Source organism: Siminovitchia sp. FSL W7-1587 (assembly GCF_037963795.1).
Lineage (GTDB): Bacteria > Bacillota > Bacilli > Bacillales > Bacillaceae_C > Siminovitchia > Siminovitchia thermophila.
The window spans coordinates 2,991,561-3,106,903 of the sequence record NZ_CP150169.1; the positions used below are offsets into that span (position 1 = coordinate 2,991,561).

Sequence of the window (115,343 nt, forward strand, 5' to 3'; positions counted from 1 at the left end):
GCAAGGCCTTTTTAAAAATGTAACTGCCCGTCAGGCAGTGAATGCGGCATTGGATTTGGAAGAAGTGCTTAAAGCTTCATTTACAAATGAAAATTACTATGAATTAGAACATGGGTTAATGATCAAGGATCAAGAAAGTTGGTATAGCGAAGCAGGTAAAGATCAATATAACCAAAATGATAAAGAAAAGGCGAAAAAAATCCTTAAAGATGCCGGATACAACGGTGAAGAAATTGTGATGTTGACGAGCAGAGATTATGAAGATCACTATAATGCCGCGGTTGTCGTTCAACAAGAACTTGAGAAGATTGGCATGAAGGTTAAGCTGGATGTTTATGATTGGCCAACTCTATTGGAAAAGCGAGAGGATCCAAATGCCTTTGATATTTTTGTGACAGGGTTTCCAACCGAGCAAATCCCGGCTAAGTATTCATTTTTAGATTCCGCCAAGGAATGGCCGGGATGGAGTGACAGTCCCGAGATTGATGAATTGCTAGATCAAATTAATAGGAGTGCTTCTCAAGAGGAAGCCAAGAAATACTTTGCTCAGCTTCAAGAAGAATTCTATCAATATTTGCCCATCATTAAATTTGGCAATAAAACGACCATTACTGCTACTCGTTCAAATATTGAAGGCATGGGTTTTTTACAAGGAATCATCTTATGGAATGTTGAGAAAAAATAGCCAGTATTCAGAGAGTGGTGAGACATTTGAAGGGATATATACTAAAGCGGTTGCTTTCGTTGATTCCTGTATTAATGATTGTTTCCGTTGTTGTTTTTCTTCTTATCCACATAACGCCTGGTGACCCTGCTGCTGTCATATTGGGTCCGGATGCAAGTCCCGCCGAGGTTGCCGAGCTTCGAGAGCAGCTCGGCCTTAACCTCCCGCTTTACGAACAATTTGCGAAGTGGTTGCTTGGAATTATACAAGGAGATCTTGGATATTCTTACTTCATGGATGAATCTGTCTTGCAAGCGTTCATGTTACATCTGGGACCGACTTTTTCTTTAGCTGTAATGGCACAGCTTTTTGCGGTCATACTTGCTATTCCTCTAGGGGTAATAGCTGCCAGAAAGCGAGGCACAATCATAGATCAGACGTTTATGGGTTTCTCCTTGATGGGGATTTCCGTACCCAGCTTTTTATTAGGATTATTTCTCATATTGTTTTTTGCTGTAAAGCTAAAAATACTTCCGGTTGCAGGATATAAACCAGTAAGTGATGGACTGTTCCAGCATGTAAGATATTTACTATTGCCAACGATCGCTTTGGGCTCTATGCAGGCGGCACTGATTGCCAGAATGACACGATCCACCATGTTAGATATTTTAAATGCGAATTATATCAAAACAGCCCGCTCAAAAGGAGTCAAAGAAATCATTATCGTTTATAAGCATGCGCTTAAAAATGCTTTTATCCCTATCTTAACCGTCATTGGCCAAACATTTGGCACTCTCATAGCAGGGGCAGCTGTAGTGGAGACGGTATTTAATATTCCGGGAATAGGACAGTTAATTGTTAATTCTGTGGAACGGCGCGATTTTGCGGTGATTCAGGGGTCTGTTCTACTCATAGCGATTAGTTATGTCGCCATTAATCTGGTCATTGATTTGCTTTACAGTGTGATTGATCCGCGTGTGCGATTAGCAAAGAAGTAGAAAGGAGGGACATCTCATGCATACATCAACTTTTAAAGATGAATTGGGATTGTCAAATGTGGCGCAAAAAATGAAAAAAGAACGGCGTCATTTAATGGTTCGCCGTTTTTTATCAAATAAATTAGCCCTTACCGGAAGTATCATTATTATTCTTATACTCTTATTTACTATTATCGGTCCATTGATAACCCCTCATGATCCTTATGATCTGCATGCGAAAAATCGGTTGCTTGCCCCCAGTTCGGAATATTTTTGGGGGACTGATAACTATGGCAGAGATCTTCTCAGCAGAGTGGCACATGGAGCAAAAGTGTCTATAGGAGTGGGGCTTTCAGTCTCTTTGATTACATCTATCCTTGGAATGATTATCGGGCTCTATGCCGCTTATTTCCATGCGCTGGATAACATTTTGATGAGAGTTTGTGATGGACTGATGGCTTTTCCGGCTATTTTACTGGCAATTGCTATCATGGCAGCCATGGGACCGAGGATTGAAAATGTCATTATTGCGTTAAGTATTGTCTTTACCCCTTATGTAGCACGAACGGTACGTTCGGCGGCTTTAGTCGTCAAGGAGCAAACATACATTGAAGCGCTACGGTCTCAAGGCGCTAGCTCTACCAGAATTATATGGTCTAACATGGCTCCCAATGTGATATCACCCTTGGTTGTCCAGGCTACTTTTATATTTGCCGACTCGATCATAACAGAAGCCGCATTAAGCTTTCTTGGGGCGGGAACTCCGGCGCCGGCTCCTAGCTGGGGCAACCTGCTATATGACGGCAAAATGGTCATTTACAATGCTTGGTGGATGACTGTCTTCCCGGGAGTAGCCATTATGCTGACCGTTTTGGGCCTAAACTTGTTTGGGGATGGTCTGCGCGACCTTTTGGACCCTCATCACAATAAAGCTGGAAAATCATAGGCAACGGAGGTGGAAACATGAGTGAAAAGCTATTAGAGGTTAAAGAGCTAAAAACCCATTTTCAAACTGAGTGGGGTACTGTTACAGCAGTAGACGGAGTCTCTTTTACCGTTTATGCCGGAGAAACGGTTGGAGTAGTGGGCGAGTCAGGGTGTGGAAAGAGTGTAACGGCGGAATCCATATTAAGACTCCTTAATGAAGCATCCACTCGGTATGAAGGTGAAATTCTATATCTGGGAAAGAATTTACTAAATTTTTCTGTCAAAGAAATGCAAGATATTAGGGGTAACGATATTTCAATGGTTTTCCAAGATCCGATGAGTTCATTGAATCCCGTTTATACAGTGGGAAATCAGATTGTTGAAGCCATCCTTCTTCATCAAAACTGCGGTAAAAAAGAAGCATACGCAAAAGCAATTGAAATGTTGCGGATCACGGGAATTCCTTCACCTGAAAAGAGAATTCACGAATATCCTCATGAGCTTTCCGGAGGTACAAGACAACGGGTAATGATTGCTTTGGCGCTTTCTTGCAAACCCCGGCTTCTCATAGCGGATGAACCAACGACAGCCCTTGATGTAACAACGCAAGCTCAAATTCTCGATTTAATCGATCGTTTGAAAAAGGAATATAACATGGGGACTGTGATGATTACGCATGACTTGGGTGTCGTAGCGGAGGTATGTTCAAGGGTCGTCATTATGTATTTGGGACAGGTGATTGAGGAAGCTGATGTCAAATCCATCTTTCGGCAACCGTATCATCCATACACCCGAGGATTATTACAATCCATTCCGCACTTAAATGGAGAACGAAAAAAGGAACTCTATGTCATCAAAGGCAAAGTCCCAACACTATACCAAGTTCCCAAGGGGTGTCGGTTTGCCCCGCGTTGCCAATTTGCCAGTGAGAAATGTAAGGAGCTTATGCCCAGGCTAGTAGAGGAGAAAGATGGCCGCAAGGTTAGGTGCTGGCATTACAAAGAAATCACTGAAAAAAGGGAGGATGTCTATGCCAACACAGCCAACTAAAGGAGCCAGTCCCCTCTTGCGGGTGAAAAACGTAAAAAAACACTTTCTTGTGACAAATTCTCTCGGGCGAGTAACTGGAAAAGTCAAAGCGGTAGACAATATTTCTTTTGAAGTAAGATCTGGGGAAACTTATGGCTTGGTGGGTGAATCCGGATGCGGGAAAAGTACGACAGGACGAACAATTATGCGTTTGATTGAACCAACTGATGGAGAGGCGATCTATAGAGATAAAAATATTTATCAATTGAAGGAAAAGGAGCTCCTTGAAATAAGACGGGCTATACAAATGGTATTCCAAGATCCTTATTCATCCTTAAATCCGCGTAAAAGGGTTGGTCATATTTTGGAAGAGACTTTGAAGATTCATCATATCGGAAATAAAAAAGAACGAATGGACCGAGTGATGAGCATGTTGAACGTAGTAGGCTTTCAGCCGGAACAATATTTTCGATATCCGCATGAATTTTCGGGAGGACAAAGACAAAGAATTGGCTTGGCCAGAGCCTTAATGGTGAATCCCGAATTGATCATATGTGATGAGCCGGTTTCAGCTTTGGATGTATCCATTCAGTCTCAAGTACTAAACCTTTTGAACAAAATCCAAAGAGAATTCAATCTTTCATACTTATTTATTTCTCATGACTTAAGTGTTGTGCGTCATATATCTGATCGTATTGGGGTTATGTATTTAGGGAAAATAGTGGAAGAAGCGATAACGGATGAATTATATAAGAATCCACTTCATCCGTATACTCAGGCCCTCTTTTCAGCAGTACCGATAGCCAACCCGGAATTAAAAAGAGAGCGAATTACGTTAAAAGGAGAGGTTCCTTCACCCCTAAACCCTCCTGATGGATGCGTGTTTCATACTAGGTGTCCTTATGCCACCGAGTCATGTAAACAGGAAATACCGATGAAAAAAATGGTTGCGCCCAATCATGCGGTTGCATGTCATTTATATAATTGAGGAGGAAATTCAGATGAAAATCGAAAAAGTGGTATTAAGAAAACTGAAAATGGATTTAAAGTTCCCTTTTCAAACTAGTTTTGGAACATCAGAGGGTCGAGAGTTCCTCATTACGGAAGTATACGGCGAAAATCATATTGGATATGGAGAATGCGTGGTCGATACCAAACCTTTTTACAGTGAAGAAACGGTTCAAACTGCTTGGCATATGATGAGAGACTTTCTGATTCCGTTTCTATTTCAAAAAGAAGAAATTCTTCATCCAAATGAGGTGCGTGATATTTTTCGGAAAGTTCGTCGCCATAACATGGCTAAATCAGCACTGGAAGGTGCGATCTGGGATTTGTACGCCAAGGAACAGGGAAAGCCTCTTGCTGAAGTCATTGGTGGCGAGAAGAAACAAATATCCGTTGGAGTCAGTATCGGAATTCAGAAAACCAAGGAAGATTTGGTTGAAATTGTTGGAAAATATCTCGAGCAAGGTTTTCAAAAAATTAAAATAAAAATCAAGCCTGGAAAAGATATTGAAATGTTACAAGCTGTCCGAGACCAATTTGGAGACATTCCCTTGATGGCCGATGCCAACTCTGCCTATACACTTGACGACATTCATCTTTTTAAACAAATGGACCCTCTTCATTTGATGATGTTTGAGCAACCGCTAGCCCATGACGATATCATTGATCACGCAAAGCTGCAGGAGGCGATTAAAACCCCGATTTGTCTTGATGAAAGCATCCATTCTGTTGAGGATGCGAGAAAAGCGATTGAATTGGGAAGCTGTAAAATCATCAATATTAAAATCGGTAGAGTCGGCGGTATTGCCGAAGCGATCAAGATTCACGATTTATGTAAAGAAAACCAAATTCCTGTATGGTGCGGGGGCATGTTGGAGTCCGGTATTGGCCGTGCCCATAATCTGGCCATTACAAGCTTGGATAACTTTACAATTCCTGGCGATACCGCACCATCCGCCCGCTATTGGGAAGAGGATATCATACAACCTGAAATTGAAATGAATGAGAAAGGAGAAATTGAACTGTCAGCAAAGCCGGGTTTGGGATATGAAATTAATCAGGGCGCATTGGAACGATATACAGTTTCTACAGAAACGTTTCTTAAAAGCAAACTTCAAACGGAAAAATAACATGAATGAGTAGAGAAAATATTGCGTCATAAACTGGGGGATTTAAGATGGTTGAAACAATTAGTGTCGATGGGCTTGAGGCTGATTTATATAAAATCTTCGACTATTTACATGAAAATCCTGAAGTAAGTTGGAAGGAATTCAATACGACAAATTATGTTGCCAAAATATTTCAACAGGAGGGAGCAGATGTTATTACTACGTTTGAAGATAGTCCTGGTTTAGTTGCTGAGATAGGGGATGGTCCCATTACTGTTGGAATCCGTGCCGATATGGATGCTTTGTGGCAAGAAGTAGATGGAGTGTGGCGGGCAAACCATTCTTGTGGTCATGATGCTCATATGACTTTAGCTTTGGGTGTATTTTTAACTTTAAAAAAATTAAGGACTAGTCTTCCGGGAAAGGTTAAGTTTATATTTCAGCCAGGTGAAGAAAAGGGAGATGGCGCCTTAGCAATGATAGAAAAAGGTGTTGTCGATGATGTTGATTATTTATACGGGGTTCATTTACGCCCTGAAACGGAAGTAGGAAACGGGAAAGCTACTCCCGCAATCATTCACGGGGCGGGGAGTTCTATTGCAGGTAAGATATTGGGAGAGGATGGCCATGGCGGTAGGCCACATCTACAACCAAACGCCATTGAGGTTGGCGCGGATTTGGTTAATCATTTAAGGGGAATACGTCTTGACCCAATGGTACCTTATTCTGTAAAGATGACAAAGTTTCGTGCTGGAGGGAATAACAGTAACATTATACCAGGTTCCGCAGAGTTTAGCTTAGACCTTCGTGCACAGACTAATCAAGTGATGACTCTGTTAAAAGACAAAGTGGAAAAGGTTTTAAGCGCCATTTCGAATTTGTATGGAGTAGAAATACATTATAAGTATACATCCAGTGGAGTAGCTGCTAAAGTGGATGAAGAAGCAAAAGATATTATGACGGAAGCCATTCAGCAATCCATTGGCGTGGAAAATGTATTGCCGCCGAGCTTAACGCCCGGCGGAGAGGACTTTCATTTTTATAGTGTTAAGCGCCCAAAAGTAAAAGCGACCATGCTTGGATTAGGGTGTGGATTAACCCCTGGGTTGCATCATCCCAAAATGACATTTGATCGTAAGGCTTTAATAACTGGTACAGAAATGTTAACGAGAGCCATTATGCTGACTTTCAAAAAGAACGGGTTCGATGTGATGGACAAGCGCAAAGGACAAACCTTATATCAAAGGTAAAGTTGTCCACTTGGTGAAAAATGTGAAGTTAAGTTCCGGGCAGATAAAGCTGATTTTCCATTCGGTTGTTCCGTTCGGTCATGGGAAGCTCATAGGTATTATGATGAAATGGTGTCGTTGTAATCATTTTGTTGGGGCACAGACAAAAGAAAAGTAGCGCTTTACGCAAAAAGGACTGTAATTGGATGCCATCATCTCTTGTCTGTTGTTCAACATCAATTAAGTATGAATGAAACGGGAAGAAGGCGGGATTATGCAAGGAAGGCCTCTATTCATGGTGTTGTATGTACCTTGGTAAGCATATAACCATGATAGAGCGCCTTTTCTTTTTTCCAAAATGTTGCCGTACGCATGCAACCAAAGAATGCTATTTCTCAATTTCAAACACTCAAGTAGCTTTTTTAAAAAGGAATTTCGTCATTTATTTCGAAGAACCTTTCTGGTTCCTCCAAAAAACTCCCCCTTTCTGCTTATGTGACTCCACCAATGAATATTAGCCTATTTAACTTGGCTTGCCGTATTTTCTTCGGACTGCGCTTCAGTGCCTCCTACAGTGGAAAAATATGTTAATTTATTGAAAAAAATACAATTTTTTTACTCGAAATTCATCGTTTGTGTGCTAAAATAGGTTCACAATGTTCGTTGTAGTAACAAATGATGATGTAGCGAAGAACCTGAAATAAAATAGCTGTTTATCAAAATGAAGAGGTGATCATGATGGGAGCACTCAAACTAAACAATATTTTTGTAAACTTGCCAGTGAAAGATTTGAATCGGTCGGTTACTTTTTTTACTCACGTCGGCTTTGAATTCAATCCCCAGTTTACTGATGAAACGGCAACATGCATGATGATTGGCGACCATATATTTGCAATGCTGTTGGTGGAAGATAAATTTAAAACGTTTACCGATAAAGAAATTGTAGACGCGACGAAAAGTACGGAAGTGCTCCTAGCGTTAACTGCGGAGAGCAGGGACCATGTAGATGAGATTGTCAATAAAGCTTTGGCTGCCGGTGGCAAGCCCTCTAAAAAGCCTATGGACCATGGCTTTATGTACGAATGGGGATTCCAAGATTTGGACGGGCATACTTGGGAAATTTTCTATATGGATCCAAGTGCAATCAATCAGCAATCATGACATGTTGTTAAAAGGGACCTCAAATATAGGTGTCTCAAAAGAGAATATGGGGAGCGAAAATGATTAATTTTGATCCATCCTCTGCAATAGATAAAGAGCTTGGCTCGCGGGGGTGTTACTAGCCTTTTTCCAGACCACTTCCTATGACGTGGCGGAAGAGCTATTCAGGATTTTCTTAGCTTACACCGGGGCGAAGCAGAGTACCCCTGACCAGCGAGAAACTAGGTAAAAACCTGCACCTCCAATGATTTTGAAATAACGGCAGATCCGAAAGCGCTATTTTCGGGTTTGTCGTTATTACGTCTTATGGGCCCTCATCTTTTGGCTTACCTAGTGATTTGTATCATGTTATCATCGAGCATAAGAATAGGTAAACGGATTGATGAAGATGCAACGGGAGGTGCTCTTATGATCATTTGGATTAACGGAGCTTTCGGAGCTGGTAAAACACAGACAGCTTATGAGCTGCATAGAAGAATCCCAGGCTCGTATGTATTCGATCCGGAGAACGCAGGATTTTACATAAGAAAAAATATTCCGCCAGAAACCTTGGAAGCAGATTTTCAAAACTACCCGATGTGGCGTGAATGTAACTACTCGATGTTGTCTTACATTGATCTTAAATATAATGGGGTCATCCTTGTGCCGATGACGGTCGTCCATCCTCATTATTTTGATGACATCATTGGCAAATTAAGAAGGGATGGCGTACAGGTCAATCACTTTACGCTGTGTGTTTCCAAAGAGACATTGATGCAAAGATTGCGCAGCAGGGGAGAGGGCAGACAATCTTGGGCGGCACGGCAAGTCGAGCGCTGTATCGATGGACTGTCCAATGAAAAGTTTCAGCATCATCTGCAAACCGATCATCTGTCTATTGAGCAAGTGGCAGAGCAGATCGCTTCAATGTCGAGCATTTCACTTCTTCCCGACAACAGGGGAAAACTGAGCAAAGTATGGGCTAGAATGATAACGAAAATCAAGCATTTCCGGTTTTTCTAACCCGTGGGAATGATCCAGCATGCATGTCATACAACTCTTCGATTGGTCAAAATGGATATTCGCCATCGGTTTTGTATCGGCCTATATCTTCAACAAATAGCCAAAAGAGCAGAATGGAACACCTACGTGGAAATTGGAATGAGTGTGTAGTCCGGTGCTAAGGTCGTGACAAGAGAAGTAAGCCAATTTCCTGTCAAACTTTTACGATTCTCTTTCTGCAAGAGAAGTGGCCGCGTAAAAAAGCTTGTAGAGAAAAAATGTCCACTTTCTTTACAAGTGAAAGATTGGCAAAACCCGCTCTCGTTTTAAGATCACTGATATTGTTTGGCAACGAGAAATTCAACAACAGGGAGTATGATCATCGCGAAACCTAGCACAGCCAGCAAGAATATGTTATTCGTTCCGTTTACTAAATGATCAGCGGTGACAGCTGCCAGTATGATGAATAATAAAATAAAATAGCTTATTTTGGAGCTTTTCTCAGTAATTTTTTGGCCAAGTTCTTCTTCTTGTAATATACCGTCCTTTTCTTCTTTATTTCCCCAAGTGATCGCGGAAAAAAACATCATTGACAATATCGAAATCGTTATAATTTCATTGAATCCAATCGCTTTTCCAGTACTTATTTTATAGATTGTGAAAGCAATGACAATGAGTGTGGCAGTCCCGATGATGAGTGCGCCGATTTTTTTCGTGCTCATTTTTCGATCTCTCCCTCATGTAAGAATAAATCATCCACTTTGATGCCTAACGTTTTCGCAATGTTAAAGGCTAGTTGCAAACTAGGATCATATTTGTTATTCTCAATCGCATTGATCGTTTGCCTGCTGACGTGGCACAAATCCGCTAATTTTCCTTGGGAAAAACCTTTCTTTTCCCGGTATTCTTTTATTCTATTTTGCATCGGACAGCACCTTTACATTTGAAATAGTGTAAAACTTATTTTACACCCATCATTGTAAAATAAGATGAACTACCTGTCAAACATTTTTTACAGCTGATAGTGGAATATTTTCTCGTTTTCCATTTTTCGATCGTATTAGGGAACGGTTATGGCACATTGAAAGAAAGTTGCCGGGTCATTTATGTGTAATGTAATGCGTGATGAATCGTCTAATATGTAAAGGAAGGAGGATTTTGATGACGAAAAAAAGGTTTTATATATGGCTTCTTTGTGTAATCACGGTGTTTGTCTTGGCGGCTTGCAAGTCTGATGATTCCGCGGACAGCAGTGGAGAAATGGCCAAAACGAACGAGTTATCCGATTCCAAAGAATTTGCGGTGCGAGATGATGCGGAGAAATCTACGGAGGATGAACCAGCAGGAGAAGAGAACATAGATGTTACAGGCGACCGAATGATCGTACACCGGGGCAATCTGGAAGTAAAAGTAAAAAATTTGGAGACGGCCCGGAAAGACATTGAGAAAAAGGTGAAGGAATACGGGGGATATATCGTAGAATCTAATATTTACAGAGAAGAAAATGAACTGATGAGCGGGTATTTAACCATTCGCATCCCTGAAAAACACTTTCAACAGTTCCTAAATGATACAGAGAAAGCGGCTGTCGAAGTGATGGAAAGAAGTGTCACGGGACAGGATGTAACGGAGGAATATGTGGATTTGGAATCCCGCTTAAAATCAAAGCGGGCGGTAGAACAACGGTTGCTTGATTTTATGAAAACTGCTCAAAAGACTGAGGATTTATTGAAAATCTCAAGTGATTTGGCGAAGGTCCAGGAGGAGATTGAGGTCATTGTTGGCAAAATGAAATACTTGGAAAACCAAACCGCCTATTCTACAGTTGACATTTTTATGAAGGAAAACAAAGTGGTTGTTCCAGGAGTGGACGGAAACAAGTTGAATACGTGGGAAAAAACAAAACAGCAGCTTGCTGTCAGCTTGAACTTTTTACTTGCGGCCGCTTCGGGGATTGTCGTATTTTTTGTCGGAAACCTGCCGATTTTGATTTTAGTCACATTGATTGGTGTGGGAGTTTATTATTTTGTAAAAAGACGGAAGAGAAAAAAACCCCATATAAAGGACACGAAACAGGACTGATTTTAGCAGTAATTTTGAAAGAGTCTCTTGTCAGAGCCTTTGCCATAGATTTAGTTGTTCGCAGAGCACTCTTTTTTGACACACTTCCAATTCAATAGGGGCTGGGACATAAGTAAATACGAAATAGCAAAGGGGCCGGGACAGAACCCTGTAAAAAAGAATAAACCGCGTGAAATCTAGTTTAAAACCTTGATTTCACGTGGTTTTATTCTCACGATTTTTACGAATATCAATCAGCTTTTAACTTATGATCCAGATCCCGGTCATCGCTCGTCAAATATTTCGCATTCCGCAGGTCTCTTCAGCTTCCTCGTTAAGCAAAGGCTGCTTTCCTGCGGGATCTTCAGCTCGAGCTATTCCCGCAGGAATCTACATATGTTGACTACGCTAAAAGCTTGCGTATGATACACTGGGACAATTTATTGTTCAGCTGATTTAGTTGTGTCCAGACTCTTCAAGCCTATCATTCTTAACTTTTACTAAATAACCTGTAAACACAAGGAATCAATAACAAAGTTATGAACGTTGAAAATAACATACCTGAAATGATGACGATTGAAAGCGGGGCTTGGTAATCGGCAGACATTCCAGTTGCCAATGCTAAAGGAAGCATCCCGCCTACTGTCGTTAACGTTGTCATAAAAATGGGGCGTATACGATTTTCGCCGGCTTGTAACAAGGACTCGATCACTGGCAGTCCTTTTTTGCGCAGTTGGTTCGTGCGATCAATGATTAAAATCGCATTGTTTAAGACAATTCCAATCAGTATGATGAAACCCATGCCTGACATAAAGTGTAATTCCGCTTGGGTGATGAATAATCCAAGGATAGCCCCAACAATCGTAATCGGTATGATGCTCATGACAATGAGTGGTTGCCCGAGATGATTAAATTGCACGGCCATCACCACATACACTAAAAACAGAGCAATACCAAAGGCGAATAGGAACTCATTCATTAGTTGGTTTTGTTCTTCCAAGTCGCCGGCTAATGTAACGGTAAAGTCTTGTGAACTGTCAAAGCCTTTCAAAACTTTTTGAATGTCATTGTTGATTGTGCCGAGATCTTCCTTGTCTGCGTCAGCCATGATCGAAATATATCTTTCTCCGTTTTTATGAAAGATTTGATCGGGCCTATATTCTTTTTCAAAGGCTACAAAAGATGAAAGCTTTTTTTCACCATTGGCCGTTGGAACGGACAATTCCAGCAACGCCTCTTTTGTCAACTTCTCATTACCTTGATGAGCATATACTTGTAATTCGTCGCCACCCCATTCAACTGTACCGATAGGTTCTTGCAACAAAAACGCTTCAATCGTTTGTTTGATATGTAACGTTGATAGGCCTGCCGCTTTTATATTTTCTTCTTTTAATTGAATGGTTGGTGTCTCGGAAAAGTTGTCTAGTGAGCTTGTGACATCTGTAATCCCCTTAATAGACTTTAATTCTTTTTGTAAAGCGTTTGCGCCTTTTCGTAATTCAGCATACTCATCACCACTTATATGGATTTGCACCGGGTATCCGCTGATGCCATCCAAGGCTCTTTCAACGCCCCGAATGGGTTGCGTTTCTTCCAAGACCCGCAACTTTTTTAAAATATTTTCTGTAACCTTCTCTTGTTCTGTTGTTATTTTACTGCCCGTTGTCATCACAATATTCACTATTAGTCTATCGTCAAGGTCAAGTACATAATTGGCCTTTACATCTTCTGTAGAACTTACGGTTTCATGTACTTTTTCTGCGATCATCTCTTTCTCTTGTTGAGAAACCCCATTTTCTAAATCAATCACCATTTCAGTATATCGATTAAACATATCCGGCATGATTTTCATTGGTATTTTGGGAATGAGGAAAAGTGATAAAGAAAATACGATAAAAAACGCGATGATGACGATGAAACTGCGACTTTTTTTCTGAATACACCATGCTACCGTATTTTTATATATGGACATAAAAAACGTTTTTTGATGATTGCTTTTTTGTTTCTTTAATCTTATGAATTCATTGGCAAGTGTTGGGATTAATGTAAAAGCAATGATTACAGAGCTTATTAATGTGATGGCGGTCACAACTGACAAAATCATCATAAATTTTCCGGAATCTCCCCCAATCAGGCCAATTGGAAGAAAGACTACGATTGTTGTAAGGACAGATGCGATAATGGCTGAAGCCACTTCCTTTGTTCCTTCAAGCACTGCCTGTAAATTGTTTAACCCTTGTTCTTTTTTCTTATAAATAGCTTCCAGAATCACAATCGAGGAATCTACCATCATCCCAATACCGAGCCCTAATCCAATGAGTGTCAGCATGTTCATACTATAATCGAGTAAGCCTATGGCTATGAAAGTGAGCAATATGGACGTGGGAATCGATAAGCCAATAATAAAGGCAGCTCTGATATTGCGCAAAAAAAGATACAATACAACGATCGCAATCATTCCGCCAATCCACATATTGGTCGTCACATCATTCATCGAGTCATTGACAAAGTCCGCATGGGCGATTACTTCATTGACGGTAAAGCCTTTCACCAAACCTTCTTCTTCAATCTTTCGTAATTCATTCCTGACAGCTTCCGCCATATCTGCTTGACTCGCGCCTGCTTTACGGGCAATTTGAACCATTATCATATCTTTTGAGCCATTTTTCCATGTGTTGGAGGAATTTGTGACTGGATTGATTGAAATAGCAGAAATATCCTTTAACTCAACCAATCCATTTTCCGTCGGGATTTGCAGTGTTTTCAAGTCTTCCATATTTTTCAAAGCAGTGTCCCAACGCAAAGAAAGGCTTTCATGTCCATCTGTTAGTTCTCCTACAATTGCTTCGTTGTTCAATTGTTGAATCACTTCGACTGCTTGCTGTATCGTTATATGGTTCTCGTTCATTTTGTCTTGATCAAAATGAATATCTACTTGCTGTTCGGTGAAACCATCCAACTTTACTTCGCGTACTTCAGAAAGTTTTTCCAAACGAGGTTTCAACATATCCTTGGCAAAAGCAGACATCTGATCGGGATTTCCGCCTGAAACATCTACAATAAATTCAAAGGATGGATTTTTCCCGTCCTGCAACACTTGATAGTAATCGAGGTTCGGAATATCACTTAAGACGACATTCGCTTTAGATTCGACATCCTTAAATATTTCATCCCCTTTTCCACTTTCAAATAATATCTTGATAGAACTGCGTCCAATTGAAGTAGTAGATGAAATTTCTTTTATTCCTTCCATTTCTTGAAGTGTTTGTTCAAGAGGATTGGTAATCTTTCTTTCTACATCATCTATATGTAAGTTACTGGCCTCGACATGAATCGTGGCGCTATCAAGTCCAACTGTTGGAGTCAATTCTTTGTCTAAGTTAAAAAATGTAAAAATACCTAGCACGATGGTAAAAAAGGTTGCTAATATGATGAGTATTTTTCTTTGAACGAGCATTTGAAGTAAACGCAAAAAATATCCCTCCTAAAAATGTAAGAATAAATCGTAGGGGCTGATAATTGGGCAGTACGATTTCCTGAGACACAATTTAGTAAAATGAGCTCCCGCTTCTACTCCTTTCATGGCAACTTTCAACCACTTGGCCGTTGGAAAACATATCTTCCTTTTGGGGATTACATCCTGAAGTTTATATTAATTGTTCCCGGTACCGCAGGAGGCAACATGGATGTTCATCTCCAGCCATTTCGTTTTTTGATGGCCCCTTTTACCAAGTTAAAATGAACATGTCAGGCAAATTATAAGAGATGACGCAAGGTCGCTTTCAACCACTTCTTGTAAATTTTTATGGGGGTGGGATGGTTTTTTCCAGCAAAATAGTTCTGGCTTACAGGATTGCGGCATTGCAAGTGGTCAGACAAGATAGGTACAATAGTCTTATACATCATGTAAAGTGGTGAAGAGGATGAAGAAAATTTTTGAAGAGAGGTTAAAAAAGCACAAGTTGATTGCCGCGGTCAAGCAGCCCAAGTCAATTGAACAAGCCATCAAGTACAAGGAGCATATATCAGCGGTTATTCTGATGACAGGGAATATATTGACGGTCAAACAATATGTGGATGTGCTCCAAAAAGCGGGGTTGCCGGTGATTTTACATGTGGAGAAAATTGGCGGTTTGCAGGTAGACCATTATGGTATTGATTTTATTCAAGAGTATGTGAAGCCATTTGCCATTGTAACGACGAAATCCGGTATTATCAAAAAAGCAAAATCGAAAGGAATGTATGTCATTCAAAGGGTTTTTCTCATTGATACGGAGGTATATGATCAATTGCTTGCCGGCTTGGATCATCTTCAGGCCGACATGATTGAAGTGATGCCGAGTCGGATCATCGATTTTTTGGCGGATTTATCAAAAGCATCACATGTTCCGGTGATCACCGGTGGATTGTTGACAACTCCTTATCATGCGAAGGAGGCTTTGGAACATGGAGCTGCCGCCGTATCAACATCCAATACTGAATTGTGGAAAATGGATTTGAATGATCTTTATTAAATGTTTACATTTTATTTATATGTCATTAACAAAGATTGGCTATCATCAGTATTGAAAAGTACATAGAAGAAAAGGCGCGATAAGAGAGGCCGCAAATAACTGTTGATGAAAAACAGTCTATTTGCGGTTCTTTTATGCTTTGAAAGGGGGCAAGCATAAAACGGCTTACGGGAATGGAATTGAAGATAATGCGGTTTGGTATCATAACAAATTTAATAGAAAAGAGAGGTTTCATACAGTGAAGATACGTCTTTTCATGTTGGCATTATTGTTCTTTGTTTTTAGTATATTGAGTGCATGTAACAGCAATTCTTCCAAAAAGGATTCGGGAGATCAAGAATCAGCCGCTTCCAAAGAATCTTCCGGAGATACGATTGATTTAACCTGGTATTATCCCGTCAATGTCGGTGGTGAAATTACAAAGGTAATCGATGGTTATGCAGAGGAATTCAATAAAGAGGGAATTGAAGTAAATGGAAAAAAGGTAACCGTGAAGCCTGTTTATAGCGGCAACTATGATGAATCCATGACCAAAGTGCAAACGGCCGTTAAAAATGGCAAATCCCCAGACATGGCTGTTCTATTATCGGTGGATCTTTTTCAAATTAAGGATTCCATCATGCCGTTGGATGATTTGATCGCTGAAGATCCGGAAGCAAAAAAAATGATGGATGATTTCTTCCCGGGTTTTATGCTCAATTCACAAGCGGAAGGAAAAACGTGGTCTGTCCCATTTCAACGGAGTACAGTTTTGCTCTACTATAACAAAGATATGTTTAAAAAAGCCGGATTGGATCCGGAAGCTCCTCCAACTACATGGGATGAGGTCGTTGACTATGGGAAAAAGCTGACAAAAGATGGAAAGTGGGGTATTGAGCTGCCTGCGACAATAAGCGGATATTGGATTTATCAGGCGCTTGCTCTCCAAAACGGAGAAGAAAACTTGATGAGCGATGATGGAAAAGAAGTCTATTTCAATTCTGATGAAGCCAAAGAGGCGCTTCAATATTGGATTGACCTTTCCAAGAAGCATAAAGTGATGCCGAAAGGTGTTCTCGATTGGAATACGGTTCCGACTGATTTTATTGAAGGCAAGACAGCAATGATGCTTTCGACAACCGGTAATTTAACCAATGTTAAGAACAATGCTGATTTTGAGTTTGGTGTTGCCTTTTTGCCGGCAAAAGAGCGAATGGCTACCCCAACAGGAGGCGGAAACTTCTACATTTTTAAAGATATTTCAGAGGACAGACAAAAAGCATCCATGGAGTTTATTAAATGGATTGCCGATCCTAAACGCGCGGCTCAATGGAGCATCGATACGGGATATATTGCAACGCGTCAATCAAGCTACGAAACTCCTGAATTAAAAGCTTATACGGATTCTTTCCCGCAAGCTTTGACGGCGATGAAACAGTTGGAAAATGCGCATAAAGAAATATCAGTGTATGAGCAAGGAAAAATTATTAAAATCCTGTCGGATGCCATCCAAGCGGCGATTAATGGTGAAGATGTGGACAAAACATTGGATCAAGCCCAGGAACAGGCCGATGCTTTATTAAAACAATATAAGTAATTCATTTTTTGTTTGAGGTGAAGGAATTGGGGAGAAGCAAACTGGTCAAAGAAAATACTGCAGCTTGGATTTTTCTCCTTCCGTCCTTCATCTTTCTCATCATATTTACGTTATATCCAATCATAAAAACGGTATATTTGAGCTTTTTTCAATCAGATTTATCAACAAATGAGCCAGTTTATATCGGTTTGGATAACTTTAAGGTGATGCTGGAAGATGAGGTTTTCCGGAAGGCGTTTATCAATAATGTTTGGTTTGCGATTGGAACCGTACCAACAAGTGTTTTATTGGGACTGCTGCTTGCCATTTTAGTCAACAGGTCGATGAAGGGGAGTGGATTGGCAAGAACCTTTTTCTTTTACCCCGTTGTCATCCCAATGGTAACCGCGGCGTTTATATGGCTGTTCTTTTATACACCGGAATATGGGATGATCAACAGTTTGTTAAAAGTATTTGGTGCGGGGGAATTGAATTTGCTGGGAAATACAGAAACCGCGCTAATGGCCATTATGGTGATGGTCATCTGGAAGGAAGCCGGATTTTTTATGGTTTTTTATTTGGCCGCCTTGCAAAACATTCCCAAGGAATTAATGGAAGCATCTTATATTGACGGCGCATCGAAGTGGACTCAATTTCGAAGGATTGTCTTTCCCCTTCTTATGCCGACAACCTTATTTTCTTCTGTGATTGCAACGACTAATGCCTTTAAAACCGTGGATCAACTTGTTGTCATGACTCAAGGTGGACCAAATAATGCCAGTAATCTATTGCTTTACTATATTTATGAAAGCACATTTCGGTTTATGGATTACGGAAAGGCATCGACTGTCACAGTTGTTGTTTTAATATTGATGTTGATCATTGCGGCCGTTCAGTTCTTTGGAACAGATCGGAAAATTCATTACAGTTAAGGTGGTATTCCATTGAATCGGCTTATTAGTATTTCAACGCATGTTTTAGCTTTTCTTTGGGCGCTTCCACTTTTTGGAATCATTTATATGGCTTTTAAAGACACGAAGGCAGAAGGATATTCCTTTACCCTTCAGCACTTTGTCGAAGCTTGGCATTCAGCTCCTTTTGCCCAATATTATATCAATACGCTGATCATTGTTACCGTCATTTTAGCGGTGCAACTTATTACGATCACGCTCGCAGCCTATGCTTTTGCACGGATGAACTTTATCGGTAAAAGTGTTATTTTTCTTCTTTATCTCGTCCAAATTATGATTCCGGTAGAATTATTGATTTTCCCCAATTCGGGGACAATCGCCCAGTTGGGAATCTATGATACGAAATGGGCGATTATGTTGCCATATTTTACTTCCGCTTTCGGTGTGTTTTTACTAAGGCAAACGTTTAAAGGCATACCATATGAACTGGAAGAAGCGGCTAAAATGGAAGGGTGCAATCGGCTGCAAACGATTTGGCATGTGTATGTTCCGCTGGCGAAGCCAACTTATGTTGCCTTTGGTTTAATTTCTATTTGTTCACAATGGAGCAATTTTTTGTGGCCTTTGATCATTACTGATTCAGATTCCAATCGACCATTGACCGTGGGGCTTTCCATGTTTGCCAAAGCCTCCGATTCCGGAGCTCAATGGGGGGTTGTTGGAGCGGCAACGTTATTTGTTGCATTTCCTCTATTGCTGGCATTCTTTATTTTTCAAAAGCAATTTATTTCCAGCTTTATGCATTCGGGAATTAAATAGCGGGGTAACGGGAATGGGAATGGTTGTTCAATTTCAACCTATGCAATATTTTCATATCCAATGATGTTGATGAAGCGAGGGCTATTCTGATCGGCAAGGGTTGGAAGTCGATTGAAATCATGTAGAAGGCAGTCGGTACGGACGAAGTTTATTTATTGGAAGTGAGCCGAGCGCAATGGGGAAAATGCGGATAGCTTGGCAATGGCGGTGAAGTTTCGTTTATACTCCGTTTGCCGATCGGCCGCTTTAATCCTGCTTTACCCGATCATTTGGAAAAAATGTTTGCCTATTATGGACATATGGAATGTTGATGATGTTGTTCTGCATCCGGGTAGCAATTTTGGCACAAGAAGGTGGGATAGAATCAGCGGCTCGTTTTCCCCTGAACATGTTGGGTGATTTACCCGATGAAACCAAACTTGCCATTGAAAATGCTCCAATCGGAAAATGTCATCGGAGCAACTATGGAGGAAGTGTTTTTCACCGTTTGAAAAATAGCAACCGCCGTGCCGGGATCATGTGGGCAACAAGTCATTGTTATGTATTGGAAAGTGGCTTATTCGGCTTGCATATCAATGACTACCATGGCCATAGTATGAACATTTGCAAATTGGTAGGGAATCGCTCTTTTCTCATTTCAGGGAAGCACCTTCTGAATTGATCCTGAAAACAAATACGATGAAAAGGGCAGAATGTTCAAAGAAACAAATTATGACATTACTTCAACGTTAATGGCTGGAGGATGAGAAGATGCCAAACATTCAACTAGATCATATATACAAAAAATATCCCAAAAGCGGGGAATATTCCGTCAAGGATTTTCATTTGGAAATTGAAGATAAAGAATTTATTGTGCTTGTCGGACCTTCCGGGTGCGGGAAATCAACTACATTAAGAATGATTGCCGGATTGGAAGATATTTCCGAAGGGGATTTATTCATTTCCGGGAAAAGGGTAAACGATTTGCCGCCCAAAGACCGAGACATTGCCATGGTGTTTCAAAACTACGCGTTGTATCCTCATATGACAGTGTTTGAGAATATGGCGTTTGGCTTGAAGATTCAAAAGGAGCCCAAGGATCAAATTGCAAAAAAGGTCCATGAGGCAGCTGAGATTCTCGGCTTAACCCATTTGTTAAAAAGAAAACCAAAAGAGCTTTCCGGCGGCCAAAGGCAAAGGGTAGCATTGGGACGGGCCATTGTACGGAATGCCGGAATTTTTCTTATGGATGAACCACTGTCGAACCTGGATGCGAAATTACGGGTGCAAATGAGGGCGGAAATTAGTAAATTACACCGTCAACTTGGGACTACAACGATTTATGTCACTCATGACCAGACAGAAGCCATGACGATGGCAACGAGAATTGTCATTATGAAAGATGGATTGATTCAGCAAATCGGCTCCCCGGCAGAAGTATATAAACGGCCGGCAAATATATTTGTCGCTAGTTTTATTGGCTCGCCTGGTATGAATTTCTTGAAAGGCGACATTCGGGAAGATGGCTTCTTTATAGGTTCTGGCGATATCCGTTATCCTTTTTCGGCCAGCCAAAAGGCTCTTATTGAAAAAAATGGGCGCAAGCCGGTCATGATGGGAGTCAGGCCGGAAAATATTATCATACATGATGAAAAAACCCCTTTTAAAGCAATCGTGGATTTAGTAGAGGTAAATGGGGCTGAAATGCTTGTTCACACTCGGTTTGCCGATCATTCCATTATCATTAAGTCCCAAACAAATGAAGCTATAAAGACTGGGGATACGATTTTTCTTGCAATTGAGGAGGATTCGATTCACTTATTTGATCAAGAGTCGGAGGAACGGCTTACAGATTGATGTTGCTTGAACTTCTACTGAAAAAGGCGGAGAGTCCAATGGTAAATATAGATCATTATGATGCATTTTGTTTTGATTTAGATGGTACGATTTTTTTGGGCGATGAAATTTTACCAGGAGCAAAAGACAGTGTTGACTTTATTAGGGCACAAGGTAAGAAGGTGCTGTTTATTACAAACTCCCCCACTTTAACACGCAAAGGATGTCAGGAAAAGTTGGAACGGCTAGGGGTGGCTTCGTCTATTGAAGAAGTGTTTACAGCATCTTATATTGCGGCATTGTATTTTACCAAATATTTCCCGGAATCCTCGGTTTATGTCGTTGGTGAGAAAGCAATCAAGGAAGAGTTCAAGCAATTTTCATTACAATTGACTGAAGCTCCTTTAGAAGCAACACATGTAATTGTCGGTCTCGACCGCTCCTTTAATTATGAAAAGCTGAACGCGGCCATGACGGCGGTACGCAACGGGGCGAAGTTAATTGTAACGAATCCCGATCCATTTTGTCCGGTTCCAGGAGGATTTATTTCAGATACATTGGCCATTGCCCGGGCAATTGAAACGGCGTCTGGGCATGATATTTTTAAAGTAATCGGAAAGCCCTCCACTTTTTATGGCGATATGATCCTTACGCAACTGAATGTTTCAAGGGAACGCTGTTTAATTATAGGAGATCGCCTTGAAACAGATATCATGCTGGGAAAATTAAATGCTTTTCGCACTTGTCTCGTATTGACAGGAGTAGCCAGCCATGAAGATATTGAAAAATTGAACATATTTCCCGACTATATCATTCAGGGTTTACAATCAATGTTTGCACACCTTTTAAAGTCATAGATATAGTCGACGACTGTCTCGCTCCCAAAGCTTTGCTTTTTGAAAGACAGAACTTGGTATTTATCATTAAGAAAGATGAAGTTTCAATCAGGCCCACAAAAAAATATCAGTCATGCAGATGGTGTCACAAGATGCGGTGTTTTCCCTACTGAAAAGAAGCGGAAAAAGGTAAAGGTCGAAAGTGTCCTACTGGCCACCTTAAACAACATCGCCCTCAAAGCTCGCGCATTTTTAGGGACGATGACAAAGCCGGCAAAGCTTTTCTTGTCCTGTCGCTGCGCTTTCACGAGACATTGCGAAAAACCATAAAAGATGGCGATGTGTCACTGCCGTATTTTTTGTCCTATGATCTAAGTCAATCAAGTTTTTACTGGCGGTTGTTTTGGGGATTCTTACTGCCCATGAAGTGCTTTGCGAAAGAGGAAAGTGAAAAGAGTGGGCCTGCCACTCTTTTATTTACATATCAATATGAACATGCCAATTTTGAGGATCCGAATGGGATTGACATACCAATTCCGGTGAAAAAACAAACGACCACGGATATACAGATGCACTGTTTATACGAAGATTGGGTGAAAAGATTCCTTTTGCAATGACTGTATGCTTTTCCAAGATTTCAACTTTGATTTTTTGAATATCCAAGCTTTGAGACATTTCGTTCCGTAAAAAAACAGTGGCGACAAGTCCCCCGTTTTTTTTATACTTTCCCCTAAATAAAACAGCGCTATATTGGGAAGATGAGGGTGGAAGCTGTTCCGCTGCCTGAAGGAGCTCATTTTTTTGTTTTGGAGTTAATTTGCTTGCCCAAACAGGATGAAATTGTATCATCTGTATCCTCCTTCCTTTCGTTAGAATCCCTCCTCTTCTTATGTTAAATGAATGGACGAGACATGTCACCCTCCCTGTCATATTTCCCGAGAAATAACCAGCATTTTTGTTTTTGCGACAGACTGATTTCCCAATTTGTCAAATGAGTTGGATCTTACAAACAGAGTCTGTGACACAACTAAAGCAGCTGATAAAAAAAACGAACAATACAGTGAAACTTCATTCAATAGGGCACCTACTGAATGTTAGTTGAACGAATCGGGCATTTAGGTGCCGTTTACTCCCACTTAGCCTTTTTGTATTCACTCAAGATTTTGAAGTGGGAGTCTTACAGACCTTACATACGGGATAAATTATCCCAGTGTATAACATGCAAACTTTTAGCGTAGTCAAAATATGTAGACTCCTGCGGGAATAGCTCGAGCTGAAGATCCCGCAGGAAAGCGATCTTTGCTTTCCGAGGAAGCTGAAGAGACCTGCGGAAAGCGAAATATTTTGACATAGCGATGATAGGGATCTTTTTAACACAAATAGCGGCCGGGACAAAACCTTGTAAAATTGAATAAACCGCTAGAAATCAAGTTTGAAAACCTTGATTTCACGCGATTATATTCTCGCGATTTTTACGAATATCAATGCTTTTAACTTATGGCACGGCTTCTTTGCTATTTTGTATTTGCTTATGTCCCAGCCTCAGCCTCTGGAAAGAAATGGCTTTCCCAGCTAGATAACCCCATTTGGAAAAGATGGGGTCTTCGAAAATGATAGAGAGGCCCTGTTTTTTTGTTATACTGAGGGAAGAAGGAAACAATTTCCTTGGAAGGCAGCATCATGTGGATTGGCCATGAAAAGCGATCAGAGGAGAGAAACATGGATGAATGAAAAAACGTCAGCAACAGAATGCCCAAAATGCGGTGGGAAGGATTTGGGAAAAGGCAAGCACAGTGGATACGGCAGGATGAATGCGGTCAATAAAATGAACCTAGGATCCAATGTTATCTATATTCTGTGTACAGACTGTGGATATATTATAGAAAGCTATGTAGAAAAGCCAAAAAAGTTTAAAGGAACATATAATGATTGAAACATGTCATCCATGCAAGACAGGTATGTATGGCAGTATGAAGATGTTTTAAGAAAACAACATGAGGGCTTCCGATTTACCCACTCCGGGATTCGGAAACCCTCTTTATTTTCGGACATATTTCTTTTGCGACAGTTTGAAATATGAAATGTAAAACTAAGTTTATATATTTGGTTATCATGTTATACACTCCACTTTGTTCCCCAAAAGCGCCGGAAGGGGATAGAGATGATCTTCCGAAAGCCGTGCTATGAATTCATCATTACGCTCCTTGTTGCTTGTTGTTTTGATTCATTTTCTTATAGACGGTTTCTATTTTTTTATCAAGTTGTCAGGCAATTTGCGCCGCTTTGGTTCATTCATCTTTTAACTCTTTTTGGATTGATAGTAAATCATATGTTCAAGACTTGTCCAATAATCCATGGTGTTCGTTTGAATCTTGATTTCAATAAACACAAGATCTTCTCTGTCTAACATTGAATGATGAAATGAAGACTGCGATAGTGTTTGACTTGATCTGGAATATAGTCCTTACATTTTACAACCGTGTTGTCTTATTGTTTCCGCAACTTTCGCTGATTGATAACCTGATATAAAGGAACATGTCACACGGATGTCGGCAATATCTAACATTCAACATGATGTCATGAGCAACAATACCAACTTGTATAGTGATTATTGCCGGAACTTCCGCAGATGAATTTAGGTTACATTTAGCAAGCAAATTGGGTGGAATCCAATGACAATATGCAAAAATTAAATAAAGTTGCTTGGTTTTGGTCAGGTTGTTCCGAGACGGACCGATTTTGGCACAGCGCTTATAAAAAGATATGGAATCATCTGAATTCGACTTCCGAGTAGAATTCCCGCAGTTTATATGTGCCTGCCGATTGTCTAAACCATTTTTCAAACTTTTGAATATGTTTGGTATGACATGCTTTTCCTTCTAGGGGTGTAATCGTGATATAACCTTCTTTAAGTGAGGAAAAGTCGCTTTCCTTTGTGAAATCAGTCAGTTGTAAAAGATTATCTTTTAACCAGTAATATACATAGCCGTCCGCATCATTCAGGCCTACATAGCTGTAGCGTTTGACAGATAGATCAAGCGGAACGACACGGACTCCTCTGCACGCTTCCTTTCCAATATAGGGCAAGTTGATATTGACAAATACCCCTTTGGGGATTTGGTTCGCCAATAATGTTTCTAACACTTCATATAAGAACCTTTTCGGATACTGAAAGTTTGTGTTATGGCTGCTTAACCGATCCAAAGATACGGAAATGGATGGGATACCGTACAACGCGGCTTCTGATGCGGCCGCCATTGTTCCTGAATAATGCACATCCCGCCCCAGATTTGGTCCCAGGTTGATTCCGGAAATCACAAAATCGGGCGGTTCCTCGATTAAAATGTCTAATCCAAGCTTGACACAATCAGCGGGCGTTCCATTGATGGCCCATGTGGGAACATTGGGTCCAAACAGCGACATTTTGGCTGCTTTTACCGGCTCGTTTAAAGTGATGGAATGGCTTACAGCACTGTTTTCTTGATCCGGACAGACAACATGAACTTCCCCAAAATGCAGAAGAACTTCTACGAGAGCTTCCAGACCCGGCGCAAAACTGCCGTCATCGTTTGTTACTAAAAACTTCAAACTTGATCTCCTCCATTGCTTGGCGGCATGTCTCCAAATAAGATAAGTGTTTCTGGAGCATCCAAGCATTTTCACTCGTGTCAAATCCATCCAAAACCGTTATATAGTCTTTGTTCATGATTCGTTCCAGGAATTGTTTTTGTTTTATTTTACCGTCTCCAAGAGGAGCATGAGGTTGTTCCAAGGTTGAGTCACGCAAATACATTTTATTCACACGTTGCAAATCATTCAATACGTTATCGAGCGAGATATGCGTTATATGGAATGTCGTCTGAATCGCTTCGGATCGATGAGTGATAAATCTGTTTAAGGCAGCGGCCGTCGTGATCAATTCTTTATCGACTTCTTCCATTAATTCAACTGATAAAGTAATCCCATAATGATTTGCTATTTCTTCTAATTGATCGAGGCTCTGGTTTAATATTTTTTCATGCCACAAAGTCCATTCGGCGGATAACGTCCTTTTTCCGGGATGGACGGTTACATTCTTTGCTTGAATGGCATCCGCAAAAATAATGGAGCGAAAAATTTCCTCCAACGATTTTCTTCGTATCCTTTCATTTAATGAACAAATATTTGTATCCCAACTAGCCGCATGGACCGTTACACCCAATCCATATTGTTTAAGCACCTGGACAATCTCCCGTGTATTCATATGGCAAAACCAAGCCTGCTCTGCCCATAATTCGATTCCATCCAGATGATACTCATGTGCCAGTTGCGCCATTTCGCGGATTCCTTTTCCCCACATTAATGTCGATGAGGCGTATAACTTCAATATACTCCCTCCTCAATAGAAAGCTCTTTCAACCAGGCCAACACCTCATTTTCGTTAAAATGAACCGATCCAATAGGGTAAGGGCTTCTTGATGTGGGTCCGTGAAAGTCGCTTCCGACACTTTTTAACAGGTTAAATGTATCAGCCATATGATTCCAATATAATGTGGTCATTTGTTTATGTCTGGAATAGTAAACTTCAATTCCGTCCAGTCCCCGGTCTACCAATTTTTTTAAGGACCATTCCCAACTATATTCTCCCGGATGGGCCACAAATGCCTTTCCGCCGGCGTGGTGAATGAGCTCGATAGCTTCTGTCGCCGACAGTCCTTCGCGATCAACAAAGGCTGGCGCTCCTTTCATGAGCAACGCTTGAAAAGCGTGCTCTCGATCAGAAAAGTAGCCTTGATCAACAAGTTCATCTGCAATATGTGTTCTGACAATGACTTTTTCATTTGCGCGTTTCCAACAAGCGTCCCAGTCGATCAAATAACCGAGCTGCTGCAACTTTGCGACAATCTTTTTGCTCCAAAAAACCCGCTCTTGTTGCCGCCAATGAATATATTCGCATAATCTTTTATTCTCAACATCAAACCCATAGCCTAAAATATGAAGTTCTCCTTCTTCGCCGTCGGTGTTTAATTCGATTCCTGAAATGATAGTTATTCCTTTGTCGGCAGCGCTTTCACGGATTTCTTTTGAACCTGCAATTTCATCATGATCTGTAATCGCCATGATGGAGACGCCGCGGAAACTGGCTTCTTCTACTAGTTTGAAAGGCGTCCATTGACCATCTGAATACGTACTATGGATATGTAAATCGACCTTCATGATCACCCTCCATTTCCACAAAAATCCTCATCTATAACAATAGCGGAGGAATATCAATCACTTATTAGGTTTCGTTAAGTTAGTCGTAAAGTTATTGTAAAGTAGATCGCCTGTGTCGTATTCGGCTGTTTTTTTGAAAAAAGTGGATCCATACAAGCATATAGAGACATGAAGTCGGGGGAATTTTCAACTGGTATTTACCCAATGTAAAAATTTTAACACCCAGTTTACATTTGGCGGGCAACGGCGGTTGTAAAACCAAGTTTTCAACTCGGAAAGGACCGGCCAGGCATTTTTTAAACGTAAGTAAAAGAAATATCAAGCGATTCTTGGTACAATGATATCGGACAATTTTCTTATATTATTCTAGGTTATGGCAAAAGCTGGCTGCAAAGTGTTGCCAGTGTAGTTAAACGCCATACAGGTTTTTTATTCGGGAAGCTGAAAAAAGCAAATGAAAGGAATTGGTAATATGAGTATACATAGAGCATTATCCATTGCGGGTTCTGCCGCGAGAGGAGGAGCGGGGATCCAAGCGGATTTGAAAACATTTCAGGAACTGGATGTATTTGGAATGAGCGCCATTACGGCCATTGTGGCCAATCATCCAAGGACAGATCAGGGGATTTTTCCTCTGCCGGTGGATGCGATAGAAGCACAAGTTTACACTGCCCTTCGGGACATTGGAGCGGATGCCATTAAAGTGGGAATGCTGTTTACGGAAGAAAATATTGGCAGCGTGGCAAGCTGGATTGAAGAGTCCGGTGTGTCTAGTGTTGTGGTAGATCCCGTCATGATTGGGAAGATGGGTTCGCCTTTATTGAAAGACGAAGCGATCATTGCGCTGAAAGAGAAACTACTGCCGCTCGCTACGGTTATCACACCCAATATGCCGGAAGCTGCGCGGTTGCTTGAGACAGACGAGCTGAAAACGGTCGAAGATTTGAAAGAATCCGCGAAAGCCTTGGCCGACCTGGGTCCGAAATATGTTCTTGTCAAGGGAGGGCGCTTAGAAGGACCTGCCACCGATGTGTTATATGATGGGAAAAAGTTTTATGTACTGGATGCTCCGCGAATTGACACGATTCATACGAATGGGGCGGGTTGCAGTTATTCTGCGGCCATTGCGGCAGAATTGGCAAAAGGCAAAGCAGTTCCCGAAGCGGTGGAGGAAGCAAAGAAATTTATCACTGCGGCCATCCGCCATTCGATTCAATTCAAGCGGGGCGTTGGCCCGACTTATCATGCCGCTTATCATAAATACGGAGAAGAAGGCGTAAAAGTAACAGTCGAATAAACATTTACTCAAAGTACAAATAAGCTAACAGTACAAGCATAACGATATCTAATCTTGCATTAAAAGCAAACTGCATAAAACTATCATTCAACACGGGAAATTTTGTTAAAATAATCGCGCCGATCATAATGCCAATTAATGGGAACGTGGCCTGTTGCACCCATTTTTTTAAGATGATGAGTAAGCCGCAAATGATTTCAATAACGGCTATAGCAGTCATGAATTGCAGCGGAAAAGGCAAATTCAAGCTAATAAATGTTTCACCCAATTCAGGATTGACAAATTTCATGATTCCGGAAGTCATAAACACATAGCCGACGAGATATCGGACGATTGTCAAAGTACATCCCCCCAAATAAGAGCTTGTCTTTGTATATAGATATGAACATAATGAACGTAAATGCGTTATTTTTTAAAAATAAATGCCCGCAAACCGTGTACTGTTCCAATGTCTCCCTTGTCAGCCATATTGCATAGACTAATATATGGGGCCGCAAGGGGGTGGAAAGATGGCAATATACTTCAATGATGAGGAACATCCTTATATTTTTAAAACGGAAGAGGAAATCGACGGGCAGAACCAATCGATTGCCAAATATGATTATTGGTCCGATCTCATTGAAGAGCAAAAGCGAGTACAGTCCAAGATTGATCAGTCCTTAAAGGGCTTAAATCATAAAATAGAACAGCAAGAACATGCCCAGCAACAGCGTTGGCGAAAGATATACTATAAATTTAATGAACAGCGTAAAATCAACGGAAAACGCAAGGAATTCGAGGATTATGTAAAGAACTGGCTGGAGAATATTGAGAGTCAGAACGAGCATCTTCAGATATTGCTGAATGAGGACAGCCAATTAAAACAGGACATCCTGGAAAAATTGCACAATCTTAAGCAAACGCAACAAGATATTGAAAACCGTCTGGAAAAGCAGGAAGCGACAATCGAAGATTTTCTGGCCGATTTGCGCGAGCACCATGAGTTCCAAAAGGACATGGGGATTCAGATATCCAAGCAAGAAGAAAGGCACCAAGAACTCCTTGACAGGCTCGATAATCAGGAGGCGTTAACGGAAAAAGTGTTACGGCAAGTGACAAATCTTCGCTCCATTATATTTGAAAGGGCGGGCCACTTGGCAGAAAAAATCGAAAATGGTTACCAGCTCACCTCTTCATATATTTATAAATTATTGACCGGCCAGGTTTTCCTGTTAGAGCAGAAGGAGAAGCAGAAAAAAGGTACGGATTAGACCAGTCCCGAATGCGAGCCATATGGCTTGCGTTCGGGAATTTTTTGTCCGAAAGAAACTTGAAATATAGTCCAAGTACTTGGAACACGAAGCAATACTTCCCAAATGATCAAACGAAACTCCGGTTATTGGCAAATACTTCAAGGATTGAAGGCCATTCCGTTTGTTGGAAAATACTCGCCAAAAGGTTGAAGGCCACTTGGTTTATCGGCTAATACACTTCGGATGATCGAAGGCCACTCCGGTAGGTACATACTCTCAAGGATTGAATTCCACTCGGTTTGTTGGAAAATACTCTCCAAAAGATTGAAGGCCACTCCAGTTATCGGTACAATACGATCTAAAAGATTGAACTCCACTGCAGTTATCGATACATACTCTCCAAAAGATTGACTAACCAACGGTTATTGGTAAATGCTCCTTCTCCGATTTTCCGTGAGAACTACCAATATGCACATGATCTGTGAACGACAGGGAATGCTATGTATGAGTATTTTTTGTCAAGGAGGAATGTTTCATGAAAAAGATGTGTGCCGGAATGCTGTTGCTGTTAACTTTGGTAGTTGGTTTCGCCGGAACAGCGATGGCGGGCGATGTTGAATTAGGCAAGGAATTGGGGAAGCGCAATTTTACAGCGGAGCAAGTAAATAAAAGTGATCCGGAGTTAACGAAAAAATACGCCGAGATGTTGGGCATCGACACGGAAGGGAAAGATACGGAAACCTTACATAAGGAAATAAAAGAAAAGTATTTGCAAAAGCAAGCAGAGGAATTTGGTATCAGCACTGAAGGGAAAACAACGGAACAATTAGAAAAGGAAATCCAGATGGTTTGGATGAAAAATATCGCGAAGCAATATGGTATTCAAACAGAAGGCAAGGATTTGAACACATTAAAGAAAGAGGTCAAAAAGGCGAGGCTCAGTGAACAAGCGCATGAACTCGGGATTTCAACAGAAGGAAAGTCGTTAAAGGAGTTAAGGAAAGAAGTTTGGGAAGCACAAGTTCTGAAGCATGCAGAAGAGTTGGGAATCTCCACGGAAGGCAAGGATCTTCGCGAACTGGCCAAAGAAGTGAGACATACGATGATTCACCGGGCCGCTGAAAAGCTGGGAGTGAATACAGACGGAAAGTCTGACGAAGAAATTTTCCATGAGATTATGATTAACCACGGTGAAAAAGCAAGGGAAATGAAATTGTTTCCTTTTAAGGAAGAGAAAATTATTTTCATGGAGGGACATCCGGGAATGTAAAGGAAAACGCGCCCACCTAAATGGAAAGTGAGACGATCCCAACACGTTAAAGTTTTATATGAAGCAGTCTGTTGGCTGGAATGAAGACGGTACAGAGCCGGACTCATGCCAGCCAATTTCTGTTCGATGGGTTAGTATTGTAGTACTGGATGTATGTCTCAATTTTTTTAAACTCTTCGTATGTAGCAGGTTGCTTCCCCGTCATACATCATATATGCGCTTCTTTTATGCCATTAAAGCGCCCGTTTATTGAACCTTTATGACATATCATATAGTGAGTAAGGAAGATTTCTTTTCAATGACAGCTTTTATCGTTGAAACACTTTGTTCGATTGATCATAAATATCTCTTCTTCCATCCGGGACGTTATCCCAAGGTTTTTTAGTTGTCTCAAAAAAACATTAGAAGAGTGATCGAACGAATTTTCTTAAGTGATACCGGCTTACTGATAAAGCCCTCCAGTGTACAGTTTCACAAGGTTTACCGCCACTTTTTCAAAGTCCCCGTCTACTTCTTCCAACACGAGATCCCACATGAGCTGTTCGTTCATGTAAAACCAACCTTTGGCGATAAGGGATGCATCCAAGTCCGGACGCGCAAGACCTGTTTTTTGAACGAAGTCGATATCGGTGGTAATGCCGTTAATAAAGCGGGTGCGAATGTTATTCCATTTTTCACTGACAATTTCTGAAGCGCCGATGGCTTCCTTGACAATTTGCATGATCGCTTTTTCTTCCAATGCGGCTTTTAAAAATAGCTGTGTTTGTTTTTGTATCTGGGAAAAGGCTTCTTCTTTTGTTTTAGGTCGGAACGGAAGATCCGCCACCTCATACATCTTTTGCATGATCGTTTCCATTAACTCCACAAACAATTCATCTTTGTTCCGGAAATACACATACGCGGTGCCGTATCCTGTATGGGCCATTTTATTAATTTGGGTCATTGTTGCTTTTTGAAATCCATTTTCGAGAAAAACGGCGCGGCCGGCCTTCAGCAGATTTTCTCTCGTTTGAAGGGCTTTCATTTGCCGTTTCGTTAATTGTTCTGTTCCTTCCATTTTGTTCGTCCTCTCAGAATGAAAGATGTCTATGTATATATTAGCTTGTATGTATGTAACAGGCAAATATTTCATTGACATTATGTCATTGACTTGATGTCATCGTCTGGGTTATATTATGATTATAGTCAACTATCGGTTATGAAGGAGAATTTTATATGAATGAAAACGCTTATTTAACACAAGAATATGCACGTCAGCTGGATGAAGAGGACGAACTGAAGCAGTATCGGGAAGAATTTTATATTCAACCCGGAATCATTTATATGGATGGAAATTCGCTCGGTCTGCTGTCGAAGCGGGCAGAAGACTCTCTTTGGCGGATGCTAGATTCCTGGAAGACATATGGTATAGATGGCTGGACGAAGGGAGAACATCCGTGGTTTTATTTTTCCGAGAAACTGGGCGAGATGACTGCTCCTCTTATTGGCGCCAAGCCCGAAGAAGTCATTGTCACCGGATCGACGACCGTGAACTTGCACCAAATCGTCTCAACTTTTTTCAAACCTAAAGGAAATAGAACAAAAATTCTTGCCGATGAGTTGAATTTTCCGACAGACATTTACGCATTGAAAAGCCAACTGGGTATACATGGTCTTGATCCGGAAGAGCATTTGATTCAAGTAAAAAGCGCTGACGGCCAGACGCTTTGCGAAGAGGATATTATCAATGCAATGACGGACGACGTGGCATTGATTGTCCTTGCCGGAGTACTCTATCGCAGCGGGCAAATCTTGGATATGGAACGCTTGACGAAAGAAGCGCATAAACGGGGGATTTTGATTGCCTTTGACTTGTGCCATTCAATCGGCGCTATTCCCCATCAATTAAGTGAGTGGGGTGTCGATTTTGCCTTTTGGTGTTCATACAAACATTTAAATGGCGGTCCCGGCGCGGTGGCTGGCCTGTATGTCAATGAAGCGCATTTTGGAGCGAACCCCGGACTTGCGGGCTGGTTTGGATCGCATAAAGAAAAGCAATTTGATATGGAACATACACTGACACCAGCGCCTGATGCGGGAGCATTTCAAATGGGAACGCCGCACCTTCTGAGCGCGGCGCCATTATACGGTTCTTTAACGATGTTCAACGAAGTGGGCATCGAAAAAATTCGCAAAAAATCGCTGGACATGACAAAATATATGATGAAGTTAATTGACGCAGAATTAAAGGATTTCGAGTTTGTCATAGCCAATCCGCGTGACGAGGATAAAAGAGGCGGACATATTTATCTTGAACATGATGAAGCGGCGAGAATTTGCAAGGCGTTAAAAGAAAATGGCATTATTCCGGATTTCCGGACGCCGAAAGGAATTCGCTTGGCTCCGGTTGCCCTCTACAACACGTATGAAGAAGTATGGAGAACGGTTCAAGCATTGAAGAAGATTATGGCCGAAGAACAATACAAGCAGTTTGAAAATAAAAGAGACGTAGTCGCATAGTGTATGTTGGAACGGGACGCAGTCGGCACTGCCCGTTCCATTTCATCTAAAGTGGAGGCGATTTCACTAACTTTGTGAATGTTAAAAGGGGGAGACAACATGGCAAAATCCATTTCGGAACTTCATCAAAAACTTGAAAGTGAAAAGGGTATTTATACGGATTTTAAAAAAGACATGACATATGGGGAGTATTTGGGGCTAGAGAAAATTTTATCAAGTCAGAAAAGGCTGTCCGATCACCATGATGAAATGTTGTTTATCATTATTCACCAAGTGAGTGAGCTGTGGATGAAGCTCATATTACATGAAATGACAGCAGCCATCCAGGCAATTGAAAAAGGGGAATTGCATGCCGCTTTCAAAATGCTGTCACGAGTATCAAAAACACAAACACAAATTATTCAAGCTTGGGATGTTTTATCGACACTTACACCCGCGGAATACTTGGAGTTTCGCGATTCCCTTGGTCGGGCCTCGGGTTTTCAATCGTACCAATACAGATTGATCGAGTTTGCCCTCGGCTACAAATCAACCCATATTTTAACAATATACGAGAAAGATCCAAAAGTGCATGAAATGCTTCAGCAGGCCCATCAAGCTCCAAGCATTTACGATGTGTCCATTCAAGCATTGGCTCGCGCAGGATTTCCGATCAATCCGGAATTGTTGAATCGCGACTTTTCCAAAACGTACGGAGGAGATCCGACGGTTGCGGCTGCCTGGAAGGAAGTGTACCGTAATGTGGATCAATATTGGGATTTGTACGAGCTGGCAGAAAAGCTTGTCGATATTGAGGATTGGCTCCAGCAATGGCGCTTCCGCCATATGAAAACTGTCGAGCGTATTATCGGCTTTAAAACAGGGACAGGTGGTTCTTCCGGAGTTAATTATTTGAAACAAGTATTAGATCATCGTTTCTTCCCTGAATTGTGGGATTTGAGAACAGAGCTGTAAAATAGAAAGATGACGCACCCGGGAACTTTTAAAATTTCGCGGAAGGGAAGGTGGGGAGCGCACCTTCAGCATACGTCAACGCCGGTAAGCAGCCGGCGGTGTTTTATATAAATTGAAAGACTATTTGGACAAACAGGGGGAAATGGTATGGAAGAAAGAAAGGAACAATGGTCATCCAAGCTGGGCTTTATTTTGGCTTCCGCCGGGGCGGCGATCGGCTTGGGGGCCATTTGGAAGTTCCCATATGTAACTGGAATGAGCGGCGGCGGAGCTTTTTTTCTCATTTTTGTCGTATTCACTTTGTTAATCGGACTGCCAATGCTCATTTCGGAGTTTATTATCGGGAGAGGGAGTGGCAGGGAGGCGCTTAGCGCATACAAAAAGTTGGCTCCCGATAGTTTCTGGGTGTGGGTCGGCAGGCTCGGCTTACTTGGTTGTTTTTTGCTTCTTTCCTTTTATAGTGTTGTCGGGGGCTGGGTGCTTATTTATAGCGGTTTGTCGCTCCCCGGGAAAATTATTGCCGACGGCGCCAATTATCCGGACTTGTTTGGAGCAGTGACCGGTTCTCCGTGGATCACGCTACTGGGACTGCTTTTGTTTACGCTCGCCAACGTGCTTGTCATTGCCTCGGGAGTTCAAAATGGTATCGAAAAAGCGAATAAATATATGATGCCGCTTTTGTTTCTCTTTTTTATCATTCTTGTCATTCGCTCCTTGACGCTTGATGGCGCGATAGAGGGTGTCAAATTTTTCTTGGCTCCCGACTTCTCTAATATAACGGGCAAATCATTGTTGTATGCGTTAGGACAGTCGTTTTTTTCGCTTGCTGTCGGCTTTTCGTGCATGGTCACGTACAGTTCATATTTGAAAAAAGATGTCAGTCTGACTTCCTCTGCCGGATCGGTTGTGGGAATGAATATATTTGTTTCATTATTGGCGGGATTAGCGATTTTTCCGGTTGTATTCGCTTTCGGATATGAGCCGGCGGAAGGTCCGGGACTACTATTTATTGTGTTGCCGTCTGTTTTTTCGCAGTTGCCTTTCGGTGAAGTGTTCTTAAGCATGTTTTTGCTCTTGTTTTTATTTGCCACATTGACGTCATCATTCAGTTTATACGAAATCATAGTTGCAGCTTTTACGGCAAATGGAAAGCGGTCAAGGAAACAAGTCACCTGGCTTGCGGGAGTTGTGATTTTTATTGCGGCGATCCCGGCTGCATTGTCTTCAAGCAGTCTTGCCGACTTTACAATTTTTGGCAAAAGTGTTTTTGATGCGACCGATTATTTGGTGAGTAATCTCATGCTTCCATTTGGCAGTTTGTTGATTGCGCTGTTCATTATCCATCGCATGGATAAGGTCCTCGTTAAGGAAGAATTTTTGTTGAATGGCACCATCGCTCCAGGTTTCTATTCCGGATGGCGCCTGCTGATGACTTGGGTTGTCCCCGCTACGATTGTGGTGGTATTCTTAAATACGTTGGGACTCATTTAAATGGAGTGATATAGATGGAGAAAAAGAAATGGATTGATATTTCACAGCCGCTGACAAATGAAATGGCTGTTTGGCCGGGGGATACGCCGTTTTCTTTTCAACTCAGCTTTACGAAAGAGCAAACGGGCTCGGTCAATATCGGCCAAATCACGACAAGTGTTCATTCCGGAACGCATATTGATGCGCCATTTCATTTTGATCATGAGGGGAAAAGGGTACATGAACTGGATCTTGACCTCTATATTGGGCCGGCCCGGGTCATTGATGTCACGGGATATGAGAGCGTGGGTCGCGCTGAGCTTGAGTCGTTAGGGATTGAAGGAGTACAGCGGCTTCTTTTACGGACCATGACGGACAGGGATCTGACGGTTTTTCCGGAAAAATATACCGTTTTGCGTGAAGATGTTGGGCCTTTTTTAAAGGAAAAAGGGGTGCGTTTGCTTGGAATCGATTCGCCATCTGTTGACCCCGTTGACAGCAAAAAAATGCTGGCGCATCACTCTCTCCATGAAAACGGCGTGTTTATTTTAGAAAACATTGTATTGGAAAGAGTAGAACCGGGTAACTATGAATTAATTGCCCTTCCCCTTGCGATTGAAGGGGCGGACGGAAGCCCGGTTCGGGCAGTAATAAGGCCAATTTAGCGACAATAATGGACTCCGCGGGGAGTCCTTTTTCTTTGGGTGCGAATGGCTACGAGCCAACAGATAGCGATTCTGTTCACTCTCCTAAATAGGGCGGATGCCTGTTACTGGAGAGTATCTATTTTCAGGAAAAAACATGTAGTTCCACCTTTTCATGAGGCCGCCGATAAAAGGCTGCTTCTGATTCAGAGTTCATGTTATTGAATAAAGTTTGAATTCCCGACCTGCTATTATTCCTTTCGGTTTTGTCGCAAACTTATGATAAAATAACTTCAATTATAATGAAGAAAAACGAGTGATGGATCATGAACGAAGAAGATATTCTTGAAATGGAGTTAAAAGCCATATTGGACGCTTCGTATGACAATATCGTCATTACGGATGGTCAAGGAAAAGTGTTGAGGGCAAGTCCGAACTGCTTATCCATTTATGGAAAAGTAGCGGAAGAACTGATTGGAAAAAACGTTGATGAGTTGGAACGGAAAGGAATTTTTTCTCCCTCCGTTACGAGAAGAGTACTCGCCGAGAAAAAAGAAGTTCAGGTGATGCAGCATACACTGACGGGCCGCTCGGTCATGGCAACGGCTCTTCCGGTGTTTGATCATGAAGGCAACATGATCCGGGTCATCAGTTTTTCACATGATTTAACGGAATTACGGCAGCTCAAGGAAGATTATGAAGAACTGCGCGCCAAAATGGAATATTATGAGAGCGAAATTCAGGAATTACGGGATAAAGAACAAATTCTTGAGGGCATTACATTTAAGAGTAAAGAAATGCACAACATTTGGCAGCTTGTGCAGCGGGTCGCCATATCAGATGCGACCGTCGTGTTTCTGGGAGAGTCGGGTGTCGGTAAAAACGTATTCGCAAAAGCGATCCATGAAAAAAGTGAGCGAAGAAAAGAAGCATTTATTGAGGTAAACTGCGGAGCCATTCCGGAAACATTGTTTGAATCGGAAATGTTTGGGTATGAGCGGGGAGCCTTTACCGGGGCGAATAAAGAAGGGAAGCCCGGATTAATGGAGCTGTCCAATCATGGCACACTTTTTTTGGATGAGGTTGGGGAGCTGCCGCTCGGACTTCAGGCAAAACTGCTGAAGGTGATTCAGGAAAAGAAAATCACCCGAATTGGCGGGACACAGCCGAAAAATATTGATTTTAGAATTATTGTTTCGACAAACAGGGATTTATGGGAAATGGTCCAAAAAGGACAGTTTCGCGAAGATCTTTACTATCGCCTGAATGTAGTGCCGATTACAATTCCGCCCCTTAGGGAGCGCAAGGATGATTTATGGCAGTTGTGCCACTTTTACTTGGAGAAATTTAATGAAAAATATAAAACCGATAAAGTTTTTCATCAGGCGACAGTCAACGTAATGCTCGATTATCAATGGCCGGGAAATGTCAGGGAGCTGGAGAATTTGGTTGAGCGGCTCGTCATTACGACAGAAGGCCGGGTAATTTATCCCAATGCCTTGCCGTTCCATGCGCAAACAAACGCATCTTCACCTGAGATGGAATCAGAAGTATGGGAAGAGGGCGGCAGCTTGCAGCAGGCGTTGGAGCAGGTCGAGATTCGCTGGCTGAAACGGGCTGCCAGACAATACAAAACGACCTACGAAATGGCCGAATACTTGGGCATCAGCCAATCAAGTGTTGTTCGGAAGCTGAAAAAATACGGCATTAATTCATAAATGAATTATAATCCATTAATGAATCAAAAGAAGTCTTTTTGATGCATTAATGGATTTTTTTATGGGCCAGATTCAACACCTGCGCTTTTCGAAAGTTGGCACGGATTTTGCAATGTATATTTTGAGACTATAAAAACTGACAGGAGGTTATTTTATGTATAAACCAAAAGATTCTTCACAGTCCCCGCGATTTGTCGGAACGAGGACTTTTATGAGATTAGAACAAATACGAACAACGGAAGGAATTGACTTTGCCGTTCTGGGTTGCCCGTTTGATACGGCGGCTTCCAATCGGACCGGCCAGCGTTTCGGACCGCAGCATATCCGCAACTTTTCAGTGCTCCTTCGTCCCTACAATCCGGATATGGAAATTGATATTTTTGAATATTGTTCCGGGGTGGATTATGGGGATATTAATGTCATTCCGGGAAATGCTCTTCGGACTTATGACAATATGGTGGAAGAGCTGACACCGCTTTTAGAAAAAAATGTCATACCGATTATCATGGGTGGCGACCATTCCATCTCATTGGGAAATTTGAGAGCTTTTCATAAGAAATTCGGTAAAATCGCTTTGGTTCATTTTGATTCCCATGGTGATACGTGGGAGCATTATTACGGGGAAAAATATATGCATGGAACACCTTTCCGCCGTGCCGTGGAAGAAGGGCTTCTTGATGTCGAGCACTCGATCCAAGTTGGAATGAGAGGGCCGCTGTATAGCCCGGATGATATTGAGGATGCACGAAAGCTCGGTTTTGAAGTCATTCCGATGAAGGAAGTGCGGAAGATTGGCTTTGAACAGGTAATGAAAAGAATCCATGACCGGGTCAAAGACCGTCCGGTATTTGTCACATATGATATCGATTTCGTAGATCCCGCATACGCTCCGGGTACAGGAACACCGGAAGTTGGGGGACCAACTAGCTATGAAGCGCTTGAATATGTACGGGGTCTTGATGGGTTGGATGTGGTCGGTTTTGACTTGGTGGAAGTGCTGCCGAGCTATGATGCCAACGAAATTACGGCTGTACTCGCTTCTTCAGTGATTTATGAAATGATTACGCTGACGGCTTTAAAGAAAAGACGCCAGTTGAAAAAGGAATCTAAAGATTAAAAAGTTCAGAGAAGTAAAGGGGGAAGCAGCATGAACTTTAACACATTAGACGTTGCTATCATGATTGCATATTTGCTGCTGTTGGTTATTGTTGGGATTATTGGTTCCCGACGGGCCAAAACATCTGAGGATTATGTATTAGCCGGAAGAAATCTTGGTTTCTTTATGTATTTCGGCTGTCTCGGAGCTGTTATTTTAGGTGGGGCATCAACGATTGGCTCCACCAAACTTGGTTATGAATTTGGGATATCCGGCATGTGGCTTGTCGTTATGCTCGGTTTGGGGATTATGTTGCTCGGAATTTTTCTCGCCAAAAAAATCTCCAATCTTTCTGTCATGACTATTAGTGAATATTTGAGTAAGCGCTTTGGGGTGGAAGCAGGCCTTGTCAGTGCTGTGATTGCCGCGACATATGCGATGATGGTTTCCGTTACGCAAGTAATTGGAATGGGTACGATTTTAAACGTTTTACTTGGCTGGAATTTAACCGTTTCCATGCTGGTGGGAGGAGGAGTTGTTTTATTCTATACAATCCTTGGCGGCATGTGGTCGGTTACGATGACGGATATTGTACAATTTATCATTATGACGATCGGGGTTTTCTTCATCATGCTTCCGCTCGGTCTTTCCAAAGCCGGAGGCTGGTCCAATCTGCAAAGTCAATTGCCGGACACATACTTTACTTTTACCGGAATCGGCGGCCAAGAAATTTTTCAGTATTTCTTGCTTTTTGCCCTTGGAATGGTTGTGGCCCAGGATATTTGGCAGCGAATATTGACAGCGAAAACAATTAAAATTGCACGGGCCGGTACTGTTGCAGCCGGTGTTTACAGCTTGCTTTACGGCATTGCCGTTGCGATTATCGGCATGTGCGCTTTCGTCATCTTGCCTAATTTGGAAGATACACAAAATACATTTGCCAGCATGGCGGTTGCCATTTTGCCTTCCGGGGTGTTAGGCTTGGTGATCGCGGCAGTTGTCTCAGCGCTCATGTCTACGGCTTCCGGCACATTGCTCGCCTCTTCGACATTGATTTCAAACGATATTATCAAACGGTTTTTCTTGAAAAATATAACAGATGATCAATACTTGGCATTATCGAGAGTCGTTACAACAGTCATTGGCATATTGACGATTGTCTGTGCATTATGGATTCAGGATGTGCTTGTGGCGCTTGATGTGGCATATGCCGTATTATCGGGAGGCATTTTTGCGCCGGTTATTCTAGGATTGTTCTGGAAAAAAGCAACGGCCAAGGCCGCATTTTATGCCATTATCGCGAGTACCGCCGTTATTTTAGCCGGATTGGCCATTGAAGGCATTACATCTACGGCACCCATCATCTACGGTATTGCCGTCAGCTTTGTTGTCATGATTACAGTTTCAATATGGTCGCCCAACAAAGGCAAAGAAGTTGACCTGAACGTAAAGGAAATGTAAGCGGTAAACGAAAGGTTTTATAAAGAAGCAATTTACTTGCTGAAAAAGGATTACCATGCAGGTTTCAGCGTAGCATGGTAATCCTTTTTAAAATTCTCTCCTAACTGGTAAATGCTGCTTTGCATAAATGTTTGATCCCCGTTTAAAAATGGACCCACCCCAAAACGGCCGTCACGTTACTCCATGAATTCCGGACGTTGGAAACCAAAATAATGGTGCATTTCACCATACATTTTACATCATTCAGCGTATCTTTCCTTATGTAAATAAAAGGTTGTTTCATCCGCTGAGATGCTTCTTATATTCTCCTGCCGTAACTGCTCCTAAAACGGCTGCTCCAACTGCTGATGCGTTGACTGTTGAAGAAACATGTAATCCTTTTTTTCAAATACGTCCACATAAACTTGCATGAGAAGCCGGTTTTTTTGAATGTAGCGGCGGCAAATTTTGTGAGACTGTCATTCATCGAGCCATTGATTTAATTTCTCGTAATGGTAAATTACTATTATTGGGAGTATCAGAAGATCACGTTCCAATCAATACGAGAGATGTATTGGAGAAAGGAATTCCCATTTTCGCCGCTCAAGAAGTTCCTTTTCAGAATCTGGGGGCCTTACACATTGCAAAAAACCTTTCTGAAACTAGTTCCGGAAACTCCTTTTCACATCAAAACAATTGAAGATTTGGTGATCGCCATGGATCAAATTGTGCAGGAGAAAAAATGGGAAAAATCATATTTATACTTTGATTGGGGTGACTACATTGCTCATACTCGACAGGCAAAATAAAGTATTGGAGTTTGTCAGGAAAAACAGGGTGGCAACAGTGGCGGAATTGGCACAGCACTTTAGTGTTCATGAAGCGACGATTCGAAGAGACTTATCTCTCCTTGAAAAAGAAGGAAAGTTGAAGCGGACTCATGGTGGAGTCATGATTGAGGATGAAGTGCATTCTGAACCGCCATTTCAAGAACGGGAATCAGTGTGGTACGAAGAGAAAAAAAGAATGGGCAAACTGGCGGGAGAGTTTATCAATGATGGAGATAACATCATTTTAGACTCAGGGACGACTACTGTGCATGTCATTGATGCCATTTTACATAAAAAGGACATTACTGTCATAACGAACGATATTAATATTGCCGCCAAGCTGCGCTTTTCGAAGTCAACGAAGGTGATTGTCACCGGGGGAACGCTTTTTCCGGAAAGTTATATGCTAAATAGCATGTTGACAGATCAGGCATTAAAAGAGCTGCATGTACACACGGCATTTATTGGGACGCCCGCCTTCCACCACACACACGGCCTCACTCATTTTGATGATTATTTAGTGTCAGCAAAAAGGGCGATGATTCGTTCCGCCAAAAAAGTGATTGTTATGGCTGACCATACTAAAATCGGCAAAATATCTTTATACAAAGTAGCGGATATGAAAGAAATTGACACCCTCATTACTACTAAGGAATTAGACGCAGAGCAAAAATACATTTTGTCAAATGCCAACATTGATTTTCATTTAGCCTAAGTATAAAAGGGTTTCATTTGAGCTTCTCTAGTGTATCATTTATACAAGACTCATTGGATGTGGCGTACAGCGCATTTTGTAGAATGCTATTGACACCTGTATTGTATAAAAATACATCAATGCAGGGTAAAAGTATTCAGTCAAACGATTTCCATCCATTTTCTCAGTGAAAATTAGGCATGACAAGAAACTTGATGATTCAAAAATGTAAATTTGGATCATCGAGCTTCACTATAATACTCATCAGTTTTCATTGTAATTAAGGAACCCAACTAAATCAGTTGATGAAAAAATGAACAATAAAGTGAAACTTCATTCAGTAGGAGGTTTCTTCCATCTCCTACTGAATGTTAGTTGAACCAATCGGGCATTTAGGTACCGTTTACTCCCACTTAGTCCTTTGTTATTCACTCAAGATTTTGAAGTGGGAGTCTTACGGCACCTTACATGCGGGATAAAGTGAAACTTCATTCAGTAGGAGGTTTCTTCCATCTCCTACTGAATGTTAGTTGAACCAATCGGGCATTTAGGTGCCGTTTACTCCCACTTAGTCCTTTGTTATTCACTCAAGATTTTGATGTCGGAGTCTTACGGCACCTTACATGCGGGATAAAGTGAAATTTCATTCAGTAGGCGTTTTCTTCCATATCCTACTGAATGTTAGTTGAACCAATCGGGCATTTAGGTGCCGTTTACCCACTTAGCCCTTTGTTATTCACTCAAGATTTTGAAGTGGGAGTCTTACGGCACCTTACATGCGGGATAAAGTGAAACTTCATTCAGTCCTAGTGTATAATACGTAAGCTTTTAGCGTAATCAACATATGTAGACTCCTGCGGGAATAGCTCGAGCTGAAGATCCCGCAGGAAAGCGAGCTTTTGCTTTCCGGGGAAGCTGAAGCCGTGCCTGCGGAAAGCGAAATACACGGGTGTGATGGAGTTCGCCTTCAAATTCACATTGACAATAGTCATCATAAATGACCATCGAACTTTTCCCTTTAATTACATCTAGTGCAATGACATGTTTCATATCGTTTCTCCTCGTATATTAGTAGTAAGAGCTTTTTCGCCAAATATAGAAGTCTTCACAGTGCCTTATCGATTCCAATTTCCTATACACGAGCTCTATGGCCCCAACATACTTAAACCTGATTCAAAAATGAAAGTGAAGAAGCCCAGTTTATCATTCGGATTCGCAATCCCCGAGCCTTCGGTCGGACTTTCTTTCACTTCTATTATAAAAATAGTAGCACAAACCATGGCCTTGGTTTGTGCTACTAATCTTAGTATGTTTTAATTGGAAATTACTTTAATACCTCTTTTTCTTCGTAATATTTTTTTGCGCCGTCATGCAACGGAATGTCGGCAAGCTCTGTAGTTGCGTCCTCCAACTTCATTTGCTTGACGATGGCATGTGTTGATTCCAATTCGTTCAGATTTTCCCAGAAGGATTTGGTCAATTCATATATCACTTCATCGTCTACTGAAGCGTCAGCCAAAAGCAGCATTTTAATGGCGAGGGTATCTACGTCTTCTTTTTGGTTGTCATAAGTTCCTGCCGGGATGGTCATTTCTGCGTACCATGGATATTTTTCCATTAATTCTTTGCGAACTTCCGGATCAATGCCAATTAATGTTCCATCCGCCGTTGAAATCATTTCTGTTACCGCAGCAGTTGGGAGACCCGCCTGAATCAATGCGCCGTCTATTTGTTTATTTCTCATTAAATCAATGGCTTCTGTAAATCCGACGAAGTTTTCTTTGATGTCTTCAGGGTATTTAATCCCGTATGCAGGGAGAATAATACTTGATTCAACTTCAGGTGTACTTCCTACAGATCCTGGAGCAAAACGTTTCCCTTTTAAGTCTTTTAGCGATTCAATTCCGGAATCTTTTCGAACAACGACTTGGTTTGGGTTGTAATAGAGGCCGGCGATGACACGGAGATCCTCATATTTGCGGTCTTTGAATCCTCTTTCTCCATTATAGGCTTCCCAAGCGATACCCGCGGTGGCAAATGCAATTTGTGCTTCGCCTTCTTTCATCATATTCAAATTGTCAACACCGCCGTTGGAGGCTTGCGCATTGACACGTACGCCTTCGACCTTTTTACCCCACATGTTGGCCATTGCCGAGCCCAATGGGTAGATTGTTCCGGTAGTAGAAGCGGTCGGGAAGTTAAGATTTGTATTTTTAGAACCTCCGCTTTTTCCGCCATCCTTACTTCCACATGCTCCAAGAGTTAAAATGAATAACATTAGACATAAGAAAATAAGCTTATTTTTCATTTTCATAATCCTTTCTCTAAGTTGATTACGTGCCAGATGGTTTGACATCCTGGGCTTTCTTCTTTGTTGCAGCTTGCCATGCCAATACGATAACGAGCAGGGCGATTCCGATTAAATCTGTTATATAATCGGGTGAAATCATGAATAAGCCAGTGGCTGTGAGCAGGACGCGTTGTATATTTGACGCCCATGATAAAAGCCAGCCCTGCAACCCAGCAGACAGGGAAATGACCCCGATCGCTGCGGTAATCGAAGGCAAGATACTTTTTGAATAGGCAGCTTCTCCCAACAGCAGGGCCGGTTCAAAGATAAAGAAGAACGGTAGAATAAATCCGGTGATTCCGAGCTTCACCGCAGTCATGGAGACCTGGTGCTGACTCGTATTCGCGATCCCGGCCGCCACATAGGAGGCTAGGGCAACAGGCGGCGTAATATTGGATAAACAGGCGTAAATTAAAACAAACATATGCGCGGCAAGCGGTGTGACACCGAGGTTGACCAAAACTGGTGCGCCTACCGTCGCCACGATGACGTAAGCCGCTACGCCGGGTACACCCATCCCTAACACGATGCTCATCAGCATGACAAGAAATGCGGCAAATAAAACACTGTCATTTGTATAATTCATGACACTGTATCCGAAATTCAGGCCAAGGCCTGTTAATGACACCGTTCCTATAATGACTCCGATGACAGCACAAGCTACGGCTACGCCAATTGCCCCTTTCGCTCCTTCTTCGAGCGCCAACAAAATATCTTTTAAGCCCATCCGCGTTTCTTTCCTGAGCCAGCTTGCGACAATACAGGCCGCGATGGAAAAGACCGCCGCATAAAGCGGAGTGTAACCAAGAAACAACATGCCAAGCAAGACGATTAATGGAAGAGATAAGTGGCCTTGCTTTTTTATGACTTCCATGGCCTTGGGGATATTTTCCTTGGACAGTCCTTTTAAACCGAGACGTTTTGCCTCAAAGTGGACAACCATAATCAAGGCCAAATAATAAAGAGCAGCCGGAATAATGGCAGCGATCATTACCGTCGTATACGGAACGCCTAAATATTCGGCCATGACAAATCCGGCGGCGCCCATAATTGGTGGAGCAAATTGTCCTCCAGTGGAGGCAACTGCTTCGACAGCCGCAGCAAATCGGGCTTTATAGCCATTTTTTTTCATCAAAGGTATCGTTAATGTTCCGGTGGTTGCCACGTTCGCAATCGCGCTTCCATTAATCATTCCCATCAAGCTGCTGGCAATAACAGCCACCTTTGCAGGTCCCCCCGGTGAACGTCCGGCTATCGTCAATGCAAAATCATTAATAAATTGACTGAAGCCGCTTCGGCTTAAAAATGCGCCAAACAAGATAAAAAGAAAGACGAAAGTGGCAGATACGCCGATCGCTATTCCAAAAATCCCTTCACTGCCCCAGAAAAGATAGTCAATAATGCGATTTACTGAAAATCCGCTGTGGCCAAATGTCCCGGGTATGAACGGTCCCAAAAAGTTATATAACAGAAAAATCAGTGCTAATATGGCGAGATTTCCAACTACCCGGCGGGCGGCTTCGAATACCATGAGAATGCCTATGGCTCCGAAAATGTAATCCGCTGTTATTAAAAATCCCCCTCTAAGGACAATCGCCTTATAGTTGAGCAAAACGTAACTAATAGACAGAATACTTAGAATAATAAGGATCGAGTCAATAACAGATGGAAACACAATATGTCTTTTGCTTTTTTTCGTTGCGGGATATAACAAGAACGTCATGACCAGTAAAAATAATAAATGCCATCCCCTAAGAGTCATGGCATCGAAAACCCCCGAACTGGAGGTGAAAATTTGGAATATGGACCAAATGACTGCTATCCCTGTGACCACCTTTGCGGCTTTTCCTGCGTAATGCTTAACTCGAAATTCACTGTCTGCTTTTTCAATCAATTCATTTGTTGCATTCCCTTGATTTTCCAACTAAAAACTCCCCTGGTTCTTAATAGATTTATATATAATGGTAATGAATTATTATCATTATAGCAAACTGATTTAACAAAATGTGACTACTTTCCAGATTTATTTAAGCCATTTTTATGAAAGAAATCAGGTGGATTATCGGTAACAAAATGGTTTTGACGTTGACAAAGTAGAGAAACGATTAATTTCTTACTTTTTGACCGTTTGGCGAATGCATATTCCCCAAAAGTTTATATGATAGTATAATAGTCCTTGACGCGACTTGAATTTAAAGGAGTGCAGGTTTATTTGAATAATAATTTCAGACTGCATCTTACCTTCATTATGATTATATTTTCGATTTTTATATCTTTTGTCGTTGCGTTGCTCAATCAAAATAACCTTAAAAATACGCTGTTTGAAGCTCATAAGTTGAAGCTGGAAATGGTCGAGGACAATATTTTAAGTTCTCTGAATACGATTGACAAAGCGTATATGCTATTTGACAAAAATATTGCCAAGGATATGGAAGATAAGTCTAAAGTCCTGCTGGGATTGTATCAACAAAATCCTGATTTCAGGACTTGGGATTTTACATCTTTAAAAAAACAAATCGGCATGGACATTTACATCATAAATAATGAGAATGTCATTATTCACAGTAGTTATGAGCCGGATATTGGCCTTGATTTTCGTAAATGCTGCGCAGAGTTCGCCAATTTGCTGAATATCAGGAGAAATGAAGGGACATTTGTGGATGACGGGTTGGACATCCAACAAACCAGTGGAGAAGTCAAAAAATTCAGCTATATCCCTACTCCTGACCGTAAATACATATTGCAACTCGGTGTTTCTCTGGAAAACGGCGAGATTTTTAAGCAATTCAATTATTTTGATGCAGAAGTAGAGATTGAGAATAAGTTCTCCATTATTGACTCGATTCGAATTTTTAATAATGACGGATATGTGGTCGGAAGAAACGATCAGACAAAAGAAGATATCACATTTTCATCCGACAATTGGGAAGCATTTAAATCGGCGACCAAAACGCGAAAGTCGCAAGAGGTAAAAGGCCGGTATAACGGAAGAGACGTCACGTACCGTTATGTTCCTTATGCGGCTGAATCAGCACGAGGGTATTCCACCAGCAGAGTTGTAGAAATCATTTATAACGAAGATGATTTGCATGAAGCGTTGAGTAAGAGCCGGAACAAGTTTTTTTCTCAGATGCTTATTATTTTTACCGGGGCCATCATCATCTCCATGATTATTGCGCGCTGGATGGCGCGGCCGATGTATTTGGCATTTCATGACAGTTTAACCGGACTGAAAAATCGGGCGGCCTTTGAGGAAATTGTAAAACAAAAATTAAGCAGCAAGAAACAAAATTTGGCTTTAATGATGATTGATCTTGATAACTTTAAGCTCGTCAATGACCGCTTAGGTCATTTGGAGGGGGACCAAATCTTAAAAATGGCTGCTTATCGCATTCAAAGATGTGTAGGAAAAAGCCATGAGTCCACAAGGCTTGGCGGCGATGAGTTTGCCGTTATCATTTCCGGCTTGGACGAAAACGAGATCATATTCGTTGCTTCCTCTCTTATTAAAGATATTGATGAGCAATTTGGTGAAATACGCTTCAGGAATCAAATCGATATTTCCGTCAGTATCGGCATTGCTTTTGCCGATTCGGAAGATGATTTGGCGAGTTTATATGAAAAAGCTGACCGTGCTTTATATGAATCAAAGGAAAACGGAAAAAATCAGTTTCAAATTTTCCAAAAAACGAACGAAGCAGGATTTTAAGTTGATGTTTCGGAATTTAGGCATGCGGGTTCCTTTTTTTGGAAAATGGCTGCTTGCTGGAATGACGGAACGAACAACCAGAGTCCAGTAACAAAAGTGAATTGTCGACAAGAAAAGCTGGGGTGGATGATTTTTCCGATGTCACCTTCTGAATTCATTTCAACCAAAACTGAAAGCTTGCTAACTTTTTTTTCCAGCTTGTAAAATGAAGATGAATAAGTAGAATGTTAGTATGCTTTTCATGAGGAGGAAAGAGGATGTGGAAAGAGTTCAAGAAGTTTGCCATTCAAGGAAATGTTCTTGATTTGGCTGTGGCGGTCGTGATCGGGGCAGCTTTCGGAAAAATCGTTTCATCGCTAGTGGAGCATATTATTATGCCTCTTGCCGGCATTTTGTTGGGGGGCTACAGTTTTGAAAAGCTGGAACTCCAAATGGGCGATGCTGTGATTAAATATGGCATATTTATCCAAAGCATTGTGGATTTCTTTATTATATCGGCAGCGATATTTGTCTTTATAAAATTAATTAATAAGGTGAAATTTGAAAAGAAAGAAGATGAGGCCGATGCTCCTAAAAAGCCGTCAGAAGTGGAATTGCTGTCTGAAATTCGCGATTTGTTAAAAGCGGAAAAAAGCAATGTGCAAGAATGAGTCGTAAAGCAGTCAGGACTGTTCGAAGAGGAAGTAGCTTGTAAAGAATGTAGCAGAAGGATGAGACATCCAAATGACGAAAAAATAGCTTTATTGATACGATGGATTTTTTATGTAATAAGGAATTTTGGCGTCCCGTTCATCCTATCCTCAAAAAAATAAGCTGAAGCAGCCGTCCGTCTGCTTTAGGTTGAAGAGAAAGCGGATCGTAAATCCCCAAAGTTGCGAGTAAGTCGAAAAAGTGGATCGTAAATCCCAAAGTTGCGAGTAAGTCGAAAAAGCAGATCGTAAATCCCAAAGGTTGAGAGTAAATCGAAAAAGTGGATCGTAAATCTCAAAAGTTGCGAGTAAGAGAAAAAGTCGATCGTCATTTCCAAAAGTCGTTAGCAAACCTCAAAAAAGACGAGTAAATCCCAAAGGTTATATGGATTTGTCATGATTAAGGGCTATCTAAAATGTCCAATTTAGAGTATATGCACTAAAATGTAAAACCCCAGAATGTCGATGTTATGGCATTCTGGGGTTTGTTTTTTATTTTCAAGCTGAAATAATACTTTTCGGACAGCCTCCTAAGCAGTCGTCCGGCTGCTTTTTTGAATATGACCAACACACATGATTATTCATTTTTACTTGCTTGGATTTCCAAGGCAATTTTTACTTCATCACTGACTACGACACCACCCGTTTCAAGTGGGGCGTTCCAAGTCAAACCATAATCGCTCCGATTGATCTTTCCTTCGACACTGAAGCCTGCTTTTTCGGCTCCACTCATTGGGTCTTTCACCACACCGCCTGTTATAACAGTAAATGTTTCCGTTTTGGTCACGTCATGCAAGGTGACTTCACCCGTCACGGCATATTGTTTTCCTTGTTTTTCGAAATTTGTTGATTTGAATGTCAAAGTCGGGTATTTTTCAACATCAAAAAAGTCGGCAGACCGAAGATGGTTATCGCGGTCTTCGTTGCCAGTGTCAATACTTGCCACGTCGATTGAAAAAGAAACCTCGGCTGTTGTCAAATCTTCAGGGTCCGCTTTTATATCAGCAGAAAATTCATTGAAAGTTCCTTTTACTCTTGAAATCATCATATGCCGAATAGAAAATTCAACCGTGCTATGCGCTTTATCAAGTGTCCATGTAGAAATTGCCACTAAAATTCCTCCTCATTAGTTACAAAAAGTAAGTTTGTATTTTAATTATAGTTAATAGTTATTTATTTGTAAAGGGAATATGTTTGCTTTTTTTTGACAAGCGTGATGGAACGATGAATAATCAAATTAGAGAAATAGACAGGGAAAGGAATGGTTGGTCGTGCGTATGGTTGATATGATTGCCAAAAAGCGTGATGGGAAAGAATTGACGCCCGAAGAAATTCAATTCGTCGTAAATGGCTATGTTAGTAACGAAATTCCCGATTATCAAATGTCCGCATTCCTCATGGCCGTTTATTTTCAAGGGATGTCCCATGCGGAAACGGCGCAACTTACACTGGCAATGGCTTCGTCAGGGGACAGGATTGATTTATCAACCATTGATGGAATCAAAGTTGACAAACATTCTACGGGTGGAGTTGGAGATACGACTAGTATCATTTTGGCGCCTCTTGTCGCAGCACTCGGCATTCCGGTGGCCAAAATGTCTGGCAGAGGGCTGGGACATACGGGAGGAACGATCGATAAGTTGGAAGCTATTCCGGGATATCGGGCAGAGGTATCGGAAGAAGAATTTATTCGGCTTGTCAATCAAAACAAACTCGCGATCGTCGGGCAATCGGGGAATCTCGCACCGGCCGACAAGAAGATATATGGTCTTAGGGATGTAACTGCAACTGTAAATTCAATTCCGCTTATTGCAAGCTCCATCATGAGCAAAAAGATCGCTGCAGGCGCCGATGCGATTGTGTTGGATGTTAAGACTGGTTCCGGCGCTTTTATGAAAAAGTTTGAAGACGCCAGGTTGCTTGCGAATACGATGGTTGAAATTGGCAACCAGGTGGGCAGAAAAACGATGGCAGTCATCTCAGATATGAGCCAGCCGCTTGGCAATGCGATTGGCAATGCATTGGAAGTAAAGGAAGGCATTGAAACGCTACAAGGAAGAGGCCCCGCTGATTTAACCGAATTATGTCTCGTTTTGGGCAGTAAAATGATCGTGCTTGCAGAAAAAGCGGAATCTGAAAAAGAAGCACGCGAATTACTGGAGAAAGTCATGAAAAGCGGTGAAGCACTTCAAGTGTTCAAACAATTTTTAGCCGCACAGGGAGGAGATGTTTCTGTCGTTGATAATCCGGAAAAGCTTCCGAAGGCTGTTTATCAAATTCCAGTCGCATCCCCTGAAAATGGATATGTTTCGGCAATCAAAGCCGACGAAATTGGAACAGCTGCCATGCTGCTTGGAGCGGGCCGCGTAACAAAGGAATCCGATATTGACTTAAGTGTTGGAGTCATGTTGCATAAAAAAATTGGAGACAGGGTACATTCAGGAGAATCGATCGCGACAATTCACAGCAATGTCCAAAATGTTTCGACTGTAATGGAAAAAATCGTAAAAGCGTACCGTTTTTCCAAAGAAAAGATTGACCAAATACCATTAATCAGAGGATGACTTTCAACATTTGCCGCTTCGTGATATGATCAATGAAAGTGATTCTCATTTATAAGATGATGGGGGTAAAGATATGTTGGCTGTTAACTCAATTGCGGAAGTCATCCGTGAAAGAACATCTATTAAAAAAGGTTTTATTGATAAAGAAATTAGCCGCGAACAAATTCTATCATTGTTGGAGGATGCTGTTTGGGCTCCAACACATGGCGTGCGTGAACCGTGGCGTTTTATCTTTATATCGGGAGAACGGAGAGAAGCGTTTATCGAAAAAGTGCTTACATGTGTTGAACCTGCAAAGCATGAAAGCACCCGCGCCAAGTTTGGGGAAGTGCCGGTTTTTTTGATTGCAGTGGTGGACGACGATCCGCGGCAAAAAATACGGGAGGAAGATTTTGCGGCAATAAGCTGCCTCTTGCAAAACTTCCAGCTTCTTGCCTGGGAACAGGAAATCGGCGTATGTTGGAAAACACCAGCTTATATACATGACCCGCGCTTCCGCTCGGCGCTCGGTGTCGAGCCTGGAGAAAAAATCGCCGGAATCATGCAAGTGGGATATTTTGATAAAGAAATAGTGGCAAAAAGAAGCCGGAATCGGACGAATCCTGCTGAAAAGTTAACAGATTTTTAAAGCGGACCCGTTTGGGTCCCCAGCTTGTAGAGAAAGTGGATGGTAAGTCCCAAAAGCCGCCAGTAAATCTAAAGAATGGCAAGTAATTACCTGGAATCGGCTAGTAAACCAAAACAGTGGATAGTAATCTCGAAGAGTCGCGAGTAAATCAAAAAGTGGATAGTAATCTCGAAGAGTCGCGAGTAAATCAAAAAAGTGGATAGTAATCTCGAAGAGTCGCGAGTAAATCAAAAAAGTGGATAGTAATCTCGAAGAGTCGCGAGTAAATCAAAAAAGTGGATAGAGTAATCTCGAAGAGTCGCGAGTAAACCAAAACAGTGGATAGTAATCCCTAAAAGTCGCGAGTAAACCCCAAAAAAGACGAGCAAATCCAAAAGTATGAATGGATTTGCCGTGTTTAATTTTCGGGGGGTTTGTCGACAGTCTGAGGACCCGTTTGGGTCCTTTTTTCATTTAAATGGTCGGCTTAAATCGGATGGGATTACGAAAAAGCTTTACCTTAGTGAAGAGTTGCTGATTGAGTCCATCGTCGTCCAGGGAATTCCGGTGCCAGCGGCCAGATCACAAAAGGGAAGCGAAAGCTTTTTCCGAGGATATGGAATCGAAGACGGCCATGGAAGGCTGACTTTTATGCTGGAGGTGATTTTTATTTCTTCGGCGCTCTTTGAAAAAATGTCGTACGATTCATCAACTTCAGTAGTTTTCCCCATCTGGCCAGCCTTCCCGCTCTTTATTTTTATCACGACACCCCCCGTAGTGATTTTGGAGCATTGACGCACATATTGTTTTTTATTATAGTTTATGGGGTCAACTATTTAGGGGGGATGTCCTAACCATGGAAATCAATCAACGAATTTTTGAGCGATTTATGAATATTATGCTTTCTGGAAGAAAAGGGATGTCTACGCTTGTTTCAGAACAGCTTTTAAAAGACTATTCTATTGAACAATTTACACTTATCCAACAGGTTTACAAGCTTGGCACCATTCGGGTTTCAGAACTTGCCGAGTTGCTGTACGTACATAAAAGTGCCGTGACGGTTCGTGCGGATAAACTTGTAAAAAAAGGATTGCTTATCCGGGAACGGGACATCGAAGACCGTAGAAGTGTCTATTTGCGACTTTCTGAGGCGGGCGTTGAATACTACGAAACGATGGAAAATAAAATCAACGAGTTTGTTGAAACGATTGTAAAAGATATTCCAAAAGATGAAATGGAGCGTTTTCTGCAAGTTTTTGAAAAAATTGCCTATCACATCGAGAATTACAGGGGGGAAAAAACATGAGAACGGTCTTGCGTCTGAGATGGCTCGTCTTGGCTGCTTGGATAGTTTGCGCGATAGCATTAGTCGTATTTGCGCCGAATATGAATCAACTTGTCCGGGAAAAAGGCCAGTTGACAATTGCGGACGGATATCCGTCAACGGTGGCGGCAGATATATTGGCCAAACACTCACCTAAAGAAAAAGGGGGCGAGTCATTTATCGCCGTTTTTCATAGCAATGACACATTTTCCGAGGGGCAGCTTTCAAATATTGCGTCCACTATCGATTCACTCGACCAGAAAAAAAGTGAATTAGGGATCAGTGAAATCACGACCCACTTTCAAGACAAGGACTTATCGGACCAGCTTGTCTCCAAAGAAAAGAATACAGTCATTGCATTGCTCGATGTGAAGATTGGGGACGAGGAAATAAAGGATGTGCGCAAGCGTCTTGATCAGGAGATCAGTACAGCCGATGTGGAAACGTACATGACTGGAAATGCGCTCATCAACGAAGATGTCATTATCAGTTCAGAAAAAGGGCTGAAAAAAACAGAAATCATTACCGTTATTTTCATTATGGCCGTTCTTCTGTTAGTATTTCGCTCCGCTGTGGCTCCGTTTATTCCGCTTTTAACAGTTGGGATGACGTATTTGGCTAGTTCGTCGATCGTTGCCTTTTTAGTAGATCGGCTCGACTTTCCGGTTTCCAATTTTACACAGACATTCATGGTGGCGGTGCTTTTCGGAATTGGAACTGATTATTGTATTTTGTTGCTAAGCCGTTATAAGGAGGAGCTTTCGAACGGGCAGGATATTTATTCCGCCATTGTCGCAACTTACAAAACGGCTGGAAAAACGGTTGTATACAGCGCCATTGCCGTCATGATCGGTTTTGCGTCAATCGGGTTTGCTTCATTTAAACTTTATCAATCGGCAGCAGGGGTAGCGGTCGGCGTTTTTGTGCTTTTGATTGCCCTATTTACGATCGTTCCTTTTTTCATGGCGACCTTGAAAAAAGCTCTTTTCTGGCCGGTGAAAAAAAATATTTCTCATAAAGAAAGTAGATTATGGGGCTGGATGGGAAACCTCGCGATTACAAGACCGCTTGTTGCCCTTGGTATCGTTGCCTTTTTCACCGTTCCGCTTCTTGTAAGCTATGACGGCGAACTTTCATTTAATTCATTGGATGAAATCGGCGATGAGTATGACTCCGTCAAAGGATTCAACATTGTTGAGGATAATTTTGGTCCTGGCGAAATGATGCCGGTTCAACTCGTCATTGAAAATGACGATCCGATGAAACCAAAAGAGTATTTAACCTTGATTGAGTCGCTCGGAAATGATTTGGAAAAGCTTGAACACGTGGAAAAAGTCCGCAGTGTCACAAGGCCGACAGGTGATAAACTGGAAGAGTTGTATGTGAAAAAGCAAGCCGATCAACTCGGCGAAGGGATCGGTGAAGGAACAGAAGGCATCTCGAAAATCAAAGATGGCTTAAATGAGGCCGCTACTTCGATTAAGGATTCCAAACCAGAGTTGGATAAGGCAACCGGCGGGATTGGCGAGTTGCAAGAAGGCACGAAAGAATTGCAGTCCGGTGTCGGTCAACTGCAAACGGCGCTGGGTGCCATCGAAAATGGAATTCGCCAGGGAACAGATGGCGCTGGTGAGTTGAAAAAAGGGGCGGCTGAAGCAAGTCAAAAGGCCGCGGAACTTCAGGCGGGAACGAAAGAACTGCTGGGGGGATATGAGCAGGCTCAAACGGGTTTGGCGCAATTAAGCTCTGAATATGGGAAAATACCGTCGACTTTGGAAGGGGCACAAAATCAGCTCATGTCGTTGGAAGAGCCGCTCGGAAAACTAGCGCAAAATCACCCGGAAATCATTAACGATCCAAATTTCGCCGAGATTCAGTCCATTGTGGAGAATGCGACAAAGCAGGTTGCGATTGCCGGAGGAACGGTTTCTGCTCTCAATGGCGAGTTGGAAAAAGTGAGAACGGGTCTTGCAACGGCAAACAGCCAACTAACAAGGATAGTAGAAGGCTTGGGCCAATTTTCTTCGGGTTTAAAAGAAATAGAGAACGGTTTGAAGGAACTGGAGTCAGGTTTGGGAGCCGCTGCTTCTGGCCAAAAGCAAGTTGTCGATGAAATCCCGGCCATTGCATCGGGAATGGGGGAAATTGCTAGTGGTCAGGAACAACTTCGTTCTGGCTTTGGTCAAATGGGAAACCAATTGGATGAATTAAGCGACGGGTTATCCGCCAGCAGTGAAGGTCTTGAAGAAATAGAAGGTGGATTAGGCGAAGCGAAACAGCACTTGTCCAATTTGGCAAAAGACACCGACATACAGCAGTCGGGAATTTATATTCCGGACCAATTGTTGACAGACAAGGAATTCCAGCGCGTGTTTGATATATACATGTCCGGGGATGGTAAAATGACAACAATTGACGTGGTCCTTGATTCCAACCCATATGCGAAGCAATCGATGACGATGCTTTCTGATATTGAAGATACGATTCAAAATGCCGTTAAAGACACGAAACTGGAACAGGCCAACATCGGTATCGGCGGCGTAACGAGCATGAACAGGGATCTCGAGTCCATGTCTGATGCGGACTATTCAAAAACCGTCATGTTTATGATGGCCGGAATCGTCGTCATTTTAATCATTTTACTGCGGTCGCTCGTTATGCCGATTTATATCATTGCTTCGCTGCTATTAACCTATTATTCATCAATCGCGATGACGGAAGTGATTTTTGTCAACATTCTTGGATATCCGGGAATCAACTGGGTTACACCATTTTTCGGGTTCGTCATTTTGATTGCCCTTGGCGTAGACTATTCTATCTTTTTGATGGACCGCTTTTCCGAATACAAAGAGCTGGACGTGAAAACAGGCATTATGCTCGCTATGAAAAATATGGGTACGGTCATCATCAGTGCTGCCATTATTTTAGCGGGCACCTTTGCGGCAATGCTGCCATCAGGCGTCTTGTCCATGCTGCAAATAGCCACATTAGTACTGACAGGACTACTGTTTTACGCTTTAATCGTCCTGCCGCTATTTGTACCAGTACTCATCAACCTGTTGGGAAAAGCAAACTGGTGGCCTTTTATACCGCGTAAAAGCGATCAGTAACATACTGAACCGGGAGGCAGTGGCCTCCCGGTTTTTTTTGAGGGCGTTTAACCCGCTTGCGAAAAACTAACGGCAAACGGAACCCTCGCGCAAGGGAGGGGGAGCTACCCGTTGATTCGTGAAGGGAGGAAGCTACCCGCGTATAGGGGAATTTACCCGCGTATAGAAGGAGCTTACCCGCGCATAGGCGGAATTTACCCGCGTATAGAAGGAAATACCCGCGTATAGGAGAAACTTACCCGCGTATAGGAGGAACTTACCCGCGTATAGGGGAGCTTACCCGCGTATAGGGGAATTTACCCGCGTATAGGGGAGCTTACCCGCGTATAGAAGGAAATACCCGCGTATAGGAGAAACTTACCCGCATATAGAAGGAAATACCCGCATATAGGCGGAACTTACCCGCGTATAGGAGTAAAATTCCCCGTGGATTAACAGAAATCCTCGCATTTGATCGATGGGACACGCTCAGAGTGTCATCCGGTCTTTTGTTCTTACAGGCTCTCTATAAAGCTTAAAATTTTTTGGTGAAAGTATTGGTGTCCTTTGCTGTTAGGGTGCAGTCCGTCTGGCATAAAATTTGAAAGAAAGTCGGGGTTTTTTACATAGATTCCGCCTTCCCGGTACATATCTTTGACGGGGATGCCGCAGAGTGCGGCGGTTTCCTTGATCGCTTCGACATATTGGTCCAGCGTTTCGCCACGGCTGTTAAACTCCCCTTCGTTTTCCCGCCAGCGCGGCAACGGGGTGATCACGCTTAATTGTTTGGTCGGGTATTTCTGGATCAGTGCTTGCAAGAATATGTCCAAGGCGCCGTAAAAAGTATCATTCGTGGCATCCCCAAATTCTCCAAGCGGCTTCTTTCCCAGTCTGAAGTCATTTGTTCCGCCAAAAACTGTCACATAGTCGACATCCAAAGGAGTTCGCATAAGCCGTTCTAAAAATGTTTCTTCCGTTGTGTAGCCCGTTCCTGATAGGCCGTAGTTGATGACCGTACAGCCTGTCCGTTCCTTGATGTAATCATGGTATTTCTTTGTCTGTGGTGAATGCTTTTGATCCGTTATACTGTCGCCAATTATGAGCCATTTCTTTCCGGTCAGGTTGTATCTATGCTTTCTAAACAAGATATAATGCTCCTCCAGTTTCTTGTATTTATTGAGAAAAAATCAGCCCAGAATGTTTTCGTCTTTCTGAATAGGGCTGGGACATAGGTTGAAAGCTGATTGATATTCGTAAAAACCGTGAGAATAAAACCGTTGTGACAAACTTGATTCCATGCGGTTTATTCATTTTTACAGGGTATGTCCCGGCCCATTCTTTTATACTTTTCCTGCCCCTTTGCCATTGCTTTTTTATATTTTCATTGTATTTTGGTAAAAAATCAATTAATGAGCTCTGTGTGTATATCAATTTCAAAGCTGACACTCTTTATGACTGACGTTCTAAGTTTTCCGCGCTGATAAAACGAAAGCTTTTCAAATAATATCCGCCAGGAAGACATTGACTAGGATCTTGCGATATTGCGGGCAAATTCTAGATGCAGTGGGCGTATGCACCATTACATGGAGTGGCGGATGATTGGCTCTTGCAATGCCCTGCGGCGAAGAAAATGATGGGGCTGGGACATAAGTTGAAAGCTAATTGATATTCGTAAAAACCGTGAGAATAAAACCGTTGTGAAATCAAGGTTTTTCAAACGGTGGTTACCCCTAAAAGTTATATTTTCTACTCTAACTTTCGGGGGTAAGTACCAACTTGATTCCATGCGGTTTATTCATTTTTACGGGGTTTCTGTCCCCGCTCTTATAGAATAGAATAAACTCTTTCTAATAGTCTGTTCCATCACAAAAGCAGAACTGCTTTGAGAGGCTGTAGACTATAGAGTTTGGAGGCATGGTCGTTCTTTTCGCATTTTCTCAGTTGGAAGCTTAACCTCCGAAAGAATGAGGTGATTCAAAATGGGAGAGTTGAAAAAGAGCAGTTGCCTTAATGGCTTCTGCTCCTTGATTTGGCTTTCTTTTGAAACGGTGCCCACCAATTCAGGTCTCCAAGCAATTTCATCAGAGAGGGCACTAAGACCATCCGGACGATGGTTGCATCAATAAATATCGCGATGGCAACCGTCACTCCCATCTGTTGGACGGGTACGACTCCGGTAAAAGCGAAGGCCCCAGTAATGACAATCATAATGGCTGCCGCGGATGTGATGATTTTACTCGTCGATATCAGGCCTTCAAGCGTAGCCCGATCGTTGTCGTGTGTCTTCATATATATTTCGTGAATCCGTGAAATGAGAAAGACTTCATAGTCCATGCTTAGTCCGAATACGATGCTGAAGGCGAATACTGGAATCATGAGCGCGATGTCTACCGGATGAAAGCCCAAGTGCCCGCCCTGGAATAACCAAACGACGAGGCCGAATGTACAGCTCAGACTGATGATATTCATGATGATCGCCTTTAATGGAATAAGGACGGACCTGAAGGCGATAAATAAAATCACATAAGTTGAAATTAAGATAAAAGCAAGGCTGTAAAAAATTTTATCGTAAATTTCATCAAAAATTTCCTGCTGGAATTTCGGATGTCCTCCGACAAGAAGCGGGATTTCACCTTGGTCATCACTCCAAGACCTTACCCAGTCTTTTGCTTCTTTGGATGACGTGTCGGTATCCAGTGTCACTTGAAACAAAGCATCCCCGTCATTTGTTAATTGATCGATGGCAGGGTTTACTTGTTGAGCCATTTCAGGAACGGCGAGTGCGTTGATGATTTCATCTGCGCTTAAGTCGGTCGCGGAAAAAAACGAGTCTACTTTATTTACGAGCGGATCTTCTTTTAGCTGGTCAACCACTTTTTCCAAGTCTTCCAGCGTTTTCCTGTCAGTGATTTTTCCCTCAGTTTCTGCTATGACGGGAACCGTCACCTCGTTTTTCGTTTTGAAATGATCCTCAAATGTTTCAAATGCTGTTCTTGCTTCAAAAGTCTTCGGCAAGGCATCCGCTTCGGGAATGACCAAATTCATTTTTCCAACGGGAAGGGCCCCGGTAATGAGCAGAAGCGAAGCCAGCACAGCCATGATGACAGGCCGTTTCATAACAAATGTTGCAAAAGCATGCCAAGCGCTCGATTCCTTTTTCTTTTCCCGAAAAATCATCAGTTTATTGATGCGCGGCCCAAGAATGGAAAGCAAAGCAGGCAAAAAGGTATTCGCGGCCAATACGGATGTGAAGACAACCGCCACTCCTGCCAATGCAACAGCCTGAAAAACACCTACTTCGATGAATAACATGCCGATCATGCCCAGAAGCACGCACAGGCCGGAGAAGATAATCGTTCTTCCGGAAGTCGCCACTGTTTTGATAATGGCTTCTTCAACAGGCTGTGTCGTCAGTTCCTCCCTAAAACGGTTTACAAACAATAGGGCGAAGTCGATTCCAAGGGCAAGCCCGATCATCGGAGCGACGTTTAGCACAAAAATCGATAAATCCATTGTGTTCCCGGTAAAATAAAGCAATCCCATAGAGAAAATGACGCTTACAAATCCGGTCAGAAGCGGGATGATAGCTGCGACGAGCCCTCTAAAAGCCAAAAGCAACACAATCAGGGCAATTGGAATGCCAATTAATTCAGCCCGGACGAGGTCGTCCTGCGCGGCTTTGCTCATGTCTTCCTCAATGACATGCCCGCCTGTCAAGCTGGCCTTAAACTGTTTATCGTCTTTTAGTTTATCGCGAACATCCGATATTTGTCCGCTCATTTCATTTTTTTCTTCATCCAGGGAAAGAAGCGCGTATGCCACATTGTCTTTCATCATTTCCGGATGTTCCAGCGGCGAGCGGTTTAAGTCAACATCTTCTACTTTTTTGACTTCTTTTAGTGTATTTTCAATATAGGCGGCGAAATTTTCGGATTTCCCTGTATCTTTTTTTTCAAATAATAAGATAGTGGATGATTGGGGAATGTCAAATTCTTTTTCAAGCTTATTTTCTACTTCATTATACATGCCGTTATATTCAAATCCGCTTCCCTCCAAAACAGATGGGAGCTTTAATGCAAAAAATCCGAAAACAGCTGTGATAACGATCCAAGCAAACAATACTAGTTTTCTTTGTTTATAAATAAAGGAACCGAATTTTTCCATCAATGATCCTCGCTCTTCTCTTTTTTACTCATTTGGAAGAATGAATCCGTCCATCGGATGCTCTATGTATAGAATACCATTACTTACATCTTTCCTGTTTCGGTTTTCATAAAACTTCTATGTCAAATGTTTGATAAAAAGCTTCCTTTGCCGCAAACCGGATGAAGAAAAGAAGACAGCAAATAAAAAAAGAATCAGTCTGCCGTTTCTTGACGGCGAAAGGCTGATTCTCTTGCGCTGGATTCATCCGGGAAAAAGCATGAGGCGCCAATTTTTTCATACAATCCGCTCTTTTTAAACAGTTCAATACCCCAATCAGGCAGCCCGGAAACTAGAACCGTGCTTCCCGCTTTTTTTATATTTTCGATAATGGAAGCGAGTTTATCCTCTCCGGTCGCATCTATCATGGTTACATGCTGCATATCGAGCAAAATGACCGAAGGCATTCTTCCAATTGAGGCCATTAAGGAATGTTCAAAGCTTTGGGCGGTACCGAAAAATAATGGACCTTTTATCGTAAAAGTTTTTATTTGGAAGTGAGCAGTCAAATCAAGTGTTTCCTGTTTCCGCTTTTGCGGATCAGGCGGATTGTCGATTTGCAGTTGTTCGCTTTTCTTTTTGACGAAAGAAAGAACAGCGAGCAGCAAGCCCACTTGGACGGCGACGGTCAAATTGACAAATACCGTTAAAAGAAATGTAACGACGAGAACGAGCGAGTCGCTTGTCTTTAACTGTAGAATATGTTGAAAAGCTTTGTATCCGCTCATATTCCAAGCCACTAGCATCAGAATCGGAGCCATTGCGGCAAGCGGAATATACGAAGCATACGGCGCAAAAAGAAGCAACGTCAGCAAGACGAAAACACTGTGAATGACTCCGGACAATGGGCTGACAGCGCCTGATTTAATATTTGTTGCTGTTCGCGCGATCGCACCTGTCGCCGGAATTCCGCCAAACAAAGGAGAAACGATATTGGCAATGCCCTGTCCAAACAACTCACGGTTTGATTTATGTCTGTCTCCCGTCATACTGTCGGCAACTACTGCTGACAGCAAGGATTCTATTGCTCCAAGAGCGGCTATCACAAGAGCGGGTGTTATGAGCATCGTTATTTTTTCCAATGTTATCTCCGGAAACTGAAACTTTGGCAGTGACTGCGGTATTCCGCCAAAGGCCGTGCCAATTGTCTCAACTTGTCCAGGGTAAAAGATGACGGCACATAAAGTCGGAATCAACAATCCGACCAATAAAACCGGAATCCGCGGGAAAAGCCTTGGGATAATCATAATGACGAGAAGGCCAATGAAAGCTGTTAATATACTGTACCCGTTTATTTGGTCTAGATGACGAAAAAGTTCCGCCATATTTTGATGGAAGTATTCCTTTTTTTCCAGATGATCCAAGCCCAAAAAATTTCCAAGCTGTCCGGTGAAAATAATGACAGCAATCCCCGTGGTAAATCCGATTGTGACGGACCTTGGTATAAAGTGGACTAGGTTCCCCAGTTTTAAAAAGCTCATGATGACCAAAAGAATTCCCGACATGAGACCGGCTATTAATAAATTTTCATAACCATATTGAAGTACGACGGCGAGCAAAATCGGAATAAATGCTCCTGTAGGACCCGCAATTTGAAAGCGGGAGCCTCCCAACAAAGATACAATCAATCCGGCAATGATCGTCGTATAAATGCCATATTCGGGTTTTACACCTGAAGCCATGGCAAAAGCCATTCCAAGTGGAATGGCTACGATACCGACAGTGATCCCAGAAACGAAATCTTTGCGGAGGCTTGCGGGTTGGTAATCGCGAAATCGATCATCACCAAACAATCAGCAACACCTCTAAATATATGTTCATACGAAAATGAATGGAATTTGTATATCTATCTTTATTATAGACGATAAACACGGGAAAAGCAAAAAAAGTTTTTTATAAACATGCAAAAATGTGAATAAATCCTTTGAGAATTGTATGAAAAAAAGCATCTCATTCGTGACATATAAATAAAAAACAAGATCAACTTCATCATTTTTGTACATGTTGACCATAGAGTTATAAGTAGGATAAAGTTACAGTATATGTACGAAAGCGTTTCAATTATTTTTGCTGGTCACGGTGGGGAATTACATAATATAGAAAGCGAGGAGGAATATGGGATGAAACGTTATGTCAACTACATTAATGGGGAATGGGTTGCTTCAGAATCTGGTGAATGGGTTCAAAATACGAATCCGGCAAACGGCGAAGTACTTGGAGAAGTAACGTCATCGACCGAAAAAGATGTGGACCGTGCGGTGCAGGCTGCTAAAATGGCGCAGAAAAAATGGGCATTAGTTCCCGCTCCGGAACGGGCAGATATTTTATATACAGTCGCTAACCTGTTAAAGGAAAGAAAAGAAGAATTAGCCCAAGTGTTGACGACGGAAATGGGGAAAGTGATTGCCGAAGCCCGTGGAGAAGTGCAGGAAGCAATTGATATGGCATTTTATATGGCAGGAGAAGGGCGCCGGTTGTTTGGTGAGACTGTTCCATCCGAATTAAGAGACAAATTTGCGATGAGCGTACGGGTACCGGTTGGTGTTGCGGGATTGATTACACCTTGGAATTTCCCCATTGCCATTGCCTCTTGGAAATCGCTTCCGGCCCTTGTTGCCGGGAATGCCGTTGTTTGGAAACCGGCGACAGAAACCCCGTTCTTGGCAGCCGAATTTGTAAAAATATATGAAGAAGCCGGCCTTCCAAAAGGATTGCTGAACCTTGTATATGGCTCGGGAAGCGTTGTGGGCAACGCGATCGTTGAACATCCAGGGATTGATCTCGTTTCATTTACAGGCTCCAATGAAGTTGGCGCTAAAATCAATGGCCGTGCGGGTGAACTATTGAAACGTACGTCACTGGAGATGGGCGGAAAAAATGCCGTAACGGTATTGGAAGATGCTGATCTGGATTTGGCCGCGGACGGCATTGTTTGGAGTGCGTTTGGTACAACAGGCCAAAGGTGTACCGCTTGCAGCCGTGTGATTGTGCAAGAGACGGTCAAGGAAGCCCTTGAGCAAAAAGTATTAGAGAAAATGAACAATTTGAAGCTTGGAGATGGGCTCGATGAATCCGTTGATGTCGGACCTGTCATTAACCGCTCTGCTTTGGAAAAAATTCATGAGTACGTGAAGATCGGGCAAGAAGAAGGAGCCAAAATGTTGGCCGGCGGTGAGATTGCAACCGGTAACGGTCTCGATAAAGGGAACTATTATCAACCGACGCTCTTTACAGACGTCAGAGCCGACATGAGAATCGCCCAGGAAGAAATTTTTGGGCCTGTCGTTTCTTTTATACCGGTAAAAGACTTAGATGAAGCCATTGAAGTGAACAATAGTGTGAAATTCGGATTATCCAGCTCGATTTTTACAGCCGATGTCAACAAAGTATTCCGCGCCATGCGCGATTTCGATACGGGTATCGTGTACGTCAATGCGGGTACGACGGGAGCGGAAATCCACTTGCCGTTTGGGGGAACAAAAGGAACAGGAAATGGCCACAGGGATTCCGGAGTCGCTTCCCTTGATGTCTTTACGGAGTGGAGATCGCTATACGTAGACTACAGCGGAAAAATTCAGCGGGCGCAAATTGATAATTACTAATCTATTATCTATATAATAGGGAAACAGGGCTGTCTAAAAAGTTCAATTTAGAGGAAATACACTAAAATGTAAAACCCAAGAATGTTGATTTTACGGCATTCTTGGGTTTTCTTTTTTAAATTTTCGAGCTGAAATATTACTTTTCGGACAGTCACCTCAGCTTGTAGAGAAAGCAGGTGCTTTTTCTCTATAAGCTTTTTTATTGATATGTTCATCTGATTTTACCCTTTTCTCAAAGAAAAAAAGCCTCCCTTACACCTAGCCCTGTCTGTCCAGGTGTAAGGCAATCTTCTTCATGTTCTGACAGGCTCCAGTGAGAAGCACCTGCTCGGATGCCTTTTGTAACCCCCTCAACCGACAATAACGAAGCCCATGCGTTCTTTTGAATCTGCGAAGCTTCGTTTGAATTTCCCTTTCCAGTTGGCGCTCCGTTCTTTTTGAATACTCCATCTTGTATGAAGCAATTTTATCACCGTTGCGTGTTACTAGGTGCTTTTGTTGCAAGAAATGCTTAAACTCTTTGGCTTCTTTTGTTCCCACTTCTTGTGGTGGAACATCAGTTACTACCGTTACATCGTTTCATTCATGATCTTCATAGTCACTTGCTAGTTCGGCAAGAATAAAAACAAAAAGTGCTAAGTTATACTACAGTATGACTTAATTACTTACTCAAATTCTATTTCGTCCATCCAACTTTCTCCACCTTCATTCCAAATTCTTTTTATCCGTTCAAACTACTTCGAACGTTCGATAAGCTATTTAGCATAATTGCTTTACATTACCTTTTTGACATTCGTCCATCTTTCTTAAATACTTTTGATAAATTACATATATAAAAATGATCATACATGTTTTGGTATCGATGGATTAGATGAATACAAACCGTCCTGTTGAGTTCGAGGTATCACTGAAAGTGTGAGTGATTAAATTCACTTGGCATATGAACATATTATGGGATTTCATAATTCTATAGATATAATGATAATATTTTAAATATTAATATTTTACAAAAATATCACTTTATGATATTGTCTTGTTAATCAACTCACCAATCATCTAAGGAACGAAGTTCTTTGGAAGTTGAAATTAATAAAAGGGGTGTTGTTTATGAGAAAACAATTAGGTGTTATTTTACTAGTTACTTTATTTTTGTTGTCTGTTCCTACGTTTGTAAGTGCAAGTCCATTAACCATACATGAAGAACCTATTTATTCACAATCGGTTAAAGAAGGCGATGAATCATTAAGTCGGATCATAAAAGGGAAAGATATTGATTTGTCCTTTTTAGCTGAAAATAACACGGTATTAAATGAGGTGCAATATCTAGAAAAATGGAATAAACATAATCCGGATTATGAAGTTTCAAACGTAAAAATAGTAGGAGATAATGAAGGAAGTGAATCCAATAGCGTTTCGCCTTCGGTCGTTATCGGTCCTGATGGACGAACCAAAGTTTCTAATATTAATGTTACCCCGTATAAACAAACGGTCTACTTGGAATCTATATATTTAAATACTTTTAATGAATTAGTGATTTATAGATGTTCAGGATCGTTTTTTAAAGATAATTTGGCTCAAGGAAAAGTGCTAACTTCTGCTCATTGTATTTATACACGTGAAATGGACGAGAACTTTGTTCAAGGTTATGTATTAGGAATGGCTATATATAGAGGAATGAAAGATGGAGTGTATGATGATGTTTCTTACGCAAGTTCTGTTAAAATTCCATCTGAATATATTAATACTGGGCAAATAGCTACTGACATTGGCGCTGTTACAATGCAGGATGATTTGTCTATTGGGTTAGGAACTTTAGATTTAGAAAATGCTTCCTCAAGAACTGTAAAAATTGGAGGTTATCCTGCTGATAAACCAAATTATAATCAGTATATAATGAGTGGGAGTGCTAACTTGAGCAATGGAGTTTTAAGCTATACAATTGACACTTATGGTGGACAAAGTGGTGCTCCTGTGTTGGATAATAATACAAACAAGGTTATCGGAGTCCATTCTGCAGGTAGCACAATTAATCAAAAAAATTATGGAACTGCTTTAGACCCACTTAAAATTCTTTTTTTAAAACAATAAAACAGGTGTTTCACTGAAATGAAGAGGATCATTTTCTTTTTGTTATTAGGTATAATAATAGCCATGATATTTTTTTTCTATAAACAAATAGTTTTTGAGAATAAGGAAGTAAAAAATGAAGTAGTGAAAGAAGAAGAGATTGAGTTTAAAATGTCTGGCTATTATTACTTCGGCTATCTTGATCAAAGAGAAAAACAAGATAGTGAGTTTGAAAAAGATTATTTTCATAATATGGATAACCACTTTCAAGATTATTATCATAACATGTTCATAATGTCTAAAAATGATAAAAAATTAGAAGAAGAATATATGAAATATTTTGAATCGATAGGCGGGTTGAGACTTTATTCAATACCGAGTACAGGTTTAAATTTAAAAAATGGTGACTATATAACTTTTATTGTGAAATCTCCTATTAAAGAATCATATCCTGCGATGATTGGGAAAATCGAAAGTGTTGAAGTGTTACATCCTAGAGTTGGTCATTAATCATTAAAGTTAAATTCATTTTAATGATACGAGGTAGATAAACGAATGATGTTTCTTCCAAAACCTTATAAAAAAAGAGTGGGATTTACCACTCTCAGCTTGTAGAGAAAGCAGGTATTTTTTCTCTATAAGCTTTTTTATTGATATGTTCATCTGGTTTTACCCTTTTCTGCCTGTCGTCTCTGTGGAAAGAACGTGAATGCAGGCGCTGTTTTCCATAAAAACCGGGTAGGTTTTTATCTATATGTACGGCTTAATGTATAATAGAGAAAAAACATGATTGAAACGGTTATCCGTTATGGAAAGTGGATCAGGATGATAAAACTCTAAGGTAAAGGAGAGTCTTTCCTTGATTAAAATGAAACTCGTCGTTCCCCGAAAAAATTACATAACAAATGCGCTGGACAGGTTTCATGAGTTTCTTTTGAGCGAAGAGAGTGAAGATCGTGAGGGGCCTGATTTCACATTGGAAGAAGTGGTTGTTCCTACGGATCAAGTAAGGGGAAAAACGTTTGATGCCGACGTGATCATTTCAAGGGGGCTCGTGACAAAACTATTAAAAGAAAGTCACGATTCCACTCCAATCGTTGATATTCCTGTTCAAGGAATTGATTTGATCCGCAGCCTGGATGAATGCAGGAAACGTTTCGGACAAAAAAAGGTTGCGGTGATTGGTGCGGCGAACATGATTTTTGGTGTGGAGAATTTGGAGGATATTATTGAATTGCCGATTCACAAATATATTCTGGATGATATTCGTTCATCGGATCATCTCGTAGACTTGGCGGCAAGTGAAGGTTGCGAAGTTATCTTATCAGGTTATAATACGTGCAAATATGCCGACCAAATCGGGTTGAGAACGATGTTGATTGAAACTGGAAAAGAATCGTTTCGGCAAGCCTTGACTGAAGCAAAGCGCCTCGCCATCGTAAGCAGGAAAGAGCAGGAGAAGGCCCAGCAATACAAAACCATTTTGGACAATGCCTATGAGGGGGTTATAGCTGTTGACCTAAATAGAAAAGTGTCCATTTTTAATATATCCGCTCAAAAAATATTGGGTATTTCCGGTTCTCATTTGCTTGGAGCTCCGATTACAGATGTTTTGTCTAAGGGTGAACTTCTTGACCGCCTGCTTGATGAAAAAGATTTTCACGAAGATATCATTTCCTATGAATCGATTCAGTTATCCGTGAAAAAAGCCGGGATCTTTCTCAAGGGCAAGCGTGTGGGAGATATGGTCGCTTTCCAGGATGTGACCGGAATTCAAGAAATGGAAGGAAAGATCCGGAAAAAAATGCATATGAGGGGCCATGTCGCGAAATATTCGTTTGGAGACATTTTTCACAAAAGTAAGGCCATCCAAGAAGTCATTGATACGGCAAAATCCTACAGCGAGGCGGATTCAAATATATTAATTATTGGGGAAACAGGAACGGGGAAGGAAATGTTTGCCCAAAGCGTTCATAACCATAGCCAGCGAAGCAATAACCCGTTTGTGGCGATTAATTGTGCCGCGCTTCCGGAGAGCTTGCTCGAAAGTGAACTTTTCGGTTATGTGGAAGGGGCCTTTACCGGAGCGATGAAAGGCGGCAAACAGGGTTTTTTCGAACTTGCGCATCGAGGGACGCTGTTTCTCGATGAAATTGGAGAAATCTCTCCCAAGTTGCAAAGCCGCTTGCTTCGCGTTCTCCAGGAAAGGGAAATTATGAGGATCGGAGACGATAAAGTTATTCCGGTTGATGTAAGAATTATTGCGGCAACGAATCAAGACTTACTGAAAATGGTGCAAAATAACGAATTCCGGGCGGACTTATTTTATAGATTGAGTGTGCTGGATCTCAAACTGCCGCCATTGAGGGAGCGGCCCGAGGACATCGCGGTTTTGGCGGAGGCCTTTTTACAAAAAGTGACATTCACCAAATCGGCACTGCAATTGCTTTCAGAGCAAAGATGGGAAGGCAATATTCGTCAGCTGCAAAACTTTTGTGAAAGGTTGACAGTGCTTTGCAAGGGACAAGTCATTGATGAACTGGAGCTGGCCAAGCATTTGCCGGATCAGGGGGAGCGAGAGTCCACTGAAAGCAACCCATCCTTTTTATCCGAAAAAGAAAGAATCATCCGTGCTCTTGAAAAGCATCATTTTCATAAAGGGAAAGCGGCGGCTGAATTGGGAATGAGCCGGACAACGTTTTGGAGAAAACTGAAAACCTGGAGAATTGAAACGAAATGAAACAAAATGAGGAAAAGTGTTTCGTTTTGTTTCATTTTTATTTTCACGCAGTTGTGATTCCATTGAGATGATGGATGGCATCATATTTGCATAATATTATCTTAGAACGATGTATGAAGTAGGAGTGAACCACAATGAAGACGGAAGAAATATGCGAACTTGTCCGCCCGCTCATCCCTGAAGGCCGAATTTTAACCCAAATGGCAGACAGATATTCATATAGTTTTGATGCTTCTTTCGGGGAATATTTGCCCGATCTCGTTATCCAACCGGAAAATAAAGAGCAGATTGCGGCTATTATGAAGCTTGCCAATGAACATATGATCCCTATATATCCAAGAGGGGCGGCCACATCGTTAAGCGGCGGCTCGCTGCCTGTAAAAGGCGGTATTGTCCTTGACATGTCCCAGTTTCATAAGAAGCTGGTTATTGACAGGGAAAATTTACTGGCCATCGTTTCTCCCAGCGTTATTACCGGAGACATTCATCAACAGGCAGAAGAAGCAGGATTGTTTTATCCGCCCGACCCAAGCAGTTCCCATGTTTCTACGATAGGCGGAAATTTGCTTGAAAATTCGAGCGGGCCCAAAGGGTTAAAATATGGAACGACGAAGGAATATGCCATAGGTCTCGAAGTCGTTACACCAACAGGGGAGATCATCCGTACCGGCGGGAAGACAGTGAAAAATGTAACCGGGTATGATTTAACGCGACTGATTGTCGGTTCGGAAGGAACGCTTGGAATTGTGACTGAGGCTATATTAAGGTTGATACCGAAACCGCAGGCTCGGAAAACATTGCTTGCATCGTTTGAAAGATTAATAGATTCGGGTCATGCCATAACGAATATTTTATCTGCCGGAATTTTGCCAAGCGCAATGGAATTAATGGATAACGCTTGCATCCGTGCGGTAGAAAGCTACACGCCAAGCGGGCTGCCGGTCGAAGCGGAAGCGATCATAATTGTTGAAATTGATGGGCATGAGGCAGCCATCGCCGAGGAAATCCAACGATGTGAAGCGATTTGTTTTGCACAAAAAGCAACAGAAGTGAGGGTGGCCCAAACCGAGGAAGAACGGGCTAACATTTGGAGGGCGAGAAAGATGGTTTCGCCTGCGATCACAAAAATGGGCCCAACGAAAATTTCTGAAGATGCAACGGTCCCCCGGAGCGAAATTCCGAAAATGATGGAGCGGCTACATGCCATACGTGACAAATATCAACTAAACCTCGTGGTGTTTGGCCATGCCGGAGACGGAAACCTTCATCCAAATATTATTACGGATAAGCGGAATGTGGAAGAAATGAAGCGGGTGGAGTCCGCGGTGAGTGAGATTTTTGAAGCAGCGGTTGAATTGGGCGGCACACTGTCGGGAGAGCACGGCATTGGTACGTTGAAGTCGCCGTATATGGAAATGGAACTCGGAAAAGAAGGCGTTCAGATGATGAAAAAAATTAAAGATGCCTGGGACCCGAACGGAATTTTGAATCCCGGCAAAATTTTTCCGCAGCCCGGTCAAACAAAGGTGGTTTTAACGTGAAAAACAATGCTGTCTGTCATCCAGAACATCAATACGTTTCTCTGCTCCATGAACTGACTTATGAGGCGGCTAATATGTGTGTTCAGTGTGGTTATTGCCTTCCAGCCTGCCCTACGTATGAATCGATGGGGAAGGAATCCCAATCACCGAGAGGGAGAATCAATCTAGTGAAAATGGCGGCAGAAGGCAAAATTGATTTGCAAAAAGACCTTGCCGAACCGATTGATCTTTGTCTTGGCTGTCGCGCCTGTGAAGTTGCCTGCCCGGTAAGCGTCCCTTACGGTGAAATCTATGAAGCGGCCAGGAGCGTCATTGCCCAGCAGCAAAAAGAGGAGGAGAACAAGTCTTCTGTTGGCGTAAAGATGCGCGACAAAGTGCTGAACAATGTTTTTCCTCACCGCAAACGGCTTCGTCTGATCGGAAACGCCACATGGCTTTATCAAAAAACAGGCGCCAACAAGTTGGCCCGTAAGCTGAAGCTCGTGCATAAAGTATCCGAGTCGATGGGGCAGTTTGAAAAAATCCTGCCGAATGTGGAATCTCCATTGAAGCGGTATAAATATGGTGAAATCTATCCGGCCGGCGGCGAGAAAAAAGCGACTGTCGCTTTTTTTACAGGATGTGTCATGGATGCCATGATGTCAAACATAAACCGGATGACCATTGAATTGCTCCAGAAAGTGGGGTGTGAGGTGTTTATCCCCAAAGCACAAAGCTGTTGCGGTGCATTGCATGCCCACCAGGGAATGATACAGGAAGCGAAAGAATTGGCCAAAGCCAATATCGAGGCTTTCGAATCGTCCGGAGCGGCCTATTTTATCAACAATGCCGGGGGGTGCGGCGCGATGCTTTGTGAATATGATAAGCATTTGAAAGGAGAGCCGGAATGGGAAGAGCGTGCCCGGCGGTTTACTGAAAAGTCTCGCGATATAACAGAAATGCTCGTGGAGTATGGCCCGCTTCCTTATAAAAAAGAGGAATGGGACGGGATCATTACGTATCAGGATTCCTGCCATTTGCGAAACGTCCAGGGTGTATCCATCCAACCGAGGGAGCTGTTACGCTCGGTTCCGGGGGCCGAGTTTGTAGAAATGAAAGGGAGCAACCGTTGCTGTGCTTCCGGCGGAATCTATAATTTGATCCACTTTGATGAATCGATGAAAATCCTTGATGATAAAATGGAAAGCGTTAAAGCAACCAAAGCCAAAACGATCGTGACGACCAACCCGGGCTGCCTGTTGCAAATGAAGCTGGGGGTGGAAAGAAGCGGACTTGAGAATGCCCGGGCTTTGCATATTGTGGAGGTGCTCGCGGAAGCTTGCGGGATTGAATCATAAAAGAGCGCATGGCGGCTCAGGCGCTCTTTTATCCGGCATGTAAGGTGCCGTAAGCCTCCCACATCGAAATCTTGAGTGAATATAAAAGGTCTAAGTGTGAGAAACGGCACCTAAATGCCCTATTAGTTCAACTAACATTCAGCAGGAGATGGAAAGAAAACGCCTACTGAATGAAGTTTCACTTTATCCCGCATGTAAGGTGCCATAAGACTCCCCCTTTAAGACCTGAGTTGATACAAAAGGTCTAAGTGTGAGAAAACGGGACCTAAATGCCCGATCGGTTCAACTAACATTCAGTAGGAGCCCTACTGAATGAAGTTTCACTTTATCCCGCATGTAAGGTGCCGTAATACTCCCCCTTCAAATCTTGAGTGAATACAAAAGGTCTAAGTGTGAGAAAACGGCACCTAAATGCCCGATTGGTTCAACTAACATTCAGTAGGAGCCCTACTGAATGAAGTTTCACTTTATGCCGTAAATATACTTCAATAGTCATCTTGCCGTCTTCCTGCTATCCATTCAGTGCGCTGCCAACAGCAATTTCGTCTTTCGCTTGTTTATCCGCTTGTTGTTTTTCAGGGAAGAGAAGGCTGAAAATGACACCGAAGGCCAAAGCGATAAAAAATGTGGTAAAGCGGGAAGAGATGATTTCCTCAAGAGGCGTGGAGATCCAGACGACCGTTCCCACAAATCCGGAAATAATCGTGGCGATCACGCCGGTTCCAGAGTATTTTCTCCAAAAGAAGGTGAGAATGATGGCCGGTGAGAGTGTGCAACCGACTCCTGCCCATGCCCAACTGACAATCAAATAAACGAGCGATTTGGAAAAAAGGGCGATCATGAGTCCAAGGAAGCCGGCTCCAAGTATCGTTAGCCTGGATACCAAAACGAGCTTTTTTTCTGACAAGTTGATACCAAGCGCATTTCGGACAATATCTTCGCTGACGGAACTCGTTACCACAAGTAATTGCGAATCTGCTGTTGAAATGATCGCTGCCAAAATACCGGCAAGAAGGATGCCCGCAATCCACTCAGGGAACAAATCAAGAACCATTAAGGGCAAGATCGTTTCCACATCCGCAAAAGCTTGGCCTCTATATAATGTCAAAGCGGTAATCCCAATCAAGAAAGCTCCGGTATAGGCAAACACGGTCCATAAAATCGCCACTGCTGTTCCCGTGTTGGCTTCTGATCTGTTTTTTAATGCCATAAAACGCGCGCTTAATTGTGGTTGGCCTCCAAGAAATCCGAAGAACCAGGCAAAGTTGTTAAATAGTAAAAGACCCAGTGCGAATCCTGTTAATCCGCCAGTCCACGAATCCATCGTCGGACCCGCACTTACTAAGGCATCAAGGATGGAGAGATTCTCCGCTTTGATTTTAAATAATGCGATAATGGGCAAGCCGACAAGGGTAAGCAGCATCATCAAGCTTTGAATCATATCGGTCCAGACGACGGCGATGAATCCGCCGAGATAAGAGAGCAGAATGACAATGCTGATACTGATCAAAACGCCTGTCACCGGCTTGATGCCAAAGACGGTAAACAATGTTTTCCCCGCGCCGGCGATTTGGGCGCCAAAATAAAACATCATAAAGCTGATAATCAGTATGGTACATATCCACAGAATGATTTTGGCTTTCGATTCAAACCTTTTGGTCAAGTATCCGGGAAGTGTCATAATTTGATATTTTTCGGCTTCTCGCATAAACTTTTTCGCCAAAAACAACCAAGAAAAGATGATGCCTGATGCAATGCCTACAGCTACCCAAATGGCAGAAAAACCGGTCATAAACACAAAACCCGTATAGCCAAGTAGAAGCCAGGCGGATTCGCCTGTCGCCCTTTCTGAAAAGGCAAGCGTCCAGCCGGGCAGCTTTTTACCGCCAAGAAGAAACTCCGAATGTCCCATGTCTTTCCTGCTGAAATAGTAGCCCACCGCGACCAATATCAGACAATACAAGGCGAATTCAACAAGTATGACAGTATGCATTGTCATCTACTCCTTATTTTTAGTCGATCACAAATATACTTTCTGGCCGATGTTTCGTTGTACCGCGCTTTCGTATATTTTCAGTGCTGCGACAAGATCAAAAAGAGCCATGCCAGTCGACTTAAATAAAACGGGCCTTTCATCAGTTCTGTTTATGGCACCCACCTTGTTGACAATAACATTTGAAAAAGGGATGATTTGCCGGGGAGCCATCCAAGCGTTTTTAAGAGGATCGATCACGTCTCCTGTTTCGTTTTTTGCATCAAGCGTGTCAATATACATACGGGAAGCGCCCTTGAATAGAGCTTCGGGAAATTCCCTCATGTCCACCCGAAAGGAGCCGATTCCAATGATGAGCTTTCCCGAATATATGTGCTGGTTATTTGGTAAAACCGGCTGTTTTGAAGTTGTTGCGGTAATCACGATGTCGGATTGTTTCACGAGTTTTTCTAGAGAGTCTTCCGCTGTGATGTCGATATCGGGAGCGATTTTCAGTTTCAGCTTTTCAATAAAAGCTTCTGTTTTTGGGCGTGAACGGTTCCATAAAACGATCTTATTAAAATCCCGTTCTTTACATGCCGCAGTTAACTGATGTAACCCTTGAGCGCCTAATCCAACGAGACCGATGATTTTCGCATCCCGTTTGGCCAAGTGTCTTACAGCCAAGCCGCCGAGTGACCCGGTTCGCATATTTGTCAACGTTGTGCCATTTAAAATAGCTTTCACTTGACCACTCTTGCCACAAAGCAGGATCATCAGTCCCTGAGTGACAGGAGTTTCTATATTATCAGGGAAAACGCTTACAATTTTGGTGCCGATTGACTCAGCCGCTATACACGGCATGAGCAGAAAGGTATTTTCTCCTGTCGATAATTGCATTCTTTGTCCCATGACGAATTGTTTTTGATGGTAAAGTTTGTAGGCATGTTCCAAAGAATCCGTTATTTGAGTGAGATGAATCGCCTTTTGGATGTCTTTTTCACCCAATAACAACAAGGTTTGTCGCCTCCTTTTATATCGCGTTATACAATGGCATGTTCCAGCACTAGATCATTTTCTGCAAACCGTTCAAATCGTAAAGGCGTCAAGTCAATCGTTTCATATGCTCCTTTGCATATGAGTTCTGCCAAGCCTAGTCCAACCCCCGGAGCCTGCTGCATCCCGTGTCCGCTAAAGCCGAGTGCCATGTAATAGCCGCGCATTTCCGGATGGGAGCCGATAATGGCATTTTGGTCTTTCAGATTATAATCGTACAGTCCCGCCCAGCCTGATTCGAGTTTCAGGCTTTCAAAGTTGGTGATTCGGTGGGCAAGAATTGGCCATAGCTCCTCGAAATGGGAGCGCTTCCAATCGAAATCATATCCAGGCTTTACATGATCGGAAAATCCGGTAATGATCCGGTCGCCTTCGTGGCGAAAATATACTCCCGTTGGATCGACTGTAAGTGGAAGCGGGTTTTTCAACGGTACGGCAGGATCGAACAAAAAGATCTGTCTCTTTAAAGCTACTATTGGGAGAGGAAGACCCATTTTTTCACTAAGCTCGGCACCCCAGGCACCCGCACAGTTCATCACGACTTTCGCTTCCTCTACCCTGCCGCTTTTTGTTTTGACCCCTGTCACCTGGCCGCGGTCATGGAGGATCATGTCGACTTCTTCGGAAACATATTCAACATCCTTTTTCCGGGCCTCATATTTATATGCTTGCATCACGGAATAGGGATCCAGATACCCGTCCTCCGGACAAAACAATCCGCCGGCCAAATCAGTTGGATTCAACTCCGGAATAATAGCGAGCAGCTCTGCCGGCTCTAAAAATCTGGATGGCACGCCGAGCTCGTTTTGCAGCTTTTGTTGTTTCTCCATCGCCGACAGCATATCATCTGTGGCGAGGAATAAATATCCACGCTGTTTGAAATCGATCTCTGCGGGATCGCCGTTTATTTTCATTGTTTGAGAGAACTGTTTATACTGCTGAAGGCTGTAGCGGCTGAGCGTTATGTTGATGGCTGTTGTGAAAAGCTGCCTGATGCCTCCGGCACTTCGGGGAGTCGAAGCGTATTCATAGGCGGGGTCTTTTTCAAAAACGATTATTTGTCCTTCATAGCCGCATTTCCGCAAATGGTATGCGGTACTCGATCCCATAACCCCTCCGCCGACAATAATGATGCGATGTTTCAATGACTTGCCTCCTCTCTGCTGATTACATGTCATTATAAAGTAGATACTCATTCAATCAATATAAAATATGCACAACATTTAGAATATAAAAATAGTAGAATTTTGCTATAATTTTTGTACATGGAGAGAAACTTTATCTCGTTCGGGGGTTGAAACATGAAAATTCTTGAGCAAATTGCACAATCAATCGTGGAACAAACTTCCTCTTTATTAGGGGTATCCATGAGCATTACAGATGCAGAAGGGGTGATTGTCGCCTGTGATCGGAAAGAGAGAATTGGGTCGTTGCACCGTGCATCCGCCCAGGTAATCAGAGAAGGGAGAGAAGTTGTTTTTACGAAAAACAAAGCAAAGATTCTTGAAAATGTACTGCCCGGTATTGCTACGCCTATCCGTTTGCACAATCAAATCATTGGCGTACTCGGAATTATCGGAGAACCATCAGAAGTGGAAAAGTATGTCAACATCGTTCGCAACCATGTAGAAATGATACTTCATGAGAACTTTCGAACCGAGTCACTGCTCCTTCAAATGAAAACAACTGAACTGTTCGTACAGCACTTGATTCATTTTAATGAATGGGAGAATAATGGCGAGCTGGAAAACTATTGCGAAATGCTCGGTTATCGGTTTCATCTACCCAGAGTTTGTCTGATCCTCCACCTGCCTTCGCTGGCACAAATAAAGGCAGAAGCAAAACCTGTTGCTTTTTCCCAAATAGAACTTAAAAACGTTATTTGTCATCAATTCCAAGCCACCATGAGTGATATTGTGTGTCCGATTGGCCAAGACAAGTGGATTGTTCTCAAACAAATCGAAGAGCAAAAAATGGGAACGTTAGCGGAGTTATGCGAACGTTCTGCTAGAAAGTTGACTTTGTTTCTGGAGCGGCATCATCTTCATTGCAAGGTTTCCATTTCATACGGCAAATGCTACAAGGGGCTTGAAGGAGCCTCCAAATCGTATCGACAGGCGCACAAAGCGCTCATCATTGGTTTGGAGAAAAACAAGAACAATGCAGTCTATTCGTTTGACAGTTGGGCAATTCTTCCCGACATCTTCTTGGAGGAAATGGATTTTTCCTTTTTAGACCTTTTCGCTGATGACATACAAAAAATATGGGCGCATCCCGAAGCGGAAATGCTGGTCAAGACGTTTCTTTCTTACTGTGAAAATAATATGAATGTTAGCCGGACTGCGAGGTTTCTATATGTGCACCGCAATACGCTCATTTATAGACTCAATAAAATCAACCAATTATTCAAAATTGACGCCCAGTCCTTTGAACAATGCCAAGTCTTGTACATCGTATTAAAAAAAAGTATAAAAATCAGAGCTTTGCAAAGGCAGGGGTGAAATTTTTACGAAAACAATATACCTAATGGCAATAAAGGTACCATTCCCACGCTCGGCGAGAATGACAGTGAAAGATGGATGATTGAGCAAAACAACGATGATCATTCTTTCTTTCCCAAACCGCTACAGGGAGATGACTGGATTTACAAGAACGCTTTAACGAGTGGTCATACGCAAACGGATGAAGTGAAAATTCCCGTCATGTTTGTTTTTTCTAAAAAAGGGTATTGGTTAAACATTACACTGGAGAAAAAGATGAACAGGGGGAGTAAGAAACGTGAGTATGACATCTTCCATACCCGATAATACACCTGATTTGAAGGCTGGTTCAAACTTACAAATAAAGTCTTTTGTGAAAGGAGACCCGTCACCATTTCATAACATCGATTATAATAAGACAGGTGTTTACGAATTGACTGATTACACTTTTAGAACACCTTTGGAAAAAATGGATGTTTTCAATGAACTGCTTACGATTCCGTATCCGTGTGAGATCTGGATATTGCCTGTTACAGAGCCAACTACCGCTTTGTTAAAAGAATTACCCAAAAACAAAACCTACGAAAAAACTGCTTCGTTATTCACACTGTTATCGTCCGTTAAACAAACGATGGAAAGGGACCGGACCTTTTTGGTGGCACAACATCAGACAGCTGGCGAAATCATAAAAATTCTTGAAAAGCTGGGCTTTACCGTTACAGAAAAAAGCCCTGAACAATTAACATCCATACAGTTGGCATAAAAGGCAGGGCCACAAGTGGAAAGCGGATGGATATTCGCGCAAATCGTGACAATAAAATCGCGTGAAATCAAGGTTTGTACATTTGATTTCAGGCGGTTTGTTTTTTGTTATAAAAGACGGACAGTGATCAGTGGATGGCGTTTCTGCTTGCAATTATTCATTTTTAAGAATAATCTGATACAAAAGACAAACTGGAAAATGATCTAGTTTTTTGAATACATACATGATCTTCGGCAATTTATAATAACGAAAATGTAAAATAGGGAAATAGTACGATAGGTATTGTTGGGAGACCTTTTTTGGAGGGGGATGGGATAGATGCGGTGCGGCCCCAATTTGTTTGTATCATATTTAAATATACATTGAATTTGAGCGGGGGGAATGGATATGCATGTTGCGATTGCGGGCGGAAGTGGTTTTCTTGGTAAAGTGTTGCAAAAGCAGCTTTTGAACAATGGCTTTCGCGTGACTATTTTATCAAGAGATCCTGACAAGGTCGAAAAATCAGAAGGTCTTGCGGCTGTCAAATGGCTAGTTGATGGAGCACGGCCTGAAGAAGAACTGATAAATGTGGATGCTTTCGTCAATCTGGCAGGAGAAACGATTAATGGAATCAGATGGACAAGCAAAAAGAAGGATAGAATTGTAAGAAGCAGGCGGGCTGCAACGAAAGAACTGATACGCTTGGCGGAAAAAATGGCCCACAAACCGAAAGTGTTGGTCAATGCTTCGGCTATTGGGTATTATGGCATGTCTGCCACGGAAACATTTACAGAAGCTTCAAGGAGCGAGGCGACCGACTTTTTGGCAACTGTCGTAAAAGATTGGGAAGAACAAGCCTTGGCGGCGGAAGGACTTGGAATTCGAACCGTGCTTGTCAGATTGGGCCTGATTCTTGGAAAAGAAGGCGCGCTCCCTTTGATGGCACTTCCTTATAAGTTGGGGGTGGGAGGGACGGTTGGCTCCGGTGAACAATGGGTTTCCTGGATTCATGTGGAGGATGCGGCCCGTTTAATAGCTTTTGTAATCGAGCATCCTGCTATTTCTGGACCGATAAACGCCACAGCACCCAAGCCGGTTCAAATGAAAGAGTTTGGAAAAACGCTCGGCGCTGTTTTGGGGCGGCCGGATTGGCTTCCGGTTCCTGAATGGTTCATTCGCGTGTTACTGGGAGAAATGAGCAATATGCTCGTTCGGGGGCAGCGGGTGACTCCCGAAATGGCGATCAAACATCAATTTGATTTTTTGTATCCGAATATAGAGATTGCATTAAAAGAAATATTAGATAATAATAGATGACAAGTTTATCAAAAAATAGATTTTTTATCCAATTTATGCTACCATTTATCTATACAGTAGCATGACTAGAGGATGAAGATATGAGCCTAGAAAAGATGAATATAGGTGCGATGATTAAATATCATCGCCAATTAAGGAATATGACCCAGTCCGAATTATGCAAGGGAATTTGTTCTGTCACACATTTAAGCAAGTTTGAGAACTATAACAAAGAAGCAAATTGGGAAACGATCATGCTGCTGCTCGATCGGTTGGGCATTTCACTGGATTCCATTCAGCAGACATCAGAAAAGATTTCTACAGAACTTTCCGATTTACTCGATGCGGTGCTTTCGTATGATAAGGAACGGGCAACGGAGTGCTACAATCGTGTGAAGGAATTACAAGAGTGTATTACGTTTTCCAACTATATATCACTCTATCATTTATATGTATATCGCTATCACTTGCTGATGAATCATTTGGAGGAAGCTGAAAAGGAACAAGAAATTATCAGACAAATAGTCAATTCAATGCCAGAACAGGAAAAAGAGCTTTATGAATTTATTAATGGCGCTTACTATATTATAAAAGGTGATTATAAATTATCTTTGGATACTCTGCTAAAAGTAGAAGCGAATGATCTATTGCCGTCTTCGTGGCAAGCGGAACTCTATTATTTCATTGCCTTCAATTATGCTAATCTAAAAGATAGCAGCAGCAGTGTTGCATACGGCCATAAAGCGTTGGAGGCGTTTTCCAGATCGTTTAATTATTTGCGAATATTGCATACCCAGTTTCTATTAGGCATTGCGTATACAGATTTGGGCATTTACGAGAATGCCACTGAACAATATAACTATATATTTAAAAATATGAACTTGATTAATGCGGATGAATTAAAGTCGGCCATGTATAACAATTATGCCTTGCTCTTAGAGAAAATGGGCGAAATGGATCAGGCTGCCCGCTATTATCTCCTTTCAATGGAACATGCGCAGACGGAAACGGAGTATTTAACGAGCTTGTGCAGTTACACCGAGCTTCTCATTTCCCTGGGCCGGAAAGAACAAGCACTCGAAAATATTTCAAAAATACTGCAGGAAACAAAAGCAAGCTCCATGAGGAAGCAGCAGCTCATTTTCAAATATTATCAATACTTATTGAAAAACAGAAAAGATAGAGCGATGGACTTTCTGGAAAATGACTTGCTTCCATATTTGGAAAAGACCTATTTTATAGAAGATTATAATAAATTCGCTTTATCCTTGGCCCGATATTATTCAGACTCTAACTTGGATAAAGCTCTTTATTATTATAAAAAAGTCGCGGAAAGGGGGGAATGAAAATGAAAAAGCTATATTTAACAGCAGGAGTGGCATTTGCGCTGTACGTCGCTCCAATTATTGGAGGAGTCGTCCCTCAAGCACCACCAATCTTTCCTCCGGTATAAAAATGAACTGCTCCGCCTTGGAGCAGTTTTTTACTTCTGATATAATAAAATAAACTTCATCGTATTTGAGTAGGGGAACCGGTGTCGCCGGTTGAGAAAGCATTGGTGAAATGCTGACCCTTTGAACCTGATCTGGTTCATACCAGCGAAGGGAACGTCAATGAATACAAATATATACTTTTGGCGCCTTTTGGGTTCTTTTTTCCCGGGCGCTTTTTATCATTCAAGGAGGAACATCCAATGAATAAATGGTGGGCAGGTTGCATCACATTGCTTTTATTCCTGGCAGGCTGCGGGAACAATGCGGCCGATAAAAATGAAAATGAAAAAAAAGAAGAAAAAGGACATCAAAAGGTGTCGGTCGTACTCGATTGGTCGCCCAATACAAATCATACGGGGCTTTATGTGGCGAAGGAAAAAGGCTTTTTTGAAGAAGAAGGCCTGGATGTTGACATCATCATGCCGGGGGAAGCTGGCTCTGATCAGCTTGTTGCTTCTGGAAAGTCCGAATTTGGAGTGAGTTACCAAGAAAGCGTGACAGAGGCGCGTGTTCAAGACGTGCCGATTGTGTCTCTTGCAGCCGTGATACAGCACAATACATCCGGTTTTGCCTCCCTTAAGGAAAAGAACATTACATCTCCGAAAGACTTTGAAGGAAAAACGTATGGCGGCTGGGGAGCCCCGCTTGAGAAAGCGGTCCTGGCGTCACTGATGGAGGTGTCTGGCGCCGATATAGAGAAAGTGGATATTGTCAACATGGGAGAAGCGGACTTTTTTACCGCTGTGCAAAGAGATGTTGATTTCGCTTGGATTTATTATGCATGGACGGGAGTGGAAGCGGAGCTTCGCGGGGAAAAAATGAATATGATTTACTTGACCGATTACTCTGATCAGCTTGATTATTATACGCCAGTCATTACGACGAATGAGGAAATGATCAAATCGGATCCGGATACGGTTAAAGCATTTATGGCAGCCGTCTCCAAAGGGTACGAGTTTGCTATCAGCCAACCCGAAGAAGCTGCGGAGATATTGATCAAAGCGGTACCGGATCTTGATCCGGAGCTTGTGAAAAAAAGTCAGGAATGGCTTTCTCCCCGCTATCAAGATGATGCGGCCCGCTGGGGAGAACAAAAGGCCGAAGTATGGAAAAACTACATGGACTGGATGCTTGAAAAAGATTTGCTCGAAAAGGAAATGGATGTAGAAAAAGCCTTCACGAATGAATTTTTACCCAAATAGGAGGAGTAAACGATGACAAACTCACTGATCAGCATACAGATCATCCCGAAAACAAAAAGTGGCGAAGACGTTATTCCATATGTCGATGAAGCGATTCGAGTCATTGAGGAATCCGGAGTCCGTTATGAAGTACATCCTTTGGAAACGACGATGGAAGGGGACTTTACCAAATTGATGGATGTTGTGAAAAAAATGAATGACCGGATGATTGAAATGGGCAGTAAAAATGTGATCTCCCAAGTGAAAATATTGTATCAGCCGGACGGAATTTCCATGGGCCAATTGACGGAGAAATACCGGTAATGAAAGTGCTGGTCAAAAAAGGATGGAGGCCACTGGGGGTCCTCCTCCTTTTATTATGTATATGGGAAGTATACGTAAAACTTGCCAACATTCAGGGCTGGCTGCTTCCTGCCCCCAGCTCCATTGCAAAAGAAGGGGTTTCCGGATATGCGGAACTCGCGCCGCATATCCAGTCTACAGTTGGACTGGCCATTGGAGGATTTTTGATCGGATGTGCAGTTGGTATTCTTGTCGCCATCTTGCTTCATTTAGTGCCGGGATTTCACGAATCCGTTTATCCGCTCCTCATTTTATCGCAGAATGTGCCGATTATTGTATTGGCGCCGCTTCTGGTGATTTGGTTGGGGTTTGGGCTTTTACCCAAAGTCATTGTCATTACCCTTGTCTGTTTTTTCCCTGTCGCGGTAGCGGCGATGGACGGGTTTAGGAGTGCCCCGGCCGAGATGAAGCGATATATGTTAATGGTCGGTGCTTCAAAAATGCATATATTTACAAAGCTGGAATGGCCATACGCTTTATCATCTGTCTTTTCCGGACTCAAAATTTCCGCCACATACAGCATCATGGGGGCGGTGATCTCGGAGTGGCTCGGAGCGAAAAAGGGGCTTGGTGTTTATATGACGCTCGCTTCCTCCTCATTTCGCACGGATCGCGTTTTTGTCGCGATTTTCATTATTATGTTCTTGAGTTTGTTGTTTTTTGGGGTGATTACCTTGATGGAAAACAGGCTGATCAAGTGGAGAAAAAGGAAGGTACTGTGAATGGGCCATTTAACAATACAAGGTGTAAGTAAAAGTTTCGGACAAAAAGAAGTGTTGCGAGATATTCAACTGAACATTGCAGAGGGCGAATTTATCTCGATTCTCGGACCTTCCGGAAGTGGAAAAAGCACTTTGTTTCATGTGATTGGCGGTTTGCTAAAGCCTGATCAAGGTTCCATCTTTTTACATGACCAGGAGATTACCGGAAAGCGGGGTTTTATTAGTTATATGCCGCAGCATCACGCGCTTTTTCCATGGCGCACCGTCCTTCAAAATGTCCTGCTGGGCCAGGAGTTGCAGGGAGGAAAACAGGATCAACAAAAAGCGTTCGATATGATCCACAAAGCTGGTTTGGCCGGGTACGAACATTCGCTGCCCGATGCTTTGTCTGGCGGAATGAAACAAAGGGCTTCTTTTATTCGGGCGTTATTAAACCCGCAGCCGCTTATACTTTTGGATGAGCCATTTTCGGCATTGGACGATTTTACCCGGCAAGATATGCAAAAGTGGCTTCAGTCAGTTTGGATGGAATATCGCCGGACGATTCTTTTCATCACTCATAATATAGAAGAAGCATTGTTCCTCTCGGACCGAATTGCCATTTTGTCGACGAATCCAGCAACGGTCGTCAAACAGTTCGAGGTTCCATTTGAGAGACCGCGAACAGGAAATCTCGTTTTATCAAATGAATTTTTAGAGTGGAAGCGCCTTGTTGCAAATCATATCGCCAAACAGGATGATGAAAATGCGTAAGATGATTGATTCACATATTCACCTTGATTTTTATAAAGATGAAGAGATAACGGACATATTGGGAGAGATGGAGCAGATGAATTGTGCGGGACTCATTTCCGTTTCCTTCCATTTGGAATCGTCCAAGCGAAATATGGCGCTAAGCAAAAAATATTCCCATGTTTACCCTGCTTTCGGATTCCATCCAGAACAGCCGCTTCCTAGTGATCGGGAATTGGCTGATTTCATTTCCTGGATGGAGGCCCGGGTAGATTTGCTGACGGCTGTAGGCGAGGTGGGCCTGCCGTATTATTTGCGGAACGAGCATGGTCCAGGCTTCCAACTGGAAGGCTATATCGAATTGCTCGAAGAGTTTATCAAATTGGCAAAAAGATGGGACAAGCCCATTGTTCTTCATGCCGTTTACGATGATGCTCCCCTAGCGTGCGACCTGCTCGAAAAACACGAGGTGACAAATGCCCATTTTCACTGGTTTAAAGGAGACAAGAAGACAATCCAAAGAATGGCGGCCAATGGTTTTTATATTTCAATTACACCCGATATCTTGTACGAAGAAGAAATTCAAGAGGTTGCCAAGCAATATCCACTCCGCCAAATGATGGTGGAAACGGATGGACCGTGGCGTTTTGAAGGACCTTTTTCCGGAAAAATGACCCATCCGGCCATGATTCATGACGCGATCCCGGCAATTGCCCGGCTTAAAAAAACGCCCCTCCCGATTGTATATGATCTGTTATACCAAAACACAATCAAATTTTACCGCCTATGAAGCCGAATACGTTTTAATGGACCCCAAAACGGAAAAAGAAAAAGAAACGAAGTGGAGGGATTCAAATGACATCAGAACCTGGACAAAATAAAATAGATCGGGCAAAAGCTTTGGCGAACCGCAATAAAAAAGATAAGGCCTTTTACAAAGATAAAGCGAAGCAAGCCCAACGCGACCAACTCGTTATGCCAGTTGATGACCTTTCCGATGACTTGATTGAAAAGCGCGAAGAAAACGAAGACGATAAAAGGGGAACCTATGGGCCGAAGGATTTATAGATAGACAAAAAGCAGTAATCGAGAAAATACCGGGATTACTGCTTTTTCGTTTCAGATAAAAATTGACGTTTTTTTTTTTTTGCAATTTTATATATGTAAATAAGAGCTTTTTATTATTACCGCCAAGGCCGAAGCATTAAAAGTTTAACAAGTGAATAACAAGTAAGCATTAGACGCTTAACGTTGTGTAACAACGGGAGGGGGCTGTTTTTTATAAAAAAAACCGAACGGCGCTAATTCTTTTTACTGTACTAGCTTTTCTCTGTTTCGAAAGACAAACCGGATAAATTTTTTTAAAAAAGAAGGAAAACATATACGAGATCTAAAATACATATCTATAATAAACAATTTAAGGGGAGGGAACCGCTGTTTGTCTTCATACGATAAGCTGTCAGATCAGAAATTAGCAAGTTTTTTTGTGGAAATTAACAAGAATATCAAAAAAGGAAAGCTTTCTAAGGCAATGAATTATGAAATAGCCTTGATCCAAGCTGTTGCTGACAAACGTGGACTTTCAAAATTAGACTTGCAAAAGCTTTACTTGAAAAGTGCTCGATATCTATGATGATGCCCGAGCGGTGAAGGTGAAAAGGAAAGCTGACATGAAATTCATCTTGACATCGTCTTCAAGCACCTTTAATATATAAAATAATATGATTTGTTTGATATGTGATGGCTATGACGAAGAGAAGTAGCTGTATCTTGGCACTAAAGAGAGCCGGTGGTTGGTGAAAACCGGTGTGCGGGAACAGTGAATGGGCTTCCGAGCTTCCAAACCGAACCTTGCTGAGGGCAGGCAGTAGGCTTTGGCGTATTCTCGGCGTTATAACGAGACGGGCATTAAGCATTGGCGCTTGTTGCCGGCAAAGTGGGCTGTGCAAACAGCTAATAAAGGTGGTACCACGGGTTTCCTCGTCCTTTGGATGAGGAGCCCTTTTTGTTTTTCATAAAGAAAATCGATGAATAAGAAGAGTACGCTTGGCGCATTCGAATCAGAGAGCTGGTGATGGTGGGAAACCGGCACGAATCGCCTTGTGGAATGGCCTTATGAGAGGCTTTCTGAAGTCAGAGTAGGAAAGCACGGTTTCCTCCGTTAACGGGATAGGGTATCGAATGGTTGAAGACGATTCTGTACCCGAAAGAGAAGGAAATTTTTTATTTCCAAAATGAGGTGGCACCGCGATACATTCGCCCTCTATAAATGCACTTTTGTGTATTTATGGAGGGCTTTTTTTTATGAAAAATGAGATGGGAGGAATGATGATGCAAACTTATTTGCAAAAGCTGATGGCGGGAAATCATTTAAGCGTGGATGAAATGACGGCTGCGGCAAGAATATTATGTTCTGGAGAGGCGACGGACAGCGAAGCGGGCGCGTTATTGGGACTGCTTGCTTTAAAAGGTGAAACGGCTGATGAAATCGCGGGGCTTGTTCAGGCGATTCGGGAAAGGTCCCTTCCCATCAAAAAGACGAGAGGAAGTGTGATGGATAATTGCGGAACAGGCGGGGATGGGTCCAAAAGCTTTAATATTAGCACTGCGTCTGCATTCGTGATAGCCGGTGCCGGGATTAAAGTGGCAAAGCATGGAAATCGCAATATCTCTAGCCAAACCGGAAGCGCAGATGTACTAGAGTATCTCGGTGTTTACTTGGAAAATACTCCAGAAGAAACGCAAGAGCTGCTAGAGGAAAACGGAATTGCCTTCTTGTTCGCTCCTTACGTTCATCCAGCCATGAAAAGAGTAATGAAAGTAAGAAAAGATTTACGCGTGCCAACTATTTTCAATTTAATTGGACCGCTGACCAATCCGATTGAGCTTGATACCCAGCTTGTCGGCATTTACCGCCGCGATAAGTTACAGATTATGGGTGAAGTGTTAAAACGCCTTGGAAGGAAAAGAGCTGTCATTGTAAACGGTGCGGGGCATATGGACGAATTGTCGCTTGCTGGAGAAAATCATCTCGTCATTTTGAATGAAGGCGAGCTGAACTCCATTACGCTCCACCCGGATGAAGTGGGTTTGCCGACATATTCCATTGAAGAGATCACAGGCGGGGACGCGGAACGAAATGCCAGGATTATGATGAGCATTTTAAGAGGGGATCAAGGTCCGTTCCGCGACACAGTGCTGTTAAATGCCGGTGTCGGCATATTTGCGAACGGCAAAGTTGACACCATTCAGGCGGGAATTCAATGTGCGAAAGAAAGTATTGATTCAGGCGCAGCATTGTCCAAACTGGAATTTTTAATAAGAAAGAATGAACGAATGAAACGGGGAGTGGTATGAATGACGATTCTTGACCGGATTATAGCCCAAAAAGACATTGAGGTGCGTGAGTTAAAAACGATTTATACTTCCTGCCAAGTAAAGCCCCAAAGAAGAAAATCGCTGTTTAACAGCATTCGTAATGCAGACACGATGAGTGTCATTGCCGAGGTGAAAAGGGCGTCGCCTTCTAAAGGAGATATTAAGCAAGATGTCGATCCAATCAGGCAGGCCCAAAAATACGAAGAGGCAGGAGCAAGTGCGATTTCTGTTCTAACCGACCGCCAATTTTTTAAAGGGTCGATGGCTGATTTGGCTGCTGTCTCCGCTGCTTTGCCTGAACTGCCTTTATTGTGCAAAGATTTTATCATCGACCGAGTGCAGATTGATGCCGCGGTTGACCACGGAGCAAGCGTTATTTTGCTTATCGCCGCAGCTTTAAGGGAAAAACAGCTTAAAGACCTTTATGATTATGCGCAATTAATGCAGTTAGATGTATTGTTTGAAGTCCACAACGAGCGGGAAGCTGAAACGGCTTTAAGAATCGGAGCCAATATCGTTGGCATCAATAATCGGGATTTGAAAACTTTTCATGTCGATTTGGCGGTGACGGAGCGAGTGGCCGCCCTCGTTAAAAACGAAAATGTTGTCATTGTCAGTGAAAGTGGGTTACAAACGAAAGAAGATGCTACTTTTGTAAAAGAAGCTGGTGCAAGTGCTGTTCTAGTCGGTGAAACATTGATGAAAGCAGAAGATATTGCGGGTACAATGTCTGATTTGAAAATTCCCCTGTTGAGGGCGGTGCGCTGATTGCGAGTCAAAATTTGCGGAATTACAACAGAAGACGCTGCTATAGCGGCTTCCCGTTCTGGTGCTGATATGATCGGTTTCGTATTTGCGGAAAGTTCGCGAAGAATCAGTCCGGAAAAGGCAAAAGAAATTGTTCAATTGCTCTCGGACAATGTAAAGATAACAGGCGTTTTTGTAAATGAAAAGGCCGAGGTCATACGCGATATCAAAGAAATGGTGAGCTTGGACTACGTGCAACTGCACGGTGACGAATCACCGGAGTTTTGTAAAAGTCTTGGAGTTCCGGTCATTAAAGCCTTGGCCATCCGGGAAAAAAGCGTTATCGAAAAAATGTCCCAATATAACTGCGACTATTTTTTATTTGACAGCCCCGGAGTACAGTATCACGGGGGGAGCGGTAAAACCTTTGATTGGCATCTCCTTCAAGACAGGGATATTCCAAACGAAAAAATCATCCTTGCCGGGGGACTGAATGAGATAAATGTCCATGATGCCATTCGAACCGTTCGTCCCGCAATGGTCGACGTATCAAGCGGTGTAGAAACGAACGGAAAAAAAGATGTAAAAAAGATTGCTGCGTTTATTAAAGCGGTAAAAGGGAGAGAGAAGGATGTCCGTGTACACATTACCTGATCATAGAGGAAAATACGGCGAGTTTGGCGGTCGGTTTGTGCCAGAAACGTTGATGACGGCCGTGCTTGAACTGGAAGAAGAATACGCTAAAGCAATTGAAGACCCCGAATTTGAAAGGCAAATGGCCTATTATCTAAAACAATACATCGGGAGGGAAACCCCGCTTTATTATGCGGAGAACCTATCAAAACAGCTTGGCGGAGCCAAAATTTATTTGAAACGGGAAGATCTAAATCATACTGGAGCCCATAAAATTAATAACACAATCGGCCAGGCCCTTCTTACACTCAGAATGGGAAAGAAAAAGGTTGTAGCTGAAACGGGAGCGGGACAACACGGTGTCGCAACAGCAACGGTATGTGCCCTTCTCGGATTGGAATGTATCGTTTTTATGGGGGAAGAAGATATTCGGCGGCAACAGTTGAACGTATTCCGAATGGAGCTGCTCGGAGCGGAAGTCAGAAGCGTATCGCAAGGAAACGGCACATTGAAGGATGCGGTTAACGAAGCGCTTCGCTACTGGGTTGCGCATGTAGAAGATACTCATTATATTTTAGGTTCGGTTGTCGGTCCTCATCCGTTTCCACAAATTGTCCGTGATTTTCAAAGTGTGATTGGAAGAGAGACGAAGCAGCAATTGCTTGGGCAAGAAGGTAGGCTGCCGGAGGCAATTGTGGCTTGTGTTGGCGGGGGAAGCAACGCAATGGGAATGTTTTATCCGTTCATCAATGATAAGCATGTGAAAATGTACGGTGTCGAAGCCGCTGGTCCGGGGATCGAAACAGGCAAGCACTCAGCTACCCTTACTAGCGGAAAAGCGGGGGTATTGCACGGGACATTGACATATCTCCTTCAGGATGATGCGGGACAAATCCTGCCGGCTCATTCTATCTCGGCGGGTTTGGATTATCCTGGGGTTGGTCCGGAACATTCCCATTTAAACGAATCAGGGCGCGTGACATACACTTCCGCAACGGATGAAGAAGCGCTTGAATCGTTTCAGTTGTTGGCAAAAACAGAGGGAATTATTCCTGCGCTCGAAAGTTCCCATGCCGTTGCATTTGGAGCCAAATTGGCCAAAAGAATGGCTCCCAATGAAATCATTGTTATCTGCTTATCAGGCAGGGGCGACAAAGATGTAGATACAGTCAGAACAGCGTTGGGAGGAAAAGAGAATGGGTAAAAAACGGATTGATGAAGCATTAGCCCGTGTATTGGAACGGGGAGACAAAGCGTTTGTCCCTTATATAATGGCAGGGGACGGAGGGTTGGACAATTTGCATGGACAAATTACTTTTTTAGAAAAATGCGGGGCTACAATTGTGGAACTAGGCATTCCTTTTTCCGACCCTGTCGCGGACGGACCGACTATTCAAGAGGCGGGAATCCGGGCTTTGGCAAGCGGAACGACGATGCAGGCGGTACTTGACGTTTTAAAGGAAGGAAAAGCGGATCGCCATGTTCCGATCGTGATCATGACTTATTTCAATCTTATTTATTCCTATGGAATAGAAAAGTTTGCCCAAATGTGTGTGGAAGCGGGAGTTGACGGGCTCATTATTCCAGATGTGCCGCTTGAGGAAGAAGAACTCGTGACCCCCGCACTTTCCGAACATGATATAGCCTTGATTCGTCTCGCTTCTCCAACAAGTCCTCGCGGCAGGATGGCCGAAATCGCCAGCAGAACAGAAGGATTTCTTTACGCCGTGACCGTCAAAGGAACAACTGGCGCGAGAACGGATTATGAAGCTGGGATAGCCGACTATTTGAAAACATTAAAGTCTTTTTCTGCCACTCCAGTCCTTGCTGGTTTTGGCGTCTCCAATCCGGAGCATGTAAAAGAGCTGGGAGAACATTGTGACGGAGTGATCGTCGGAAGTAAAATTGTTCAACTGCTGGCGGATGGGAAACATGAGGAAATCAAGACACTTGTGCAATCCTCGAGATTTTCAGAGGAAAAAACTTTAAGCGATTTATAATATTTTGGCTTGATTGATAAGGAAATGGGGTAAAGACAAGACAAATGCGAAAAGGAGGAAGTTCCTTATGGGACAAACGAAAAAAATAAATTCCTTAGTATTGCTAGGTCTTGGTCTAAGTCTTGCTGGCGCCTATCTGTCTTCCAGGGAAAATCGTGAAAAAGCGATGCTGAAGGTCAGGCAGATAAAACATAAAGTGATCAGACTACGGGGAGCCCAAGAAGAGGATGTCAACTTGGTGGAAAAGGCGGGCCATCCGGATAAATATTCTTTGGAAGACGCCAAAATGGTATCGGAAGGATCTCAATACGGTGTTCACTTTTATAACGAAGAACAACAGCAACCATAAATGTACAACACAGCCCTGGCCGGGGCTGTTTTTTATTGTGGCGTCAGGGGCGTGTTGTGAACCAGACAATGAGGGATATAACCAATATGTGTGCGAGTTGTGATGGCCTAACAAGAAGAATGCCATAAAAATGTCAACATTTTAAGACCGAAACTCGAAGTCGCTGTTCCGGCAATATCCAAGTGCACCCATAAAAATGTCAACATTTTAAGACCGAAACCCCAAGATCTCCGGGTTGCGAGGCAAGCCCCTATTACGCAAGCCATTGTAAACAACGTCATCATGTCCGTGTCATAGTCCCGATAATGAAAAAACGTAAAATCACTTATCATAAGCAGTTCATCACCTTTGCTCTGTTCATGGGGATTCAAAATACTTGAATTTTTTTGGTATTGTCCATTTTTACCGCATACACTAAAATAGACATATTGCAGTCTTTTGAACGTTAGAGGTGACAGTATGATTTTGCAAAAATATGACGGTATGTCGAATGATGAGTAAAAAGCGCAAATTGATTCGTATCATTTTGTTGTTTTGTTTTATATCGCTCTTTTTATATTTCAACAATCATTGGCTGCAAACATCTTCATATGAAATATATTCAGAGCGGGTTCCAAAACCTTTTGACGGGTTGACGATTGTCCAGTTATCGGACTTGCATGATGCCACTTTTGGTGACAAACAAAATAGATTGGTAGAAAAAGTGAAGAATCTCCACCCAGATGTAATTTTTATAACAGGAGACATCGTTGACAGCAATCGCTATGATTTAGAAAATAGCTTGGACCTTGTCCGGCAACTAGTAACTCTTTCTGATGTGTATTATGTAACGGGAAACCATGAAGTGGCAGTAAATCAGGTGGAGAAAATCAATGCGTCCCTGAAAAAACTTGGTGTCCATGTTCTGACAAATGACGCCAAAACATTTACGTTTGATGGGGAGCAGCTCGTCATTGCTGGCATTGAAGATCCTTTGATGAAAGGCTTGGATTATCCCGACAAAGCGGTGACAGACTCATTGGAGGAAGCTTTTACCGGAATAAGGGGACAGCCATATAGCATTTTACTCTCTCATCGCCCCGAAGTATTTGATGTTTATGTAAAAAAAGAAATTGATCTCGCTTTTACAGGACATGCACATGGCGGACAAATTCGCCTTCCGTTTATTGGTGGCTTGATTGCGCCGGGGCAAGGCTGGTTTCCAAAATATACGGCCGGCAAGTATGAACGCGGGATGACCACAATGGTTGTTAACAGGGGACTGGGGAACAGCATCATTCCGTTCAGAATCTTTAACCGCCCAGAACTTGTCGTTGTAAAGCTGAAAAGCAGGTAATGAAACGATGCCAAGATAATCTCCGTTTACCGACGCATTGAGAGTTTTTAATTCTCATCGTTTTAACATTTGTGAAGAAATTCTGATCATGACAAACTGACTGAATAAAAATCCGTTAATATGGCATCCTTTTACAGTAAAGGAGGCCTTTGTCATGTTAAATTTAATTATCAAAATGATCATCACTCCGATCGTGCTTTCCATAGCAGCCGCCATGTTGACGAATGTCAATTATTTCTATGCGTATCAGCCAGTGGTTATAGGGGTAACGCTTGCTGTTGCCGGCCATTTGCTGGAATGGGCGCTTCTGTCGCGCAGTACCTTTTGGTTAAGTACCATAGGCGACTTTGTTTTATCTACTCTTACTATTTACATTCTTAGTTATTTTTTTGCTGGGGCCGAAGTGACTTTTTTTGGTTCAATGGTAGTAGCCCTTTTCTTGACGGCGATTGAATTTTTCGTTCATATGTGGCTCATTCGTTCGGGAAGGGCCACGAAAGAGGAGAAATTGGGAAGATGAGAAAAAGATATGATCCCCCGTTAAAAGGAGGCTCATATCTTTTTTGTTTACATCAAGACTTCATCAGGTTGCTTCCAATAAGCTTCGTTTCCGGGCAGATCGTCAAACCATGCAGCATCATCCGGACAGTCAAGGACCATGAATTTACCGTAATCACCGTCGCGTGACTGATGAAATTTCAAGTAGGCTTTTCCATCTTGGATCGCCAATATTTCCACTTTTCCTGCTGTGTGACTCATGGAAAGGCGAACCCTTTTTCCGAGTCCGGAAGTTTTTGCCTTGGCTTTCTCAACGATATCGTATACTTCCTTCAGGGAAAGTACAAAATCATTGTTGCCGGCTACAGGGCGGTTTACAAAAAAGTAATAAGGTGTTACTCCCGCCCAAGAAAGTTTATCTAAGAGTTCTGCCAATACGTCAGGGTCATCGTTGATCCCCCGCAGTACAGGGGTTTGATTGACGACGATCGCACCGGCTTCGTGAAGTGCCTGGAAGGCCCGGCGGGCTTCTGCAGTGATTTCTCTGGGGTGGTTAATGTGGGCCATAACGTAAATACGGTTTTCTGTTGTGGAATTTTCTTTGATCACCTTTAATAGCTCTTCATCTTCATAAATCCGCATCGGATTAAAGACAGGGAGTTTTGAGCCAAGCCTGATGATTTTTACATGCTCGATTTCTCTGAGACTTTCGATGATCGATTTTAATCTTCTCGTACCGAGCATCAGCGGGTCTCCCCCGGTTAAAAGCACGTTGTTAATTTCCGGATGCTGGCGGATATACTCAAGTCCCGGACTAACATCGAGCAATGCCTCTTTTACGTCATTTCTAAATAGACGTTTTCTAAAGCAGTAACGACAATAAGCACCGCATACTTCGGAAACGATCAAAAGAGCGGTTGTCGTATACTTGTGCTGGCATCCCGGTACGACATAGTTTGTATTTTCGTCCGAAGCATCCCAGCGCCCGTACTCTTTTAATTCTCCTTCACTAGGGATGACCAATCTTCGAATCGGATCATTTGGATCATCCCAGTCTATTAAACCTAAATAGTACTCATTCACGCGAAATACAAATTTCTCTGTAATTGCTTTCAATTTTTCGCGCTGTTCTTCCGGAATCTGCTTGATTTGGTCAATTTTCGTAATGTACTTTGGCAAAGCCAATATTCATCACCCCATTTTTATATAGTATTACTACTATAACATAAACTTTTTTATAGATTTCGAAAAAAGTAATTATCTGACGAATTGTCAAAAATTTGTTATGAAATTGACCAAGGAAAAAGGAGGCCTTCCTATATGCCATGTATGGCTTTTTTTATGCTGTTTTCACCGGAAGTGATCTCTACAATCTTATTGATTAACTTTCCGGAATCAAGGATAGATTTCAGCACCAGTGCGATATCTCCGCAGGAAATGTCCACGTTGACGATCCATTGCATATTTTCTTGCATGTTGATTTTTCCGGACGGGCCTCCGTGGATCAAATGACCGGGACGTATGATAGTATAGGAAAGTCCGCTGTTTTTTAAGTAATCTTCCGCTTCTCGTTTATGATACAAATAATCCTCAGCGGGTCCTTGGGGGTCGTCAGCTCCCAGGGCGCTCAATAAAATGAAGCGGGGAACTTTGATGCGGCTTGCCATTTTAATAAGCGTTTTTATATGTTTTAAGACGGATGAATGGGGGGCTTGCTCATATGCTTGTTCGTCACAACCACTAGAAAAGATAACCACATCTGTCCCTTTCATCACGTTGGACAAGTGCTCCTCATCCTGGTTCTCCGTTATCATGGGGCCTGTTTTCCACGTTTCCATTTTGACATCATGGTCGGTATGTTTGGATAAAAATTCAAACAGGCAGCGTCCCGGATGCCGACAATCGCTAACAAGCAAAATGTTCATCGACTTTCGCTCCTTTCCCAATTCTTCTTTTATGTATGTATTTCCTTAATGAAAGTTTTATAAACCGATCGTGTTTCATGAAAGCGGCTTCTTGTTATAATGGATGAAAAAGGAGAGAATGCGGCATGTGTGGACGATACAGTTTGTTTTCCAAACAGGATGTAGTGACGGAGCGCTTCCAACTGGCGAATTCCGAGCAACTTGAATGGGTTGAACGCTACAATATCGCGCCGAGCCAACAAGTTTTGGCCATCATCCGGGACGAGAAGGGCAACCGGGCAGGATTTCTAAAATGGGGACTGGTGCCTACGTGGGCAACAGACCCGAAAATCGGCAATAAAATGATCAATGCCCGCATGGAAACCGTCGACCACAAGCCAAGCTTTAAGCGATTATTAACGAGAAGGCGCTGCCTGATACCAGCAGATGGGTTTTATGAATGGAAAAGAGACGGGGACAAGAAGCAGCCTTACCGGTTTCACTTAAAAACAAAACTGCCTTTTGCCTTTGCGGGACTTTGGGATCGCTGGGAAGAGGGAGACAAAGTCATTCATTCGTGTACGATCATTACCACGGAAGCGAATACACTTGTACGAGAAGTTCATAACCGGATGCCAGTCATTTTGACGAAAAAAGCAGAGCAAATATGGTTGGATCGCACAATTGAAGATTCGGCAAAACTTAAACAGTTGCTTCTACCATACAGCGCAGAAGATATGGAATCGTATCCGGTTTCTACTTTAGTGAACAGCCCGAAAAATGATCAAAAGGAAATCATTCAATCATTATAGGAAGCCTGGCCGTGAGCCGGGTTTTTTCATGAAAATGAAGCTCGTATCGAATAAGCGCATTCTTATCCGCATTTTGAACAGCAGCGGGTTTGTAGAAAATGGACACAAATAGCGGTCTCTTTTTCCAATCTTTATATGTCTTTGGCGTTTTTTGTTGACAGCGAGTGATCGGCAGGTTATATTATAACCGCTGGTTAGTAACCATTGGTTATCAAGGTGGAAGGATGCTGATTCATTCATGTTCAAAAAACACGATCTTCGTGCAGAAGAAACAAAAAAAGCGATTTTGGAGGCAGCTGGCAAATTGTTTGCCGCCCACGGATTTGAGTCGGTGACCATCCGTGAGATTGCCAAGGAAGCCGGCTGCTCGCATACGACCATTTATCTTTATTTTAAGGATAAGGAAGGACTCCTCCACGATCTCTCGATGCCGGCCCTCAATCAACTGGAGCGGCAGTTTGAAACAATTTTATCTGAGGAAAAATTATCTCTCGAAGAAAAGCTGCGCGGCTTAAGCCGTGAGTTCATTCGCTTTTGCCTCTTAAAGCGAAATATGTTCACCATTCTTTTTACGGAAAGAGCGGGTAGAGTCGATGAAGCTGAACCGGAGTTGGACATAAACCGGACGCGTAACAAGCTTTTTGCGAGTATGATGGCTGCGTTGCAGGGCTGTCTTGAGCTTCAGCAACATGACAACAGGCTCTTGACTTTTAGTCGGATTTACTATTTTGCCCTTTATGGAATCGTTGGAACCTATGCGCATTCCGAAGAGTCGTACGAACAGCTGCGGGAGCGGCTCGGCTCCACTTTTGACGATATGGTTGATGTGCTTTTGGCTGGCTTTAAGAAAAAGTTGAATAGAGAAGAGGGAACAATATGAAAATGAGCCGGATTTCCGAGCATATTTGGAGCCTCAAATCGTGGGTATTCATTCCCATCCATGTCTGGCTCGTTGTGGAGGAAGATGGAGTTACACTCGTTGATGCGGGAATTCCGCAAATGGCAAAAGGTATTTTGAAGGCAGTAGATCAAATTGGAGCGGGGCCGCTTAAAAGAATTGTCCTCACACACGGGCATTCTGACCATGTCGGAGCAGTCAAACGAATCCTGGCATCCACTCCGGTCCCCGTATACGTACATACGATTGAAATTCCTTTCATGGAAGGTGATCTCGCATACCCGCGTAGGAAAAAAGCCGCGGTCTCCCTAGAAAAAGAAATTGTCGAGCCTCTCCCTGCAGATGAAACCGGGCAACTGCTTCCGATTGGAGGACTCCAGCCTTATTTTACCCCAGGGCATTCCCCGGGACATGTTATCTATTGGCATGAAAGAGACCGTGTCGTTTTGGGGGGAGATTTATTCACCTCCAAAAAAGGGAAGCTTCGCAGGCCGATGCCGATGTTTACGGCCGACATGGCTGAAGCGGTCGAGAGCAGTAAAGTTCTTTTCCGCCTAAAGCCCGTCCATCTCGAAATATGTCATGGAAATCCTGTCCACAACCCGGCAGATCAACTGGAAGAGTATTTGCGCCAAACCCTTTAAGGTTTTACTTAAGAGTGAAGAATAAGGGCAGGAATTTTTAGCGCGATTGCTATAAGGAGCCGAGCCCTGATATATGAATACTATGTACCGCCAGCTTACCAGCTGCTCTTAAAGCTTTATTGGATCAAAGAGTAATTCGGAAAGCTGGCTCCTTAAACATTTAGAAGCCGCCGTACTCAACATGTTTGCTCCCTTATAATCAGCTATCTTACGTTGTAAAAGGTTATTATTCAAAAGAATATGGTATAATCAATGGAACGAAAGGAGGGGTGAGACATTGGAAGAAAGCCTGCAATTAATATTATCAAAATTGGAAAATGTTGAGGGAGAAATTCAAGGGGTAAAATCTGAGCTTCAGCTCATCAAAACCGATCAAAAAGAAATGTATGCAGAGCTTCAGGAAGTAAAAGCCGATCAAAAAGAAATGCGTGCAGAGCTTCAGGAAGTAAAAACCGATCAAAAAGAAATGCGTGCAGAGCTTCAGCTCATCAAAGCCGATCAAAAAGAAATGTATGCAGAACTTCAGGAAGTAAAAACCGATCAAAAAGAAATGTATGCAGAACTTCAGGAAGTAAAAACCGATCAAAAAGAAATGTATGCAGAACTTCAGGAAGTAAAAACCGAAGTGAGAATAATTGATAAAAAAGTGGACAATCTCACGAGTGAAATGCGCAGCCATTTTAAGAGGATCGATGCAAAGCTGGACGAGCACCAATCGGTCTTTAAAGTAGTCAATAAAGAGCTACAAAATGTGAAATATGATATTGACTATTTAAACATAAAAGTTGCCAGCCATGATATGAAGTTGCATAACATCATCAGGAGTATGCAATCATAATCACCTATTCCGAAAACTACAAGCATGCCCACAACCATATATATCCTCAACAGTTATTTCCACATTTCAGATCCCGGAGGTCCGGGATCTTTTCCTTGTTTAAAATACTTTCCTCCACCCATGGATGTGCCAATGAAGGGCGTCACTAACAAAATAATCCAAAGGTGAAAATGCTATTGGTAAAAAATATCACAAAAAAGTGGTGAACAGCAAAGGAAACCATAAGGACATTTATCAATCTGCATGGGCCGCCACTTTTATACAGCCCAATTCCCATGTTTTTACAAAAAATAGTCGGGTAAATATGTAGTCACCCCACATGAGTTAAAGGAGGCGTTCACTAAAATGGACAAAAAAGCCATTGGTGTATTTCAATCTGAACATGATGCCATTCGGAAAATAGAAGATCTGGAAGCACAAGGTTATGATCCCAGTGATATATACGCAGTAGCTCGGGAAGAGCATGATATTTCCATGCTTCGCGGACAGACAAACGTAGATGTCCGGTCAGGCGGAGGGGATTGGTTTGACCGCTTCGTTCGTTTTATGACTGGTGAAGAGCCGGTAAAAGAGGCGATGCAGAACATGGAGCTATCGGGCCCTGACATGGAGCGATATTATCAGGAAATTGATGACGGAGGAATTTTTTTGTATGTCGATAAGGAATATGGGGAAAGGTACAGCACCAGTGTCCATTCGGGATATATAAATCCTTACGATGTGCCAAACGTTGATGCTGAGTTGCGCACAGAAGCCGATGCAGTTCCACATGCGGAGCATAATATCGTTCAAAAAGGTGCTAGGGGAGATAAAAAGCGCTCTACGTAAAACAACCGTATACAGACAACGAACAATCCAGCCGATTTTAAAAAAAGCGGGGGCCAATAGGGTCAAAAAATCGCCCTATTGGCCCTATATGCCATGTTTCAATATGTGCGATTCAGCTTTTAAAACAACAGCGCTAAAGTTGTTGTTTAATTTTTTCCAACAACACACGGCAGCCTTCACTCACCAAGTCGTAAGTTTCTTGAAAATCACCAGTGTAATACGGATCAGGCACATCTTTTTTAAAATGGGTTAAATCGAGCAACCGCATAACTTTTGGGTGTTCCGGCTCTCCCGTTATTTGATAAATGTTTTCGATATTGGATCGATCCATTCCGATAATATAGTCAAATGTCTCGAGGTCTTCCTTTGAAAATTGTCTGGCGACAAGCCCTTCTGTTTTAATTCCATATTCTTCTAGTTTTCTTTTCGTTCCTTGATGAGGCGGCTCTCCGATGTGCCATGAGCCGGTTCCGGCTGAATCTACCAATATTTGATCCTTCAGTCCTTCTTTTTCCACCAAGTCTTTCATAATCGCTTCCGCCATTGGGGAGCGGCAAATGTTTCCCAAACAAACAAATAACACCTTTACCATGATCAGTCTCCCATTATTTCTTTCGATTTATATGTTATGGTATCATAAATAAAGAAAATTGAAAAACGTTGGAACCGTCGAATTTTGTATTGATTTGTTTTATAAGTTCTTTATAATAAGATTGGTAGATTGTTTTTCAAAAAGGAATGAACATATCCAAGAGGAGAAAGTATTCAATGTCGAGATATAAACCAAAAAAGAAACGAAAAGCGCTAAAAATCGTTTTGATCGTGCTGCTGGTCCTAGTTGTGGGTCTTGTCGGCTACGGTTATTCCATTTATCATAATTTGAACAAAACAGCCAATTCCATACATAAACCTGTTGAGCGAAATCCGGAAGTGCCGCGTTCCTCCGACTTGGAGCTAGGCAAAAAAGAACCCTTTTCAGTGTTGATGCTTGGAGTTGATGAGCGGGCAGGGGATCGCGGCCGGTCGGACACGATTATCGTCATGGCGGTAAATCCGGAAAAAAAGTCGATCGAAATGCTTAGTATACCCCGCGATACACGTGTAGAAATCGTCGGTAAAGGGATTAATGATAAAATTAACCACGCCTATGCTTTTGGCGGGATCGAAATGTCCATGAATACGGTGGAAAAATTCCTTGATATTCCGATTGATTATTATATCAAAATGAACATGGATGGATTCAAAGAAATTGTGGATTCGGTAGGCGGAATCAATGTAAACAATGATCTTGAATTCTCCTATGAAAAGAAACATTTTCCCAAAGGGGAAATCTCCCTAAATGGAGCGGATGCTCTTGCCTATTCCAGAATGCGTAAAAATGACCCGAGGGGAGATTTTGGGAGACAAATGCGCCAGCGCCAGGTTATTCAGGGAGTCATCAATAAGGGAGCGAACATTTCCGCATTATGGAAATATGATGATGTTCTGAAAGCCCTCGGAAAAAATGTCGAAACTAATATGTCTTTCAATGAAATGGTCGAAATACAAAAAAATTATAAGAGCGCCCGCCACAACATCGAACAAAACCAGATCGATGGACAAGGACAAAGGATAGACAACATCTATTATTATATTGTCTCCCAAGATGAGAGGGAGAGAATTCAAAGCATTCTAAAGGAACAATTGAATATATAGCTTGAAAGAGGCCGGGACAAAAACCTATAAAAATGAATAAGCCGCATGAAATCAAATGTAAACCTTTGATTTCACGCGGTTTTATTTTCACGATTTGGACGAATATCCATTCGTTTTCAACTTATGTCCCAGCTTTTTTTCATGTTTAAAAAAAGGAGTCTAATAATGGAGAAAAGGCACTTATGGCTATTGGCGGCAATCGGATGGTGTGTTGCCATTTTTACCGCAACCGGATCACCTTCTTCGACCGGTGGGAACACGCTCATATTTTTTGAACGATTTTTGCACCTCACGCCTGAACAAGCATCAGTACTAAATCTTTTATTTCGGAAATTTGTTCACCTAACCGCATTTGGATTACTGGCCATCCTTTTTTATCACGGGCTGCGCAAAAAAAGGTTTTTGCTGGCTTGGTTATTCACCACCATATATGCGGCAAGTGATGAACTGCATCAACTATATGTGCCTGATCGGACTGCCTCCATTTTGGATGTCGGGATTGATTCCCTGGGGGCTCTTCTTGCTTTGGGGTTGGTTTCCGCTTTAAGAAAGCGCTCGGACAAAAATGCCTAACATATCATCGTATATTTCATCAAATTGTTCGATGGGAAGCGGGTTGTGACCCAAACCAAGCTCAATCGTAAAACCTGGTTTCCGAAACTCCTGTATAAACCAATCTTTGTAACCAGTATAGTTGTCAATGTAGCGCACAGACTTATAACCGCTTATCCGGGCAAAATCCCGAGCAAGGACTTCAGATTCAGGCGGTTCAAGTCCGTCATATCCCCAATAGATTTCTTTGCCTTGTGTATGAAGGGCAAGCAGAATATCATAGTTTTCCTTGCGGGCGAGCGCCGCCATCGCTTTTGATTCCGGTTCTGAAATGGGGAAAAAACCAGGAAAATCACGGGGTCCCGGCTTTTGGGGCTTGCGCTTTTTTTCCAACTCCCACTTTGCCGGAAATTGCTTGTTTAAATCAACTCCTCGTATGTTCGCTTTCCAGCCGGAGAAGTCGGCGCTTCCCCGGTTTAACGACACAACCTCCGACGCCCAATCACCCGGAGGACCATTTAAAACCATATTCACTCCATCGGGATTCACCATAGGAACAGCATGTAATTCGGTATGTGTGTACATGTCAAGCGCTGGAATTCCCCTGATTGTTTCATTGTTTATCAAAGCAATCATATACTCGTGTAAAAATTTCATCAATACCGCGCTTGTAATCCACTCATTGGCGTGAAACGCTGCATTGATTTGCACCTTTTTCCCTTTTCCAACTTTCAAAATATGCAATGGATGACCAAGATGGCTTTTTCCAACAGTAGTTTTGTTCATGAATGGAAAAATCTTAGTGAGTTGATCGACATGACGGTCCAGCTTTTTGAAATCATAACTTTCCGGACTGATCTCCAACGGCGCCGTTTTTTTGGGAACTACTATTTTTTGCCCGGCTTGCAACTGATCCGAATCAACATCTTGATTTAATCGTTTCAGGGCTTTGATGTGTAATCGTTGGGCGTGGGCAATTTTCCCAAACGTATCCCCGCTTTGAGTCGTATAACTCTCTGTCGTAAATCCGGGGATTGTCACCCTCTGTCCTGTTTGAAGAATATTCGACTTTGCTATTTCGGGATTGGAATCAATGATTAACATAAGCGGGATCGAAAACAATTGGCTGTAATTCATAAGTGTATCGCCTGGTCGGACCCGGATTTCCACGGCTGTCCCTCCCCGTTTGAAAAACGTTTTATCATATATAGGTGTATGTGTAAAACACAGATACATGCTGATTTCAAACGGAAAACAATGTATGATTGGAAAAAGAACAGTAGATTGCAAGAAAGGTGAAAAGAGATGCTTGGAGCCATTGAGGCAGGAGGGACCAAATTTGTTTGTGCTGTTGGGCAAAAGGACGGACGATTGGTTGAGCGGATTCAAATTAATACAGACATCCCCGAGCGGACAATCCCTGAGGTGATTGCGTTTTTTCGAGAATTTCCCATACAAGCGATTGGAATAGCCTCATTCGGGCCGATTGATATCAATAAGGAAAGTCCGACCTATGGATACATAAAATCGACACCCAAACCCGGATGGATCAACTTCCCGTTTGTCCAGACGATGGAAAATGCCTTTCATGTGCCAATTCATTTTATCACCGACGTGGACGGTGCCGCTTTGGGAGAGTGGGCTTATGGTGCTGCCAAGGGACACAATAGCTGTTTATACATCACCGTAGGGACAGGAATCGGCGCCGGGGCGGTTGTTGATGGAAAGCTGTTGCGGGGGTTATCACATCCGGAAATGGGGCATATTTCCGTTCGCCGTCATCCGGAAGATTCTTATGAAGGCTTTTGCCCGTATCACCGGGACTGCATCGAGGGGCTTGCTGCCGGGCCTGCTATTGAAGGGCGTTGGGGAGTAAAAGCGGACATGCTTCATCATGAGAAAGCATGGGAAATGGAAGCTTATTACCTCGCCGAAGCGCTCGTCCAGTATATCCTTATTCTATCCCCGGAAAAAATTATTATGGGGGGAGGCGTGATGAAACAAAAGCATTTATTTCCTCAAATTCATTCCCTTGTCAAAGAGAAACTTGAAGGCTTTGTTCCTCTTCCTGACAAGTTGGTGCATTATATTGTGCCGCCGCAGCTCGGAGATGATGCAGGGGTTACGGGAGCTCTCCTCATGGCAAAACAAATTTTAGAGAAAAAGAAAGCCTATGAAAAACAAAAATAAATTTTTAGAAAACGAAAAAATGAGGAGAATTTTCCCTAATAAAAAAGTAAGATGTCTTTCATCCTAAAGTCTTATAAATTAATTCACATCGACTTCCAAATATTCTTGGGGTCCGTCAGAGACATCAGCCTGGCCGTTTGTAAGTTCAGTAATCAGGTCGGAAAATTGCCCGGTTCCTTCACTTTCCACATACACATCGATCTCTACCTGGTCTGAATAATGAATGTTTTTCACCAGAAATTTTTGGTTTCTGAGCTCGTTTTCCAGTTTGCCGAGCCATGAATAATCAATACCGATTTTCATTACATTCATTAATCTTCGCTCGACGATCCCAACGGCGTCGATCCCTTCCGAAGCCGCGCGGCCATAGGCCCGGATGAGTCCACCCGCCCCCAGTTTAATACCGCCGAAATACCTTGTTACGACAACGACAGTATCCTTTAACCCGCGCTTTTTTAAAACTTCCAGCATCGGTATTCCGGCTGTGCCGCTCGGTTCCCCATCATCATTTGCCTTTTGGATCAGGTCATTTTCACCGATCAAATAGGCAGAACAATTATGGGTGGCATTCCAATGTTCTTTTTTGATGGACTGTATAAAAGCCTGTGCATCCTCCTCTGTTTCCGCTCGATTTACATGGGCAATAAATCTGGATTTTTGTATGATGATTTCGTGTGATCCTGCTGTTTTGACTGTTAAATAACGTGGAAGCATCGGTACGTTCCTCCTAAAAACTCTTTTTTTCCCAAATGACATGTCGTGTTCTAAAGAAATTATACATGATATAATGACTATGTAGAATGGGAGACGTATAACCAAATCCTAATTTTACCAGTAATTCATTTCGAAAGGGGGAGCCTTCAAGGAGTATTATGGCACTGAAAAAGGTAAACCCGAAAGCGCTGGACAAAATCGTAGAACAGATGATTGAGACGGTCGACAGGAGTAAAGATGAAATTTTTCAAATCGGGGAGCAATGCCGCCGTGATCACGATCACATCATAAAAGAGCTCCAGGAAATAAAGGACGAAGTTAAAGAAGTTATCCAAACCGGAGATTCATTGGAGGTTAAGGCCAAACTGGCAAGGAGGCGCCTATCCGATGTAAGCAAGAACTTCAAGGAATTTTCCGAGGAACAGATTCGCGAGGCTTATGAGTATGCCCATGAATTGCAGACAAAATTAACAATCAATCGCCAACTTGAAAAGCAGCTCAGAATGCGAAGAGATGACTTGGAGAGAAGGCTCATTACTTTGCAGGAAACAATTCATCGCGCGGAAACACTCGTTTCCCAGATTACGATCGTATCGAACTACCTTGTAAGTGATATAAAGGAAATGGGAGAAGCGTTGGAGGATGCCAAGTTAAAGCAGGAATTTGGACTTAGGATCATCGAAGCCCAAGAGGAGGAACGGAAACGCTTGTCCCGGGAAATGCATGACGGTCCCGCGCAGCTGCTGGCAAATGTTCTCATCCGTTCGGATTTGGCGGAAAAAATGCATAAACAACAGGGTCCGGAACAGTCACTCCAAGAAATTCGCAGTTTAAAAGAAATGATCCGGACAGCGCTTTATGAGGTGCGCCGCATCATTTACGATTTAAGGCCGATGGCGCTTGATGATCTTGGGTTGATTCCGACTCTGAACAAATATTTAACGACAGTCGAAGATTATCATAAAGGAACATATATTGAATTTGTCTATTTGGGAAAAGATATTCGACTTCCACCGAAATATGAGGTTGCCCTGTTTCGGCTCATCCAAGAATCGGTACATAACGCGCTTAAACATGCCAAAGCAGAAACAATCCAAGTAAAGGTGGAAATCCAAAGCAGCAAAGTGTATGTCACAATAAAAGACGATGGAATCGGCTTTGACATAAGTGAGACAAAAAGCGGAAGGTTTGGCATGATCGGGATGAGAGAACGGGTGGACATTTTGGATGGACACCTTTCGGTTCACTCCAAGCCGGGGGCCGGAACCATTATTACGATTAAAATACCATTGCCCTTATAAAAATGATTATGAATAAAGGAGGAAGGACGATGCAAACAAGAATTGCCATTATTGATGACCATGAATTATTTCGTGAAGGCGTTAAAAGAATTTTAGAATTCGAAAAAACTTTTTCAGTTGTGGCTGAAGGGGAAGATGGCTGTGAAGCTGTGGAAATTGTTGAGGAATATTCACCTGATGTCGTTTTATTGGATATCAATATGAAAAACACAAATGGCATAGAAGCGACAAAACAATTAATGGAAGCATATCCCGAAGCCAAGGCGATCATCCTTTCCATTCACGATGAAGAGGCGTATGTAACACACGCATTGAAAACCGGAGCTGCCGGCTATATGTTGAAAGAAATGGATTCAGATGAACTCATTGAAGCAATTAAGGTCGTAGCAGGCGGTGGATGTTACATCCACCCGAAAGTAACCCATAAACTAATTAGGGAATATAGACGTTTAGCAAACGAACAAAATAAAGGTACAGGCTACCAGCAGCCTGAAGTCAGAGTTCCGCTTCACCTGTTAACGAGCCGCGAATGTGAAGTATTGCAGCTTCTCGCCGACGGTAAAAGCAACCGCAGCATTGGTGAAACGCTGTTTATCAGTGAAAAAACGGTTAAAAACCATGTCAGCAATATTTTGCAAAAAATGAATGTGAATGACCGTACCCAAGCAGTTATTACCGCTATTAAAAATGGCTGGGTTGAAGTAAGATAAAGAGCTTTATTGGCAACACAAATTGCTGAAAGCGTCGGGACGCGGAAGCGTACCCCCACAATAAAGTCGGGGCAAAGCGCTAACTGCGTTTTGCTCCTGATTCCTGTTGGAGAAGAACAACCATATATGATCAATCCTCTCCCGAGATTTTGCATCCACTTTACAATACTCCTTATCCGGACGTTCTCTCCTTAGATTCGAAACTTCTTTTTTTTCAGTAAAAAGTGAGTATCGTACTTTGATAGAGGGCTTTAAGCGTCGATTTCTGGACTGGTTTACACCAAAACGGTTCTGGTGTTGACGTACAACATTGCCAGCTTGTATATGGACACATGCGTTATTGTCGCAAGTAAGTCCTGATGGAGAGGGAGCATCGTGTACAACTCTGTAGCGCGGTTTCGGGCCGGAACCCGGATGGCTGCTTGCGGTTGTCCTTGGGAATTACGGCTATCGTCGAATTGATATGGAATGACGCAAGAGAGGCGATTGCGTAAATCACAAAAAACCCTGCGGATTACCAGTAAAGAGCGGGAGGGCAGTTATCTGCATGGTAGACAAAGCTACTTTTCAAAAGAGTTTTCTTAGATAGAAACAGATGTCATTTCCTAGGTAATAGAAAAGTTGCTCCATCAGACATGATGGGAGCAACTTTGAAATCTTAATGGACCGATTCACTTATTTCCTCGTTGTTAAAGTCAGCCCGTTCTGGCAATGAGCGATACTTGAACTTAAAGACAACAAATGACAATATGGCAAATACAGCAAAATAAACGAATAATACGCTTATATTTCCCCACATCTCGGACGTGCTTCCTAATGTAATAATATTCCGATAACTATTAATGGAATACGTAAATGGTAAAAAGACACTTAGATTACGTAATCCTTCTGGAAGCATATCAACCGGTAATGCTGAACCAGTCGTAGATAATTGTAGAACAACAAATGCCAAAGCAAGAAATCTGCCAATGTTCCCCGCTAAACCTACTAGGAATAATACAATCATTAAGAAAGTCAGGCTTGCCATAATCGAGAATAAAACGAAGGAAATACCGCTTTGTACATCTAGTTTTAATATGAATAGCGTGTACAAAGAGATGATTAATGCTTGGGCGGTAGCAAGCATAGATAATTTTGCTATTTTCCCGGTAAACCATGATGTGGCTGATGGAGGCATTGTAACTGGTTTTCGATACTGAACAGCAAACGACATCACTAAAACTCCAACGTACAGTGCCAATGTTAAAATATACGGTGCGTTGGCATCACGATAAAATGGAAAACTATTAATGACTTCACCGTCTAACACAACAGGCTCAGCAAACATCGCAATATTCTCTTCTTCTGGATTGATACTGCTCGTTCGCTCAGCGCCTCCTTCTAGACCTGCCTGCAATTCTTCACTTCCATCAGATAGTTGTTCCAGACCTCCGTCTACTTGTGAGACACCATCTGTTAATGTTGCCCAGCCTGCCTTCACTGTTTGATTTCCTTCACTCACTTGACTAGAACCATCATGTAGTCTTGTAGCACCAGAGGATAGTTCTTGCCATCCACTTTCGACCGCATTGTTGCCGTCACGAATTTGTGAAGAACCATCATGCAGTTGCGCCGCTCCATTTGTAAGCTCATTCCAACCACTTTTTACAGTGGCATTACCGTCACTCACTTGTTTTGTTCCGTCATGTAATTTAGCAACGTTTGTTTGTAATTCTTTCCACCCGGCTGCTACCGATTGATTGCCGGCAGCCACTTCTTTTGAGCCTTGAGCTAACTGGCTTGCCCCATTCTGTAATTGTTGTTGTCCCTCTACAAGCCGGGAAAGGCCATTGTCTAAAGCGGTTACCCCAGGATTTAGCTCATTTTTAAGCCCATCTCGTAATTCATTAGCTCCATCTACCAGTCTTTGAAAATCTTTTTGTTTTTGAGGAACTGTTTTTAAACCTTCGTTTAATTGTCCCATGATGAGTTTATATAGAACATTTTCTTCCAGTCCATCCACACTGTTAGGCAGTTGTTCAAGAGCTGCCCGTAAATTTTGCATTGATTCAATTGTTTCATTAACACCCGCTTGCGCCTGTTGAACTCCTGCAGCTAATTGTTCACTTCCGGGAAGAACTTTTTCGCTCAGCCCGCTTTTAAGCTGTGCAGTCCCGTCTTTTGCTTGTTGGGCGCCTTTTAGTAATTGAGTTGAACCGGAATGAAGTTCACCTGCGCCCTCCGCTAGTTGAGAAGATCCAGTTGAAAGGCGGTTAATGTCAGATGACTTTTCATTTAAGGCACTTAATAATTGTCCAGTCCCATCATTTACTTGTCTGGCGCCATCTGCTAATCTGGCAATATCATTTACTTTATTTTGTAAATTATATAACAAGGTGCCGGTTCCAATGTTTAATTCTTGTGAACCGTTAGCAAGTCTTGTTATGTCCCCTTGCTTGGATATTAAAGATTCTCGCATCGTCCGTGTCCCGTCTGCCAACTGTTTAGCGCCATCTGCTAAACGTCCTATATCGGACGACTTTTCATTCAAGGAATCAAGGATTTGTTCAGATCCATCTTTTAATTGTCCAGTCCCATCATTGATTTGTTTGGCGCCATCTGCAGCTTCAGTAAATCCGCTTGCCACTTCTTTCAGTTGTGATACGACATTTTCTACATATGTCGCGGTAATTTGTGTAGACAACTGTGTTTTTAATGTTTCAGCAGCTTTATTCGTCACCTGGGCGGCCATGAAGTGCAGCCCTTCGTTTTGTGTATATTTTAATTCTGGCTTTATCGGTTCGTCATCAAGGACAGTCAATGCCTTTTTTGAAAAATCTTCAGGTACTTCAATCGTCATATAATATTCCAGCTTTTCCATACCGCTCTTAGCCTCTTCAGGTGAGACAAAATCCCAACCCAATGACTCATTTTCTTCTAAGCTGGCAATTAAGCTTTCGCCGATGTTAATTCTTTGGCCATCTGAAATAGCGCCTTGATCATTATTAACAACAGCTACTGGCAAATTATCCGTGTTATCGTATGGCCCCCATTTTGGAGATAACATGATCATCGCATATACAAGTGGAACGAGGAGCGCCAAGCAGACAGATAGAAGTACGTATTTATTTTTAAAAATACGTCTCATCTCTGCGGAAATATAACCCGCTTTTTCCATGAAATATCCTCCTTTAAGTTGTCTTGCTGTCTTTTCCTATTAAGAGGTAATGGATAACATTCAAGTGCTGAAGTTCAAACGACACGAGTGGAAAAAATGGAAAGTTCAATAAGGTAAGAATGATGATCTGTTGGAAAAAACAGTTTTCCATTTGCTTTGTTAAAAAAGGCAATGAAAATCATGAGATTTTCACTGCCTATCCTCAATCATTTAATTGAAGATATACTTTCTTAAAAAATGGAAAGAGCCACCTAATGCAATAAGGCTTGCGCCCGTTAATAAGGAGAGTGGAATATTCGTTGCTGTATTCGGGAGAACTCCGCCTTTACTAGTACCTCCTAGCTTTGGAGGATCATTGTTGTTATTCCCTGCCCCTACATTTGTACCATTTTGCTCACCCGGCTTGTTATCATTGCCAGGCTTTTGCCCGTCACCCGGCTTTTCACCATCACCCGGCTTTTGCCCGTCTCCTGGTTTTTCACCATCACCCGGCTTTTCACCACCTCCGGGCTTATCACCGTCATCCGGCCTTTCACCACCTCCTGGTTTATCGCCATCCCCAGGTTTTTCACCATCTCCTGGATCTGCGGCTTCTTCAACATAAACAGTCCGAGTAGCTGTCCCTTTATTTCCAGCTTTATCTGTCACTGAATATGTAACGTTATATTTACCGGCTTTTTGAGTATTTACTTCTCCCGAAATCTGAATTTGTTCGCTGAGATCTCCATCAACATTATCTTTCGCAGTTGCCCCTGGCTCGTTGTACGTTTCACCAACTTTTAAAGTCATTGGGTTGTCGCCGTTTAACGTAATAACCGGTGCTTCATGATCGACTTCTGCCTCTGTTTCTTCTACTTTCACGGTCGTAAGCAGCGTATCTTCAGGCGGCGTACAAGTAACAGGCAAATTAACTGGTGTTGTCCCTAACTTGGCATGAATTTCTGCTTTTATTTCACCTACATGGATATCTATATCCTCATTGCCCGCAGTATAACTTGCATCATTGGCACTTATCCGGAACGGAATAAAAGGCGCGTCGTTGTCAAACGGAGTTTCCGGGATGGCAACTCCTTCTGCTCCGACTACATTCACTGTCTCATTTGCTGCTTGCAAATGAAATTGCTGTACATGACCATTAAAAGGATTAATTAACCCCTTTAATGGTGCTAAGCTCCCAGTCACATCCACTTCAATAGCTGTTTCAATATCAGAAACAGAAAACTGCTGATTTGGATTCACCGTATCCGGGACAGTTACAGTAGGGGTAACCTTCATATCAATAAGAATGTCTCCGGCAATGGACGTTTTTGCGACACATACGTAATTGAACGATTTTGTTGCTTGTTGTGCATGTGCGGCGATCATTCCACCGCTATAGAAAAATACGCAAATAATACTTAAGATCATAATAGTGAGCTTTTTTGCGATTTTGCTCATGATTATCTCCTCCTTCTTCTTCGTTTGTTTCTTCTTTATCCCGCATGTAAGGTGCCGTAAGCCTCCCACTTCAAGACTTGATGAGTAGATACAAAAGGTTTTAAGTGGGATAAAACGGCCCCTAAATGCCCGATTGGTTCAACTAACATTCAGTAGGAGCCCTACTGAATGAAGTTTCACTTTATTAATAAGTCACGTATCACACTCCCCCGACTTCATAAAACAGCGTTGTAAACCTTTTCATTTTCTGTTAGTATGAAAGCAGTTATAGTACAGAGATGTATTAAGTAATCTGTTGTACGAAAGCTGTACTACTACTTTAAGATTTTTACACCTTTTCACCAATTCCTAAAAATATCGTATTTTCATCAAATTGATTCGGTTATACCCTATTTTTATACGGTCAATAACGACCTTGCGATAAATACAAGCCTTCATTCATCCCGCATGTAAGGTGCCATATACACCGCTTTCAGACCTGAGTAGATACAAAAGGTCTAAGTGTGAGAAAACGGCACCAAAATGCCCGATTGGTTCAACTAACATTCAATAGGAGCCCTACTGAATGAAGTTTCACATTATAAGGGATATATCTGTTTTTAAATAGCTGATCGCAGTTCAAGGAAAAAGCAAAATGAAGTTCATTCTATCGAGGGAGGGGGGATGAAGATCCCAAGTTGGAAGTTTCATTCAGCTTTTCTTGTAATTTTTTGTTACCTTATAGCTATAAAGGGGAGTACGGACGGCTAAAAGCTTCATGAATCTTGGGATGAATTGATGAAAAGGAAGGGGAGCATGTTTCATGACATTGACTTTGGACCATTATCTAGACTCCTTATTTCATCATGGATTAGACATCATTCGCAACAATGAAAAAGCGATACAACATCATTGGGAGCAAATCCAACACTATTTTCAACATACTGGTAAAAAAGTGGCCAGCACTACAGCAATATCCGTTAAAATTTTCTCGGACATCCTTTTTAATCATCAATACAACAAAGAGACAATCATGAATCAATTGAGGGCTGAATGGAACAAAGAAATAGGCAATAATCCATTGAACAAATTCATGATATCGTTATTAGAAAATTCAGTTCATCAAGCCGCTAAAGTAAACAAGGATAATCACTATAATGATCATCAAGCAATCCAATATGTATTTACGAAGATCAGCGAACATATTTTGACAGAAAAACTTGAGCACTTATTTACACTTGATACTTTTTTAGAACATCTTGTTGCTTCTGAGCAACTGCCAATTGAATGGATTGCTGTTGTCGGAAGAAGAGACAATGTGTTTTACGTGGAAAAATGGTTCAATCAATACCAATGTTTACTGCATGCGCATGTTCATATCGCAGCAGAAAATATATTTGATGTAACGGAACAGCTGTTGAGATATATCACTCATTCTAATGATAAAAATGTGATGACGATTCCTTTTGAAAATGTCACTTTATTATTGTGTACGGAAAAAAACAGCACGGGGCATATTGCTCCTTTTATTCACCATGCCTTGCACCTTTTTCAAAGCAGTAAAACAATTTTAAACATAGCCCGGCAAGAACAGCGTTGGAAGGATTCTGTTATGATGTTTTATGAGTCCATTATGCAGGCAAAATCGTTTAAAGAGGCATTGGAATTGGTCACAAAAGGATTTACCGATTATTTACCGTTTGAGCGTTGCGGCATTTTTTCCTATTCCCCAAATGATGAAATTGGGATCGGGTTATCCGGTCATCGCTTCGATATAAAAGCAATTCAAAAGATTACGGAAGATGTACGTAATTTTCCGCTCATTCATAATGGTTTAGAGCTATTACGGTTGCTTGGAAATGGAATAAAGTTTTTACAACCGCTTTATATTCCCGAGGCCAAAGCTAGTTTTCCCATTAGGTATATTCATCAATTCCAATTAAAGACGGTAGTGGTGGCACCCATTTTTAAAGCTTCTAATCAGGAATTAATCGGGGCGGCTATTTTGGATCAAGGTGCCAATAAACATTTCACTATGTCACAAGATACGTATACGGCATTGATCAAGTTCGGACAAAGCGCGGGGGAAATTATCGGAAAATTTAAAAATAACATTAATTATTTAAATCAATCCCTTCATTTATCATTGAGAGAAATTGAAGTGTTGACATTAATGGCGGAAGGGGAATCGACAAGCAGTGCTGCCGACAGGCTACACTTAAGTGAATATACGGTGAGGGATTATATTACGAAAATTATGCAAAAAATGAAAGCAAAAAATCGAACTGAAGCGGTGGCCTATGCTATCAGACATGGAATTATTTAAAAAGTCTTATGGAAAAATAAAACAGGTAAAAAGGAGCGTTACGAGATTTTCTCCTTTTTACCCCGACTGAAGTAGGGTTATAGGTGATACGACGAAGTATGAGGGGGAGATAACAGAACCTCATTTCCCTTTTCGTTCAGGGAGGCAGAACGCAATAGTAGCCTTAAAGCACTCTTAAGTCGAACGATGCTACTACAGTGGCTGATTTTGCTAGTCGTCAGCCAAGCTTTCTGTATATGATGGCTTAGACATAAAAGAGAAATCCGAAGGGCACCCGCCAGCCAGTTTTTGATCCCACATGTAATGTGCCGTAAGACTCCCACTTTAAAATCTTGAGTGAATACAAAAGGTCCAAGTGTGAGAAAATGGCACCTACATGCCCGGTTCGTTCAACTAACATTCAGCAGGAGATGTAAGAAAACGCCTACTGATGAAGTATCACTTTATCCCGCATGTAAGGTGCCGTAAGACTCCCACTTTAAAATCTTGAGTGAATACCAAAGGTCTAAGTGTGAGAAAACGGCACCTACATGCCCGATTGGTTCAACTAACATTCAGTAGGAGATGTAAGAAAACGCCTACTGAATGAAGTTTCACTTTATCCCGCATGTAAGGTGCCGTAAGACTTCCACATCAAAATCTTGAGTGAATACAAAAGGTCCAAGTGTGAGAAAACGGCCCCTAAATGCCCGATTGGTTCAACTAACATTCAGTAGGAGATAGAAGAAAACGCCTACTGAATGAAGTTTCACTTTATACAGTGACGGCGACTTGATGATCCACGCTCTCTTCTTTATATACAGAGTCAATGAGATCCTGATATCTATTTTCAATTATATCCGCTTTAAGGGATAGCTTTGGCGTTAATTCTCCCCCGTCAATCGTCCATTCTTCGCTAATAATGATTACTTTTTTAGGTTGTGCATAATTCGTAAACTTTTTAGTGAGTGTAGCTACTTCTTTATTTAAAAGTTGTTGTACTTTTTTATCCTTACATAGTGCTTCTTTGGAATCCGTACGAATTCCTTGCGCTTTCGCCCAAGGAATGACGTTTTCGTAATCTGGATTGACCAATGCAATAATGTATTTCCTGTTGTCGCCAACAACAAGCGATTGACTAATGTATGCGCTTTCGTTAATAGCCGTTTCAACTGGAGCCGGTGCTACATTCATCCCGGTTGATAATACAAGAATCCGCTTTTTACGGTCGATGACTTTTAAATACCCATCTTCATCTAATTTTCCAATGTCACCCGTTTTAAACCAGCCATCTTCAAACGCTTTTTCTGTTTCTTCGGGATTGTTGTAATACCCTTGTGTAATGTTGGGACCTTTTACTAAAATCTCTCCGTCTGGGGCCATTTTTAATTCGACATTAGGTAAAATTTTCCCAACGGTCCCTACTTTGGCCCGGATGAATGGGTTTGTAGAAATAATGGGTGATGTTTCCGTTAACCCGTAGCCCTCCAGTAATGGTATATCTAAAGCCCAGAAAAATCTTGCTATGTCTGCATTGAGCGTTCCTCCACCGGATACGAGTCCACGCAATCTTCCACCTAACTGATTCTTCACCTTTTGATAAACAAGTTTATTGGCGATCTTCCATTTACGAGCGAGTTTTTTTGGTAAATAATCTTGTGAAATATATTGATTAATAGTCGCATTCAGATAGTATTTGTACTTTTCTTCGCCGACTGATAGCGCCCAATTAAAAATTTTTCGTTTCATGGCTGAGCCATTTTCCATTTCACTTTGTATTTTTGTATACACTTTTTCAAACAATCTTGGAACGCTCGTCATGACAGTAGGCTTGAATTCCTGTAAATTTTCAGGGATGGTTGTGATATTTTCTGCATAACTAATCGTTGTGCCAATCGATAATGGCAAATAATGTCCGGCGAGCCTTTCAAAAATATGGGAAAGCGGCAAATAAGAAAGCGAAACATCTTCAGGCAACAGTTCAACCACCCAAAATTGTACGCCTTCTATATTGGCCAAAATATTACCATGTGTTAACATGACACCTTTTGGTTTTCCTGTTGTTCCGGAAGTGTTCATAATAGTAAGCAACTGATCTCGAGGAATATGTTGCCAAGATTGTTCCCAATTTGGTTTAGCTTGGTTGTCTCCAATATTTTCCACTTCTTTAAATGTCATAAAATAATCATCTTCCATTTGTTGGGGAAACATCATAATCATATGATCCAGCTGTACGCCTGTTGAGATTAACTTATCATACTGTTCCTTGTTTTCAACAATTGCTGCTGTGATATCGCAGTTCTTTAAAATATAGGCAACTTGTTCGGCGGGGATGGTAGGGTAAATGGGTACGCTAACAGCCGAAATGCTAGCTAATGCAAAGTCGGAAATGGCCCACATAGGATTGCTGTTTGAAATAATAGCCACTTTTGCTTCTGGTTTTATACCAATATAGGTTAAACCATTCGCAAAGCCTTTAATCCTATTCCATAAATTCTGATAGGTTAATTTTTGAATCGATCCTTCTTCTTTCCATTGATAAGCTATATGATTAGGATATTGTTCAACCGTTCGATTTAGCATTTGCAACACATTAGCTACTTTCATCTCCCATCACCTCTTTGCAATGATTAAACAAACCTC

General features: G+C 42.3%; 101 protein-coding genes, 1 riboswitch and 2 other annotated features (1 of these 104 only partly in view). Of the genes, 73 read left to right on the forward strand and 28 right to left on the reverse strand.

Features of this window, described 5'->3' with window-relative positions; all coding sequences use genetic code 11:
* The 9 genes from NST31_RS13990 to NST31_RS14030 all read left to right on the forward strand — a co-directional run.
* A protein-coding gene (locus NST31_RS13990) for an ABC transporter substrate-binding protein (protein ID WP_339161406.1) crosses the window boundary here: on the forward strand, positions 1-685 show its final stretch. Its footprint begins 887 nt before the window's first position; the window shows 685 of its 1,572 coding nt (coding positions 888-1,572); the start codon falls outside the window, past its left edge; its stop codon occupies positions 683-685.
* 26 nt (positions 686-711) lie between these two features.
* Complete coding sequence (locus NST31_RS13995; protein WP_077113744.1) at positions 712-1,662, forward strand: ABC transporter permease; 951 nt, start codon at positions 712-714, stop codon at positions 1,660-1,662.
* Between the two features lie 16 nt (positions 1,663-1,678).
* Positions 1,679-2,587, forward strand: coding sequence for an ABC transporter permease (locus NST31_RS14000; protein ID WP_339161410.1), 909 nt, complete (start codon positions 1,679-1,681; stop codon positions 2,585-2,587).
* Positions 2,588-2,604: 17 nt separating this feature from the next.
* Positions 2,605-3,618 (forward strand): ABC transporter ATP-binding protein, encoded by a 1,014-nt coding sequence (locus tag NST31_RS14005; RefSeq protein ID WP_339161413.1) that lies wholly within the window; start codon positions 2,605-2,607, stop codon positions 3,616-3,618.
* Positions 3,599-4,585: a dipeptide ABC transporter ATP-binding protein gene (locus tag NST31_RS14010; RefSeq protein WP_339161416.1), complete on the forward strand. Its 987-nt coding sequence runs from the start codon at positions 3,599-3,601 to the stop codon at positions 4,583-4,585. Before NST31_RS14005 ends, NST31_RS14010 begins: the two co-directional genes overlap by 20 nt.
* A 13-nt stretch (positions 4,586-4,598) precedes the next feature.
* On the forward strand, positions 4,599-5,732 hold the full coding sequence (menC, locus tag NST31_RS14015) for an o-succinylbenzoate synthase (protein ID WP_339161419.1): 1,134 nt from the start codon (positions 4,599-4,601) through the stop codon (positions 5,730-5,732).
* A 47-nt stretch (positions 5,733-5,779) separates the two neighbouring features.
* Positions 5,780-6,961 carry a M20 peptidase aminoacylase family protein gene (locus NST31_RS14020; RefSeq protein WP_339161422.1) on the forward strand — a complete coding sequence of 394 codons (1,182 nt, stop codon included), beginning with the start codon at positions 5,780-5,782 and terminating at the stop codon, positions 6,959-6,961.
* A gap of 714 nt (positions 6,962-7,675) precedes the next feature.
* The gene (locus NST31_RS14025) at positions 7,676-8,101 is read left to right on the forward strand and encodes a VOC family protein (RefSeq protein ID WP_339161425.1); all 426 of its coding nucleotides are present in this window, start codon (positions 7,676-7,678) and stop codon (positions 8,099-8,101) included.
* 408 nt (positions 8,102-8,509) lie between these two features.
* Positions 8,510-9,103, forward strand: coding sequence for an AAA family ATPase (locus tag NST31_RS14030; protein WP_339161426.1), 594 nt, complete (start codon positions 8,510-8,512; stop codon positions 9,101-9,103).
* A gap of 311 nt (positions 9,104-9,414) precedes the next feature.
* On the opposite strand, the gene NST31_RS14035 is transcribed toward NST31_RS14030, so the two are convergent.
* Together NST31_RS14035 and NST31_RS14040 are read right to left on the reverse strand one after the other, a co-directional pair.
* Positions 9,415-9,804 carry a hypothetical protein gene (locus NST31_RS14035; protein ID WP_339161429.1) on the reverse strand — a complete coding sequence of 130 codons (390 nt, stop codon included), beginning with the start codon at positions 9,802-9,804 and terminating at the stop codon, positions 9,415-9,417.
* Positions 9,801-10,007 carry a helix-turn-helix transcriptional regulator gene (locus tag NST31_RS14040; RefSeq protein WP_077113752.1) on the reverse strand — a complete coding sequence of 69 codons (207 nt, stop codon included), beginning with the start codon at positions 10,005-10,007 and terminating at the stop codon, positions 9,801-9,803. The genes NST31_RS14035 and NST31_RS14040 overlap by 4 nt, the downstream gene beginning before the upstream one ends.
* A 236-nt stretch (positions 10,008-10,243) precedes the next feature.
* Here NST31_RS14040 and NST31_RS14045 point away from each other — a divergent pair, with 236 nt between their 5' ends.
* Entirely contained in the window at positions 10,244-11,164 is a 921-nt protein-coding gene (locus tag NST31_RS14045) for a DUF4349 domain-containing protein (RefSeq protein ID WP_339161432.1), read from the forward strand.
* 469 nt (positions 11,165-11,633) lie between these two features.
* Here NST31_RS14045 and NST31_RS14050 read toward each other — a convergent pair whose 3' ends face one another.
* Positions 11,634-14,615 (reverse strand): efflux RND transporter permease subunit, encoded by a 2,982-nt coding sequence (locus NST31_RS14050; protein ID WP_339161434.1) that lies wholly within the window; start codon positions 14,613-14,615, stop codon positions 11,634-11,636.
* Positions 14,616-15,066: 451 nt separating this feature from the next.
* On the opposite strand from NST31_RS14050, the gene NST31_RS14055 reads away from it, so the two are divergent.
* From NST31_RS14055 to NST31_RS14085, 7 genes are all read left to right on the forward strand, one after another.
* Positions 15,067-15,657, forward strand: coding sequence for a glycerol-3-phosphate responsive antiterminator (locus tag NST31_RS14055; RefSeq protein ID WP_077113755.1), 591 nt, complete (start codon positions 15,067-15,069; stop codon positions 15,655-15,657).
* 238 nt (positions 15,658-15,895) lie between these two features.
* Positions 15,896-17,233 (forward strand): ABC transporter substrate-binding protein, encoded by a 1,338-nt coding sequence (locus NST31_RS14060; RefSeq protein ID WP_339161437.1) that lies wholly within the window; start codon positions 15,896-15,898, stop codon positions 17,231-17,233.
* Between the two features lie 17 nt (positions 17,234-17,250).
* Complete coding sequence (locus NST31_RS14065; protein ID WP_077113796.1) at positions 17,251-18,144, forward strand: sugar ABC transporter permease; 894 nt, start codon at positions 17,251-17,253, stop codon at positions 18,142-18,144.
* Positions 18,145-18,156: 12 nt separating this feature from the next.
* On the forward strand, positions 18,157-18,942 hold the full coding sequence (locus tag NST31_RS14070; RefSeq protein WP_077113756.1) for a carbohydrate ABC transporter permease: 786 nt from the start codon (positions 18,157-18,159) through the stop codon (positions 18,940-18,942).
* Between the two features lie 340 nt (positions 18,943-19,282).
* Positions 19,283-19,603, forward strand: a complete 321-nt coding sequence (locus tag NST31_RS14075) for a hypothetical protein (RefSeq protein WP_339161439.1) — start codon at positions 19,283-19,285, stop codon at positions 19,601-19,603.
* An 89-nt stretch (positions 19,604-19,692) separates the two neighbouring features.
* Complete coding sequence (gene ugpC / locus NST31_RS14080; RefSeq protein ID WP_339161440.1) at positions 19,693-20,778, forward strand: sn-glycerol-3-phosphate ABC transporter ATP-binding protein UgpC; 1,086 nt, start codon at positions 19,693-19,695, stop codon at positions 20,776-20,778.
* Positions 20,779-20,816: 38 nt separating this feature from the next.
* Positions 20,817-21,614, forward strand: coding sequence for an HAD-IIA family hydrolase (locus NST31_RS14085; RefSeq protein ID WP_077113797.1), 798 nt, complete (start codon positions 20,817-20,819; stop codon positions 21,612-21,614).
* Positions 21,615-22,070: 456 nt separating this feature from the next.
* Here NST31_RS14085 and NST31_RS14090 read toward each other — a convergent pair whose 3' ends face one another.
* Complete coding sequence (locus NST31_RS14090; RefSeq protein WP_077113759.1) at positions 22,071-22,442, reverse strand: SLAP domain-containing protein; 372 nt, start codon at positions 22,440-22,442, stop codon at positions 22,071-22,073.
* A gap of 874 nt (positions 22,443-23,316) precedes the next feature.
* On the opposite strand from NST31_RS14090, the gene NST31_RS14095 reads away from it, so the two are divergent.
* Positions 23,317-23,526, forward strand: a complete 210-nt coding sequence (locus tag NST31_RS14095) for a transcription initiation factor TFIIIB (protein WP_339161443.1) — start codon at positions 23,317-23,319, stop codon at positions 23,524-23,526.
* Positions 23,527-24,362: 836 nt separating this feature from the next.
* Here the strand turns inward: NST31_RS14095 and surE are convergent.
* Genes surE through NST31_RS14110 form a run of 3 tightly spaced genes read right to left on the reverse strand, consistent with a single transcriptional unit; the run spans position 24,363 to position 26,789 of the window.
* Entirely contained in the window at positions 24,363-25,181 is an 819-nt protein-coding gene (gene surE / locus NST31_RS14100) for a 5'/3'-nucleotidase SurE (protein ID WP_339161446.1), read from the reverse strand.
* Entirely contained in the window at positions 25,156-25,959 is an 804-nt protein-coding gene (locus NST31_RS14105; protein ID WP_339161449.1) for a TIM barrel protein, read from the reverse strand. Before NST31_RS14105 ends, surE begins: the two co-directional genes overlap by 26 nt.
* The gene (locus tag NST31_RS14110; protein ID WP_339161452.1) at positions 25,956-26,789 is read right to left on the reverse strand and encodes a PHP domain-containing protein; all 834 of its coding nucleotides are present in this window, start codon (positions 26,787-26,789) and stop codon (positions 25,956-25,958) included. Before NST31_RS14110 ends, NST31_RS14105 begins: the two co-directional genes overlap by 4 nt.
* 472 nt (positions 26,790-27,261) lie before the next feature.
* Between NST31_RS14110 and thiD the strand changes: the two genes are divergently transcribed.
* Entirely contained in the window at positions 27,262-28,086 is an 825-nt protein-coding gene (gene thiD / locus NST31_RS14115) for a bifunctional hydroxymethylpyrimidine kinase/phosphomethylpyrimidine kinase (protein WP_339161454.1), read from the forward strand.
* 4 nt (positions 28,087-28,090) lie between these two features.
* Here the strand turns inward: thiD and NST31_RS14120 are convergent, their stop codons facing one another.
* Entirely contained in the window at positions 28,091-28,426 is a 336-nt protein-coding gene (locus tag NST31_RS14120) for a DoxX family protein (protein ID WP_339161456.1), read from the reverse strand.
* 169 nt (positions 28,427-28,595) lie between these two features.
* Between NST31_RS14120 and NST31_RS14125 the strand changes: the two genes are divergently transcribed.
* Positions 28,596-29,336, forward strand: a complete 741-nt coding sequence (locus tag NST31_RS14125) for a hypothetical protein (RefSeq protein ID WP_339161459.1) — start codon at positions 28,596-28,598, stop codon at positions 29,334-29,336.
* Between the two features lie 517 nt (positions 29,337-29,853).
* Complete coding sequence (locus NST31_RS14130) at positions 29,854-30,588, forward strand: hypothetical protein (protein WP_339161461.1); 735 nt, start codon at positions 29,854-29,856, stop codon at positions 30,586-30,588.
* Positions 30,589-31,030: 442 nt separating this feature from the next.
* On the opposite strand, the gene NST31_RS14135 is transcribed toward NST31_RS14130, so the two are convergent.
* Positions 31,031-31,645, reverse strand: a complete 615-nt coding sequence (locus tag NST31_RS14135) for a TetR/AcrR family transcriptional regulator (protein WP_077113767.1) — start codon at positions 31,643-31,645, stop codon at positions 31,031-31,033.
* Positions 31,646-31,803: 158 nt separating this feature from the next.
* Here NST31_RS14135 and kynU point away from each other — a divergent pair, with 158 nt between their 5' ends.
* From kynU to NST31_RS14180, 9 genes are all read left to right on the forward strand, one after another.
* A complete protein-coding gene (gene kynU, locus NST31_RS14140) occupies positions 31,804-33,087 on the forward strand; it encodes a kynureninase (protein WP_339161465.1) in 1,284 nt (427 codons plus the stop codon).
* Between the two features lie 99 nt (positions 33,088-33,186).
* Positions 33,187-34,041, forward strand: a complete 855-nt coding sequence (gene kynA, locus NST31_RS14145) for a tryptophan 2,3-dioxygenase (RefSeq protein WP_077113769.1) — start codon at positions 33,187-33,189, stop codon at positions 34,039-34,041.
* A 147-nt stretch (positions 34,042-34,188) separates the two neighbouring features.
* On the forward strand, positions 34,189-35,532 hold the full coding sequence (locus NST31_RS14150; RefSeq protein WP_339161466.1) for a sodium-dependent transporter: 1,344 nt from the start codon (positions 34,189-34,191) through the stop codon (positions 35,530-35,532).
* A gap of 14 nt (positions 35,533-35,546) precedes the next feature.
* Positions 35,547-36,176, forward strand: a complete 630-nt coding sequence (kynB, locus tag NST31_RS14155; RefSeq protein ID WP_339161468.1) for an arylformamidase — start codon at positions 35,547-35,549, stop codon at positions 36,174-36,176.
* Between the two features lie 305 nt (positions 36,177-36,481).
* Positions 36,482-37,873: a sigma 54-interacting transcriptional regulator gene (locus tag NST31_RS14160; protein ID WP_339161472.1), complete on the forward strand. Its 1,392-nt coding sequence runs from the start codon at positions 36,482-36,484 to the stop codon at positions 37,871-37,873.
* 154 nt (positions 37,874-38,027) lie between these two features.
* A complete protein-coding gene (gene speB, locus NST31_RS14165) occupies positions 38,028-38,990 on the forward strand; it encodes an agmatinase (RefSeq protein WP_339161474.1) in 963 nt (320 codons plus the stop codon).
* Positions 38,991-39,020: 30 nt separating this feature from the next.
* On the forward strand, positions 39,021-40,430 hold the full coding sequence (locus NST31_RS14170) for a sodium:solute symporter (protein ID WP_339161476.1): 1,410 nt from the start codon (positions 39,021-39,023) through the stop codon (positions 40,428-40,430).
* A 620-nt stretch (positions 40,431-41,050) separates the two neighbouring features.
* Complete coding sequence (locus tag NST31_RS14175; protein WP_339161478.1) at positions 41,051-41,218, forward strand: hypothetical protein; 168 nt, start codon at positions 41,051-41,053, stop codon at positions 41,216-41,218.
* Positions 41,193-41,954: a DeoR/GlpR family DNA-binding transcription regulator gene (locus NST31_RS14180; RefSeq protein WP_339161481.1), complete on the forward strand. Its 762-nt coding sequence runs from the start codon at positions 41,193-41,195 to the stop codon at positions 41,952-41,954. Before NST31_RS14175 ends, NST31_RS14180 begins: the two co-directional genes overlap by 26 nt.
* An 816-nt stretch (positions 41,955-42,770) precedes the next feature.
* Here NST31_RS14180 and NST31_RS14185 read toward each other — a convergent pair.
* The 3 genes from NST31_RS14185 to NST31_RS14195 all read right to left on the reverse strand — a co-directional run bounded on the left by NST31_RS14185 (position 42,771) and on the right by NST31_RS14195 (position 46,207).
* A complete protein-coding gene (locus NST31_RS14185) occupies positions 42,771-42,983 on the reverse strand; it encodes a hypothetical protein (protein WP_339161483.1) in 213 nt (70 codons plus the stop codon).
* A gap of 274 nt (positions 42,984-43,257) precedes the next feature.
* The gene (locus NST31_RS14190; protein ID WP_339161486.1) at positions 43,258-44,241 is read right to left on the reverse strand and encodes a TAXI family TRAP transporter solute-binding subunit; all 984 of its coding nucleotides are present in this window, start codon (positions 44,239-44,241) and stop codon (positions 43,258-43,260) included.
* A 25-nt stretch (positions 44,242-44,266) separates the two neighbouring features.
* Positions 44,267-46,207, reverse strand: coding sequence for a TRAP transporter permease (locus tag NST31_RS14195; RefSeq protein ID WP_077109888.1), 1,941 nt, complete (start codon positions 46,205-46,207; stop codon positions 44,267-44,269).
* 288 nt (positions 46,208-46,495) lie between these two features.
* Here NST31_RS14195 and NST31_RS14200 point away from each other — a divergent pair, with 288 nt between their 5' ends.
* Together NST31_RS14200 and mscL are read left to right on the forward strand one after the other, a co-directional pair.
* Positions 46,496-47,992, forward strand: coding sequence for a GGDEF domain-containing protein (locus NST31_RS14200; RefSeq protein ID WP_339161490.1), 1,497 nt, complete (start codon positions 46,496-46,498; stop codon positions 47,990-47,992).
* A 257-nt stretch (positions 47,993-48,249) separates the two neighbouring features.
* The gene (gene mscL / locus NST31_RS14205; protein WP_339161492.1) at positions 48,250-48,642 is read left to right on the forward strand and encodes a large-conductance mechanosensitive channel protein MscL; all 393 of its coding nucleotides are present in this window, start codon (positions 48,250-48,252) and stop codon (positions 48,640-48,642) included.
* Between the two features lie 616 nt (positions 48,643-49,258).
* On the opposite strand, the gene NST31_RS14210 is transcribed toward mscL, so the two are convergent.
* Complete coding sequence (locus NST31_RS14210; RefSeq protein WP_339161494.1) at positions 49,259-49,792, reverse strand: YceI family protein; 534 nt, start codon at positions 49,790-49,792, stop codon at positions 49,259-49,261.
* Between the two features lie 160 nt (positions 49,793-49,952).
* On the opposite strand from NST31_RS14210, the gene NST31_RS14215 reads away from it, so the two are divergent.
* From NST31_RS14215 to NST31_RS14235, 5 genes are all read left to right on the forward strand, one after another.
* The gene (locus NST31_RS14215) at positions 49,953-51,245 is read left to right on the forward strand and encodes a pyrimidine-nucleoside phosphorylase (protein ID WP_339161495.1); all 1,293 of its coding nucleotides are present in this window, start codon (positions 49,953-49,955) and stop codon (positions 51,243-51,245) included.
* A 73-nt stretch (positions 51,246-51,318) separates the two neighbouring features.
* Positions 51,319-51,873, forward strand: coding sequence for a nitroreductase (locus tag NST31_RS14220; RefSeq protein WP_339161497.1), 555 nt, complete (start codon positions 51,319-51,321; stop codon positions 51,871-51,873).
* Between the two features lie 393 nt (positions 51,874-52,266).
* Positions 52,267-52,647 (forward strand): hypothetical protein, encoded by a 381-nt coding sequence (locus NST31_RS14225; protein WP_139345555.1) that lies wholly within the window; start codon positions 52,267-52,269, stop codon positions 52,645-52,647.
* A 61-nt stretch (positions 52,648-52,708) separates the two neighbouring features.
* Positions 52,709-53,158: a MarR family transcriptional regulator gene (locus tag NST31_RS14230; protein ID WP_077109893.1), complete on the forward strand. Its 450-nt coding sequence runs from the start codon at positions 52,709-52,711 to the stop codon at positions 53,156-53,158.
* Positions 53,155-56,286 (forward strand): MMPL family transporter, encoded by a 3,132-nt coding sequence (locus tag NST31_RS14235; RefSeq protein WP_339161499.1) that lies wholly within the window; start codon positions 53,155-53,157, stop codon positions 56,284-56,286. Before NST31_RS14230 ends, NST31_RS14235 begins: the two co-directional genes overlap by 4 nt.
* A 494-nt stretch (positions 56,287-56,780) precedes the next feature.
* Here NST31_RS14235 and NST31_RS14240 read toward each other — a convergent pair whose 3' ends face one another.
* The 3 genes from NST31_RS14240 to NST31_RS14250 form a co-directional block, all read right to left on the reverse strand.
* Complete coding sequence (locus NST31_RS14240; protein WP_077109895.1) at positions 56,781-57,410, reverse strand: SGNH/GDSL hydrolase family protein; 630 nt, start codon at positions 57,408-57,410, stop codon at positions 56,781-56,783.
* Positions 57,411-58,272: 862 nt separating this feature from the next.
* On the reverse strand, positions 58,273-60,429 hold the full coding sequence (locus NST31_RS14245) for an MMPL family transporter (RefSeq protein ID WP_077109897.1): 2,157 nt from the start codon (positions 60,427-60,429) through the stop codon (positions 58,273-58,275).
* 194 nt (positions 60,430-60,623) lie between these two features.
* Positions 60,624-62,261, reverse strand: coding sequence for a solute carrier family 23 protein (locus NST31_RS14250; RefSeq protein ID WP_077109898.1), 1,638 nt, complete (start codon positions 62,259-62,261; stop codon positions 60,624-60,626).
* A gap of 327 nt (positions 62,262-62,588) precedes the next feature.
* On the opposite strand from NST31_RS14250, the gene NST31_RS14255 reads away from it, so the two are divergent.
* Complete coding sequence (locus NST31_RS14255) at positions 62,589-64,070, forward strand: aldehyde dehydrogenase family protein (protein WP_077109899.1); 1,482 nt, start codon at positions 62,589-62,591, stop codon at positions 64,068-64,070.
* 258 nt (positions 64,071-64,328) lie between these two features.
* On the opposite strand, the gene NST31_RS14260 is transcribed toward NST31_RS14255, so the two are convergent.
* Positions 64,329-64,520 (reverse strand): transposase, encoded by a 192-nt coding sequence (locus NST31_RS14260; RefSeq protein WP_328799778.1) that lies wholly within the window; start codon positions 64,518-64,520, stop codon positions 64,329-64,331.
* A gap of 657 nt (positions 64,521-65,177) precedes the next feature.
* Here NST31_RS14260 and NST31_RS14265 point away from each other — a divergent pair.
* From NST31_RS14265 to NST31_RS14285, 5 genes are all read left to right on the forward strand, one after another.
* The gene (locus NST31_RS14265) at positions 65,178-66,158 is read left to right on the forward strand and encodes a trypsin-like peptidase domain-containing protein (protein ID WP_077109901.1); all 981 of its coding nucleotides are present in this window, start codon (positions 65,178-65,180) and stop codon (positions 66,156-66,158) included.
* 18 nt (positions 66,159-66,176) lie between these two features.
* The gene (locus tag NST31_RS14270; RefSeq protein WP_077109902.1) at positions 66,177-66,647 is read left to right on the forward strand and encodes a hypothetical protein; all 471 of its coding nucleotides are present in this window, start codon (positions 66,177-66,179) and stop codon (positions 66,645-66,647) included.
* A gap of 358 nt (positions 66,648-67,005) precedes the next feature.
* Entirely contained in the window at positions 67,006-68,877 is a 1,872-nt protein-coding gene (locus tag NST31_RS14275) for a sigma 54-interacting transcriptional regulator (protein ID WP_339165561.1), read from the forward strand.
* A 134-nt stretch (positions 68,878-69,011) separates the two neighbouring features.
* On the forward strand, positions 69,012-70,418 hold the full coding sequence (locus tag NST31_RS14280) for an FAD-linked oxidase C-terminal domain-containing protein (RefSeq protein WP_339161503.1): 1,407 nt from the start codon (positions 69,012-69,014) through the stop codon (positions 70,416-70,418).
* A complete protein-coding gene (locus NST31_RS14285; protein WP_339161505.1) occupies positions 70,415-71,755 on the forward strand; it encodes a (Fe-S)-binding protein in 1,341 nt (446 codons plus the stop codon). Before NST31_RS14280 ends, NST31_RS14285 begins: the two co-directional genes overlap by 4 nt.
* A 511-nt stretch (positions 71,756-72,266) precedes the next feature.
* On the opposite strand, the gene NST31_RS14290 is transcribed toward NST31_RS14285, so the two are convergent.
* Genes NST31_RS14290 through NST31_RS14300 form a run of 3 tightly spaced genes read right to left on the reverse strand, consistent with a single transcriptional unit; the run spans position 72,267 to position 75,928 of the window.
* Complete coding sequence (locus NST31_RS14290; RefSeq protein WP_339161507.1) at positions 72,267-73,748, reverse strand: sodium/proline symporter; 1,482 nt, start codon at positions 73,746-73,748, stop codon at positions 72,267-72,269.
* Positions 73,749-73,775: 27 nt separating this feature from the next.
* Positions 73,776-74,744 carry an ornithine cyclodeaminase family protein gene (locus tag NST31_RS14295; RefSeq protein WP_339161510.1) on the reverse strand — a complete coding sequence of 323 codons (969 nt, stop codon included), beginning with the start codon at positions 74,742-74,744 and terminating at the stop codon, positions 73,776-73,778.
* Between the two features lie 26 nt (positions 74,745-74,770).
* Positions 74,771-75,928 carry an FAD-binding oxidoreductase gene (locus tag NST31_RS14300; RefSeq protein WP_077109906.1) on the reverse strand — a complete coding sequence of 386 codons (1,158 nt, stop codon included), beginning with the start codon at positions 75,926-75,928 and terminating at the stop codon, positions 74,771-74,773.
* Between the two features lie 156 nt (positions 75,929-76,084).
* On the opposite strand from NST31_RS14300, the gene NST31_RS14305 reads away from it, so the two are divergent.
* From NST31_RS14305 to NST31_RS14395, 19 genes are all read left to right on the forward strand, one after another.
* Positions 76,085-77,284: a sugar diacid recognition domain-containing protein gene (locus NST31_RS14305; RefSeq protein ID WP_339161513.1), complete on the forward strand. Its 1,200-nt coding sequence runs from the start codon at positions 76,085-76,087 to the stop codon at positions 77,282-77,284.
* A gap of 277 nt (positions 77,285-77,561) precedes the next feature.
* A complete protein-coding gene (locus tag NST31_RS14310) occupies positions 77,562-78,026 on the forward strand; it encodes a hypothetical protein (RefSeq protein WP_339161514.1) in 465 nt (154 codons plus the stop codon).
* Between the two features lie 387 nt (positions 78,027-78,413).
* The gene (locus NST31_RS14315) at positions 78,414-79,325 is read left to right on the forward strand and encodes a TIGR01777 family oxidoreductase (protein WP_077109908.1); all 912 of its coding nucleotides are present in this window, start codon (positions 78,414-78,416) and stop codon (positions 79,323-79,325) included.
* Positions 79,326-79,405: 80 nt separating this feature from the next.
* Positions 79,406-80,650 carry a helix-turn-helix transcriptional regulator gene (locus NST31_RS14320; protein ID WP_077109909.1) on the forward strand — a complete coding sequence of 415 codons (1,245 nt, stop codon included), beginning with the start codon at positions 79,406-79,408 and terminating at the stop codon, positions 80,648-80,650.
* 168 nt (positions 80,651-80,818) lie between these two features.
* A riboswitch (TPP riboswitch) is annotated at positions 80,819-80,929 on the forward strand.
* A gap of 68 nt (positions 80,930-80,997) precedes the next feature.
* Positions 80,998-81,999 carry an ABC transporter substrate-binding protein gene (locus NST31_RS14325; protein WP_339161517.1) on the forward strand — a complete coding sequence of 334 codons (1,002 nt, stop codon included), beginning with the start codon at positions 80,998-81,000 and terminating at the stop codon, positions 81,997-81,999.
* 12 nt (positions 82,000-82,011) lie between these two features.
* Positions 82,012-82,302 (forward strand): thiamine-binding protein, encoded by a 291-nt coding sequence (locus NST31_RS14330; RefSeq protein WP_077109911.1) that lies wholly within the window; start codon positions 82,012-82,014, stop codon positions 82,300-82,302.
* Positions 82,302-83,063 carry an ABC transporter permease gene (locus NST31_RS14335; protein ID WP_339161520.1) on the forward strand — a complete coding sequence of 254 codons (762 nt, stop codon included), beginning with the start codon at positions 82,302-82,304 and terminating at the stop codon, positions 83,061-83,063. Before NST31_RS14330 ends, NST31_RS14335 begins: the two co-directional genes overlap by 1 nt.
* Positions 83,064-83,816, forward strand: a complete 753-nt coding sequence (locus tag NST31_RS14340; protein ID WP_077109913.1) for an ABC transporter ATP-binding protein — start codon at positions 83,064-83,066, stop codon at positions 83,814-83,816.
* Complete coding sequence (locus NST31_RS14345) at positions 83,809-84,585, forward strand: TatD family hydrolase (RefSeq protein WP_077109914.1); 777 nt, start codon at positions 83,809-83,811, stop codon at positions 84,583-84,585. Before NST31_RS14340 ends, NST31_RS14345 begins: the two co-directional genes overlap by 8 nt.
* A gap of 65 nt (positions 84,586-84,650) precedes the next feature.
* On the forward strand, positions 84,651-84,863 hold the full coding sequence (locus NST31_RS14350; protein ID WP_205178847.1) for a hypothetical protein: 213 nt from the start codon (positions 84,651-84,653) through the stop codon (positions 84,861-84,863).
* Between the two features lie 370 nt (positions 84,864-85,233).
* Positions 85,234-85,428 (forward strand): hypothetical protein, encoded by a 195-nt coding sequence (locus NST31_RS14355; protein ID WP_077109916.1) that lies wholly within the window; start codon positions 85,234-85,236, stop codon positions 85,426-85,428.
* A 104-nt stretch (positions 85,429-85,532) separates the two neighbouring features.
* Positions 85,533-85,786: a binding site (T-box leader), on the forward strand.
* Positions 85,787-85,813: 27 nt separating this feature from the next.
* Positions 85,814-86,062 (forward strand) — a binding site (T-box leader).
* A gap of 64 nt (positions 86,063-86,126) precedes the next feature.
* Positions 86,127-87,152, forward strand: coding sequence for an anthranilate phosphoribosyltransferase (gene trpD / locus NST31_RS14360; RefSeq protein ID WP_339165563.1), 1,026 nt, complete (start codon positions 86,127-86,129; stop codon positions 87,150-87,152).
* Positions 87,153-87,941, forward strand: a complete 789-nt coding sequence (gene trpC / locus NST31_RS14365) for an indole-3-glycerol phosphate synthase TrpC (protein WP_339161523.1) — start codon at positions 87,153-87,155, stop codon at positions 87,939-87,941. It begins immediately after the preceding gene.
* The gene (locus NST31_RS14370) at positions 87,942-88,574 is read left to right on the forward strand and encodes a phosphoribosylanthranilate isomerase (RefSeq protein WP_339161526.1); all 633 of its coding nucleotides are present in this window, start codon (positions 87,942-87,944) and stop codon (positions 88,572-88,574) included.
* The gene (gene trpB / locus NST31_RS14375) at positions 88,552-89,757 is read left to right on the forward strand and encodes a tryptophan synthase subunit beta (protein WP_339161528.1); all 1,206 of its coding nucleotides are present in this window, start codon (positions 88,552-88,554) and stop codon (positions 89,755-89,757) included. Before NST31_RS14370 ends, trpB begins: the two co-directional genes overlap by 23 nt.
* Complete coding sequence (gene trpA / locus NST31_RS14380) at positions 89,750-90,553, forward strand: tryptophan synthase subunit alpha (protein ID WP_339161531.1); 804 nt, start codon at positions 89,750-89,752, stop codon at positions 90,551-90,553. Before trpB ends, trpA begins: the two co-directional genes overlap by 8 nt.
* 67 nt (positions 90,554-90,620) lie before the next feature.
* The gene (locus NST31_RS14385) at positions 90,621-90,902 is read left to right on the forward strand and encodes a hypothetical protein (RefSeq protein WP_083717279.1); all 282 of its coding nucleotides are present in this window, start codon (positions 90,621-90,623) and stop codon (positions 90,900-90,902) included.
* A gap of 493 nt (positions 90,903-91,395) precedes the next feature.
* Positions 91,396-92,238, forward strand: coding sequence for a metallophosphoesterase (locus NST31_RS14390; RefSeq protein WP_339165565.1), 843 nt, complete (start codon positions 91,396-91,398; stop codon positions 92,236-92,238).
* 154 nt (positions 92,239-92,392) lie between these two features.
* Positions 92,393-92,758: a DUF2512 family protein gene (locus NST31_RS14395; protein ID WP_077109921.1), complete on the forward strand. Its 366-nt coding sequence runs from the start codon at positions 92,393-92,395 to the stop codon at positions 92,756-92,758.
* Positions 92,759-92,805: 47 nt separating this feature from the next.
* Here the strand turns inward: NST31_RS14395 and NST31_RS14400 are convergent, their stop codons facing one another.
* Positions 92,806-93,921 carry a KamA family radical SAM protein gene (locus NST31_RS14400; RefSeq protein WP_077109922.1) on the reverse strand — a complete coding sequence of 372 codons (1,116 nt, stop codon included), beginning with the start codon at positions 93,919-93,921 and terminating at the stop codon, positions 92,806-92,808.
* 131 nt (positions 93,922-94,052) lie between these two features.
* Positions 94,053-94,661 carry an NAD(P)H-binding protein gene (locus NST31_RS14405; protein ID WP_077109923.1) on the reverse strand — a complete coding sequence of 203 codons (609 nt, stop codon included), beginning with the start codon at positions 94,659-94,661 and terminating at the stop codon, positions 94,053-94,055.
* A gap of 125 nt (positions 94,662-94,786) precedes the next feature.
* Here NST31_RS14405 and NST31_RS14410 point away from each other — a divergent pair, with 125 nt between their 5' ends.
* The 5 genes from NST31_RS14410 to NST31_RS14430 all read left to right on the forward strand — a co-directional run bounded on the left by NST31_RS14410 (position 94,787) and on the right by NST31_RS14430 (position 98,660).
* Positions 94,787-95,452 carry an SOS response-associated peptidase gene (locus NST31_RS14410; RefSeq protein ID WP_077109924.1) on the forward strand — a complete coding sequence of 222 codons (666 nt, stop codon included), beginning with the start codon at positions 94,787-94,789 and terminating at the stop codon, positions 95,450-95,452.
* A gap of 238 nt (positions 95,453-95,690) precedes the next feature.
* On the forward strand, positions 95,691-96,332 hold the full coding sequence (locus NST31_RS14415; protein WP_077109925.1) for a TetR/AcrR family transcriptional regulator: 642 nt from the start codon (positions 95,691-95,693) through the stop codon (positions 96,330-96,332).
* Positions 96,329-96,994 (forward strand): MBL fold metallo-hydrolase, encoded by a 666-nt coding sequence (locus tag NST31_RS14420; protein WP_205178855.1) that lies wholly within the window; start codon positions 96,329-96,331, stop codon positions 96,992-96,994. Before NST31_RS14415 ends, NST31_RS14420 begins: the two co-directional genes overlap by 4 nt.
* Positions 96,995-97,271: 277 nt before the next feature.
* On the forward strand, positions 97,272-97,832 hold the full coding sequence (locus NST31_RS14425) for a hypothetical protein (protein ID WP_339161539.1): 561 nt from the start codon (positions 97,272-97,274) through the stop codon (positions 97,830-97,832).
* A 345-nt stretch (positions 97,833-98,177) separates the two neighbouring features.
* Positions 98,178-98,660, forward strand: a complete 483-nt coding sequence (locus NST31_RS14430; protein ID WP_339161542.1) for a general stress protein — start codon at positions 98,178-98,180, stop codon at positions 98,658-98,660.
* Positions 98,661-98,793: 133 nt separating this feature from the next.
* On the opposite strand, the gene NST31_RS14435 is transcribed toward NST31_RS14430, so the two are convergent.
* Positions 98,794-99,252 carry a low molecular weight protein-tyrosine-phosphatase gene (locus NST31_RS14435; RefSeq protein ID WP_339161546.1) on the reverse strand — a complete coding sequence of 153 codons (459 nt, stop codon included), beginning with the start codon at positions 99,250-99,252 and terminating at the stop codon, positions 98,794-98,796.
* A gap of 176 nt (positions 99,253-99,428) precedes the next feature.
* On the opposite strand from NST31_RS14435, the gene NST31_RS14440 reads away from it, so the two are divergent.
* Together NST31_RS14440 and NST31_RS14445 are read left to right on the forward strand one after the other, a co-directional pair.
* Complete coding sequence (locus tag NST31_RS14440) at positions 99,429-100,355, forward strand: LytR family transcriptional regulator (protein ID WP_339161548.1); 927 nt, start codon at positions 99,429-99,431, stop codon at positions 100,353-100,355.
* 165 nt (positions 100,356-100,520) lie between these two features.
* Positions 100,521-100,928: a VanZ family protein gene (locus NST31_RS14445; protein ID WP_077109931.1), complete on the forward strand. Its 408-nt coding sequence runs from the start codon at positions 100,521-100,523 to the stop codon at positions 100,926-100,928.
* Here the strand turns inward: NST31_RS14445 and NST31_RS14450 are convergent.
* Positions 100,899-102,077 (reverse strand): M14 family metallopeptidase, encoded by a 1,179-nt coding sequence (locus NST31_RS14450; RefSeq protein WP_339161552.1) that lies wholly within the window; start codon positions 102,075-102,077, stop codon positions 100,899-100,901. The genes NST31_RS14445 and NST31_RS14450 overlap by 30 nt on opposite strands.
* Before the next feature lie 135 nt (positions 102,078-102,212).
* On the opposite strand from NST31_RS14450, the gene NST31_RS14455 reads away from it, so the two are divergent.
* Positions 102,213-103,097 (forward strand): ROK family protein, encoded by an 885-nt coding sequence (locus tag NST31_RS14455; RefSeq protein ID WP_339161555.1) that lies wholly within the window; start codon positions 102,213-102,215, stop codon positions 103,095-103,097.
* Positions 103,098-103,175: 78 nt separating this feature from the next.
* Here NST31_RS14455 and NST31_RS14460 read toward each other — a convergent pair whose 3' ends face one another.
* The gene (locus NST31_RS14460; protein WP_339161557.1) at positions 103,176-103,811 is read right to left on the reverse strand and encodes a YigZ family protein; all 636 of its coding nucleotides are present in this window, start codon (positions 103,809-103,811) and stop codon (positions 103,176-103,178) included.
* A 158-nt stretch (positions 103,812-103,969) separates the two neighbouring features.
* Between NST31_RS14460 and NST31_RS14465 the strand changes: the two genes are divergently transcribed.
* Both NST31_RS14465 and NST31_RS14470 read left to right on the forward strand, forming a co-directional pair.
* Positions 103,970-105,112, forward strand: coding sequence for a sensor histidine kinase (locus tag NST31_RS14465; protein WP_339161560.1), 1,143 nt, complete (start codon positions 103,970-103,972; stop codon positions 105,110-105,112).
* A 29-nt stretch (positions 105,113-105,141) separates the two neighbouring features.
* Positions 105,142-105,822 (forward strand): response regulator transcription factor, encoded by a 681-nt coding sequence (locus tag NST31_RS14470; protein ID WP_077109936.1) that lies wholly within the window; start codon positions 105,142-105,144, stop codon positions 105,820-105,822.
* A 658-nt stretch (positions 105,823-106,480) separates the two neighbouring features.
* On the opposite strand, the gene NST31_RS14475 is transcribed toward NST31_RS14470, so the two are convergent.
* Both NST31_RS14475 and NST31_RS14480 read right to left on the reverse strand, forming a co-directional pair.
* Entirely contained in the window at positions 106,481-108,979 is a 2,499-nt protein-coding gene (locus NST31_RS14475; RefSeq protein ID WP_339161562.1) for a YhgE/Pip domain-containing protein, read from the reverse strand.
* A gap of 210 nt (positions 108,980-109,189) precedes the next feature.
* Positions 109,190-110,416, reverse strand: coding sequence for an immunoglobulin-like domain-containing protein (locus tag NST31_RS14480; RefSeq protein ID WP_339161564.1), 1,227 nt, complete (start codon positions 110,414-110,416; stop codon positions 109,190-109,192).
* Positions 110,417-111,218: 802 nt separating this feature from the next.
* Here NST31_RS14480 and NST31_RS14485 point away from each other — a divergent pair.
* Entirely contained in the window at positions 111,219-112,721 is a 1,503-nt protein-coding gene (locus NST31_RS14485) for a response regulator transcription factor (protein ID WP_339161567.1), read from the forward strand.
* A 753-nt stretch (positions 112,722-113,474) separates the two neighbouring features.
* On the opposite strand, the gene NST31_RS14490 is transcribed toward NST31_RS14485, so the two are convergent.
* A complete protein-coding gene (locus NST31_RS14490) occupies positions 113,475-115,307 on the reverse strand; it encodes a long-chain fatty acid--CoA ligase (protein ID WP_339161569.1) in 1,833 nt (610 codons plus the stop codon).
* Positions 115,308-115,343: the final 36 nt, after the last annotated feature.

Excerpts from the sequence above, each read along its gene's own strand:
- NST31_RS14000 (WP_339161410.1), top strand. The coding sequence starts at position 1,679 with ATGCATACATCAACTTTTAAAGATGAATTGGGATTGTCAAATGTGGCG.
- NST31_RS14005 (WP_339161413.1), top strand. The coding sequence starts at position 2,605 with ATGAGTGAAAAGCTATTAGAGGTTAAAGAGCTAAAAACCCATTTTCAA.
- NST31_RS14010 (WP_339161416.1), top strand. The coding sequence starts at position 3,599 with ATGCCAACACAGCCAACTAAAGGAGCCAGTCCCCTCTTGCGGGTGAAA.
- menC (WP_339161419.1), top strand. The coding sequence starts at position 4,599 with ATGAAAATCGAAAAAGTGGTATTAAGAAAACTGAAAATGGATTTAAAG.
- NST31_RS14020 (WP_339161422.1), top strand. The coding sequence starts at position 5,780 with ATGGTTGAAACAATTAGTGTCGATGGGCTTGAGGCTGATTTATATAAA.
- NST31_RS14025 (WP_339161425.1), top strand. The coding sequence starts at position 7,676 with ATGATGGGAGCACTCAAACTAAACAATATTTTTGTAAACTTGCCAGTG.
- NST31_RS14030 (WP_339161426.1), top strand. The coding sequence starts at position 8,510 with ATGATCATTTGGATTAACGGAGCTTTCGGAGCTGGTAAAACACAGACA.
- NST31_RS14035 (WP_339161429.1), bottom strand. The coding sequence starts at position 9,804 with ATGAGCACGAAAAAAATCGGCGCACTCATCATCGGGACTGCCACACTC.
- NST31_RS14040 (WP_077113752.1), bottom strand. The coding sequence starts at position 10,007 with ATGCAAAATAGAATAAAAGAATACCGGGAAAAGAAAGGTTTTTCCCAA.
- NST31_RS14045 (WP_339161432.1), top strand. The coding sequence starts at position 10,244 with ATGACGAAAAAAAGGTTTTATATATGGCTTCTTTGTGTAATCACGGTG.
- NST31_RS14055 (WP_077113755.1), top strand. The coding sequence starts at position 15,067 with ATGAAGAAAATTTTTGAAGAGAGGTTAAAAAAGCACAAGTTGATTGCC.
- ugpC (WP_339161440.1), top strand. The coding sequence starts at position 19,693 with ATGCCAAACATTCAACTAGATCATATATACAAAAAATATCCCAAAAGC.
- NST31_RS14085 (WP_077113797.1), top strand. The coding sequence starts at position 20,817 with ATGGTAAATATAGATCATTATGATGCATTTTGTTTTGATTTAGATGGT.
- NST31_RS14090 (WP_077113759.1), bottom strand. The coding sequence starts at position 22,442 with ATGATACAATTTCATCCTGTTTGGGCAAGCAAATTAACTCCAAAACAA.
- NST31_RS14095 (WP_339161443.1), top strand. The coding sequence starts at position 23,317 with ATGAATGAAAAAACGTCAGCAACAGAATGCCCAAAATGCGGTGGGAAG.
- NST31_RS14110 (WP_339161452.1), bottom strand. The coding sequence starts at position 26,789 with ATGAAGGTCGATTTACATATCCATAGTACGTATTCAGATGGTCAATGG.
- thiD (WP_339161454.1), top strand. The coding sequence starts at position 27,262 with ATGAGTATACATAGAGCATTATCCATTGCGGGTTCTGCCGCGAGAGGA.
- NST31_RS14125 (WP_339161459.1), top strand. The coding sequence starts at position 28,596 with ATGGCAATATACTTCAATGATGAGGAACATCCTTATATTTTTAAAACG.
- NST31_RS14130 (WP_339161461.1), top strand. The coding sequence starts at position 29,854 with ATGAAAAAGATGTGTGCCGGAATGCTGTTGCTGTTAACTTTGGTAGTT.
- NST31_RS14135 (WP_077113767.1), bottom strand. The coding sequence starts at position 31,645 with ATGGAAGGAACAGAACAATTAACGAAACGGCAAATGAAAGCCCTTCAA.
- kynU (WP_339161465.1), top strand. The coding sequence starts at position 31,804 with ATGAATGAAAACGCTTATTTAACACAAGAATATGCACGTCAGCTGGAT.
- kynA (WP_077113769.1), top strand. The coding sequence starts at position 33,187 with ATGGCAAAATCCATTTCGGAACTTCATCAAAAACTTGAAAGTGAAAAG.
- NST31_RS14150 (WP_339161466.1), top strand. The coding sequence starts at position 34,189 with ATGGAAGAAAGAAAGGAACAATGGTCATCCAAGCTGGGCTTTATTTTG.
- kynB (WP_339161468.1), top strand. The coding sequence starts at position 35,547 with ATGGAGAAAAAGAAATGGATTGATATTTCACAGCCGCTGACAAATGAA.
- NST31_RS14160 (WP_339161472.1), top strand. The coding sequence starts at position 36,482 with ATGAACGAAGAAGATATTCTTGAAATGGAGTTAAAAGCCATATTGGAC.
- speB (WP_339161474.1), top strand. The coding sequence starts at position 38,028 with ATGTATAAACCAAAAGATTCTTCACAGTCCCCGCGATTTGTCGGAACG.
- NST31_RS14170 (WP_339161476.1), top strand. The coding sequence starts at position 39,021 with ATGAACTTTAACACATTAGACGTTGCTATCATGATTGCATATTTGCTG.
- NST31_RS14185 (WP_339161483.1), bottom strand. The coding sequence starts at position 42,983 with ATGAAACATGTCATTGCACTAGATGTAATTAAAGGGAAAAGTTCGATG.
- NST31_RS14190 (WP_339161486.1), bottom strand. The coding sequence starts at position 44,241 with ATGAAAAATAAGCTTATTTTCTTATGTCTAATGTTATTCATTTTAACT.
- mscL (WP_339161492.1), top strand. The coding sequence starts at position 48,250 with ATGTGGAAAGAGTTCAAGAAGTTTGCCATTCAAGGAAATGTTCTTGAT.
- NST31_RS14220 (WP_339161497.1), top strand. The coding sequence starts at position 51,319 with ATGTTGGCTGTTAACTCAATTGCGGAAGTCATCCGTGAAAGAACATCT.
- NST31_RS14230 (WP_077109893.1), top strand. The coding sequence starts at position 52,709 with ATGGAAATCAATCAACGAATTTTTGAGCGATTTATGAATATTATGCTT.
- NST31_RS14235 (WP_339161499.1), top strand. The coding sequence starts at position 53,155 with ATGAGAACGGTCTTGCGTCTGAGATGGCTCGTCTTGGCTGCTTGGATA.
- NST31_RS14245 (WP_077109897.1), bottom strand. The coding sequence starts at position 60,429 with ATGGAAAAATTCGGTTCCTTTATTTATAAACAAAGAAAACTAGTATTG.
- NST31_RS14255 (WP_077109899.1), top strand. The coding sequence starts at position 62,589 with ATGAAACGTTATGTCAACTACATTAATGGGGAATGGGTTGCTTCAGAA.
- NST31_RS14260 (WP_328799778.1), bottom strand. The coding sequence starts at position 64,520 with ATGGAGTATTCAAAAAGAACGGAGCGCCAACTGGAAAGGGAAATTCAA.
- NST31_RS14265 (WP_077109901.1), top strand. The coding sequence starts at position 65,178 with ATGAGAAAACAATTAGGTGTTATTTTACTAGTTACTTTATTTTTGTTG.
- NST31_RS14270 (WP_077109902.1), top strand. The coding sequence starts at position 66,177 with ATGAAGAGGATCATTTTCTTTTTGTTATTAGGTATAATAATAGCCATG.
- NST31_RS14275 (WP_339165561.1), top strand. The coding sequence starts at position 67,006 with ATGAAACTCGTCGTTCCCCGAAAAAATTACATAACAAATGCGCTGGAC.
- NST31_RS14280 (WP_339161503.1), top strand. The coding sequence starts at position 69,012 with ATGAAGACGGAAGAAATATGCGAACTTGTCCGCCCGCTCATCCCTGAA.
- NST31_RS14290 (WP_339161507.1), bottom strand. The coding sequence starts at position 73,748 with ATGCATACTGTCATACTTGTTGAATTCGCCTTGTATTGTCTGATATTG.
- NST31_RS14305 (WP_339161513.1), top strand. The coding sequence starts at position 76,085 with ATGAAAATTCTTGAGCAAATTGCACAATCAATCGTGGAACAAACTTCC.
- NST31_RS14315 (WP_077109908.1), top strand. The coding sequence starts at position 78,414 with ATGCATGTTGCGATTGCGGGCGGAAGTGGTTTTCTTGGTAAAGTGTTG.
- NST31_RS14320 (WP_077109909.1), top strand. The coding sequence starts at position 79,406 with ATGAGCCTAGAAAAGATGAATATAGGTGCGATGATTAAATATCATCGC.
- NST31_RS14325 (WP_339161517.1), top strand. The coding sequence starts at position 80,998 with ATGAATAAATGGTGGGCAGGTTGCATCACATTGCTTTTATTCCTGGCA.
- NST31_RS14330 (WP_077109911.1), top strand. The coding sequence starts at position 82,012 with ATGACAAACTCACTGATCAGCATACAGATCATCCCGAAAACAAAAAGT.
- NST31_RS14335 (WP_339161520.1), top strand. The coding sequence starts at position 82,302 with ATGAAAGTGCTGGTCAAAAAAGGATGGAGGCCACTGGGGGTCCTCCTC.
- NST31_RS14340 (WP_077109913.1), top strand. The coding sequence starts at position 83,064 with ATGGGCCATTTAACAATACAAGGTGTAAGTAAAAGTTTCGGACAAAAA.
- NST31_RS14345 (WP_077109914.1), top strand. The coding sequence starts at position 83,809 with ATGCGTAAGATGATTGATTCACATATTCACCTTGATTTTTATAAAGAT.
- NST31_RS14350 (WP_205178847.1), top strand. The coding sequence starts at position 84,651 with ATGACATCAGAACCTGGACAAAATAAAATAGATCGGGCAAAAGCTTTG.
- trpD (WP_339165563.1), top strand. The coding sequence starts at position 86,127 with ATGCAAACTTATTTGCAAAAGCTGATGGCGGGAAATCATTTAAGCGTG.
- trpC (WP_339161523.1), top strand. The coding sequence starts at position 87,153 with ATGACGATTCTTGACCGGATTATAGCCCAAAAAGACATTGAGGTGCGT.
- trpB (WP_339161528.1), top strand. The coding sequence starts at position 88,552 with ATGTCCGTGTACACATTACCTGATCATAGAGGAAAATACGGCGAGTTT.
- trpA (WP_339161531.1), top strand. The coding sequence starts at position 89,750 with ATGGGTAAAAAACGGATTGATGAAGCATTAGCCCGTGTATTGGAACGG.
- NST31_RS14385 (WP_083717279.1), top strand. The coding sequence starts at position 90,621 with ATGGGACAAACGAAAAAAATAAATTCCTTAGTATTGCTAGGTCTTGGT.
- NST31_RS14390 (WP_339165565.1), top strand. The coding sequence starts at position 91,396 with ATGAGTAAAAAGCGCAAATTGATTCGTATCATTTTGTTGTTTTGTTTT.
- NST31_RS14395 (WP_077109921.1), top strand. The coding sequence starts at position 92,393 with ATGTTAAATTTAATTATCAAAATGATCATCACTCCGATCGTGCTTTCC.
- NST31_RS14405 (WP_077109923.1), bottom strand. The coding sequence starts at position 94,661 with ATGAACATTTTGCTTGTTAGCGATTGTCGGCATCCGGGACGCTGCCTG.
- NST31_RS14410 (WP_077109924.1), top strand. The coding sequence starts at position 94,787 with ATGTGTGGACGATACAGTTTGTTTTCCAAACAGGATGTAGTGACGGAG.
- NST31_RS14415 (WP_077109925.1), top strand. The coding sequence starts at position 95,691 with ATGTTCAAAAAACACGATCTTCGTGCAGAAGAAACAAAAAAAGCGATT.
- NST31_RS14420 (WP_205178855.1), top strand. The coding sequence starts at position 96,329 with ATGAAAATGAGCCGGATTTCCGAGCATATTTGGAGCCTCAAATCGTGG.
- NST31_RS14430 (WP_339161542.1), top strand. The coding sequence starts at position 98,178 with ATGGACAAAAAAGCCATTGGTGTATTTCAATCTGAACATGATGCCATT.
- NST31_RS14435 (WP_339161546.1), bottom strand. The coding sequence starts at position 99,252 with ATGGTAAAGGTGTTATTTGTTTGTTTGGGAAACATTTGCCGCTCCCCA.
- NST31_RS14440 (WP_339161548.1), top strand. The coding sequence starts at position 99,429 with ATGTCGAGATATAAACCAAAAAAGAAACGAAAAGCGCTAAAAATCGTT.
- NST31_RS14445 (WP_077109931.1), top strand. The coding sequence starts at position 100,521 with ATGGAGAAAAGGCACTTATGGCTATTGGCGGCAATCGGATGGTGTGTT.
- NST31_RS14455 (WP_339161555.1), top strand. The coding sequence starts at position 102,213 with ATGCTTGGAGCCATTGAGGCAGGAGGGACCAAATTTGTTTGTGCTGTT.
- NST31_RS14460 (WP_339161557.1), bottom strand. The coding sequence starts at position 103,811 with ATGCTTCCACGTTATTTAACAGTCAAAACAGCAGGATCACACGAAATC.
- NST31_RS14465 (WP_339161560.1), top strand. The coding sequence starts at position 103,970 with ATGGCACTGAAAAAGGTAAACCCGAAAGCGCTGGACAAAATCGTAGAA.
- NST31_RS14470 (WP_077109936.1), top strand. The coding sequence starts at position 105,142 with ATGCAAACAAGAATTGCCATTATTGATGACCATGAATTATTTCGTGAA.
- NST31_RS14475 (WP_339161562.1), bottom strand. The coding sequence starts at position 108,979 with ATGGAAAAAGCGGGTTATATTTCCGCAGAGATGAGACGTATTTTTAAA.
- NST31_RS14480 (WP_339161564.1), bottom strand. The coding sequence starts at position 110,416 with ATGAGCAAAATCGCAAAAAAGCTCACTATTATGATCTTAAGTATTATT.
- NST31_RS14485 (WP_339161567.1), top strand. The coding sequence starts at position 111,219 with ATGACATTGACTTTGGACCATTATCTAGACTCCTTATTTCATCATGGA.
- NST31_RS14490 (WP_339161569.1), bottom strand. The coding sequence starts at position 115,307 with ATGAAAGTAGCTAATGTGTTGCAAATGCTAAATCGAACGGTTGAACAA.